The organism is Streptomyces sp. NPDC007917, assembly GCF_042959105.1.
In the GTDB taxonomy this organism is placed as follows: Bacteria; Actinomycetota; Actinomycetes; order Streptomycetales; family Streptomycetaceae; genus Streptomyces.
Genome location: NZ_JBIBKK010000011.1, coordinates 170,522 through 281,243, shown reverse-complemented (window position 1 = coordinate 281,243; position 110,722 = coordinate 170,522). Strand labels below are relative to the sequence as shown.

Here is a 110,722-nt window from a genome sequence, read left to right as displayed (position 1 = left end):
GCCGCGCACCCGCTCCGAGGCCGCGTCGGACGCCGCGGGGGCGTCCTCGGGCGGAGCGGGCGGCAGGGACATGGTGCGGGTCGCGTTGGCCGCCGCGGCCTTCGACCGCCCCTCGTCGGGGGCGTCCAGCGCCTGGTTCAGCAGCGCCCGCGCGCCCGCGTCGTCGAGCCGCTGCTCGGGGTCCTTGGTGAGCAGCCCGTAGATGACCTCTTCCAGCACGCCCGCGTTCTTGGGCTGCTCGACGGGCTCGGTCATCACCGCGGTGAGCGTCGCGATGGCGGTGGCCTTGTCGTACGGCGGCACGCCCTCCACCGCCGCGTACAGCAGGCCGCCCAGCGACCACAGGTCGGCCGGCGGCCCGGGCTTGTGGCCGCGGGCGCGCTCGGGCGAGATGTAGGAGGGCGCGCCGACGAGCATGCCGGTCGAGGTGACGGACGGGTCGCCCTCGACCTGGGCGATGCCGAAGTCGGTGAGCACGACGCGGCCGTCGTCGGAGATGAGGACGTTGGACGGCTTCACGTCGCGGTGCAGGATGCCCGCCTGGTGCGCGGCGCGCAGCACATCGAGGACGGCGAGCCCCACCTCGGCGGCGCGGCGCGGGGTGAGCGGGCCGTCGTCCCGTACGACGTCGGCGAGCGAGCGGCCCTCGATGAGCTCCATGACGATCCAGGGGCGGTCGTCCTCGTCCACCACGTCGTAGACCGTGACGGCGCCGTTGCTGCGGATGCGGGCGATCGCCTTCGCCTCACGCAGCGTACGGGTGATGAGCCGTCTCTTCTCGTCCTCGTCGACGCTCGACGGGAAGCGCAGTTCCTTGACCGCGACGGTGCGACCCAACGTTTCGTCACTCGCCCGCCAGACCGTGCCCATCCCGCCCTGGCCGAGAACTTCCCCGAGCCGGTACCGCCCGGCGAGGAGGCGCCCGGTCGAGCCCTGCGTCCGCTCCGCCTCCGACATGCGTCCCCTCTGCAAATCAACCCGCCCTGAACCCACCCTGGGAGAGCCCCCATTGTCTCTCATCCGCGGACCGGGGGAAGTCCCGGGGTACGGGGCCGGGCGTGGCGGCCGCGGCCACACCTGCGAACATCTGGGGGTTCGCGGCCGAACGAAAACCCGAAGAGGCCTGAGGAAGGCCGACGAGACCTGGGGAAACCCGAAGAAATCCGACGAACAGCCGACGAAAGGGCTCCCAGATGCCGATCCGCGCCCCGGGGCGGACGAGGCGGGGCCGCGGGTGGGCGGCGGCGCTCGCGATGGCGGCGCTCCTGGGCGCCGCGATCCCGGGCTGCGGCGCCCCGGCGGACCCCGGCGCGGCCCCCGCGCCCGGCGCGGCGACGGTCCGGCACTCCGGCGGACGGAACCCCGAGACGGCCCTGCGCGCGGCCGTAGGGCGGCTGGCGGCCGAGGGCCGGGCACCGGGCGCCGCCGCGCTCGCCCTGGACGACGGAGGGACGCGCTTCGCCTCGGCGGGGCTCTCGGATGTGCGCACCGGCCGGCGAATTCACCAAAGCGACCGCTTCCGCGCGGGCAGCATCACCAAGACCTTCGTCGCGGTGGTCATCCTGCAGTTGGCCGAAAAGAGACGGCTCGGCTTGGGCGACACGGTCGAGGAGCACCTTCCGGGGCTGGTGCGCGGCCATGGCAACGACGGCCGGAAGATCACCCTCCGGCAGCTTCTCACCCATACCAGCGGTCTGTTCGACTTCGCCGGCGACCAGCGCGTGGCCCGTCGGCTGTCCGGCCCGCCGGGCGCCTCCCCCCTGACGCCACGGCAGCTCGTACGCGTCGCCGTCGCCCACCGCCCGCGGTTCACGCCCGGCACCGGGTGGCACTACTCCAACACCAACTACGTCCTGCTGGGCCTGGTCGTCGAGAGCGTCACCGGCCGCCCCTACGCCGCCGAGACCGGGCGCCGCGTGCTCACCCCGCTCGCCCTGCGCGGCACGTCCTTCCCCGGCGCCCGCACCACGCTCCCCGCCCCGCACGGCCGCGCCTACGTTGCCCAAGACGGCGCCCGCCGCCATCGCACGCCCCGCGGCCGGACGCCCCGCGACGGCACGCCCCACGACCGCGCCTTCCGCGACGTCACCGACCTCGACCCGTCCTCGGCGGGCGCCGCGGGCGAGGCGATCTCCACCCTCGACGACCTGGCCCGCTTCTACGCCGCACTGCTGCGCGGCGATGTGCTGCGGCCGGCGGCGCTGCGGCGGATGCGCGACACCACCGCCTCCGACGGGTGGTACGGGATGGGCCTCTTCCCGGTGCGGCTGTCCTGCGGGGTGACGCTGTGGGGGCACAACGGCCGGATCAGCGGCTCCTACGTCCAGGCCGTCGCCACCCCGGGCGGCCGCCATGTGCTGGTCTACCGCCTCAACAGCGACGCGAGCCCGCCCTCCGCGGCCGGGCGGGACCTCCTCAAGGCCGAGTTCTGCCGCACCTGACGCGCCGCGCGCACCCCGCAAGCCGTCTCTCAGCACTCAGAGCTCAGAGCTCAGAGCTCAGAGCGGGATGATGTCCGGCGCCCCCAGCCGGGCCGCGTCCGCCGTCAGGTCGTCCGGCTGGAGCTGTGACTCGCGCTCCGCCTCGACCCGCTTCTCGTAGTGCTGGACCTCCTTGTCGGTCTGCTCCGCCCCCCAGCCCAGCACCGGCGCCATCAGCTCGGCGGCCTCCCGCGCGCAGCGGGTGCCCCGGTCGAAGGTCTCGATCGAGATGCGGGTGCGCCGGGTCAGGACGTCGTCCAGGTGCCGGGCGCCCTCGTGGGAGGCGGCGTAGACGATCTCGGCGCGCAGATAGTCGTCGGCGTAGGCGAGCGGTTCGCCCAGGGAGGGGTCCTCGGCGATCAGCTCCACGATCTCCTCGGCGAGCGAGCCGTATCGGTTCAGCAGGTGCTCGACGCGGGCCACGTGCAGCCCGGTGCGCCGGGACATGCGCGCCCGCGCGTTCCACAGCGCCTGGTAGCCCACGGCGCCGGCCAGCGGCACCTCCTCGGTGACGCAGGGGCCGACCCACTGGTCGAGCCCGTGCACCGCCTCGTCCACCGCGTCCTTGGCCATGACCCGGTACGTGGTGTACTTGCCGCCCGCGACCACCACCAGGCCCGGCGCGACATGCGCGACCGTGTGCTCGCGCGAGAGCTTGCTGGTGGCGTCCGACTCGCCGGCCAGCAGCGGGCGCAGCCCGGCGTACACGCCCTGGACGTCGGCGCGGCTGAGCGGGACCGCCAGCACCTCGTTGACATGCTCCAGCAGATAGTCGATATCGGCGCTCGACGCGGCCGGATGGGCCTTGTCCAGGGCCCAGTCGGTGTCGGTGGTGCCGATGATCCAGTGCCTGCCCCATGGGATCACGAACAGCACGCTCTTCTCGGTGCGCAGGATCAGCCCGGTCGTGGAGTGGATCCGGTCCTTGGGCACGACGAGGTGGATGCCCTTGGACGCCCGTACGTGGAACTGGCCCCGCTCCCCGACGAGCGCCTGTGTCTCGTCCGTCCACACCCCGGTGGCGTTCACCACCTGGCGGGCGCGGATCTCGACATCGGCGCCCTCCTCGCCCGACGGGGTCTCCATGTCGCGCACCCGGGCACCGACGATGCGCTCTCCCTCCCGCAGGAACCCCACCACCCGCGCCCGGTTGGCGACATGGGCGCCGTAGGAGGCGGCGGTGCGCACCAGCGTGGTGACGAAACGCGCGTCGTCCATCTGGGCGTCGTAGTACTGCAACGCCCCGACCAGGGCGTCCTTCCGCAGACAGGGCGCGACCCGCAGCGCACGCCGCCGGGTCAGATGGCGGTGCCCGGGCAGCCCGCGGCCGTGCCCGGAGGAGAGCGACATGCCGTCGTACAGCGCCACGCCGGTGCCCGCGTACAGGCGCTCCCAGGCGCGGTGCTTGAGCGGATACAGGAACGGCACCGGCTTGACCAGGTGCGGGGCGAGCCGCTGCAGCAGCAGCCCGCGCTCCTTCAGCGCTTCCCGGACGAGGGCGAAGTCCAGCATCTCCAGATAGCGCAGACCGCCGTGGATCAGCTTGCTGGACCGGCTGGAGGTGCCGGCCGCCCAGTCCCGCGCCTCGACCAGGCCGGTCTCCAGGCCCCGGGTGACGGCGTCCAGGGCGGTCCCGGCCCCGACCACCCCGCCGCCCACGACCAGCACGTCCAGCTCCTGGTCCGCCATCCGGGCCAGTGCCTCGCGGCGCTCGGCCGGCCCCAGTGTCGGTGTCCTCACCGCTGCCTCCCGTGGTGATCGAGACGGTGATCGAGATCACAACGTTCGTGAACGATTTTCCTGGCTTTCCCTCCGTCACGCCATGCCGGTGCGCAGTCGGCGCCGGGCCCTGTCCGTAACGGCGCGCCGCAACACCGCACCCCAACACCACCCATCAATACTGAATACGAGTCATATTTCCGCTTAGTCTGCATTCATGCCATTTCGCGCTATTCTGCGCCATCCGGAATCGCCTCGGAAAGGTCGGCACGAAGTCATGCCCGCAGATCTCGCCGTCATCGGACTCGGCCACCTCGGCATCCCCCTCGTCCAGGCCGCCACCGCCGCCGGCGTCCGCACCCTCGGCTATGACCCCGACCCCGGCGCGGCCGCCGACCTGCGCGCGGGCAGGCTGCCGTCCGGGGCCTGGGACGGCGCGCTGTCGGCCGCCGATCTGCGCCGGATGGCCGCCGGCGGCTTCCGGACCACCAGCGATCCCGCCGAGCTCGGCCGCGTCCACACCGCCGTGATCTGCGCCCCGACCCCGCTCGGCGCGGACCGGACGGCGGGCCTGTCGGCGGTGGGCGAGGCCGCCCGCGCGCTGGCCGCGCAACTGCGCCCGCACACCACCGTCGTGCTCGAGTCCGCCGTGTACCCCGGCACCACCGAAGAATTCCTGCGGCCGATCCTGGAGGACGGCTCCGGGCTGCGGGCCGGGCGCGACTTCCACCTCGCCTACTCCCCCGGCCGGCTCGACCCCGGCAACCGCGCGTACGGCTACGCCAACACCCCCAAGGTCATCGGCGGGCTGACCCCCGCCTGCACCGAGGCGGCCGCCACGTTCTACGGCCGGCTCTCCGAGAAGGTCGTACGCGCCCGGGGCCCGCGCGAGGCCGAGACCGTCAAGGTCCTGGAGACCAACTACCGGCACGTCAACATCGCCCTGGTCAACGAGATGGCGATGTTCTGCCAGGACCTCGGCGTCGACGTGTGGGACGTGATCCGCTGCGCCGAGACCAAGCCGTTCGGCTTCCAGGCCTTCCGGCCGGGGCCCGGCGTCGGCGGCCACGGCGTGCCGATCGCCTCGGACTGCCCGCCGTACGGCGGGCGCGGCCCCGGCCGTCCGCTGGCCATGGTGGAGCTGGCGCAGCAGGTCAACGGGCGGATGCCGGGCTATGTCACCCGGCGCTGCGCGGCCCTGCTCAACGAGCACGGGAAGTCGGCGCGGGGGGCCAGGGTGCTGCTGCTCGGGGTGAGCTACAAGCCCGATGTGGGCGATCAGGAGGGCGCACCGGCCCGCGAGATCGCCTCCCGGCTGATGGAGCTGGGCGCTCAGCTCAGCTTCCACGATCCGTTCGTGGCGCGGTGGCGGGTGCTCGGCCGGCCGGTGCCGCGCGCGGACGCGCTGTACGAGGCGGTGGCCGACGCGGACCTGACCGTGCTGCTGCAGCACCACCGCAGCTACGACCTGCAGGGCCTGGCCGTGAAGGCGCAGCTGCTGCTGGACACGCGCGGTGCGAGCCCGGCGGGCACGGCGTACCGGCTCTGAGCCGTACTCCGAGCCCCGCGCCGTACCGGCTACCGGCTCCGAGCCCCGCGGCGTACCGGCTCTGAGCCGCCGCGCCCGTAAACCCGCGTCACCCCCGTACGCCCGGCGGCTCAGGGCCGGTGGCCGGTACGGCGCGGCGGTTCACCCCCGCGCGCACGCGCCCGGCGCAGCCGGAACGCCGCGGCGAGCATCATCAGCCCCACCCCGCCCGCCACGAACGCCACCGCCCCCGAGGGCACCGAGCGGACATCGGCCGTGAAGGTGATCGGATGGCCCCAGGGCCTGCCGTCGGAGCTGGTGTAGAGCTGGGCGGTGAGCCGCACCGGCCCGTTGGCGTGCGCCCGCACCCGGACCCGTACCGTACGGCTGACCGCCCGCGACGCCCGCACCCCGACCGCCCGGTCGACCGCGCCAAGCCGCTCCGGCCGGCTGGAGGCCACCCGCAGCTCCACTCCGGTGAGGTCCTGCTGCAGCCCGTTGTCGACCGTGACCGGGATGGTCGCGGACTGTCCGGCGACCGTCACCGTCGATTTGGGCACCAGCCGGACCGAGCCGATCGAGGCGGACAGATAGCGGCTCACACCGCGCCGGTACGAGCGCCCGCCCGCCGGGTCCCCGCGCCAGCTCGTGGAGACCGCGCGCGCCATCGCGGCGTGCGCGGAGGCCGTGGTGCCCCGAGGATCGGACAGCACCTTCGAGAGGGTGCTCAGCCGCCGCTGGTCCCGGGCGACCACCGCCAGCGAGCGGGCGGGCAGCTCGGAGGCGCGCAGCGCGACCGGGTAGCCCCCGGCCTCACGCAGCTCCCCCGGCTCCGGGTCGCGCGCCGCCTCCTCCAGCCGGGACGGCTCCAGCCAGCCCGCCCCCAGCCCCTCGGACACCGCCTCGGACACCGCCCGCGCCGCCCCGGCCGACATCCGGCGCGGAGGGACGACGGTCAGGGCGCGCGGCGCGTACGGCAGCTCCCGTACGGCCGTCAGGCTCTCCGCGAGCAGCCGCTGCCGCAGCCTCAGCAGGAGCGGCGCGCCGGCCGCTCCCGCGCCCGGCCGGCTCTGGGCCAGCAGCGAGGCGACGGTCGAGTCGTACGTCAGGGCGGTCATCCGCTCGCCGAGCGCGACCGCGCGGTCGTCCGTGGCCCCGGCGGTGACCAGCGCGCCGGAGGAGCGGCGCACCCCGTCACCGGAGGCCAGCACCGTCGTCAGGCCGAGCCGCTCGGCGTAACCGGCGATCCCGGCGTCCACCGCGCCGCCCGTCGGCCAGGCCACATCGGCGCGGGCGGCGGTGTCCAGCTCCCGGTCCACCACGTCCCTGCCCGCCCGGGACGCCCGGCGCAGCAGCCCCGCCAGCGCGTCGCCGTCGCGCCCGCCGCGCGCGAGCGAGGCCAGGTCGGGGTCCGCGTACGGCAGCGCGACGACGTCCTGGCCGTGCACCGCCCGCCTGAGCGCGGCCAGCCAGGCCTCCGCCGCCCGCCCGCCCCTGCCCTCGGTGGTGTGCCGGGGATCGGTGGCGCCGGGGGTGCGGGCCACCCGGTAGCCGTCCGCCATCGCCCGCGCCTGCGCCACCAGGTCCGGGTCCACCACCCAGGTCACCGGCAGCCGCGCGCCCGTCTCGACCAGCCGCCGCAGCCTCCCGCCCTCGGCGAACGCGGCGGCCAGCGCGTCATCGCGGAACACCGGCCGCACGCTGCCCGGGGTGCGCACGGTCAGCGCCTCCATGCGCGGGGTGTCGGTGATCGGCCACAGCACGGTGGTGCGCAGCGGCTCGTACGCCATGCCCTCCGGATAGACCGGCAGAAAGGTACGGGTCAGCCCGAGGACGGACCCGTCCGCGCGGGCCACGTCCACCGTCAGCCCGTACGCCCCCGCGCCGCCCGTCCCCAGCTCCGCCGCCGGAACCCGCAGCCGGAAGTCGCGGCCGGCGCCGGGGGCGAGGGAGGGGAGCCGGTGGACGCGGCCGGAGATCTCCTCGCCGTCCGCCCGGGTGAGGTCGGTGCGCCCCGCCGCGACGGCCAGGCCGCTGCGCGTGCCGAGCGCCACCGGTCCGGTCCGCACGCCCACATGCGCGCCGGTGACGCGGTACCGCGAGTGGTTGACCACGGTACCGCTGAGCGTGAGCCAGCCGTCCTGGCGCCGCAGGACGGCTGGGCTCATGGACGCCAGCCGGACGGTCACGGCGTACGAGCCCCGGTGACCGCCGACGCGGCCGTGACCGTGAACGGGCCCACGACCGGGGCCATGGCCGGGGCGGGACGGGGTGGCGCGGGAGTTCTCGTACGAGGGCCCGGCCGCCGCCGCTACCGGCGACAGGGCCGGCCTGACCAGGGCCGCGCTCAGGACCGCGCTCAGGGCGGCGACCACCGCGACGATCGCTCGCGCACATCTCCCGTCGCGTGCCACTACCGCCACCTCGACGTCGGTCCGTACCGCCCCCGTGGGCGGACGCGGTGTCACCAGACCACCACGGGCGGGCCCCTGCCGCACGTCCAAGGGCCCCGCCCGAGCGGGCCTCCCCGGACCCGGCGTCAGCCCCGCGCGGTGGCCAGCCCCCGGGGCCGGGCGTCCAGCACCGTGCGCAGCGACGCGAAGTCCTCGACGCAGCGGCCGGTGCCGAGGGCCACACAGTCCAGCGGGGCGTCGGCCACCAGCACCGGGATGTCCAACTCGCGGCTGAGCCGGACGTCGAGGCCGCGCAGCAGCGCCCCGCCCCCGGTCAGCACGATGCCCCGGTCCATGATGTCGCCCGCCAGCTCCGGCGGGGTCTCGTCCAGGGTGGACCGCACCGCCGCGATGATGCTGTCCACGGGCTCGGCGAGCGCGTGCCGCACTTCCTCCGCCGTCAGCTCCAGAACCTTCGGCAATCCGGTGACCAGGTCGCGGCCGCGGATGGTGCAGCGGTCCGGCGGCTGCAGCGTCTGCGTCTGCTCCGGGTCGGCGGCCTTGTCGAGTCCGTCGCCCTTGTCGAGCTTGTCGGGCTTGCCGGGCGAAAGGCGCTCGCCGCCCCGGGCGGCGGACACCACCTCCACATTCCGCTCAGGCCGCCGGACGGAGGACCCGCCGCCGGGCGCGGACCAGGCGCTGACCGGGGTGGCGGAGCCGATGCTCACCTTGATCTCCTCGGCGGTCCGCTCCCCGATCGCCAGGGCGTACCGCTTCTTCACATGCGTGGCGATCGCGGCGTCCATCGCATCGCCCGCCATGCGCACCGAGCGGGCGGTGACGATGCCGCCCAGCGAGACCACGGCCACCTCGGTCGTGCCGCCGCCCACGTCGACGACCATGCAGCCGGTCGGATCGCTCACCGGCAGCCCCGCGCCGATCGCCGCCGCCATCGGCTCCTCGATCAGATGCACTTGGCGCGCCCCGGCCTGTGAGGCGGCCTCCGTGACCGCGCGCCGCTCGACGCCCGTGATGCCGGAGGGCACACACACCACGACGCGGGGGCGGGAGAGCCGGCGGCCGCCGGTGACCTTCCTGATGAAGTGCCGCAGCATCCGTTCGGCGATCTCGAAGTCGGCGATGACCCCGTCCCGCAACGGGCGGACGGCGACGATGTTGGAGGGGGTACGCCCTATGGTCTCCTTCGCCTCGGAGCCGACCGCCAGCACGCTCCCGTCCGTCGTGCTGACCGCGACGACTGACGGCTCATTGAGCACGATTCCCCTGCCCCGTACGTACACCAGGGTGTTCGCCGTGCCGAGGTCGATACCGACATCACGTCCCGTGAACGTCTTGTTCTGCGCCATAAGTTGACATTATTGCTTATGCCGGATTCTTGTCCGCCGCCGATGCCGATCGGGCACGCGCCCTCGCGCGGCGCGACCACTGCTACCGTGCGTTCATGATCATGTGACAGGAGGGAGACCCCGCAGCGGAACGCCATCGGACGCTGCGCCGTTTACAGGGGTGGAGAGTTACCTCGACGACAAACACGTCACGGATTAGTGGCTGTCAAATCACCATAAGGACGGACAGGTTGTCTCTGTCCGGTCGCAGGCGTGTCACGGACGACAGACACGACTTGTCTGATTGTCGTGCCCGGCTGTTAGTTTTATGGCTCGAACTCTTCGTCCGCGCTCCCATCAGCAGAAATCCCCGGAGTGCGGATCATCACCTTCATCCCCGGGGGATCTCCATGAGCCAGAACTGGCAGCAGCCTCAGCAGCCGCAGCCGCCCCAGCAGCCCGGTGGTTACGGCTACCCGGCCCAGCCGCCGCAGCCGCAGCCGCAGTTCGGCGGCCCGCAGCAGCAGCCGCAGTTCGCGGGCGGCTTCCCGCCGCCGGCGCCGCCGGCCGGCCGCCAGGGCAACCCCGCGGTCGCCGTCCTCGCCGCCGTCGTCGCCGCTCTGGTCGGCGCGTTCCTCTACGCCTTCCTGCTGAGCGCGCTGGCCGACACGGACGGCCAGGAGCCGAAGATCACCCAGTTCGCCTACGCCGGTGTCGCCGTCGGCGCGCTCGTGGGTTTCGTCATCGCCAAGCTGGGCGGCCGCAACCCCGCGCTGTGGGTGGTCGGCGCCATTCTGGCCCTGGTGGCGGTGTTCATCGGCGAGGTGTACGGCTACGCGATGGTCATGAGCGACTGGTTCGGCAACTTCGAGAAGGAGCTCAGCGCCGCCGGCATTGAGCCGCTGTCCGCGAACGAGATCTTCTTCAGCCACTTCAACTCGCCTGTGTTCGAGTCGGGCGGCCAGTCCTCCCCCAGCCTGTTCGACGCCTGGAAGGACGACGCCGACGCCGTGACCTGGATCTTCATGGCGCTGTCCCCGATCGCGGCGGTCTCCACCGCCTACCGCCTCAGCAACCGCTGACGCCGATGGCGCGCAAGCGCTGAGCGCGCCACCAAACGGGTTGGCCCCGACCGCATCGCGGTCGGGGCCAACCCGTTTCTGCTGAGCGCTCAGCGCTTGTCGTGCTGCGAGGGCGCCACCGTGACCTCGACCCGCTGGAACTCCTTGAGCTCCGAGTAGCCCGTCGTGGCCATCGCCCGGCGCAGGGCGCCGAAGAAGTTCATCGAGCCGTCGGGGGTGTGGGAGGGGCCCAGCAGGATCTCCTCCGTGGTGCCCACCGTGCCCAGGTTCATCCGCTTGCCGCGCGGCACCTCGTCGTGCACGGCCTCCATGCCCCAGTGGTGGCCCCGGCCCGGCGCGTCCGTGGCCCGCGCCAGCGGCGAGCCCACCATCACCGCGTCCGCACCGCAGGCGATGGCCTTGGGCAGATCGCCGCTCCAGCCGACGCCGCCATCGGCGATCACATGCACATACCGGCCGCCGGACTCGTCCATGTAGTCCCGGCGGGCGGCGGCGACATCGGCGACGGCGGTCGCCATCGGCACCTGGATGCCCAGCACATTGCGCGTGGTGTGCGCGGCGCCGCCGCCGAACCCGACCAGCACACCGGCCGCGCCCGTCCGCATCAGATGCAGGGCGGCGGTGTAGGTGGCACAGCCGCCCACGATGACCGGGACGTCCAGCTCATAGATGAACTGCTTCAGGTTCAGCGGCTCGGCGGCGCCGGAGACATGCTCGGCCGAGACCGTGGTGCCCCGGATCACGAAGATGTCGACCCCGGCGTCCACGACGGCCTTGGAGAACTGCGCGGTGCGCTGCGGGGAGAGCGCGGCGGCCGTCACCACGCCCGAGTCGCGCACCTCCTTCAGGCGCTGTCCGATCAGCTCTTCCTTGATCGGCGCGGCGTAGATCTCCTGCATGCGCCGCGTCGCGGTCTGCTCGTCCAGCTCGGCGATCTCCGCGAGCAGCGGCTCCGGGTCCTCGTACCGGGTCCACAGGCCCTCGAGGTTGAGGACCCCGAGACCGCCCAGCTCGCCGATGCGGATCGCGGTCTTCGGCGAGACCACCGAGTCCATCGGGGCGGCGAGGAACGGCAGCTCAAAGCGGTAGGCGTCGATCTGCCAGGCGATTGAGACCTCCTTGGGGTCCCGGGTACGACGACTCGGCACAACGGCGATGTCGTCGAACGCGTACGCCCTGCGGCCGCGCTTGCCGCGCCCGATCTCGATCTCAGTCACGTGGGTGCCTTTCGCTCTTCAGGTCTGCCGTCCCAGTATCCCTGCCCCTTCGTACGCGCTAACGAGAGGAGTAGTTGGGCGCCTCGGTCGTCATCTGGATGTCGTGCGGGTGGCTCTCCTTGAGCCCGGCCGCCGTGATCCGCACAAAACGGCCCTTCTCCTTGAGCTCCGCCACATTCGCCGAGCCGACATACCCCATCGACGCCCGCAGACCGCCCACGAGCTGGTGGGCCACCGAGGCGAGCGGGCCCCGGTAGGGCACCTGGCCCTCGATGCCCTCGGGCACCAGCTTGTCCTCGGAGAGCACATTGTCCTGGAAGTAGCGGTCCTTGGAGTACGAGCGGGCCTGGCCGCGCGACTGCATCGCGCCCAGCGAACCCATGCCCCGGTAGGACTTGAACTGCTTGCCGTTGATGAACACCATCTCGCCCGGGGACTCCTCGCACCCGGCCAGCAGGCTGCCCAGCATGACCGTGTCCGCGCCCGCCGCGATCGCCTTCGCGATATCGCCCGAGTACTGCAGGCCGCCGTCGCCGATCAGCGGCACCCCGGCCGCATGGCACGCCCGCGCGGCCTCGAAGATCGCCGTCACCTGCGGCACACCGATGCCCGCGACCACCCGGGTGGTGCAGATCGAGCCCGGCCCGACGCCGACCTTGACCCCGTCCACCCCGGCGTCGATCAGCGCCTGGGCGCCGTCCCGGGTGGCGACATTGCCGCCCACCACATCGACCCTGATGTTGGACTTCAGCTTGGCGATCATGTCGAGGATGCCCCGGCTGTGGCCATGGGCGCTGTCGACCACGAGGAAGTCCACCCCGGCCTCGACCAGCGCCTGCGCCCGGTCGTACGACTCGTCCCCGACGCCGACCGCCGCACCGACGATCAGCCGCCCGTCGGCGTCCTTGGCCGCGTGCGGGTACTTCTCGGCCTTCACGAAGTCCTTGACGGTGATCAGGCCCTTGAGCACGCCCGCGTCATCGACCAGCGGCAGCTTCTCGATCTTGTGGCGGCGCAGCAGCTGCATCGCGTCCTCGCCGGAGATCCCGACCTTGCCGGTGACCAGCGGCATCGGGGTCATGACCTCACGGACCTGACGGCCCCGGTCCGTCTCGAAGGCCATGTCACGGTTGGTGACGATGCCGAGCAGCTTGCCCGCCGCGTCCGTCACCGGGACGCCGCTGATCCGGAACTTTCCGCACAGCGCGTCCGCCTCGGCCAGCGTCGCGTCCGGCCGGACCGTGATCGGGTCGGTCACCATGCCGGACTCGGACCGCTTGACCAGGTCGACCTGGTTGGCCTGGTCCTCGATCGACAGATTGCGGTGCAGCACACCGGCGCCGCCCTGACGGGCCATGGCGATGGCCATCCGGGACTCGGTGACCTTGTCCATGGCGGCGGACAGCAACGGCACATTCACCCGGACGTTCCGAGAGACCCTGGACGAGGTGTCGACCGCGTTCGGCAGCACCTCGGAGGCGCCCGGCAGCAGCAGCACATCGTCGTACGTCAGCCCGAGCATCGCGAATTTCTCAGGCACTCCGTCGACGTTGACAGTCATGACACCCTTCCAATGGTCTTGCCCCAGCGCGGACTCCCATGCTAACGGGCGCGACTGGTGCCCCATTCCTCCCTGTGGAAAACGCCGTGGCCTGCCGAAACTACTGCTCGGCGAGCGCGCGCAGCCTGCTCAGGGCCCGATGCTGGGCCACTCGCACCGCCCCCGGCGACATCCCGAGCATCTGCCCGGTCTCCTCCGCCGTCAGCCCGACCGCGACCCGCAGCAGCACCAGCTCGCGCTGGTGCTCCGGGAGATTCGCCAGCAGCTTCTTGGCCCACTCGGCGTCGCTGCTGAGCAGCGCCTGCTCCTCGGGGCCGAGCGAATCGTCCGGCTGCTCCGGCATCTCGTCCGAGGGCACGGCCGTGCTGCCCGGGTGGCGCATGGCCGCGCGCTGCAGATCGGCGACCTTGTGCGCGGCGATGGCCACGACGAACGCCTCGAAGGGCCGGCCGGTGTCGCGGTAGCGCGGCAGCGCGCACAACACCGCGAGGCAGACCTCTTGCGCCAGGTCGTCCACGAAATGGCGGGCGTCGCCCGGCAGCCGCGACAGGCGCGTGCGGCAATAGCGCAGGGCGAGCGGATGCACATGGGCGAGCAGATCGTGGGTGGCCCGCTCGTCCCCCTCTGCGGCGCGCCGGACAAGGGCGCCGATGGCCCCTTGGGTCCCGGGGCCGCCGGCCTTCGGGGACCCCTGGGTCTCGTCGTCGCGCATCCGTCCATGGTGCCTTGGCGCCGTGGCTTCCGTGGCACCGCGTCCGTAGTTGTGCGCTGAAGCGTTATGAGCAGGTGCGCCGGCTGTCGTCACGTCCTGCGCTCTCCCCTCACGCCCGACCGACATGTCCCCGAGGAACTCCACACCTTCAAGGATGCGGCATCGCCCGGCGAACCAACATAAGCCGCCGCCCTTCGCCCCGCCCGCCACCCGCCGGGCGGGGACCGTCGGCCCCTTTTTCTGGGCTTTTACCTCCCCGGCCACCGCTGGGAGGTGCCCCCGTTCTGGCGCTACGGCTTCCCCTGGCCGGGGCCCGGGCCGGGACTAACGGACCAGACCCCAGCGGAAGCCGAGCGCCACCGCGTGGGCCCGGTCCGAGGCGCCGAGTTTCTTGAACAGCCGCCGGGCGTGGGTCTTGACGGTGTCCTCGGACAGGAACAGCTCACGGCCGATCTCCGCGTTGGACCGGCCGTGGCTCATGCCCTCCAGCACCTGGATCTCGCGGGCGGTGAGCGTGGGCGCCGCGCCCATCTCGGCGGAGCGCAGCCGGCGCGGCGCCAGCCGCCAGGTCGGGTCGGCCAGCGCCTGGGTCACGGTGGCGCGCAGCTCGGCGCGCGAGGCGTCCTTGTGCAGATAGCCACGGGCGCCGGCGGCCACGGCCAGCGCGACGCCGTCCAGGTCCTCGGCGACCGTGAGCATGATGATCCGGGCGCCGGGGTCGGCCGAGAGCAGCCGCCGCACGGTCTCGACGCCGCCGAGGCCGGGCATCCGCACGTCCATCAGAATCAGATCCGAACGGTCGGCCCCCCAGCGGCGGAGGACTTCCTCGCCGTTGGCCGCCGTCGTCACACGCTCGACGCCGGGCACGGTCGCCACCGCGCGGCGCAGCGCCTCTCGGGCAAGCGGGGAGTCGTCGCAGACGAGGACGGATGTCATGACCGCCCTCCGCAGCTGATGCGCGTCACCTTGAGCCTCCAGGCTGGTACATATCGTCACCTGTGCGATTGACAGCCTCGGACATCCGTCCGAGAGCTTTACCCATCAACCGCCTCCGCACTCTCAACGACGGTCACCCGAAAGAGTTACGGGGTCCAGCGGCCACCTTCGACACTCTACGTGAGGGAACGGACACAGAGCTGCTTCATCGCGGCCGCCGCGCCTCACCCCGACTTCCGCCCTCTTCGATGGCATTTGGCGACCTTGCTTCCAATTTGCCGGTCTCTGTGGCTAGATTCGCAATGAGTCATATTTACATCTACTTACACAGTAGGTGTACGACCCAGGACACAGCGTCCGCACCAGATCGCTTCGAGGAGATAAGGCAATGGCAGATTTCTCCCGTCTTCCCGGTCCGAACGCCGACCTGTGGGACTGGCAGCTCCTGGCCGCGTGTCGCGGGGTCGACAGCTCGCTCTTCTTCCACCCGGAGGGAGAGCGCGGCGCTGCCCGCAGCGCACGCGAGATGTCAGCCAAAGAAGTGTGCATGCGATGCCCCGTACGCGCGGAGTGCGCGGCGCACGCGCTGGCGGTTCGTGAGCCGTACGGCGTGTGGGGCGGACTGACCGAGGACGAACGCGAGGAGCTCATGGGGCGGGCACGCCACCGGGCTGTGGCCACCTCGGGCGCCGGAGCTCCCGGCGCCTGATCGCGCCCGCGATCACCACACACTGAAGAAACGTATCGGCACCGACCGTGGGCCCGGCCGCCGCCGCGAGCGGTCCCGTGGACGCCCCCGGACGCCCCTGGACGCCCGCGTTCAGCCGCCCGTCACGGCCGCGGTTCGCCTCGCGCCGCCGACTCCAGCCGCTCCAGCATCGCCGCCACCGCCGGGACCCGCGCGAGGTCCGGCAGAGTGAGCGCGACGACCTCCCGCCGCACGGCCGGCTCCACCTGCACCATCGCGGCCCCCTTGGCCCGTACGGACTCCAGCGCCAGCTCCGGCAGCACCGCCACCCCGAGCCCCGCCGCCACCAGCCCGATCACCGCCGGATAGTCGTCCGTCGCGAAGTCGATCCGGGGCGTGAAGCCCGCCGCCTCGCACACGTCCACCAGATGCCTGCGGCAGCGCGGGCACCCCGCGATCCACGGCTCCTCGGCCAGCTCCCCGATGCCCACCGCCCCGGCCCCCGCCAGCCGGTGCGCCTCGGGCACCACACCCACCAGCCGGTCGCTCAGCAGCGGCCGTACGACCAGGTCGTCCTTGCCCCACGGGCCCTCGGCCGGGCCGGCCGGCCCCTCCGCGTCCGCCGCCGGCTCCGCGCCGGCCACCGCCGGCTCGACCTCCGGGTAGCGGAAGGCCACGGCGATCTCGACGTCGCCCGCGCGCAGCAGCTCCACCGAGCGCGGCGGCTCGGCCTCCACCAGCGAGACCCGGGTCCCCGGGTAGTCCTTGCGCATCTCGGCGAGCGCGGTCGGCACCAGCGTCGAGCTGCCGCTGGGGAAGGACGCCAGCCGCACCCGGCCGGCCCGCAGCCCGGCGATCGCGGCGACCTCCTCCTCGGCGGCGGTCAGCCCGGCCAGGATCCCCGCCGCGTGCCGCACCAGCGCCTCGCCGGCCTGCGTCAGCCGCATCTCCCGGCCCGTACGGATCAGCAGCGGCGTGCCCGTGGACTGTTCGAGGGCCTTCATCTGCTGGCTGACGGCGGGCTGGGTGCAGCCCAGCTCCCGGGCGGCCGCGGAGAAGGAGCCCGTGGCGGCCACGGCGCGCAGCACCCTCAGATGGCGAGGCTCGATCATGCCTCGAGCATAAGCGACCCTTGGGTACAACCTGGAATATCGCGGCGAGGCTTTGACGGCCCACACCTGAGGCCGGAACCGGAGGCCGGAGCCGGGGGCCGGAACCAGGGGAGCCGGGGGTCGAAACCCTTCAACCGCGCCGCCGCGGTCCCTTAGCGTGCCGTCATGACCCGTATCCCCGAAGCCGGGCCCCCGGGCCCGCCGACCGTGCTCACCGTGAACCTCGGCCGCTTCAAGCCGGTCGAGTACACCGACGCCCCCTCCGGCGGCACCGGTATCGACAAGCGCCCCGCCGACGGACCGGTGCGGGTGGTGGCCCCGGGCCCCAAGGGCGAGGCCGGGAGCGGACTCGTCGGCGACACCGTCAGCGACACCCGCCACCACGGCGGGAACGACCAGGCGGTGTACGCCTACGCGCGCGAGGACCTGGACGCCTGGGAGCGCGAGTTGGGCCGCGAGCTGCCGAACGGCGTCTTCGGCGAGAACCTCACCACCCAGGGCCTCGAGGTGACCGGAGCCCGGATCGGCGAGCGCTGGCGGATCGGCCCCGATCTGCTGCTCGAAGTGGCCTCCGCGCGCATCCCGTGCCGGACCTTCGCGGCCTGGCTGGGCGAGGAGCGCTGGGTGAAGCGGTTCACCCGGGCCGCGGTGCCCGGGGCGTATCTGCGGGTCCTCGAGCCGGGCGAGATACGCGCCGGGGACCCGGTCGAGATCGTGCACCGCCCCGACCACGAGGTGACCGTCGGCTTTCTCTTCCGCGCCGCCACCACCGAACGCGCCCTGCTGCCACGGCTGCTCGCCGCGGGCGACGCACTCCACCCCGAATTCCGGGAATCAGCGCTCTCCTCCACCAGAACTCTTTCCATCACCCCGACGAACTGATCCGGACGAGTGCGCTCCGACCCCCGCCGTGGCCGCTAACGTGCGCGTATGACGACTGCGTTGATTACGGGAACCACGGCGGGCATCGGCGCCGCCTTCGCGAGCCGGCTCGCGGCGGACGGCCACAACCTGGTGCTGGTGGCGCGCGACGAGAAGCGACTGCGCGAGCAGGCCGCCGACCTCCACGACCGCCACGGGGTCGAGGCGGACGTGCTGCGGGCCGACCTGTCCGAGGACGACGGCATCGCGGCGGTCGAGGCGCGTCTCGGCGACCGCAAGCACCCGATCGATCTGCTCGTCAACAACGCCGGGTTCGGCAACAAGGGCCGCTATCTCGAGGTGTCCCTGGCCGACGAGCTGCGGATGATGAAGGTGCACTGCGAGGCCGTCCTGCGGCTCACCACGGCCGCGGCCGAGACCATGCGGGCCCGGGGCCGCGGCGGGGTGATCAACGTCGCCTCCATCGCGGCGTTCTTCCCGCGTGGCACGTACGGGGCCAGCAAGGCCTGGGTCGTGCAGTTCACCCAGGGCGCGGCGCGGGACCTGGCGAGCTCGGGGGTGCGGCTGATGGCGCTGTGCCCGGGGTTCGTACGGACCGAGTTCCACGCGCGGGCCGGGATCAAGCCGGACAGCGTGCCGAGCTGGATGTGGCTGGACGCGGACCGGCTGGTGACCGCCGCGCTCAAGGACTTCGCGCGGGGCAAGGCGCTGTCGATCCCCGATCCGCGGTACAAGGCCATGACGGGGCTGGCGAAGATCGCGCCGCGGGCGGCGGTCTCGGTCGTCTCGTCGAACGTCGGACGACCCCCCAAGGGACAGCCCAAGGGACAGCCCAAGGGACCGTCCAACGGACCCTCCAACGGACCCTCCAACGGACCGTCCAAGGGGCGCTGACCCCAGGTCCGGCACGGGCGGTGGGCCCGCCACAGCCCCGGAACGCATGAGGCGCGGCCACCCCCGCCAGGGGTGACCGCGCCGTGAGGGAGTGCGCGGTGGGCGCGTCAGTGCGCGTGACCGTGGCCGTGACCCGCGGCCTCGGGCTCCTCCTCGGCCGGCTTCTCGACCACCAGCGTCTCGGTGGTGAGCAGCAGGGAGGCGATGGACGCCGCGTTCTCCAGGGCGGAGCGGGTGACCTTGACCGGGTCGATGACGCCGGCCTTCACCAGGTCGCCGTACTCGTCAGTGGCCGCGTTGTAGCCGTGGCCCTTCTCGAGCTCGGCCACCTTGGAGGTGATGACGTAGCCCTCCAGGCCCGCGTTCTCGGCGATCCAGCGCAGCGGCTCGACCGCGGCGCGGCGGACGACGGCGACACCGGTGGCCTCGTCGCCCTCCTTGCCGAGGTTGTCCTCCAGCACCTTGACGGCGTGGACGAGCGCGGAGCCACCACCGGAGACGATGCCCTCCTCGACCGCGGCGCGGGTCGCGGAGATGGCGTCCTCCAGGCGGTGCTTCTTCTCCTTCAGCTCCACCTCGGTGGCGGCGCCGACGCGGATCACGCACACGCCGCCGGCCAGCTTGGCGAGCCGCTCCTGCAGCTTCTCGCGGTCCCAGTCGGAGTCCGTGGCCTCGATCTCGGACTTGATCTGGGCGATCCGGCCGGTGACGTCCTCGGACTTGCCGCCACCGTCGACGATGGTGGTGTCGTCCTTGGTGACGGTCACGCGGCGGGCGGTGCCCAGCACGTCCAGGCCGACCTGGTCGAGCTTGAGGCCGACCTCCTCGGCGACGACGGTGGCGCCGGTGAGGGCGGCCATGTCGCCGAGCATCGCCTTGCGGCGGTCGCCGAAGCCGGGGGCCTTCACCGCGACGGCGTTGAAGGTGCCACGGATCTTGTTGACGACGAGGGTGGACAGGGCCTCGCCCTCCACGTCCTCGGCGATGATCAGCAGCGGCTTGCTGCCGCCCTGGATGACCTTCTCCAGCAGGGGCAGCAGGTCCTGGATGGAGGAGATCTTGCCCTGGTGGATCAGGATGTACGGGTCCTCGAGGACGGCCTCCATGCGCTCCTGGTCGGTGACCATGTACGGAGACAGGTAGCCCTTGTCGAAGGCCATGCCCTCGGTGAAGTCGAGCTCCAGGCCGAAGGTGTTGGACTCCTCGACGGTGATCACACCGTCCTTGCCGACCTTGTCCATCGCCTCGGCGATGAGCTCGCCGACCTGCTTGTCCTGGGCGGACAGCGCGGCCACGGCGGCGATGTCGGACTTCTCGTCGATCGGGCGGGCGGTGGCCAGCAGCTCGTCGGAGACGGCCTTGACGGCCGCGTCGATGCCCTTCTTCAGGGCGGCCGGGGAGGCGCCGGCGGCCACGTTCCGCAGGCCCTCGCGGACCAGCGCCTGGGCCAGCACGGTGGCGGTGGTGGTGCCGTCACCCGCGATGTCGTTGGTCTTGGTCGCCACCTCCTTGACGAGCTGGGCGCCCAGGTTCTCGTACGGGTCCTCGACCTCGACCTCGCGGGCGATGGTGACACCGTCGTTGGTGATGGTCGGAGCGCCGAACTTCTTGTCGATGACGACGTTGCGGCCCTTGGGGCCGATCGTCACCTTGACGGTGTCGGCGAGCTTGTTGACGCCGCGCTCGAGGGCGCGACGGGCGTCCTCGTCAAACTTCAGGATCTTCGCCATGGGTTGCGTATGTCCTCTCGAACGAACCGCGCCCCGGCCCCGGTATGGACAGGGGCACCGGGGCGCGGCTCACAGGCAAAACTTCGGTGACTTACTTCTCGATGATCGCGAGGACGTCGCGAGCCGAGAGGACGAGGTACTCCTCGCCGTTGTACTTCACCTCGGTACCGCCGTACTTGCTGTAGAGCACGACGTCGCCGACGGAGACGTCGAGCGGGAGACGGTTGCCCTCCTCGAAGCGGCCCGGGCCCACGGCCAGGACGACGCCCTCCTGGGGCTTCTCCTTGGCAGTGTCCGGAATAACCAGGCCAGAAGCCGTGGTCTGCTCGGCGTCGAGCGGCTGGACCACGATGCGGTCCTCGAGCGGCTTGATGGCAACCTTGGTGCTGGCGGTCGTCACGATCCGACCTCCCCCTTCGGAGATCTCACGGGGTTAACTGTCTGAGGTGGCGACCAGGTGGATCCGTCGTCGCGGGTGCCGGACCTGCCCGTCGCTGTGTTTGGCACTCCTCGATGCCGAGTGCCAGCCACGACATTATGACGCGGTTAGCACTCAGTCAACCAGAGTGCCAAAGCGCCGGGGCGAAGCGGCGCCCCGGCGGCCCGGCGCGCCGCACCCCAGGCCGTCCCCTGCGGCGCCCCCGGCCGTCGTCCCCTGCGGCGCCCCTCAGGCCCCGGGCAGGCGCCTCTCAGGCCTCGGCAGGCACCCCTCAGGCCCCCCGGCAGGCGCCCCTCACAGGCCCCCGGCAGGCGCCCCTCAGAGGTAGTCCTCCAGCCGGGCCACGGCGAGGCCCTGCGCCTGGATGTCCCGCAGCAGCGAGGTCATCACATCGGTCATGGTCCGCCCCTCCTGCTGAGCGGGGCCGCGGAAGTGGGCCAGGATGATGTCGCCGGGGTGCAGCCGGCTCCCGGCCGCGTACTCCAGCCCGTCTGCCTTCATCTCGGCCGACCACATCACCAGCGCCCGCACCCCGCAGGCCGCCGCCGCGCGCACGGTGTCGTCGTCGACCGCCCCGTACGGCGGGCGGAAGAGATACGGCCGGGCGCCGAACTGGCGGGTGAGGATCTCCTGCTGCCCGCAGATCTCGTGGACCTGGTGGTCGTACTCCAGATCGGGCAGCCTCGCATGGGTGAGCGTGTGGTTCTGCATCCCGTTGCCGAGCCGGCGCAGCTGTTCGAAGTAGCCGTAGTCGCCGCCCACCACGTCGTCCGTCAGGAAGCCGGTGAACGGCAGCCCCAGATCATGGGCCTGCTGCAGAAAGGCCGGGTCCTTCTCGGCACCGTCGTCGATGGTCACGAAGACGACCGGGTCGTCGGTCGGCACATGGTCGATGATCGGCGGCCCGGCGGGCGCGCCGGCCGCAGGCGGTACGAGGGCCGGTTTGGCCGAGGGCGGCGGCGCCGTCTCCAGCGGCCCGTCGAGCCCCCAGCGGCGGTAGCCGTCCGGTGCCGCGGCGGAGGGCGAGGGCAGGCCGGAACCCGAGCCCGAGTCCGACGCGTGGGGCGAGCCATGACCGGCGCCCGGGGCATGGGTCCCCTGCCCGGAGGGCGATGTGAACAACGGCGAGGACGATGCGGCGGCGGTCTCCGAGCCCTTGTCCACCCGCGCCTTCCCGGCACCGGCTCCGTCGACGTCCGAGCAGCCCGCGAGCAGAGCCGCGGCCGCGACCAACACGAAACACCTTGAAAGGCGAGTAAGGCCATTCTTGATCATCATCACATAAGCGATCTTCAGCCGGGTGGCGCGAACGCGCTCGCTGGAGCGGGGAGAATGGGCGACGTGGACGTTGACGCCTTCGACTCACTGCTCCGCGACGAAGGGCAGACACTGCTCCGCGAGCTGAGGGACTACGACCCGGCGCGCGAGCTCGCCACGGCGACCCGGCTGCGCCGCGACCACCCCGCGGAGCTGGTCTCGGCGGCCCTCACCCAGGCGCGGCTGAGGCAGCGCGCGGCCGCGAAGTTCGGCGCCGATGACGCCCACCGCATGTACTTCACGCCGAACGGCGTGGAACAGGCCACCCGCGCCTCCGTCGCCGCCTACCGCGCCGACCGCTTCGTCGAGCTCGGCGTGCGCCGCGTGGCCGACCTGTGCTGCGGCATCGGCGGGGACGCGGTCGCGCTGGCCCGCGCGGGCATCCCCGTCCTGGCCGTCGACCGGGACCCGCTGACCTGCGCGGTGGTCCGGGCCAACGCCGAGGTCCTGGGCCTGGCCGAGCTGATCGAGGTGCGCCACGCGGACGTCACCGAGACCGACACCTCCGGATGCGACGCGGTCTTCGTGGACCCCGCCCGGCGCGGCGGCCGCGGCCGCGTCTTCGACCCCGAGGCGTACTCCCCGCCGCTGTCCTGGGCCGTCCAGGCCGCCCGCACCGCCCCGCACGCCGCCCTCAAGGTCGCCCCCGGCATCCCGCACGAGGCGGTCCCCGAGGACGCCGAGGCCGAGTGGATCTCGGACCACGGCGATGTGAAGGAGGCGCTGCTGTGGTTCGGCACCGCCCGCCCGGGCATGCGCCGCGCCACGCTGCTCCCTGACCGCCACTCCCTCCTCGGCACCCCGCTGCTGCCGGACCCCGAGCCGGGCCCGGTCGGCCGCTGGCTGTACGAGCCGGACGGCGCGGTGATCCGCGCGCACCTGGTCGCGGACGTCGCCGCCCGGATCGGCGGCCGCCTCATCGACCCGACGATCGCCTACGTCACGGCGGACGATCTGCGCCCGACGCCGTACGCCACCGCGTACGAGATCACGGATGTGCTGCCCTTCAACCTCAAGAGGCTCAAGGCGCTGCTGCGTGAGCGGAAGGTCGGCGTCCTGACGGTGAAGAAGCGGGGCTCGGCCGTCGAGCCGGAGGAGCTGCGGAAGAAGCTCCGCCTCGAAGGGGTGAATTCCTGCACGGTCTTCCTCACCCGGGTGAGCGGCGCCCCGACGATGCTCCTGGGACACCCGGCGCAGCCTTAGCGACGCCGCTCCCGGGACGCCCGGCGCGGGCTTGAGGACGCCGCCGCCGGGACGCCCGGCGCAGCCTCAGGACGCCCGCCGCCGGGGCCCCGCGCGGGCTCAGGGCGCCCCGCTCCCCTCCCTCGTCCTCAGCTCGAACCAGACGCCTTTGGCGTACATCCCCGCCGGGTCCCCGTCCGCCGTCCCCCACTCGTCGGCCAGCGCCGCGACCACGCCCAGTCCGCGCCCGTACATCCGGTCGCCCTCCGGGAGATACGCGCCGGTGGGGAGCTCGCTGCTCGCGTCGTACACGCTGACGCGCAGCCGTGGCTGCTCGATCATCACGCGCAGCATCAGGGAGTCGCCCTCGGCGTGCAGATAGGCGTTGGTGGCCAGCTCCGAGGTGCAGGCGGTCGCGGTCTCGACGAGGTCTTCATGGCCAACGGAGTTCAGCACACAGGCGACGAAATCCCGGCAGATCTTGGGGGAGGTGGCCCGGCGGGTGCTCTGCAGCGTGTACACATACGGCTCTTCGGGGCCCGGGGAGGGCGAACTGCCCGCAGGACTGTCGTCGGGCTCGTGGTCGGGTCCCAATGTCAACTCCCTGCGACGCGGCCGTTGGTGCGCGTACCGTTACGATGATCAACGCTTCGTAGTGGCGACACCACCTACCGTAGGACAGCGCTGCAAACAAGTGCTACGGATTCGTTGAATTTCCCCGACAAATAGCCCGCGAGGGTGACACGTATGGGAGGGACATGCCACCCAGGACCGCCCCCACCGCCCGTCAACAGCGGCTGGGCACCGAACTGCGCAGGATGCGGGAGGACGCGGGCCTCAGCATCCAGGAGGCCGCCGACCGGCTGGGCATCAACCGGACCCACATCACCAATCTGGAGCTGGCCCGGTTCGGCGTGAGCGAGGAGCGCGTACGCACCCTCGCCGCCATCTACGCCTGCCCGGACAGCGCGTACATCGACGCGCTCGCCGCCATGACCCATGAGCGCAAGGGCGGTTGGTGGGAGGAGTACCGGGGCCTGATCGCCACCGGCGGACTGGACCTGGCCGAAATGGAGTACTACGCCGCGCGCCTGCGCGTCGTCGGCCTCATCCACATCCCGGGGCTGCTGCAGACGGAGGAGTACGCGCAGGCGGTGATGGGCCAGGCCGTGCCCCCGTGGTCACCGCCGGAGCTGCGCCGCAGGCTCTCCCACCGGATGAAGCGCCGGGACATCCTGGACCGGGACACCCCCCCGCCGTGCACCTTCGTCATCCACGAGGCCGCCCTGCACACCCGGTTCGGCGGGACGCGGGTCCTGCGGGCGCAGCTGGAGCGGCTGCTGGAGGCGTCGGAGCGCGACAACATCACCGTGCGCGTCATCCCGCTCGTCACGGACGGATTCCCGGTCGCCGGCTCCACGGTCACCTATGCCTCGGGGCCCGTGCCGCAGCTGGACACCGTGCAGTTCGACTCGGCGCTCGGCTCGATGTTCCTGGACGCGGAGTCGCAGCTGCGGAAGTACCGAGGGGTCCTGGACCACACCGTGGAAGTGGCCCTGTCCGTCGAGGAGTCACGGGATCTCGTACGCGCCGTCGCGCGACGCCTCAGATGAAGGCACCAGGCAAGGCGACAGGCAAAGGGAATGTGCACCATCAACTGGCAGAAGTCCTCCTACTCCGGCCAGGGCGAAGGAGACGCCTGTGTCGAGGTCGCCTCCATAGGCGACGACATAGCGCTCCGCGAGAGCGATGACCCCGACAGCGTCGTGCTCACCACCCCCGCGGAGCTCGGATCGCTCCTCGCCGGCATCAAGGCCGGTGAGTTCGACTGCTTGTCCGCCCCGGCGACACCGGCGTGACCCCGCCGACAGCGGTCGCAAGCACTACGCCCATCGGACCAGGCCCGCTGCCTCCCCACGGCCGACGCGCGCCCCGCCTGGCCTCGTTTACGTTGATCACCATGACCGAGACGACCACGGTGACCACGGCGACCACCGCACCCGCGGCGCCCGACACCCCGCCCGCACCCCAACTGGACCTCGACGCCTACCTCACCCGCGTCGGCTGGTCGGGCGAGCGCCGCCCGAGCGCCGCCACGCTGCGCGCGCTGACCCTCGCACACGTGACCTCCATACCGTTCGAAAACCTCGACCCGCTGCTCGGCTCGGCGCCCTCGCTTGCCCTCCCCGACCTGGAGGCCAAGCTGGTCCACGGTCGGCGCGGCGGCTACTGCTACGAGCAGAACACGCTGCTCACCGCCGCCCTGAGGGCCTTCGGCTTCGCCGTCACGGGCCTGACCGCCCGGGTGCGCGTCGGCGCCCGGGGCGCCCTCCGCCCCCGTACGCACATGCTGCTGCTCGTCGACGTCCCGGGCGAGGAGCGGCCGTACGTGGCCGACGTCGGCTTCGGCAGCGTCGGCGGTCTCCTGGAGGCGGTGCCGCTGGTCGCGGACAGCGAGTTCCACGACGGGCCCCGCCGCCACCGCTTCGTCCGCGAGCCGCACCCCGGCCTCGAGGACCTGTGGGTGCTCCAGGCATTCCTCGGCGGGGCAGACGGGGTCTGGGAGGATCAGTACGCCTTCACTCGCGAGCCCTACGAGCACCCCGACTACGAGGTCATCAACTGGCATATCGCGACGAACCCGCGCTCGCCCTTCCGGCACACCCTCGTCGCCCAGCGCAGCTCCGCCGACCGGCACTTGGCGCTCTTCGGGCGCACGCTCACCGAGACGTACCACGACGGCACGCGAAAGCAGCGCGAACTGGCCGACGAGGCCGAGGTGCTGGCGGTGCTCAGGGCCGAATTCGGCATCGAGCCGCCCGAGGGCGCCCAATTGGAGAGGTAGCCCTTCGGGCAGGCCCCCGCCCATGGCACGATCATCCCGCTAATGGGCGGATGAGAGGGTGGCAGGGGGCATGGGCAAAGAAAAACTGTCCGTATCGGATCAGGATCTGACAAGCCTGATCAAAGACCTGGAGGAGATGCAGAGCTACGTCGAGACGAAGATCGAGCGTCTGAACCTCCTGGTCGAGTCCGTCGACAAGGACGGGAAGGGGCCCGCGGCCACCGCCTACAAGAAACTGCAGCGCGATGTGAGCATGGACGCGGTGCGGATCAGGCAGATGCTGAACGCCGTCGAGGAGGCGACCAAGGCGCAGGGGGTGGACGCCGACCCCCGCTATCTGGACCTGCTGCAGCGGTTCCAGGCGCTGCAGAAGCACGACGATCCGGAGCCCGCGGCCTGACCCTCCCCGAGAGGCGCCACCAAGGCCGGGCGCTCAGGACATGTCGTCCGGCCGATCGCCCTTGGGGTCCGCTCGGGGCTCGTCGGGCTCTGCGAAGTCCCCGTGTTCGTCCGACTCTTCGGGCGCGGGGGTGAGTTCGCGGCTGACCAGGCGGTAGTAGCCGACCGCCTTGCCCATCCCCAGCGCTCCCGCCCCCGCGGCGACGAGAGCGAACCCCAGGGCCCGGGCGGAGCCGTCCATGGCCGCCACGGCCGCCGAGGCCGAGCCGAAGCAGCACAGCACGAGGGACGGCAGCAGCCAGAACAGAGCGCGGCCCGGAGAGTGCCACCGGGCCAGCGAGTCCCGGTCCCGCGCCGAGCGGGCCCAGGCGCGCAGCCGTTCGCGCGCCTCCAGGTCCTCTCGTACGCCGGAGGCCACGACCAGCGCCGAGGGCACCACGAACCCCACCGCCAGCGCCAGGCAGAAGACGCCCAGCACGACGCTGACCACATCGCCCATCCCCACATAGCGGCCCCCCACCCAGATCGCCGCCCACCCCGACGCGATCAGCCCGGCCGCCAGCCACAGCAGCAGCGCCCGCCGCCGGGACAGATACGAGGGGACCAGCTCCCGCAGCGCCTCCGCCCGCTCGGCCAGGTGGGCGGCGCGCTCGGCGGGCCGGGACGGCAGGTCCGAGGCGGGATCGGGCGGGGGCGGAAGGCTGGGGCCCGGCACTCGGCTCACACCTCAGGCGCGGCGGGCTCGACGGACGCGGCGGGCTCGACGGACGCGGCGGGCGCGGCGGGCGCGGACACGGTGGGCTCGTCGGACGCGACCGACTCGAACCGCCAGCGGTGCACGGCCCGGCGCACCAAGTCCTCCCCCGGCTCGGGGAGTTCGGGCAGCTCGGCGTCGTACGGGGCGTCCCACCAGGTGATGACCAGCACGCGGTCCGCAGGGGCGCGGAGGGTCTCGCGGCGCAGCGGCGCTGGGTCGAGCTCCTGGCGGCGGGCCCAGGACAGCAGCCGCTCGCCACCGCCGTCGACGGCCCGCGCCTCCCACATCAGGGCGACGGTCATGCGTAGAGGTTCTTCCGGCTCAGCTCGTGCACATGATCGTGGTGGGGTACGTGTTCGTGGTCGTGCCCGGCGGGGGCCGGGACGTGCGGGTCGGTCACCGGCAGCGAGGAGTCCGCCGACAAGCCCCAGGACGACGCGGCCCGCCCGCGCGCCACCATCTCCGCGCCGAGCGCCGCGACCATCGCGCCGTTGTCCGTGCACAGCTTGGGCCTGGGCACGCGCAGCGTGATGCCCGCGTCCTCGCAGCGGCGCTCGGCCATCGCGCGCAGCCGGGAGTTGGCGGCCACGCCGCCGCCGATCATCAGGTGGTCGACGCCCTCGTCCCGGCAGGCGCGTACGGCCTTGCGGGTCAGCACGTCGACCACCGCCTCCTGGAAGGAGGCCGAGACGTCGGCGACCGGCACGTCCTCGCCCGCCGCCCGCTTCGCCTCGATCCAGCGGGCCACGGCGGTCTTGAGGCCGGAGAAGGAGAAGTCGTACGCGGCGTCGCGCGGGCCGGTCAGCCCGCGCGGGAAGGCGATCGCGTCCGGGTCGCCCTCGCGCGCGATGCGGTCGATGACCGGGCCGCCCGGGAAGCCGAGGTTCAGCACGCGGGCGATCTTGTCGAACGCCTCGCCCGCCGCGTCGTCGATCGTCGAGCCGAGCGGGCGGACGTCGGAGGTGATGTCGGGCGCGAGGAGCAGCGAGGAGTGGCCGCCGCTGACCAGCAGGGCCATCGTGGGCTCGGGCAGCGGGCCGTGTTCCAGCTGGTCCACGCAGATGTGCGAGGCGAGGTGGTTGACGCCGTAGAGCGGCTTGCCCAGGGCGTACGCGTACGCCTTGGCGGCCGAGACGCCGACCAGCAGCGCGCCCGCGAGCCCCGGCCCGGCGGTGACCGCGATGCCGTCCAGGTCGGAGGGGGCGACCCCGGCCTCCTTCAGGGCGCGCTGGATGGTGGGGACCATCGCCTCCAGATGCGCCCGGCTGGCGACCTCGGGGACCACGCCGCCGAAGCGGGCGTGCTCGTCGACGCTGGAGGCGACGGCGTCGGCCAGGAGGGTGTGGCCGCGGACGATGCCGACGCCGGTCTCGTCGCAGGAGGTCTCGATGCCGAGTACGAGCGGTTCGTCAGCCATGGGTCTTCGTTCCTTGTACGGGGCCTGGTACGGAGGACGGCGATGCGGAAGCCGGGGGCCCGGCGGGCGCCGGGGGCGCCGGGTCGGTCAGGCGCATCACGAGCGCGTCGACGTTCCCGGGCTGGTAGTAGCCCTTGCGGATTCCGATGGGCTCGAAGCCGAAGCGCTCGTAGAGGCGCTGGGCGCGCAGATTGTCGACGCGCACCTCCAGCAGCACCTCGCGGCATTCGAAGGCGGTGGCGGCCGTGATGAGGTTCGTCAGCAGCCGGGCGCCGAGCCCGGTGCCCCAGTGGTCGCGGGCGGCGGCGATGGTCTGCACGTCCCCGGTGCGGTCGACGGCGGCGAGCCCGGCGTAGCCGACCAGCCGGCCGCCCGTCTCCGCGACCACGTAGTGGCGGTTGGCGGCGGAGCCGCGCGCATGGGCGAGCTCGGACCAGAACATGCCGGGCGACCAGGCGTCGTCGGGGAAGAGGTCCATTTCGAGACGGAGCACGCGCTCGATGTCCCACCAGCGCATCTCGCGCACCAGGGGGGTCTGGGGTGTGGCGGGGGTCACCGGGGCGTGACCACCTTGTAGCCCGCGGGCACCTGGGCGTCGGGGCGGCGCAGGTACAGCGGCCGGTTGGGCAGCAGCTCCGCGCCGCGCGCGAGCTTCTCGGCGGCCAGCGCCGCCAGCGCCCCCGCCGACTGGTGCTCGGGCATTCCGGCCGGTACGTCCCCGAAGGCGTCCGGGTAGAGCAGGGCGCCCGCGCCGACGGCCGGCAGCCCGGCGACCCGCTCGCCGAGGTCCGCGGGGCGGTCGACGGCCGGCTCGGTCACACGGGTGCGGGCGTCCTCGTACCGCGCCCAGTAGACCTCCTTGCGCCGCGCGTCCGTGGCGACGACGAAGGGCCCGGTGAGGCCCGCCTGCCCGGCGGCGTACGCGATCCCGTCGAGGGTGCACAGCCCGTGCACGGGGATGTCGAGGGCCGCCCCGAAGGTGGCGGCGGTCACCAGCCCCACCCGCAGCCCGGTGTACGGCCCGGGCCCGACGCCCACGACCAGATCGGTCACCTCGCCGAGCGCGGCGCCCGCCTCGGCCAGCACCCGGTCGACGGCGGGCAGCAGCAGCTCGCCGTGGCGCCGCGCGTCGGTCTGACGCGACTCGGCGAGTACGGCGGTGCCGTCGTGCAGGGCGACGGTGACGGCGGGGGTAGCGGTGTCAAGCGCGAGCAACAGCACGAGGACAGCCTACGGCGCCCGCGCGGGGGGCCGTGCCGGACGCGGGGCGGGAGCGGAGGGGACCGTGCCGGGCACAGGTACGGGTGCGGGCGCCCGGCCGGGCGTGGAGGGGCAGCGAGCCGGAGCGCGCGGCCGAAGCCTGGGCGGAGCGCGGCCGAAGCGCGGCCGAAGCATGGCCGGAGCGCGGCCGGAGCGCGAGCCAGGGCGCGCACGACCGTACGCACCCGCGCGCCGGTGCTACGGTCGGCTTGCCCCCTGTCCTCACGGTCGCCGCGGCCCTCGCGGCCCGGCCCGCGGCGACAGGGAGATCCGGACCTGAGGAGAGGGTGGCAAGCCGTGCCAAGGAGCAGCACCGGGACCGTCGTGGCGGCGCTCACCGCCGCCGCACTCGGCGGCGTCGGCGTCCTCGCCTACCAGGCCGCGGCCACCGCTCCGGACCGCCCCGCCCACTCCGTGCACGACTCGAAGGCGGGCGACTCCAAGTCCAAGCCCAAGGGCAAGGACAAGGACGGCGGGAAGAAGTCCACCGCGCTGCCGGGCGACTCCGGCACCGGGCTGCGCGTGGTGTACGCGCTGGAGGACCGGCGGGTGTGGCTGGTGGGCGCCAATGAGCAGCCGACCCGCACCTTCGAGGTCTCCCCCAGCACGGCGAGCCCGAGCCCGGGGACGTACGAGGTCACCTCACGGGTGGCGAGCACGGTCGGCTCGGACGGGGTACAGATCGAACACGTCGTCGTCTTCGACACGGAGGACGGGGTCGTGTTCGGCTTCAGCGCGGCGGTCGACGGCTCGGCCCCCGACCCGAACGCGACGAAGAAGACCGGCGGCATCCGGGAGAGCCGCGCGGACGCCACGGCGATGTGGGAGTTCGCGCAGGTCGGCACGAGGGTCGTCGTCATCGCCTGATCCGTCGCTCCCGCCCCGACGGCTCCCGCCCCGACGGCCCACGGGCGCAGCTCCCTGGCTCCTCTTTGGACTGCCAGAGTTCCTGAGCCCGCTCCTCTTTGGACTGCCGGAGTTCCTGAGCCCGTCTACGCCGCGTCGCGGCGCTCGCCGCTCTCCTCGCCCGCGTGGTCGCCGCCCTCGGCCGGATCCTCGCCCGGCGCCGCGGACTGCGCTGTGGGCGGGGTGGACTCCGGTGGAGTGGACACCGCGTTCGCCGCCGCGCAGGCCGCCAGCAGCTCCCTCATCGTCGGGGGCCGGTCATCGCGCCGGCCCGCCTCGGCAGCGGGCTCTTGGGACGGCATGGATGCCTCCTGAGGGTCCTGGGGCGGTCGAACAGGCACAGCAGGCGGCCAACTTAGGCACACCTAACTTGCCCTCCCTTCCCATGTGACCACGGAGGATGCCCCTCGCGCAACATTTTGCCGACGGCCTGTCGGAACCTTCTTCCCCGCCCGGCCGGAACCTCAGCCCGTCAGCGACGCCAGGTCCTCATCCGCCCAGCGCGGCCCGAATCCGGTCACCACCACACCCCGTACGTCCTCGGGATCCGCCGCGGCGTCCTCCCCGACCGCCCGCTCGATGACGACGTGCAGCCGGTTCTCCGAAAGCCCCTCGACCTTCCCCTCGCCCCACTCCACCGCGATCACCGAATCCGGCAGCGACACGTCGAGGTCCAGGTCCTCCATCTCGTCCAGGCCCCCGCCCAGCCGGTAGGCGTCCACGTGGACCAGCGGGGGGCCGTCGCCCAGCGACGGGTGGACGCGCGCGATCACGAACGTCGGCGAGGTGACCGCCCCGCGCACCCCCAGCCCCTCGCCCAGGCCGCGCGTCAGCGTCGTCTTGCCCGCGCCCAGCTCGCCGGTGAGCAGCACCAGATCGCCGGGGCGCAGCAGTTTGGCGAGCCTGCGCCCCAGGTCCCGCATCTGCTCGGGGGAGGTGACGGTGATCCGCGGGGCAGTGGCGTACGGGTCGTTGGCGTACGGGTTGTCCATACCGGCCGATGTTACGGCTCGGGCCCCCGCCCCCGGGCCCTGACCGGGGGCGGCCGCACCGGCGCGGGGCGCCTGCCCGGGCGTCGGGGCGCCGGCTCGCGCGCCGGAGCGCCTGCCCGGAGGGCGGCTACCCGGGCGGCTAGCCGCGCGCCGAGCGGCGCCGGCCGCTCCCACCGGACGCGGCCCGCGGGGTGTCCGTGCCGGCCGCCTGCGCCAGCAGGTCGATCAGATGTCCGTTCACCACTTCGGGGTGCTCCAGCATCACCAGGTGACCCGCCTCCTCGACGATCACCAGACTCGCGCCGGGCAGCACCTCCGCGATGGCCTCGCTGTGCTCCATCGGGGTGATGAGGTCCTTGTCGCCCGCCAGCACCAGCACCGGCAGCCCGTCGAAGACCGGCAGCGCCTCGGCCTTGTCGTGCTCGACGAAGGCCGGGTAGAACTCCGCGACCACATCGATCGGCGTCGCCTCGATCAGCCGCTCCGCGAACCGCGCGACCCCCGGGTCCACGTCCTTCGACCCGAACGAATAGCGCTTGATCACGCCGGCGAACAGATCGGCCGTGGCCCGCCGCCCCCGCTCGACCAGCTCCGCCTGCCAGCCCAGCGCCTTCAGCAGGCCCGGCAGCAGCCGCCGCACCGCGTTCACCCCGACCACCGGCAGACCGAAGCTGACCTCGCTCAGCTTGCCCGCCGACGTACCGATGAACGCCGCGCCGATCACCCGCTCGTGCACCAGCTCCGGGTACTGGGCGGCCAGCGCCATCATCGTCATACCGCCCATCGAGTGCCCCACCAGCACCAGCGGCCCCTCGGGCGCGGCCGCGTCGATCACGGCCTTCAGATCGCGGCCGAGCTGGTCGATGGTGACCTGGGTGCCCTCCATCTGGGCGCAGCCGCGCGCGGACCTGCCGTGGCACCGCTGGTCCCAGTAGACGGCGCGGACCGCCCCGCGCAGCACCGCCCGCTGGAAGTGCCAGGAGTCCTGGGCCAGGCAGTAGCCATGGCTGAAAATCACCGTGACCGGGGCGGGTGTGCGCCGTCCGAACAGCCGCTTGCGGCGGGCCGGCGCCTGCGGCTGTATCTCCTCGACCTCGTAGTGCAGCTCGGTGCCGTCGTCGGCGATCGCCGTGCCAGGGGTGCCGCGCAGCGTGCCGAAGGGGCCCGCGGCGTCCAGCTCCAGCCGCGCCTTGCGCCGTACGCCGCGGCCCACCGTCAGCCGCTCAAGCCCGACGCCCACGGCCGCGCCGGCCGCGACGACGCCGATCGCGACGCCCGCGAACCCCGCGCCACGCCGCCATCCCACGGCCGTCGCCCCCGCCGCCACCCGTGCCGCCGTCTCTGCCGTGCGCTCGCCTTCCATGGTCAGTTCCCTGTGCCCTCAGGCCGACCGACATAAACGCGCGGCACGCGCGCCGAAATGCGCGTGACGATCTCGTACGCGATCGAGCCGACCGCCCGCGCCCAGTCCTCCGCCGTCGGCTCGCCCCGGTCACCGGGCCCGAACAGCACCGCCTCGTCCCCCGGCGCCGCCGTGTCCCCGCCGAGGTCCACCACGAACTGGTCCATCGCCACCGTGCCCGCGACCGTCCGCCACTTGCCCGCGACCAGCGCCGGCCCGGTCCCCGAGGCGTGCCGCGGGATCCCGTCCGCGTAGCCCACCGGCACCAGCGCCAGCGTGGTCGGGCCGGGGGTGACATAGCGGTGCCCGTACGACACGCCGTGTCCGCCCGGCACTCGCTTCACCGAGGCGAGCGAGGCGACCAGCGTCATCACCGGCCGCAGCCCGAAGTCGCCCGGATGGCCGACCTCGGGGCTCGGCGAGATCCCGTACAGCGCGATCCCGGTCCGTACGAGGTCGAAATGCGACTCGGGCAGGGTCAGCGCCGCCGCCGAGTTGGCGATGTGCCGCACCTCGGGGCGCAGCCCCGCGTCGGCCGCCTGCGCCAGCAGCGCCCGGAACGTCTCCAACTGGGCGGCGATCGAGGGGTGCCCCGGCTCGTCCGCGCACGCGAAGTGCGACCACAGGCCGGTCACCGTGACCGCCCCCTCCGCCTCGGCGGCGCGCGCCGCGGCGACGAGTTCCGGCCAGTCCTCGGGCGGGCAGCCGTTGCGGCCGAGCCCCGTGTCGGCCTTCAGCTGGACGCGCGCGGTGCGGCCGCACTCCCGGGCCGCGGCCACGGCCTCCCGCAGCGCCCACATCCCGCTCAGCGACACGTCGACGTCCGCCTCGATGGCCTCCCGCCACGGGCCGCCCGGCGTCCACAGCCAGCACAGCAGCCGGCCCGTGTCGCCCGCGGCGCGCAGCGCCAGCGCCTCCTCGGGCGTCGCCGTGCCCAGCCAGCTCGCGCCCGCCTCGCGCGCGGCGCGCGCGCACGGCACCGCGCCGTGGCCGTAGGCGTCCGACTTGACCACGGCCATCAGCTCGGCCCCGGGCGCCGCCGCGCGCAGCGCGCGCACATTGGCCCGCAGGGCGGCCAGGTCGACCACGGCACGGGCACGCATCGGTGTCTCGTTCATCAGCGCCAGTCTCTCAGGCCCGCAGCGCCCGGCGGGTGCCGCGGTGGTCCGGGAAACTGTTCACCATGAGGATTGCCTACAGCGTCGAGACCGTACGGGCCGCGGAGCGGGACTTGATGGCGCGGCTGCCCCGAGGAGCGCTCATGCAGCGCGCGGCCGCGGGCCTGGCAGCCGCCTGCGCGGGGCTGCTGGGCCGCGTCTACGGGGCCCGGGTGGCCCTCCTGATCGGCAGCGGCGACAACGGCGGCGACGCCCTGTACGCCGGGGCCCGCCTCGCCCGCCGCGGGGCCGGGGTGACCGCCGTGCTGCTGGCCCCCGACCGCGCCCACACGGGCGGGCTGCGCGCGCTGCGCGACGCGGGCGGCCGCGCGCTCCCCGCTGACAACTCTTCTGCCGAGGCGGCCCTGGCACAGGCCGACCTGGTCCTCGACGGCATCGTCGGCATCGGCGGCAAGGGCGGTCTGCGCCCCGACGCCGAGCGCCTGACCCGGGCCGTGCGCGGCACCGTGGTCGCCGTCGACCTGCCCAGCGGCGTGGACGCCGACACCGGCGAGGTGCGCGGCCCCGCCGTACGCGCCGACGCGACCGTCACCTTCGGCACCTACAAGCCCGGCCTGCTCATCGACCCCGCCCGCGAACACGCGGGCGCGCTGCGCCTGGTCGACATCGGCCTGGCCCCCCATCTGCCGCCCGTCCCCGACGCCGAGGCCCTGCAGCACGACGACATCGCGGCCCTCCTCCCCCGGCCCGACGCGGAGAGCGACAAGTACCGCCGCGGTGTCGTCGGCGTCGTGGCCGGCTCGGCCCGCTACCCGGGCGCCGCCGTCCTGGCCGTCGCGGGCGCGCTGCGCGGCGGGGCGGGCGCGGTCCGCTATGTGGGCCCGGCCGCCGAGGCGGTCATCGCCCGCTTCCCCGAAACCCTCGTCCACTCCGGCCCGCCCCACAAGGCGGGCCGCGTCCAGGCATGGGTGGTCGGCCCCGGCCTCGGCGACGACGCGGCCGCCCGCCAGTCCCTCGCCGACGTCCTCGCCTCCGACGTCCCGCTCCTCGTCGACGCCGACGGCCTCCGCCTCCTCCCACCCGGCGACCTGCGCTCCCGCGACGCCGCCACGATCCTCACCCCGCACGCCGGGGAGGCCGCGGCGCTGCTCGGCGTCCCGCGCGAGGAGGTCGAAGGAAGCCGCCTCGCCTCCGTCCGCGCCCTCGCCGAGCGCTACGGCGCCACGGTCCTCCTCAAGGGCTCCACGACGCTCATCTGCTCCGGCCCGGGCCCCGGCCCCGTACGTGTCAACCCCACCGGCACCGGCTGGCTCGCCACGGCGGGCAGCGGCGACGTCCTCTCCGGCCTGACCGGCTCCCTCCTCGCCACCGGCCTGTCCCCCCACGACGCCGCCTCCACCGGCGCCTACCTCCACGGCCTCGCCGCCCGCCACGCCACGGGCCCCACCGGCGCGCCCATCGCGGCGTACGACGTGGCGACGGCGCTGCCGGCGGTCTGGCGGGACGTGCTGGGCTGAGCGGGGTCCCTGCGGGTGCGTGGGGGTACGCCTGCTGTCCGTGATGGGCCGAGGGCGGGGCCTCCGAGGCGGTCACCCTGGACCGCGTGCCTCGACGTCCAACCGCGCGTTCAGCAGAACACGTTCTGCCGTGGTGTCGGACAGCACCGCCTCATGCAGTCGGCGGGACGCGCCCAGGCGGCGCCACGGGGCGCGTACGGCGAGCTCCATGCGCAGCGGCTGTGTGGGGCGCTGCGCGACGCGCTGCGTGTGGCCGAGAGCGGGGGCGGCGACTTCCCATCTCCAGCGAAGAAGGAGGTGATTGACTATCACGTGATCAGTTGGATCGCGGGGAGGAAAGTTCATGGGAGCCCAGCGGACTGTCCGATACGGAACGGCGGCGGCCGTGCTCGCCTTAGTCCTGTCGGCGTGCGGTTCCGGCGACGGGGCAGACGGCCAGACGGAACAAGAAGATACGGACAAGCCCGCTTCGGCGCCTGCGCACGGGCCCAAGGGCTTTGCCGCGCCGGTGAAGTTCTCAACGGCGCAGGCCGTGGCGCTTCCCGATTCCGCAGGCGCGGGCAAGTCGGGCCTCGCCGGTTATCAGCGCCCACTTCCGATCGCGCTGCACAAGGGAGTGGCGTTCATCTCCCGGCCCGATGGGCTGGAAGTCTCCAACGCTCTCCGGGCGAGCGATCCCGTACTCATCACGCCCGAGCATGAACCGGTCACCAAGATCGAGCAGGTAGGCGGAGGCAGCGCCAACAACCCCGCCGAGGCACCGCTCATCACCTCCGTGGGCGGCAGGACGTTGGCCTTCAACGCGCTGGTGACCGACGTTCCGGGCTCCGGGACGAGCAAGGGGCACGAAGCCGTAGAGCTCATGGCCACTGATACCGCCACCGCCACGAAGTCGTGGTTCGTGGAGATCGAGCTCGTCGAGGAGGAGGACGAGTTCGCTGACGATCGTGACGAGGCCTACGTGGTCGGGCGGAGCGGGGACACTGTGGTCGTCTTCGCACGTGGTGAAGTCTTCGGTGTCGACATCAAGAGCCACAAGCGGATATGGAAGGCCGACGAGTGGTACCGGAACGGCCCCGTCGCTGTCGGCGACACGATCGTGGCGGTCACAAACAACGCAGGAAGCGACTACCAGGTCATCGGGCTCGACGGGGCGAATGGCAAGCAGGTGTGGAAGTCGCCACGCGTGAACGCGTCCGAGTCCGGGTCGGGACTGGACGTGACGGGGCCTGACTCCGTCTTGGCCTACGAGTACGCCGACGGCACCGAAGAGGACGAAGAGGCGGAGGGGCAGGAATACCTCCTCGACGCCGCCACAGGCAGGGTACGGCGCACCTTCCCGGAGGACTCCCCTACTGGGCGCTGCTCGTACGACGGTCTCTCGGTCACCGTGTGCTGGAGCAGCGGATGGGATGACGAGGCCTCTGCGCACGTGGACAAGGCCGCTGCGTACGATCCCAAGAGCGGCAAAGAGCTGTGGAAGCTGCCCGACGCGTCCGGCGACCGCATGGCACCGAAGGTGACCCTCGTCCGCCAGGGGCTGATCTACGGCACCACCGAGAACGGTCCTGTCGTGGTGGACGCCAGAACCGGCCAGGACAAGGAAGACGCGCCGGGCATCGCTCCCTTGTTCACCGACGGCTACGTCGGCGTGACCGAGACCCTAAAGGGCGTCGGCTACACCGCCTACCGCGCGGTGGGATGACAACAGCCGCAGTTCGCCGCGCTGGACCAGCCCGGCAGCCCGGCCTGCGATTGTCCACCCTGGAGCGGTACACCGGACGATACATGACCGACGGGTGACTGGCGGGGAGCACAAATGAAGACAGCTCCGCTGTGGCACCTTCAGAGCAAGGGTCCCGCTCCGCCGGAAAGGAACCTCTTGACGTCACATATCCCTAAACTTCGCGCCACGCTGCTCGTGATCTACACCCCCAATCTGGAAAGGTGTCGCATCTTCTATCAGGCCCTTGGCCTGGCTTTCGAGCGGGAGCAGCACGGAAGTGGCCCAGAGCACTACGCTGCAGTGCTACCCGGTGGCACCGTCTTCGAGATCTACCCAGCCACCGAGCATCGCCACACCGGAGCCATACGGCTCGGCTTCGCTGTCGAAAGCCAAGCTCTCACCCCACCGCTGGAGCCCGGCCGACACCTACTGACCGACCCCGACGGGCGCACAGTGGAAATTGACGCCCAATAGGGCCAGAATAGATCCATGTCGAACACCGAAAACACCACAAAGACCATTCAAGACATTCTTGGCGATACGGTCACCAGCACCGTCACTGAATTTGACGCAGGCGGCACAGCCATCGAGGTGCGCTCAGGTTATCGCGTGGCCGTGATCGACGGCGACACCAGCGGCCAGTGGGGGCTCACCTACGACCCGGAAGAGGACAGTGGATTCACCGGCCATCAGCATATCTTCAACTCTTTGGCCGATGCTCTGACGGCCGTTCAGCAAGCTTGGCAGCAGTCTTCTTCCTGACTGGGCTCGTGAAGCGTTCTCTCGACCACACAGGATCCCAGGGGGGACCATGTCCGACAGTCGACAGCACACACCTGATTCCATGCCGCGTCGACTCAGCCCGCCCGAACGCCTCGCCATCGTCTATCAGCGTCTGGAAGAACTGGGGCCGACCCGCTCCGCACGGGCTGCCTTGCACCAGCTCAGCACCGTTCTAAATCAGGTTGAGGACGAGTACAGCGGTGTACCACGCGATCCCAACCCCGGGCTAAAGTTCGATGGCCGGATGTACCCTCCGCGTGAAGATTTTATTCACCACACCCCAGATGGCGGCCTGGAAGCCACCACCAAGGGAAACAAAATCTACCTCAGCGCGGATGGTCAGCTGCGTATCGACAGTCGTCGCACCGGCGAGACCGTTTATCTACGCGCGGCAGACCGCACTGATCCCACCGAGCACGAACGTCGGCGAGGCGAGACCGTTGATATGTATGCTCGCGCGGCCGAAGCCCATGGTGTGCCAGCCGAGCAGGCACGCTCTGCGGCCCACCGGCTATATGACCACCAGCCGATGTCCCTACTGAGCGATCCCGCGTTGATCGACCATCAATCTCGCTCTATCTCTGACGCATCCCGCGCCCGTACGGCCGCTGACCGGTATGCCCACAAAGCACGTGAACTTGACGAGGATCAGCGACAGCACGAGGGGGGGTCTACCGCCGCCAGGTTGCGTGAACGCGGCGCCAATGCAGAAATCGTCGAACGAGCCGCCAGTAGCGCCGCTGCGGACTTGACCCACGCTCGACAACAGATGAAAAATTCAAGTGTGCAGGCAGATGGGTTCAATCGCGCAGCTCTCGCCGCCAAGGCCGAGCTTCAGCGTCGTTCAGGGCTTACTCCTCAGCAACGTGACGCCGAGCACGCTGCCCGCCCACCGCGCCCCCAGGCGCGGCTCCTCACCAACGCGCCTGGCTCTCCTATGCAAAGCCGGAATCTGTCCAACAAGGCCCCGTCACGCGGTTATGGCGTCTGACAGGGCACCCAGCCGTCAAGGTACAAGATGAGCAGCTCATCTCGACAACTCAGGCCTGGCAGGGAGTATGACAGGTGGACGGACTAAAGCGGCGGTTCAGCAGGGTGTTCGGCTGGACCGGTGCCAAAGGTTGAGGTCAGCAAGAACTCCTCCAGGGCGTGGGCGCGTTCCTCGCGTTCGTGCTCCTCGCGTTCTGGCCCCGGCGCAGGAGGCGGCACATGTCTCGTGGCGCAGGCGGGGACTTTCAGGTACGGCTCCATGGCATGCAATGTCGACAGCCACTCGGCTTCGGCGAAATCCCGGCCGTTGTCCTCTTCGCGGCAATAGGTGCGTACCCATCCCGCATACAGAGCCGTGAGATGCTCAAGGACTTTAGGGTGACGGTACCAGCAGGCGGGGATGGTGTTGTTCAGCTCGTGGGCGGTGGTCAGCCAGTCCACCCAGGTAGCGAGTTCGCGGATCTTTGCCCGCCGCTCCGGCGGTTCCATTGCTGCCCAGACCCAGCTCTGCGCGGCTGGTGGCCGCCCCGGGTTTGGTCTGTCGGCCGGTGTGAGCCGTAGTGCGCCGGGGTCGTGCAGCGGATCTGGAGTCACTCCCAGGCCGGGGAACGGGCCAGTGTCAGACATCGGCGTCCTCTAGCGGGCTCGCGGGGGATCCCTTGTCGAGACTGACCACGGTGGCGGGCGCCGACACTGCTAGGTACTTCTTGAGGTCCTTGTCGCGCCAGGTCAGCCGCATGTTGACCTTGATCGGTGGCATGTTGGAGTACTGAGCCACGGCGGTGAAGTCCTCCAACTGCATCAGGGTGTGCACCGGAGCGAGGTCAGTTTCCGTGGGCGAGGTGTTGGAGGAGTATTCGCCTCGTGAGCGGCCCACCGAGGTGCGGGCGACCTCGGTGCGGCCGAGCAGGGTCTGGAAGAACTTCAGCGTCTCCGGGTCGGCGCAGCCGGGCAGCAACATGCGCAGGCCGCTGGCGGACATGACGGTGTTGGCCTTCTGGGTGCCGAGGGTTTCGCGGAGCTGGGAGAGGTCGTGCCAGACGGTGAGGAGATTGATGCCCATGCCCCGGCCGGTGGTGAGGATGTTCGGGAGGCGCGGGTAGCGGAGCATGTTGCCGGCCTCGTCGACCATCACTCCGAGCGCGGGGTCGAGGGGCTTGCCGGTGGTGTTGTAGCGCATTTCGGCGCCGTGGATGATCGAGGCGGTGATCGAGGTCAGGAGCGGGGCGAAGCGTTCCGCGTCGGACTCCGAGGCGACCAGGCACACGGTGCCGTTCTGGTCAAGGAAATCCTCGACGGTGAAGTCGGTGCCGGCCGCCGACTCGCGGACTTCTTCGTCGGCGTAGACGCGGGCGAGCACGTTCAGGGTGAATTGGATGGAGCCGATGCCGTCGTCGTGCAGGCGCAGCCAGGGTGAGGCGTAGTCGTCGGCGACTTCTTCGTATCCGTGAGCGAGGAGGACGCCGCGGACGTGGTCGACGGCGTCTTTGCCCAGCCCCAGCCAGGTGCGCATGTCGTTGACGCCGCCGCCGTTGAGCTGTGCGGCGAGCAGGACGCCTTTAAGGATGCTGCGGGCTTGGTCGACCCAGGCTGCTGAGCGCTTGTCGGCGCTGGAGGCGGAGGCCTCTGCCATCCAGGCGGCCATCCGGTCAGCGGCCTTGGCGTCGGTGCAGTAGTCGACCGGCGACCAGCGGTGGCTGGGTCGTCCGGGAATCCCGGCGGGGGCGATCACCCAGACCGGACCGAGGTTCCTGCGACGTGCGTAGATCACGTCCAGGTCGGCGGCCTTGGTGGTGGTCACCAGGACCGGGCCCTGCCACTCGGCCGCGTTGCCCAGGACCAGGCCGCTGGTCTTGGAGGAGCCGGGGACGCCGAAGACGGTGGCCGAGATGTTCGGCTTGGCGGCCACGATCTTCTTCGTCTGCTGGCCGCGGCCGGCAGTGATGCGGTTGGGTCGCTTGGCCGGGTCACCTGGCACCGCGAGCTTCCGCTCGATGCGGGCGCCGCCCCACTGGGCGCCGCCCAGGCGCGTACCGCCGCCGAAGATCCGCCGCAGGCGCCACCCGACCCATACCAGCAATCCCCAGACGATGACCGTGATCGTCCAGAACAACCACGCAGGCGGGGCTGGGTCCCAGGCCGCAGCTGGGCCGCGCCCGAGCGTGAGCAGCGCGGCGGTGGCCGGATCCCGGTCGGTGTCCGCCCAGCCGCGCCCGGCGAGCGCTGCGGCGGCCGGGGCGGTCACCACCGTGCAGGCCGCCGCGGCGATGGCAATCAGGAGCAGGGCGGGCGCCAGGAGCGAGTCGCCGCCGGGGCGCGGGGAGGATGAGCTGCCGCTCATACCGTCATCCGCTCGTCGGTGTGGTACAGCTGTTCTTCCAGTGGGGTCAGGTGTAGCTGGACGGGGTGGGAGCCGGTCTTGCCGACCTTCCACAAGGCCCGGCCGACGTGGGCTTTGCCCCAGGAACTGATCATGTCGCACTCGGCGTCAGTGAGGCCGACAGCGTCGCGGATCTGCTGCAGGGGGCGGGTGTCCTGGGCGAGCTGGATACGGGTCTCACAGCTGGAGATCATGTCTTTGGCGATGGCGACCGCCTCCGAGTCGGCAGCGCCGACGCTTTCGAAGTCGGCGAGCCGGTGGGTGGCCAGGACCTGGATGGTGCCGTCCGCGCGGGACAGGCGGAGGTCGGAGTCGATCTTCCGGACCTGGGAGGCACCGCCGGAGCGCATCTGCCGCCACAGCTCGTCCCGCACCACCAGGCGGGGCGGGCCGGGGGTGTCGATGGCCGCCTGGGCCCAGGAGGAGACGCAGGTGAGGATCATGCTCACGATGTCGTCCCCGTAGTCCTTCATCCGCGAGATGTCCACGCACTGGATCGGGGCGGTGAAATCGAGCTCGCTGGACGTGTCGGCGTCGAACAGGCCACCGAGGTGTCCGTTGACCATCTGGCCGAGGGCGGCCCGGATGGACCGGGTGAGCTCGCGCGTGGCCTGGATGTCCTTGTCCCGGACCCGCAGTTCGTACGCCATGTCCTCGGTGGGGTCCATTAGCGCGGCGTGCACCGTGGGCAGGGTCGGTGCGGTCAGAGTGTCGCGGCGGGCCAACTCGCCGGTGACCTCCCGGATCGCGGCGGAGACCGCTTCTTCTTCCTCGGCCAACAGAGGTCGGCGCAGCTGGAGTTCGAGCAGGGCCTTGATGAGGGACATGCGGCGGCGGTGAATCTCGGTGAGCCTGGTGGCCAGCACGTGCCGGTCGGTGATGTCCTCAAGGCCCTCGCCGAGCGGCCCGGCGTCCAGCGGGTTCAGGCGGCCGGGCATGCCGGGGCCGAGCAGCAGCGGCTCGTAGCCGAGGTGACGGCACAGGGGGGCGTACTCACCTTTAACGTCGCCTGCGATCAGCGTCCTGGTGCCGAAGGCCATCAGCCTGAGGCAGAGCGACTTGATGTGCGCTGACTTCCCGCTGCCGGGGATACCGGTGATCATCACGTTGGGGTTGGTGACCAGCCCTTCGGAGACCCAAACCGACGGGTGAGCGCTGAACGCCCGCATCGTCAGGACGTTGTAGCCGATGTAGGCGCCGACTGGCGGCAGGGTGTCCGGGTGCAGGAACGGGTACAGGCCCGCGACCTGGCTGGTATCCGCGCGGTGGACTTCAGGCTTGGGCTCGTTGGCGGCCCGACCGGCGAACGGGGCGTTGCGCCCGAGCCGGGGCGGTACCGGGCCGATGCCCGTGCGCTTCTGATCCGCGGCCGGAGCAGAAGCCGGTGCGCTGCGGGGCCTGCCCTCGGTCAGGACGTGCGCGAACCCCTGGGAGGGGACGGAGGTGTCCTCCCGGTTCCTGGCCCGGGTGAAGAACGCCATCTAGATCACCGCCCGGCGCTCGGGCAGCCCCAGGCCGAGCGGCAAGGCTGCGGCCGCGAACCCGGAGTCCTGCGCGTAGTACATCCGGCGCAGCTCCAGACCGGCCGCCGCCCCGTCCTGCTGCAGCTCAGCGCAGGCGGTCTCCAACTCGTCGGTGTCGGTCACGGTGACAGTGACCAGACCGGTGAACCGCACGATGCCGTGCCCGGAGGCGCGGGCCGCGTCCTGCTCCAGGGCTCGGACCATCTCCGCGCGCTCGTCCATCGACTCGATCCGCCCCGTCTTCGCCCGCAGCCTGCGCGCCACGTCCTTCTTCGTGCGCGCGCGGGACAGTTCGGTGCGAGCCCTGCGCGGCCCCATCGGCTCGTAGGTTAGCGACAGTGAGCGTCGGGCGTTCGGGCGCGGCCGCAGCAGGGGCTGCAGGCACGTGGCGTAGACGGCCGAGGCGGGCCAGTTCCGCACCTGGTAGGTGACGCTGACCGCACCGTCGTGCCGGTAGAGGCTGCGTTCGGTCTCGTGGCCGGCCGGGCCCGCGAGCCTCGGGTCGACACCCGGCTCGACGCCTTCCCAGCCGGGTTGTTCGGCGGCGGTGTTGCGGATCGCCATCTCGGCGACCGCGTCCGGGTCGAACGCGGTACGGATGACCTGCGCGAGTTGCCGCGGCTTGAGCTGGGCGACGACCTTCAGGTCGGCGGCGGCCAGAGCAGATTGCATGGCGGTGATCTCACGCACCAGGACCGCGCACGCACCCAGCCGACCGCCGCCCGCTCCCTTGACCGCCAGCCGGGCCCGAGAAGCCGACAAGGTCACGGTCAGGTAGGTGGCGCGGGCGTTGGCGACTGGGCCGCCTTGAGCGGCCAGCTCGGTCACCACGTCCACCGCGGCGGGCGGAGCGTCGGGGTCGACGTGGACGGCGGTCCAGGACTGCAGAGCCGTGCCGTCATCGGGCAGGGACCGCTCGTGGACGGCGATCCGCACGATCGGCCCGCCCTCCACGCACTGGGTGCGCAGGAAAGCCCCCCAGGCGGCGACCCGCCGGTTGATCTGGTCGGTGTCCTCAAGGGCCAGGCCGGGGTAGCGGATCTCCAGCACGGCGCTGTAGGTGTTCTCCAGCGGGTCGTAGACCACCGCGATCTCCTCCTGCCCGCCGATGGGGGCGGCCAGGATCTTCAGCCGGGCCAGGATCCCCGGCAAGTCCATTGGCTGCTGGTCGTCCGACCGGCGCCGGGGAGCGAACACACCGCTCAGGAACACGTCGCGGCCTCCAGCCACGTTGATCTGGTGACGGATCGCCAGCCGGGCCCACTCCTCGGCGGTCATGCCGTAGATGGGCACCTTGGCCAGCGCGTAGAGCACTGCGGCGACGGGGATCGCGATCATCTCTGCCGCCCAGTTCTGCGTATAGACCGGCAGCATCACGCACAGCGCGGCCGCGGCGAGCAACACACAGCCGGTCAGCGACAGGGATCCGACAAAGCCCTGCCGCTCCGACTGCCAGCCCGCATAGTTGGCCGGTTGGCTCTGGCTCATCGGCTACCCCTCACTGCCGTCGACGGCCCGCGGGGCAGGCGGCAGAGCCGGCCGCACAGGAGCAGCCGAAATCGGTGTCGGCTCACGGCCGCCGTCAACCGCCGGCGGGTTGTCTCCGGCGTCTACCGCGCGTCGCGCGGAACCGCGCTCCATTGCCACCCGTGGCGGAGGCGGGCCTCCAGCCCCCGGCTCCGGTGGCGGAGGCGTCGATGCCGGAGCACTGGCACCTCCGCCCTCTCCCCCGGCACCCGGCGGAACATTGACCTGTCCGCCCATGTCCTTGCCGGGGCCCAGGTCTGCATGGGCGGCCATCGCCTCCATGCCGCCCTCCAGCAACTCCTTGCCCGCCTTGGCCCCCTGGAGGGCCAGCCCCGTCGCTCCCAGCTTGCCCAGGCCGCCGAAGCGACCCCCGCGGCCGCCAGCGGCCGCCTGGGCAACGTTGCTGTCGTTCTCCGACTGCAGAGCCTGGGTGAACGCGCGACCGCCACCGACCGCCCCCGCCCCGGACGGCGTTCCACCGCCGTACCCGAACATCGACCCGGCAGTGCCACCGACCGCCCCCAGCAGGCCGGACGCAAGCCCGCCGCCGGACCCCACGGACGTGAAGGTCATGAATTTCGCCAGCGCGGGCCAGGCGAACGCGCCCAGCACGATGGTGAGCAGACCGACCATCACGTCTTTGGGCTCCGTGGATCTACCCGTGGTCGCGAAGCCGATCACGAAGATCAGCACGACGACGGGCTTGATGAGAATCAGCGAGATCAGTGCGTTACGGGCCTTCGGCCACCATTCCTTCGTGGAGTCCATGATGCCGCCCGCAGCCGAGATCGGGATGCAGCACACGAGCACGACGATAGCTGCCTGCCGCAGCAGCATCTCGCCCCACAAGACCACCGACGCCAATGCCGCAAGTATGCCGAAGATCATGATCAGCGCTGTGTTCTTCCAACCGCCGATCAGGAACAACGTCTCCATCTTTTCCTGGAATGCACCCTTGCCAATCTCTTCGTTATACTCCTTGATCATCCACCTGCTGACCTCGTCGGAAGCCCCCAGCGCAGCTTGTGTCACTGCCAGGGCTGCCACGCAGATCACGGCCCACTTGGCCAGTCCGATGATGGCCGTTGCGGCAGACGACCCGTCACCGCTGATGCCGACCTTCGTGAATTGCCAGATCAGCAGAAGCAGAGCCACAAGCGCTGACAAAGCCCACGTCAGCTGATATGGACCCTTTTCATCGGGCCTATCGGAACCATCTGGATCATCCGGATCATAAGGACCGTTGATTCCCGTTTTCTCCAGGCGGATCGTGGAGAAGTTCAAGAACATATCCGTCAGACCCGACAAGATTTCAGACGCCGCTATGGCAAAATTTCCCGCAACGGCATCAAACGCAGCCGTCGCGATGGTCTTCGCGGGATCCTTAATGAACTTCTGGCCGCCATCCGTTATATCAATGAGGCCTTCCTGCGTGTCGCAGAAAAACTTCCCAAGTCCACCTCCTTTACACTCCCTATCAGGCGCAATAACGTGGCGCCAGACGACAATCCCCACCTCCTTGCAGACCTTTTCATCATCCTTGGCTTTCTTGTCGACGCAATTCTTGGTCCAGAAGTCGTAGCAGGATTTCTTATTGAACGTCTTAGCCGGCTTGCCATCCGCCTTCACTTTGCACGTGACAGGGACTGTGAGCCTGTCACCTTCGGCTGCACTGACAGGAGGGGCCAAGACGGTCAGCAGGGCGGCGACAGCAAGGAGGAGCCCCAAAGGCCAGGCAGTCCTACTTCTCATAGACAAGGGTCCTCCAGCCAGCCCTGGCGGCCTCTGGAGTGTCCGGGGTCGCCTTGGCAGGCTCCTCGCCAGCAGTCTCCTTCACCTCGCTGAGCTTCCAATCACCGCCGGTCCAGATCATGACGTTGCCCGTCACTTGGGTGTAGGTCCGGGGAACGCCTCTGATCGAGAGCTCGACATCCGACAGAATCCACACCGTGACCCTGTTGGCGCTCACCCCCCTGGTCTGGTAGGCCCGGGAAGTGCTGGCGTAATAGGTGCCATCGTCCGACTCGCCGTCCGCAGACAGCTGGTAGCTCTTCCGGAGCCTCTCAGACGAATCCCGCAGCCCCCAGCCGACCAGATCCTGTTCCCGGGGCACGGCGATGACCCGCCCCTGTTTCTCGGCGGCGTCGGGAGTCAGCGGATCGAAGACGTCGTAGAAGTGCGACAGGGCCGAGACCGCGCCCTCGCGCGTGTGGGGGTAGCCGACAGGAACGCCGTCCTCGACGTCACGCGGTGTGGGCAGAACCGTCGGCGTCGTGGTCCCAGTTGTCGGGTCCGCCGACCTGCTGGACGTGGGACTGGGCTTGAGGTCGCCCTTACCGGCCTGCTTGCTGTCGGAACCGTTGCTGACGAAGGCGAACACCGCGGCGCCCATCGCCGCCGCTGCCACCAGCGCGGCGAGCATCAGCAGGCGGTTACGCGCCCGGCGGCGGCGCTGCATGTGGTGGTCGAAAGACAAGGCGCTACCCCCGGCCGAGGTTGTAGAAGGCCGCGACGAGCGCGAAAACCGCGCCGATGCCACCGGCCGCAACGCAGGACCACAGCATCGAGCGCTTCCCGCGCGCCGCCATGTCCGGGCGCTCGGTGTTGTTGCCGATACCGACCAGGGCCCCGCCCCAGATGAAACCGAGGAGGCAGGCCAGCAGGGCGACCGTCAGAGACCAGCCGATCAGCGTGTCGGTAGCGTTCCCCAACTTCCCTGGCAGGCTGACCGGCGACCGCGGCATGAGCGGGTCGTCAGAGTCGTCGCAATCCTCTTTCTTCTTGTCACACTTGTCCGCGAGGTATACCGCCGACTTGAGCAGGGCCAGGGACAGGGACACGTAACGGCTTTCCTTCCGAAAGGGGCGCTGGAACGGCAGCGGGAGGGAGCGGCTCGCCCCAGGTTGCATGAACCAATGACAGAGCGGCTTGCGCCAGGTCGCGGCCGACGGCGCGGGTGCGGGGCTTGAGTCGAGCGAGGTCACGTACGCCTTGAGCACGGATCCGCGGGTCGTACTCCAGCCGGAGGAGCGCGCCGACCTTGGGTTCCAGCATGGTCAGAGCCGCCTTGACCGACGCCGGCCACCGTCCTTCACCGGTCGCGGCCAGAACGATGATGGTGCGCTGCAAGGGCAGCCCGTCGGCCTCTGCGGCCATCACGGCGATCTGCAGTGCGGCCACGCCCTCACCGGTCGCGGCCGCGCACAACACGGGGACCGCGTAGGGCAGGGAGCACCAGCGGGCGCTGATTCCTGACCGGCCGGAGTGCCGGGAGCTCACCACGTCGTGAGCGAGGTCGTGGCCTGTGTCGACAATGACGGCCTGCCATCCACCGATGGCGGCGAGCTGGTGCCATGCCTCGGGGTCCTCGGGCAGCGACAGCGGAGGCGCGTCCCACCGGCGGTAGTCCGTCACGACATGCCAGGGGTGGGGCCCGGACGCAGGACCTGTGCCGACTGCCTCGTGTGCCTGACGCGCGTAGAGAGGCTGATCCGGCGGAAGCGAGGCAAGCCCGGCTCCGGAAGTGGCAGACCAACCCGCCCACGGCGACGCGAGGCGCGGGACAGTGTCAAGGACGACAGTGGTGCCACGGACAGCGAAGGCGTCGGCGGCTAACGCCGCAGTGACCGAACGCCCGCTGCCCCCAGCCGAGGCCATCACCGGCACGATCAACCGGGTGCGCGAAGCCAGCGGAACCGGCTGCGCCGCCGCCTTGGCCATCACTACACCCCCATCGACCTGGACCAATCAACGCTACGCTTATGCGAGTTGACCAAGCGCCATGTCTAACAACTGACTCGACGTGTTGTCCACGTCCTTTGACGCGTGGCGGGGATTGAGGCAGCCTCGTTACGCAATTGCACCTGCGCGCTGCATGCGGCGAGCGGTGCAGTTGCGAACACAGGTGGCGATTGGGGCGGATCGTCCACACACACAAGCACGGGGCTCGTCTGCGACCGAGACGCTATCCCGTTCCAGAGGACACACCGGGCGAATCAGGCTGACACGGAGGGGGCTCCAGGCAACATAAGCCGCCTGGAGGGGGGAAACGGGGGAGCATTGGCGAAGAAAGTTCTGATAGCCGCGGGGGCACTGATCGCGACTCCGTTCGTCCTCATTGCCGGAGTCGCCATCCAGACCACCACCACATCAGAGGTGGCCAGTGCAAACCCCAACACCGCCGCCATCGGCGGCGGCCTCAAGTCGAGATCCGTACCCCCTCAATACGCACCATGGATCGAGAAGGCCGCAGGCGCCTGTCCCGGTCTGCCAGCCCCTGTCCTCGCCGCCCAGCTGAAGCAGGAGAGCGGCTTCAACCCTAATGCGCGCTCCCACGCCGGGGCTCAGGGCATAGCTCAGTTCATGCCCGGCACCTGGAAGACCTGGGCGACGGACGCGGACGGGGACGGGGCCGCTTCCCCCCTCGATCCGCCGGACGCCATAACAGCTCAGGGCCGGTTCATGTGCTCCCTACTGAAGAAAGCCAAGAGGTCCGGCTACCCGGGAGAGCCGATCGAACTTGCCCTCGCGGGCTACAACGCCGGGTGGGGTGCCGTGCAGAAGTACCGGGGGGTGCCGCCCGAGTCCTTCGCGAAGGGCCAGACGTACCACTACGTGCGGAACATCATGGCGAGCGCCAAGCGATTCACCGCCTCGGCCGGCATATCCTCGGCGGTCGACCTCCCCGCCGGCTACACCGTGCCCACCGACACCCCGCCCCAGGTCCGCACCGCGATCGCATGGGCGTTGAGGCAGAAGGGCGGCTGGTACCGCCTGGGCGGCACGTGCACCGACGCCCACGGGAGCAACCCCGCGCACTGGTGTGACTGCTCCAGCCTGATGCAGCAGGCATACAAGGCGGCGGGAGTGACTATCAGTCGCACGACCTTCACGCAGGTCGACGAGGGCGAGGCCGTGAACATCGACGCCCCGCAGCCCGGCGACCTGGTCTTCACGCCGGGCTCCGACGGCACCGCCTCAAGCCCCGGCCACGTCGGCATGTACATCGGCGAGAACCGGATCATCGAGGCTCCCCGCACTGGTGTGAAGACGAGGATCGTCACCTACGACAGCTGGCGTCATTCCAAGAGTCCGATCACTCGCATCGTCGCCGTCCGCCGGATCGTGTCCCGATGACGACGCCACGCCCCACTCAGTCTCCGGAGCCGCCCATGCACGACAACGATCACGTCCTCTACGCCCCCTGGGGAGAAGTGACCCCCGAGTTCTGGACCGGAGCTGCGGCACCGCACGCCACCCCAGACCCGGCCCCGGCCCCAGGGGGCCCGCTGCCATTGCCCGCCGAGCACCGGGACCAGCTCGCCACCGCTACCGCGGCGATGGCCGACGGCCACCTGACCGAAGCGGAGGAAATCGCGCGCATCCTGGAGCAACGTATCGCCAAGGCCTATGGACAGCGGCATGAGTACACCACGAACGTGCGCGAGATGCAGGCTCACATCGCCCACCTCATCGGAGATCATGCCACCGCCACTCGCATATACCTCAGCGTCACCGACTCCCGTGCCGATGCCCGAGGAGTCGGCGATCCTCTGACCCGCGCCTCGGCCCGCCGGGCGATGGCCACTTGGCAGGCCATCACCGACCCGCCCGAAACGCGTGAGCTGGCGGATTCCGTCATCGCCATGCTCAGCAAGGTCACCGGCGAGAGCAGCGGCGCGACCCGAAATGCACGGGCCCATCTGGCCCGGCGACGCACTCCGTAGGCGCGGACAGGTCGCACCAACGACAACGACCCAACATCACCGCCCGTATGCGGCGCACACCACAACCTGGGCCGAGAGCAGGTCAGATGCAGCCGTCCACGTCCGAGTTGCGGCCGTACCGCAACTCGCGCCCGTCGAGTACGACGCCGGCCCCTGGCGGCAGCACGGGAGAGACCAGTTCCGGCAGGGCAAGGCCGTCCCAGTCGACGCTTACGTCGATGGCCTGGGGAGATTCCGACGCGATCTCGTACATCTCCTGAGGCAGCACTTCCCAGACGGCGTCCTCGTCCATGCCGTCGTACGGCCCGCCGGGCTCCGGTACGCCACCGCTGGCTCGCCCGTCCTCGGCGGACCGCATCGCCGTCAGCCCGGGGACCTTCACCGTCAGGAACGGGTCGAGCTCCCTTTCGAGCAGCAGCTCGCCATGGCGGTAAACCCTGACAACGAACGTGGCACCGGCCGCCCACGAACCCGTGCGCACGTAGTACGCGACCGAGGCGTCGAGCGCTTCGAGGTCGTTGGCCACCTCAAGGTGCTCCCAACCGCCGCCGCCCTGCCAGCAGGAGCCCTCGAACACGTAGAAGCTGTACACGCCAACACCCCCGTAACGGTCCGCTCGGCTGCCGACGATACCGCTCGTCCGGCGCTCTCAGAGCTGCCGCAGGTGGTCGCGCAGGGCCCGGGCGACCTGGGCCATGAGGGCGTCGACGCCGGGCTGGGCGCCGGCGGAGACGAGGGATTCGGTCAGGACGGCGATGGCGAAGGACTGGCCGTCGGAGTGCTCGACGACGCCGATCTCGTGGCGGAGGTTGAGGAGGGTGCCGGTCTTGGAGGACCAGGTGGTGGCGTCCGAGACGAAGTCGGGGGCGAGGCGGTGGCGTATCAGGTTCTGGGACATCAGCTCGCGCACGCGGCGGGCCACGTCCGGGTGGATGGCCGACGGTGTCCACAGGGCCTGGAGCAGTTCGACGCAGGCGCGGGGGCTGCCGGTGTTGGCGCGCGTGGTGTCGAGCTGCGGTACGCGATGTCCGCGGCCGCTGGTGCCCGCGTCGATGGCGAGGGCGTGGGCCAGGTGCGCCTGTGCGGTGTCGAAGCGTTCCATGGGGGTGTCGGTCAACTCCCGCATGGTGTGCCGGACGGTGATGCCGTGGAGGCCGAGTTCCTGGAGGATGCCGGCGACCCGGGCGGGCGGGGTGAGGTCGAAGAGCGCGTCGGCGGCCACTCCGTCGCTGACGCAGGTGCTCAGGTAGAGCAGGTCGTCGATCGCGATCCGGGCGGGGTGGCGGAAGCGGCTCAGCCCGGTGGGGCCGGGCGTGGTGATCCGGCCGGGTGCCACGTCGAGCGTCGTCGCCCCGTCGAGCTCGCCGCGCCGGATGCGCTCCGCCGTCGCCAGCGCGAGCGGGATCTTGACCAGGGACGCCACCGGCAGTCGGGCGTCCGGCTCGATGCCGAGCTCCTCGCCGGTGCGCAGGTCGCGGACGAGGAGATAGCCGCGCAGACCGCCGTCGCGCAGCCGCCCGCGCAGCTCGCGCAGCAGCGCCTCCGTCATGCGCCGGCCCCCTCGGCGCCGAGGCAGCGCGCGATCGCGTCGCCCAGGCGCGCCTGGATCTGCTGTGAATCACCGGTGGCGGTGAGGGCGTACCCCCTGGTGAGCGTGGCGTCGCCGAGGGGGCGCCAGGCCAGGGAGAGTTCCCGGGCCTGCGCGGGCGAGCACAGCAGCAGGTCGCGGGAGCACAGCACCTCCGCCGCGGCGGTGGTGAGGTCGGCCGCGACGGCGAGCTGTACGGGCCGCAGGCCGACGGCGTCGCGCAGGCGGGTCAGGGGGTCGCGGAGGTGCGGGGCGTCGTCCTCGGGCTGGATCCAGATACGGCGGGCCGGCCCGGGGTCGGCCCGTCCCATCCGCAGGGTGTCGAGGTAGACGCGTTTCACGCCGGGGTCCTGAGCGCCGGCCAGCCCGAGCGGCACGGACCATGTCGCCTCGTCCGGCACCACCGGGAGCAGGGCGGCGCGCACCTGCTGGGAGCGGATGAGCTCCAGCCGCCGCGGCGGCGGGCCGGCGCGGAGTTCGAGGGTGACGCCGTGCCCTCGTGCGTCGGCGACCAGGCGGGCGAGATCGGCGGTGGAGCAGATCCCGGGCACCGCGAGCCGCCACGGCTTGCGCTTGGCGGTCTTCGCCTCGTGTTCCAGTACGTCGGCGGCCAGGACGAGCTGACGGGCCGTCGGCAGCATGTCCCGGCCGAAGGGGGTGAGGACGGCCCGCCGCGAGGTGCGCTCGAACAGCTGCTCGCCGAAGCGCTGCTCCAGGGCGGCGATACGGCGGCTGGCCACCGGCTGGGACATCCGGGCGGCGGCCGCGCCGACGGTGAAACTGCCGCGCTCGCTGACGCTGACGAACGCGCGGCACGCCCCCACCAGATCCATGGCGCCCGCTCCTATGTCCCCTCGGCATGGAATCCCACTCAAGCGTATTGGACCGCATAGCCGCCGGCGGGCGAGGGTGCTCGCAGTCGTCCCACCACCGCCCCGGAGGCATGGAACATGCGGCACTGGAGCATGCGGCACCCCCACGTCCGGCGCGCCCTTCGCGGTGCGCTCGCCGTCCTCGCCCTCGTCCCGCTCGCGGCCTGCGGCGAGGATGATGCCCCGGCCTCGTCGTCTCCGCCGTCCAAAGCGACGGCCTCTCCCGCGTCGCGGCCGTACGCCCGCGAGTTGAAGGACCTCGAGCGCAGGTTCGACGCCCGCCTCGGCGTCTACGCCATCGACACGGGCACCGGCCGGGAGGTGGCGTACAACGACGGCGAGCGCTTCGCCTACAACTCCACCTTCAAGGCCCTGGCCTGTGGTGTCGTGCTGCGGAAGCACTCGCTCAGCGGGATGGACAAGAAGATCACCTACTCCGAGGACGTGCTGCTCCCCAACTCCCCCGTGACCGAGAAGCACATCGCCACCGGTATGACCCTGAGCGAGCTGTGCGACGCCACCATCCGCTACAGCGACAACGCCGCCGCCAACCTGATCCTCAAGGAACTCGGCGGGCCCAAGGCCCTCGACGCCGCGCTCGAGGAGATCGGCGACGACGTCACCCGAATGGACCGCCCCGAGCCGTATCTGAGCCGATGGGTCCCGGGCGAGACGCGGGACACCACCACGCCCCGGGCGTTCGCGAAGGACCTGCGCGCCTTCGTCCTCGGGGACGTCCTCGGCAAGTCCGAACGCGCACGGCTCACGGAGTGGCTGCGGACCAACAAGACCGGCGACAAGGTCATCCGGGCCGGTGTGCCCAAGGGCTGGGTGGTCGGCGACAAGACCGGGACCGGCAGCTACTACGGCGGCCGCAACGACATCGCCGTGGTGTGGCCCCCGGACTCGGCCCCCGTCGTGATCGCGATCCTGTCGAACCGTCACCAGAAGGACGCCGAACCCGACGACAAACTGATCGCGGAAGCGGCGTCCGTGGTCGCCGACACGCTGTCGTGACAGCGCACCGCGGCCCGTAAGGGCGCACCAGCCCGTACGAGCTCACCGGCTCCAAGCGCACACCGGCCGGGAGCTCACCCCTCCGCGATCACCACCGCCGACGCGACCCCCGCGTCATGGCTGAGCGACACGTGCCACGCCCGTACGCCCAGCTCCGCCGCGCGCGCCGCCACCGTCCCGCGCACCGCAAGACGCGGCCGGCCGCCGGCCTCCGTCAGCACCTCCGCGTCGGTCCAGCGCAGCCCGGGCGGTGCGCCGAGCGCCTTGGCCAGGGCCTCCTTGGCGGCGAACCGGGCGGCGAGCGACGCGATCCCGCGCCGCTCGCCGCTCGGCAGGGTCAGCTCGCCCTCGACGAACAGCCGGTCGGCCATCCCTGGTGTGCGCCGCAGCGCGTCGTCGAAGCGGTCGATCTCGGCCACGTCGATGCCGACCCCGATGATCACTGGCCGCTCACTCCACGGTCACGGACTTGGCCAGGTTGCGCGGCTGGTCGACCTCGTTGCCGCGCGCCGTGGCGAGCTCGCACGCGAAGACCTGCAGCGGCACCGTCGCGACCAGGGGCTGCAGCAGGGTCGGGGTGGCGGGGATCTCGATCAGGTGGTCCGCGTACGGGGCGACCGTCGTGTCGCCGCGCTCGGCGATGACGATCGTCCGGGCGCCGCGGGCCCGGATCTCCTGGATATTGGAGACGATCTTGTCGTGGAGGACGGACCGGCCGCGCGGCGAGGGTACGACCACCACGACCGGCAGGTCCTCCTCGATCAGCGCGATCGGCCCGTGCTTGAGCTCGCCGGCCGCGAAGCCCTCGGCGTGCATATAGGCGAGCTCCTTGAGCTTGAGCGCGCCCTCCAGGGCGACCGGGTAGCCGACGTGGCGGCCCAGGAACAGCACGGTGTTCTTGTCCTTCAGCGTCCGCGCCAGCTCCCGCACCGGTTCCATGGTCTCCAGCACCTGCTCGACCTGGGTGCCGATCTCGGACAGCTCGCGGATCACGGACTGGATCTCGTCGCCCCACTTGGTGCCGCGCACCTGCCCCAGGTACAGCGCCACCAGGTAGCAGGCCACCAGCTGGGTGAGGAACGCCTTGGTCGAGGCGACCGCGACCTCGGGCCCGGCGTGGGTGTACAGCACCGCGTCCGACTCGCGCGGGATCGTGGAGCCGTTGGTGTTGCAGATGGCGAGCACCTTGGCGCCCTGTTCGCGCGCGTGGCGCAGGGCCATCAGCGTGTCCATGGTCTCGCCGGACTGCGAGATGGCGATCACCAGCGTGCGCGGGTCCAGGATCGGGTCGCGGTAGCGGAACTCGCTGGCCAGCTCGGTCTCGCAGGGGATGCGGGTCCAGTGCTCGATGGCGTACTTCGCGATCATCCCCGCGTGGTAGGCGGTGCCGCAGGCCACGATGACGACCTTGTCGACCTCGCGCAGCACCGAGGCCGGGATCCGGACCTCGTCCAGCGTCAGGTTCCCCGCCACGTCGATCCGCCCCAGCAGCGTGTCGGCGACGGCCTTCGGCTGCTCGGCGATCTCCTTGAGCATGAAGTAGTCGTAGCCGCCCTTCTCCGCGGCGGAGGCGTCCCAGTCGACGTGGTACGTACGGATGTCCGCGGGCGCCCCGTCGAAGTCCGTGACCGTCACACCGTCCCGGCGCGCCTCGACGACCTGGTCCTGGCCGAGTTCGATGGCCTCGCGGGTGTGGGCGATGAAGGCGGCCACGTCGGAGGCGAGGAACGCCTCGTCCTCGCCGACGCCGACGACCAGCGGCGAGTTACGGCGCGCGCCGACCACCACGTCCGGCGCGTCCGCGTGCACCGCGACCAGCGTGAAGGCGCCCTCCAGGCGGCGGCAGACCTGCCGCATCGCCTCGGCGAGGTCGCCGCAGGACGAGAAGGACTCGGCGAGCAGATGCGCCACGACCTCGGTGTCGGTCTCGGAGGCGAGCTGGTGGCCGCGCTCGGCCAGCTCGGCGCGGAGCGCGGCGAAGTTCTCGATGATGCCGTTGTGGACGACGGAGACCCGGCCCGCGTTGTCCAGGTGCGGATGGGCGTTGGCGTCCGTCGGGCCGCCGTGGGTGGCCCAGCGGGTGTGGCCGATGCCGGTGGAGCCGCTGGGCAGCGGGCGGTCCGCGAGCTCCTTCTCCAGGTTGGCGAGTTTCCCGGCCTTCTTGGCGGCGGCCAGCCCGCCGTCGGCGAGCACGGCGACGCCCGCCGAGTCATAGCCGCGGTACTCGAGCCGCTTCAGCCCGGCCAGGACGACATCGAGGGCGGACTGCCCTCCCACATAACCAACGATTCCGCACATGCAGTGCAGCGTACGGCCCGTGGCCGCGCGCCCGGACCACCGCCCACGCGCAATCCGCCACCTGCGGGGCATCCGTCGCACATCCGGCATCCGCGCCGGGGCATAATGCGCCAGCGGCCGGGGGGCCGCCCAGCTCATCTTCCAGGGGGGAAGCCATGCGCCGTACCACCACTCCTGCCATCAGAGCCTGCGCCGCCGTGGCCGCGCTGCTCGCGCTCGCCACGGCCTGCTCGTCGGACTCATCCGACGAGACCGACAAGGCCACCAAGGCCGACAGGACCACCAAGACCAACAAGCGCGGCAAGGCGACGGCCGATGAGACCGGCGAGAAATCCCTCGCCGAAATCGTCCGCAAGGCCGCGACGAAGACCGGCAGGACCAGCGCCCGCGTCGACGAGACGATCGTGCTGCGGAGCGGCGGCCAGGAATACACGCTCTCCGTGTCCGGTCCTTTCGACCTGGCCCGCGACAAGGGCAAGCTGTCCGTCGACTTTCCGGGCGGTGCGATCGACCACATCGACGAGGTGTTCACCGGGGGCAAGGTCTACGTCAGGCCGCTCTCCAATCTGCCCGAGGACCAGTGGCTGGTGACCGACCGCGCCAAGGCCGAGGCGCACCACTTGCTGCGGGCTCCGGCCAACGACCCCGAGCACGTCCTGCGCCAGATCTCGGCCATGCGCGGGGTGACGGACGCCGGAAGCACCACCATCGACGGCCGCCCCATGGCCCTCTACACGGGAACGATCGACCACGACACGCTCGCCATGGGGCTCGCCCAGAAGGTCCGCGCCCCCCTGGACCAGGTCCGCGACGCGCAGGGGGACATCCCGGTCACCGCCCGCGCTTGGGTGGACGAGGACGGACGGCTCGCGCGGGTTGAGCTGTCCTGCCTGGTGGCCGCGACGACCGTCGACGTCACGATGAACCTCTCCGGCTTCGGGAAGGCCGTGCGGGTCTCGCCGCCGGATGCCTCCCAGACCGTCCCGGGGACCCTGAACGGCGGCGTCCTGCCCGGCTGACGGCGACGCACCCGGTGTGACAGGCCCCACGCGCGTGACGGACCCCACGCCCCGCCCCGCCCCACGCGCCCGCGCCGAGCCCCGACAATGAGAGGATGATCACGTCTCCCGCGCAGGACGCGCACCCCGCGCACCCGGAGCACGACTCACCCCCGGAGCACGACTCACAGCCCCAGCACCCTCCCCGCACCCCGCGGCGCCCCGAGCCGAGCCCGTACGTGGACCTGTCCCGCGCCGAGTGGAGCGCGCTGCGGAACAAGACCCCGCTGCCGCTCACCGCCGAGGAGGTCGAGCGGCTGCGCGGCCTCGGCGACGTCATCGACCTCGACGAGGTACGGGACGTCTACCTCCCGCTCTCCCGGCTGCTGAACCTGTACGTGGCCGCCACCGGCAGACTGCGCGGCGCGCTCAACACCTTCCTCGGCGACACCAAGAAGGGCAGCGGCACCCAGCCCGGCACGCCCTTCGTGATCGGCGTGGCGGGCAGCGTCGCGGTCGGCAAGTCCACCACCGCCCGTCTGCTGCAGGCGCTGCTGGCCCGCTGGCCCGAGCACCCGCGCGTCGAGCTGATCACCACCGACGGCTTTCTGCACCCCAACGCCGAGCTGCACCGGCGCGGCCTGATGTCCCGCAAGGGCTTCCCCGAGTCGTACGACCGCAGGGCCCTGACCCGGTTCGTGGCGGATGTGAAGGCGGGCAAGGAGGAGGTCTCGGCGCCCGTCTACTCCCACCTCATCTACGACATCGTGCCGGGCGAGCGGCTGACCGTGCGCCGCCCCGACATCCTGATCGTCGAGGGGCTGAACGTGCTGCAGCCCGCGCTGCCCGGGAAGGACGGCCTCACCCGCGTCGGCCTCGCGGACTTCTTCGACTTCAGCGTGTACGTGGACGCCCGCACCGAGGACATCGAGCGCTGGTACCTGGGCCGCTTCCGCAAGCTGCGCGAGACGGCCTTCCAGGACCCGTCCTCGTACTTCCGCAAGTACACCCAGGTCTCCGAGGAGGAGGCGCTGGACTACGCCCGGATGATGTGGCGCACGATCAACAGGCCCAATCTGCAGCAGAACGTGGCGCCCACCCGCGGCCGTGCCACGCTGGTGCTCCGCAAGGGCCCGGACCACAAGGTCCAGCGGCTGTCCCTGCGCAAACTCTGACACGACGACCCCCTGAGAACCCGAGGAGCACCACCGTGCTGCATCTGCGGCTGATCGTCCCGGCCGACCGCACCGACGAGGTGGTGCGCGCCGTGGAGCACACGGTGGGCACCGCCCACCTCGTGGTCATGCCGGGCGTCGCGCGCAACCCGGCGGGGGACGTGGTGCTGGTCGACGTGGCGCGCGAGGCGGGCGACGCCCTGCTGGGCGAGTTGCGCGCGCTGGGCCTGGACACCTACGGCTCGATCGCCGTCGAGAACATCGATCTGTCGCTGTCCAGGCGGGCCGACAAGGCGGAGGAGGAGGCGCCGGGCGAGGGCGCGGACGCCGTCCTGTGGGAGCACCTGACCGAGGCCACCCACGAGGAGTCCACGCTCTCCGTCACCTTCCTGGCCTTCCTCGCCCTCGCCACCATGATCGCGGCCTGCGGTGTGGTGCTGGACAACGCGATCCTGATCGTGGGCGCGATGGCGGTCGGCCCGGAGTTCGGCCCGCTGGCCGGGCTGTCCACCGCGCTGGTCCAGCGGGCCCCGCGGCTCGCGGCGCGCTCGCTGATCGCGCTGGTCGTGGGGTTCGCGGTGGCGATGGTGCTCACGACGGGCTTCGGCGTGCTCATGGACGCCTTCGGGCTGTTCACCAAGGATCAGCTGGAGCGGCCGCGGCCGAACACCGACTTCATCTGGAAGCCGGACATGTTCTCCTTCGTCGTGGCCCTGCTCGCCGGGATCGCCGGAACGCTCTCGCTGACCTCGGCGAAGTCCGGGGCGCTGGTCGGCGTGGCGATCTCGGTGACCACGGTGCCGGCCGCGGCCAATGCGGCGGTGGCGCTCGGCTACGGCGAGATCCGCCAGATGTGGGGCTCGACGGAACAGCTGCTGCTGAACCTGGCCGGGATCGTGGTCGCGGGCACGCTGACGCTGCTGGCCCAGAAGTTCCTGTGGGCCAGGCAGCGCGACCGCGCGCTGCGGCGGCTGTAGCCCGGCGTTCGGTTTGTAGTGAGTATGGGACAGCGACACGCCGTGGCGTCGGCGTGTCGCTGTCCCATACTCACCACGAGTTGCCGGGTCTAGCCCAGCGCGGACTTCACCGCGTCCGCGAGGCGCTCCGCGACCGACCGGGCCTGGTCGATGTCCGCGGCCTCGACCATCACGCGCACCACGGGCTCCGTCCCGGACGGCCGCAGCAGCACCCGCCCGGTCTCGCCGAGCTCGCGCTCCGCGTCCGTCACCGCCGCGGCCAGCTCGGCGCTGGAGGCGACCCGGGACTTGTCCACGTCCCGGACGTTGATCAGCACCTGGGGCAGCCGCTCCATGACGGCCGCGAGGTCGGCAAGCGTACGGCCGGTGTCGGCCATCCGGGCGGCCAGCAGCAGCCCGGTCAGGGTGCCGTCGCCGGTGGTGGCGTGGTCGAGGACGATGACATGGCCGGACTGCTCGCCGCCGAGGGCGTAGCCGTGCTCCTTCATCTCCTCCAGCACATAGCGGTCGCCGACCGCCGTCTGGACCAGCTCGACGCCCTCGCGCCGCATGGCGAGTTTGAAGCCGAGGTTGGACATCACGGTGCCGACGACCGTGTTCTTCCGCAGGCCGCCCGCCTCCCGCAGCGCGAGCGCGAGCACCGCGAGGATCTGGTCGCCGTCGACCTCCTCGCCCGCCGCGTCCACGGCCAGGCAGCGGTCGGCGTCCCCGTCGTGCGCGATGCCCAGATCGGCCCCGTGCTCGACGACGGCGGCCCGGAGCCGGTCCAGGTGGGTGGAGCCGTAGCCGTCGTTGATGTTGAGCCCGTCCGGCTCGGTGCCGATGGTGATCACCTCGGCGCCGGCCCGGGTGAACGCCTCGGGGGAGACCCGGGCGGCCGCGCCGTGCGCCCCGTCGACGACGACCTTCAGCCCCTCCAGCCGGTTGGGCAGAACGCCGACGAGGTGGGCGACGTACTTGTCCAGCCCCTCCCCGTACTCGCGCACCCGGCCGACCCCCGCGCCGGTCGGCCGGTCCCACGGCTCGCCTGAGGCGTGCGCGCGGTAGGTGGTCTCGATCCGGTCCTCCAGCTCGTCCGCGAGCTTGTGGCCGCCGCGCGCGAAGAACTTGATGCCGTTGTCGGGCATCGGGTTGTGGCTGGCGGACAGCATCACGCCCAGGTCCGCGTCCAGCGCGCCGGTCAGATACGCCACCGCGGGCGTCGGCAGCACGCCCACCCGAAGCACGTCCACACCCGCACTGGCCAGCCCCGCCACCACGGCGGCCTCCAGGAACTCCCCGGACGCGCGCGGATCCCGCCCGACCACCGCCACCGGCCGATGGCCTTCGAAGGTTCCCGCCTCGGCGAGCACATGCGCCGCGGCGACCGACAGGCCGAGCGCCATCTCAGCCGTCAGGTCGGCGTTGGCGACACCGCGCACACCGTCCGTACCGAAGAGTCGTCCCACTGGTGTCCTCCGAGATTACGAGCTGGGGGGCGGAAGCTTGCTTGTAGGTATACGCCCCCTGGAGCAAATAGCCGAACGCCCCGGCGGCACGGGTGGTGCCGCCGGGGCGTTCGAACGAGCGAGCGAAGCCGCCGTATGAGCAGCGCAGCCGCGCGATTAGCGCTTGCTGTACTGCGGCGCCTTGCGGGCCTTCTTCAGACCGGCCTTCTTGCGCTCGGTGGCGCGGTCGTCACGGGTCAGGAAGCCGGCCTTCTTCAGCGGACCGCGGTTGTTGTCCACGTCCGCCTCGTTCAGCGCGCGGGCGATGCCCAGGCGCAGCGCACCGGCCTGGCCGGAGACGCCGCCGCCGGTGATGCGGGCGACGACGTCGTAGCGGTCGTCCAGCTCGAGCACCTTGAAGGGCTCGTTGACTTCCTGCTGGTGCACCTTGTTGGGGAAGTAGTCCTCAAGGGTGCGACCGTTGATCTTCCACTGGCCGCTGCCCGGCACGATGCGGACGCGGGCGATGGCGTTCTTGCGGCGGCCGGTGCCGGCGGCCGGCTGGGGCTCGCCGAAGCGGGAAGCGAGCGACTCGGAGGTGTACTCCGTCTCGATCGTCTCCACGCTCTCGGTGGTGTACTCCTCGACATCGAGGGGGGTCTCGGCGGTGGTCTCGGCCACGATGCTCCTCAGATTCTCTTCGTCTTAGGTGGTGGCCGGGACTACTGCGCGACCTGGGTGATCTCGAACGGGACCGGCTGCTGAGCGCCGTGCGGGTGCTGGTCACCCGCGTAGACCTTCAGCTTCGAGAGCATCTGGCGGCCCAGGGTGTTCTTGGGGAGCATGCCCTTGATGGCCTTCTCGACGGCCTTCTCCGGGCTCTTCTCCAGCAGCTCGTCGTAGCGGATGGAGCGCAGACCACCCGGGTAGCCGGAGTGGCGGTAGGCCATCTTCTGGGTCCGCTTGTTACCGGAGAGGTGCACCTTGTCGGCGTTGATGATGATGACGAAGTCACCAGTGTCGACATGCGGCGCGTACACCGGCTTGTGCTTGCCCCGCAGAAGGGTGGCGGCCTGAGAGGCCAGGCGGCCCAGGACGACGTCGGTGGCGTCGATGACGTGCCACTGACGCTGGACGTCGCCGGGCTTGGGGCTGTACGTACGCACGGTCGTAGCCTTCGCTTCTTCAGTGAGTGTGGTCCTGACAAGGCCACCCGGACGATCACGACAGCCTTGGCCGCACCTCGGTGACGCAAACCGAGTGCCTGCCGCTGGTCATCGGCCCGGTGGACCGGCGTAACGGCCTCTCACGTGAGAACGAGCAAGCCAATACGCATAACGAACTGGCAGAATACCGGCCCGCCCCCGCACGGGTCAAAACGCCCTCCCGCCCCACGACGTCCCACCAGGCCACACCCCACCCCGCGACGCCCCGCGACGCAGCGCGACGCCCCGCCCTGTGACGCCCGCGGCCCGGCTCACCGCTTGCGCGCCACTCGCCCCTCGTCCCACACCGGCTCCGGCGCCTCCCGCACCACCCCGTCCGCCCCGAACACCAGGAAGCGGTCGAAGGACCGGGCGAACCACCGGTCGTGTGTGACGGCCAGCACCGTGCCCTCGTACCGCTCAAGACCCTCCTGCAGCGCCTCCGCACTCTCCAGATCCAGGTTGTCCGTCGGCTCGTCCAGCAACAGCGCGGTGGCCCCCGCGAGCTCCAGCAGCAGGATCTGACCCCTCCCTCTGGGGGACACCCCCAGACCCCCGTGCGCCTGCTGCCCGCCGGACAGCTTGCCGAAGCGCTGATCACCCGCTCCAGCCCATCGCGGCACAGCCCGGCTCACCGCTTGCGCGCTACCCGCCCCTCGTCCCACACCGGCTCCGACGCCTCCCGCACCACCCCGTCCGCCCCGAACACCAGGAAGCGGTCGAAGGACCGGGCGAACCACCGGTCGTGTGTGACGGCCAGCACCGTGCCCTCGTACCGCTCAAGACCCTCCTGCAGCGCCTCCGCACTCTCCAGATCCAGGTTGTCCGTCGGCTCGTCCAGCAACAGCGCGGTGGCCCCCGCGAGCTCCAGCAGCAGGATCTGGAAGCGCGCCTGTTGCCCGCCCGACAGCTTGTCGAAGCGCTGGTCGCCCTGGCGCTCCAGCTCATAGCGGCGCAGCGCGCTCATCGCGCCGCCCCGGTCCTTGGCGTGCTCGGTCCACAGGATGTCGACGAGGGGGCGCCCGTCCAGCTCGGGGTGTGCGTGGGTCTGCGCGAAGTGGCCGGGCACCACCCGCGCCCCCAGCTTCCACGCGCCCGTGTGCGCGACCTCGTCGCCCGCCAGCAGCCGCAGGAAGTGGGACTTCCCCGATCCGTTGCTGCCGAGCACGGCCACCCGCTCCCCGTAGAAGACCTCCAGGTCGAACGGTTTCATCAGCCCGGTGAGCTCCAGCCCCTGGCAGGTCACCGCGCGCACCCCGGTCCGGCCGCCCTTCAGCCGCATCCGGATGTCCTGCTCACGCGGCGGCTCCTGCGGCGGGCCCGCCTCCTCGAACTTCCGCAGCCGGGTCTTCGCGGCCTGGTAGCGGCTGGCCATGTCCGAGTTGTACGCCGCCTTCTGCTTGAAGGTGAGCATCAGCTGCCGCAGCTTGGCGTGCTCCTCGTCCCAGCGCCGCCGCAGCTCCTCGAAGCGGGCGAAGCGCTCCTTGCGCGCCTGGTGGTACGTGCCGAAGCCGCCGCCGTGCACCCATACGTCACTGCCCGCCGGGCCCGGCTCCACGCTGATGATCTTCTCGGCGGAGCGCGCCAGCAGCTCCCGGTCGTGGGAGACGAACAGCACCGTCTTCTTCGTCTCCCGCAGCCGCTCCTCCAGCCAGCGCTTGCCGGGGACGTCCAGATAGTTGTCCGGCTCGTCCAGCAGCAGCACCTCGTCCGCGCCGCGCAGCAGCGACTCCAGCACCAGCCGCTTCTGCTCGCCGCCCGACAGCGTCCGCACCTGGCGCCACTGCGCCCGCTCGTACGGGACGCCGAGCGCGGCCATGGCGCACATGTCCCAGACTGTCTCGGCCTCGTACCCGCCGGCCTCGGCCCAGTCGCTGAGCGCCTGCGCGTATTGCATCTGCGCGGGCTCGTCGTCCTTGGTCATGATCGCGTACTCGGCCGCGTCCACCGCCTCCGCGGCCTTCCTGATCCCCGGCCGCGCGACCGACACCAGCAGGTCCCGCACCGTCCGCTCGTCCCGTACGGACCCCACGAACTGCGGCATCACCCCGAGCCCGCCGCTGACCGTCACCGCTCCGCCATGCGGCTTGAGCTCCCCCGCGATCAGCCTCAACAGCGTGGTCTTCCCCGCACCGTTGGCCCCCACCAGCGCGACCGCGGCGCCCTCGCCGACCCGGAACGACACATCCCCGAGCAGCACCCGCCCGTCCGGGAGGTAGTACTCGAGATGGCCTGCCTCCACATGTCCCATGGACCGGATTGTGACCTCCGGCCGGGTACCGGACCAACCGGTTTATCACCTGTGCGGATTAAGATTTGCGCCATGAGCTTTGGGCAAGGGGGGCCGTACGGGCCCGGGGGAGGCCAGGGGCCCGGGGGATCACAGCCGCCGACGCCGGACTGGGCGGCGCTCGCCGACGACACCGCCAGGCGCGGCCGCCGCCGCAAGCTGCTGTTCGCCGGCGGCGGTGTGCTCGCCACGGCCGCCGTCGCGGCGATCGTCGCCACGGCCGTGATCAGCAGCGGCGACAAGGGCGAGTCCGCCGGCAAGTCGGACAAGTCCGCCAGCCGGCTGCCCTCGCCCCAGGACCTGCCCAGCGAGTCCCCCACCCCGGAGCCCACGTTCTCCAACGTCGCGCCGCCGGCCCCGCCGAAGCCGCTGGACATCATCTCCAGCGCGAAGCGGGACAAGGCGCCGATCAGCACCGGCACCCTCTTCCCCGGCAAGAAGGCCGTCGGGAACGGCCACGAGTACACCAAGGCCGCGACCGCCGCCACCAAGAGCTGCGCGACGGCGACCCAGGGCGGCCTCGGCTCCGTCCTCACCAACAACGGCTGCCGCCGGCTGTTCCGCGCGACCTACTCCAAGGACGGCGTTGCGGTCACCGTCGGCATCGCCGTCTTCGACACCAAGGCGGCGGCGGAGCGGGCCAAGCAGCAGGCGGGGCCCAATGTGGCGTCCCTGGCGGGCGGGGGCGTGCCCGTCTTCTGCCGCCAGGCGGACTGCCAGGTCTCGGCCAACGCCATCGGCCGCTACGCCTACTTCACCATCGCCGGCTACACCTCCGGCGCGGACGTGACCGCCGGCGACACCAAGGCGGTGGGGGCGGGACGGGACATCGCGGACTACGCCTTCCGCCGCATTCTGGAGCGCGGCAACCAGCAGGCGTCGGCGGCGGTGACGGCCACCAACTGAAGCCGCCGTCCGGCCTGTACCCGGCTGCGGTGGGGTACAGGCGGACGGCTGCGCTGTGTTACGCCTTCAGCGCCTTCTCCAACTTGGCGACCTGTGCCGAGACCACCGCGTCCGGGAGGAGGGCCTTGGTGGGGTTGGCGATGTCGACGCCGAAGAACACGGACAGGTGCGCACCGGAGCGCACGACCGTGAACTTCACGGTGGCGACGTCCTTCTTGCCCGCCTCGGTCATGGTGTACGCCAGCGCCTCGTCGCCGAGCTTCGGCGCGGTCAGCGACTCCACCTTCGAGACGTCCGCCTTCTCGCCGCTCCCGTCGGTCGCCTTGAACCCACCGGCGCATGCCGTAAGAGCGCCCCGCAGGTCCGATACGGTCTGCTCGGCGCCGGCCTCCGCGTAGGCGGACACCCGGATGAAGCCCGTGGCGGTCCCCGTGCCCTTGCCGGTGCCGGACAGCGCCCCGGCCGAGGAGAACGTCGCGTACGCCGATGCCTTCGGCACCGGGTCCGTCTTGGCCCCCATCAACTGGGCCAGCGGCTGGCACTTGGCATCCGCGGCCTTCGCGTCCCCGCCGTCCGAGTACTCCTTGTCCGTCATCTTCTCGATCTCGAAGCCCTTGACGTCGGCCTTCACGACGACGGCCTTCTCAAGTGCGGCCTTCGGCAGCGGCGCGGCCTGCTGCTCCGCCGCCGGCGTCTTCTCGGCCGGCTTCTCCGACGACTTGTCGGACTTCTTGTCACCATCGGAGTCGCCGCCACACGCGGTCACCAACCCCAGCGCCGCCACGGCCGTGACCGCCAGCACGACGCGCGACACAGACTTACTCACTTTTGATCCACCCTTTATTGACACTCCCGCGATCGCGGGTGGGGTCATCAAACAACGGGTTGCGCGCGATCGAACAGAGGTTTCCGTGACGATCCGATATCACCGAAAAGGTTGCCCTTCGTCTGATCACGAGATCACAACGGCGGCCGGCGCGAGCGGGAAGCTCCCGTGGTTCGAACTCCCCCCACGCCGAAACGGTTTCGACATCGCGGCTTGAGCGCTGCGCCGCCCCCTCCTCCTGCCACAAATCACCGCATGTGCGGCCACAGACAACCAACCCCCGCCAAAGGTTGCCCTCCGCAGTCCAGATGTGCGCCATCTCATATCACCATACGCATAAGCAACCTTTCCCGCGTTCAACGGTCTTACCGACCGATCGATGCTTACCGAACCCATACCGGCCCCATACCGGGACCATGTGGGCGTATTTCAGAGTGGCTTGTGAGTTGAGCGCATTACGGAGAGCCGAAGGGGAGGCAGCGGCGCGACGGTCCGCACAGGCCGCGCGTACACCACCATGAAGATCTCATTCCTGCTGCACAACGCGTACGGAATAGGCGGCACCATCCGTACGACCTTCAACATGGCAAGCGCGCTCGCCGCCCGCCACACGGTCGAGATCGTCACCGTCATGCGGACCCACAGCGCGCCCAGCCTCCCCCTCCACCCCGCCGTCCGGATCACACCGCTGATCGACCGGCGCCCGGACGCGAAGGGAAGCGACGCGGACAACCCCCTCCTGCAGCAGCCCACTTCGCACATCCCGGCCGCCGAGGCGAAGGGCACCACGAACTTCAACGCGCTCACCGACCAGCGCATCGCCGCCTACCTCGCGGACACCGACGCGGACGTGGTCATCGCGACCCGCCCCGGGCTGGTGATCTACCTCGCCGAGCTCGGGCAGCGCCGCTATGTGCGGATCGGGCAGGAGCACCGGATCTACGGCACCCATCAGGCCTCGCTCCGCGCCGCCTGCGACGCCGCGATCGCCCGCCTGGACGCGTACACCACCGTCTCGGCGGCCGACGCGACGACGCACCGCGCCCATCTGCCCGGCGTGGCCACCCGTATCGTCGGGCTGCCCAACGGGGTCCCCGCCACGGAGGTCGAACCCTCCGACGGCTCGGCCAAGCTGGTCGTGGCGGCCGGACGGCTCATCCCCGTCAAGCGGTACGACCTGCTGGTGGAGGCCTGGGCGACGGTCGCCGCCAAGCACCCCGACTGGCATCTGCGCCTCTACGGCCGAGGTCCCCAACAGCCCGTCCTCCGCCGCCGGATCGACGAACTCGGCCTGGCCGACCGCATCACGCTCATGGGCGCCCACTCCCCCATCGAGACCGAGTGGGCCAAGGGCTCGATCGCCGCCGTCACCTCGCGCGAGGAGTCGTTCGGGATGACGATCGTGGAGGCCATGCACTGCGGTGTCCCCGTCGTCGCCACCGACTGCCCCCATGGGCCCGGCGAGATCATCACCCACGGCCAGGACGGCCTCCTCGTCCCCGTCGGCGACAGCGACGCCATCGCCAAGGGGCTGCTGAGCCTGATCGAGGACGACGAACTGCGCCGCACGATGGGCGCGGCGGCCCGCACGGCCGCCCAGCGGTACGCGCCGGAGCGCGTGGCGGAGGCGTACGAGCAGCTGTTCACGGAGCTGTACGAGGCACGCGGCGCGTCCGCCCCGGCCACCCGGCGCGGACGCGGTCCGCTGCTGGGGTTCCACAGCCCCTTGGCAATGGCGTCGCCCCTGAAGACCACCCTCAAGGGCGCGGTGAAGCAGCTGATCCGCAAGCCGCTGCGCCCCAGCGCCCTCTGCCGCGTCGACGCGGACGGAAACCTGACCGTCCTGATCGACCGTACGGACATGCGCGGCGCCGACCTCGCGCTCGTCCTCACCCGCCGCGACGACCACGACGGCCAGGGGGTCGCCCCGCTCACCCTGCCCCTGCGTCCCCCCGCCACCGACGACGCCCCCTGGACCGCGCTGCTCGACCGCCGCACCCTCACCCTCGCCGAGGGCCGCTGGGACCTGCACGTCCTACGGCCCGGCGACGGCGTCAGCCGCCGGGTGCACTGCCGCTTCGCGGAGGGGCGCGGCCTGCTGGGCCTGGAGCCGCTGCCGGACGCCCCGTTCTCCTGGTGGATCCCGTACCGCACCGCCGGCGGCCATCTCGCCCTGCGCACCTGGCACCGCCGGGCCCACGCCGAAGCCCGTACGATCCGCGCCGACGCCGAGGCGATCAACGTGGCGGGCACCCTGCACGGCACCACCTTCCCGGCGGACGCGGCCCCCACGGTCCGGGCCATCCCGCGCGGAGCCGCGTCGAGCCCCTTCACCATCCCCGTCACGGCCCTCGGCCCGGACGGCTTCCGCTTCACCGTCCCGTACGAGCGCATCCGCGAGGCCAACACGGCCCCAGCGCCGAAGGCGCCGGTGTGGGACCTGACGCTCCGTCTCACCCCGGACACCGCAGCCCCGGCCGACGCGGCTCCGCTCCGCGTCGGCCGGATCCTGGGCGACATCGTCGACCGCAACAAGACGGACCTCTACCCGGCCACCGACGGCATCCGCCCCTACCTGACCAAGGCCAACAACCTGGCCGTCACATGCCCGATTGCCGGGACGTGAGCCCGGAAGTGGAGTCGCCGGGTTCGGGAAGGCTCGAACCGGACTCAAGGAGGGAGAGCATTGACGCGTTCACCTTGTTGAGCGCCCCCTGGAAGACACGCACCTCGTCGATGGCCCCGGAGAAATGGCCGCCGCCGTCCGAATCGGTCGCGGATCGGCCGACATCGATGCGCGTCGTGGAGAGGTCCCAGGAGTTGGCCCACAGGGTCTGCCCGCCGGCCAGTTGACCGTTGACGTAGAGCCTGACCTCACGGGTCGTCGCGTCGTACGCCAATGCCAGGTGATCGCCCTGCCCCTCCGTGCTGGGCAGCCCGGCCGTGTCCCGGACCGTGCTGACCGTGGCTCCGCTGTCGTCCCGTCTCGTCACCGCGAGTTCCCAGCGGCGCGCGGAGGCCGAATAGCGCACCACGGCGGCCTGGGCGGAGTGACCGGAAAGGCTCAGGACCGTCTGGTCCCTGCCCGTGTTCTGTGGCGACAGCCGGGCTCGGGCGGCGATCGAGAAGCTGTCCTCGGAGGCCACCAACCCGACCATCCGCTCGGCGAACGCGCTGGTGCCGTTCAGGGCCAGGTGTCCATTGCCTCTGAGGGCGTCGGCGTTCGGATCGACCGCGCAGTCCGGGTCCGTGCCGGGGTCGCATCCGGGGGCCTGCGGGGTGTAGATCGACGCGCCGCCGCGCAGTGAGAGGCCCGTCCCTGCCGACTCACCCGGCCTCTTCGGGTCCATGTCGGGGGCGACACCGTCGACGGCGGACTCGAGGGGCCAGTAAGCGACCTGATGCGGCTTCACCGTGCCCAACTCCTCGCCCTCGGGCGCCGGGACGACCCGGTCGTACGCCCGCACGTCCGCCACAGTGCCCCGCAGATGGCCGGTGTAGCCGGAGCCGGACCCCTCGCGCCCGATCTGCAGGCCGCCGGTTCCGGTGGCCACCGTACGGCCGGGCTGGATGTCCTCCTCTATCAGGCGGCCGTTCACATACAGCCGGAGGCTGCCTGCTTCGGCGTCGTACACCCCCAGGAGATGGATCCAGCTCTGCCGTGGCGCGGAGCCGCCTGATACCGCCCACGACAGGGGCCTGTCCCCGGCAGGAGATACCCGAAAGGTCCAGGCACCCGCCTCGTCGTCATATTCCAGGGCGAAGCCGGGCCCGTCGGTGCCGTCCTGGCTGACCACGGTCATCGAGCGAGACGGCCGGTCGGGCAGATACACCCAGGCCCCCACGGCGAACGCCTTGCGCGGGTCGAGCGCCGACCCACCCGCGTCCAGGTACGCATCGCTCGTGCCGTCCAGGGCCGCCGCCGTACCGGTGTTCCAGCCGTGGCCAGGACGCCCGAACGTCACGCCCGGCCCGGCCGCAGCCGACTCGGCGGACCCGCTGCCCTGGGCCCGTTCCGACCCCTTCGGGTCGTCGAGCCGCCAGGCGGCCTTGGGAGATCGTCCCGAGGCGACGCGGAACCAGGAAGTGCCCGTCCCCACGGTGGAGCCCGCGCTGTCGTACGCCCTCACGGACAGGTGGTAGACACCTGCGCTCTCCGGCATGAAACGAAAGGTCGCAGGACCGCCGGGAACAGCCGGGGTTACGGTCGCCCGGCCCTGGCCGGTCAATTCGTACTGGTACCTCACCGCGTCAGGGGACGCGGCGTCGAAGGTGAAGCTGCCGTATTCTCCCGCGCCGTCATACCACTGCTTGTCGTCCGGATACCGGTCCGATGTGATGGTCACCGACTCGATGTCCGCCGCGGCGGCCGCGGTCACGCCGGACGGCAGCTCGGCAGGAAGGCCCGTCACCCCCGCCGCGAGCAGCACGGTCAGCACTGCGGTCACCGACCCGGCCCGCACTCGGCGTCTGTGTCTGTGGCCGTCTCTTCCGTCCCGCTGTCGCATCCCCACCCCTTGTGATCAGCTCACCTGACCCAACAGAGGGTTCCCGAACAGATATGCGAATACAAGGCGGTAATGGGCCACCCTCGGGCGGGGTTCAGGGCGCCGCTGCGCCTCAGCAGCAGCCCGCCCCCGGCGCCGGATGCGCCAGCGGCAGCGACCGTTTGTTGCGGGCCTCGCGGTTGCGGGCGGCGAGTTGGTCGTTCGGGGGGTAGCCGACCTCTTCGAGGGTCAGGCCGTGGGGGCGTACGACGTGGACGGCGGAGTCGCGGACACCGGCGGCCAGGACCTTCGCGGGCCAGTCCGGTGGGCGGTGGCCGTCGCCGACGAAGAGGAGGGCGCCGACCAGGGAGCGGACCATGTTGTGGCAGAAGGCGTCGGCCCGGACGGTCGCCGTGATGACGCCGTCGGGGCCTCGCTCCCAGCTGAGGTGCTGGAGGGTGCGGATGGTGGTGGCGCCGTCGCGCTTCTTGCAGTACGCCGCGAAGTCGTGCTCCCCGAGCAGCTTCCGCGCGGCCTCGTTCATGGCGTCCACGTCCAGCGGCCAGTCGTGCCACAGCACATGGCCGCGCAGCAGCGGGTCGACGCCGCCTGGGTGGTCGACGACGCGGTAGGCGTAGCGGCGCCAGATGGCGGAGAAGCGGGCGTTGAAGCCGGGCGGGGCCTCGGCGACGGACCAGACGCGTATGTCGTGCGGGAGCCGGCCGGCGAGGCGGCGCAGCAGCTTCTCGTGGTGCTCGGCCCAGACGGGTTCCGGGAGGTCGACATGGGCGACCTGGCCGCGCGCGTGGACGCCGGCGTCGGTGCGGCCCGCGACCGTCAGCTCCACCGGGTCCTGCATGCGCATGACGACCTGCAGGGCGCTCTCCAGCTCGCCCTGTACGGTGCGGACCGTGTCCCGGCCGCGCTGCTTGGCCCAGCCCGAGAAGTCCGTGCCGTCGTACGACAGGTCAAGCCGGACGCGTACGTAGCCTTCGGGCGCCTCGTCCGTCACCCAGAAATCCTCTCCATATGGGACGGGCCCGCCCCCAAGTAGCTGGGAGCGGGCCCGTCACCTCAAGCCGTCAGAACGCGCTCAGGCGTTCGACTCACCCCCGCGCGAGCGGGGACAGGCTCAGGCGTCCTTGGACTCTTCCGCCGGGGCCTCGGCCTCGGCGGCCTCGGCCGGAGCCTCGGTGGCCTCGGCAGCCTCGTCCTTCTTCAGGCCCTCGAGCGCCTGGTCGCCCGCAGCGTCCTTCGCGGTGCGCTTGGTGGCGGCCTCGGCCTCGCCGACGGCCTGCTGCTGCACGGTCAGCGCCTCGACCAGCTCGATGATCGCCATCGGGGCGTTGTCGCCACGACGGTTGCCGATCTTGGTGATGCGGGTGTAGCCGCCCGGCCGGTTCTCGTAGCGCGGCCCGATCTCCGTGAAGAGGGTGTGGACGACGCTCTTGTCGCGGATGGTCTGGAGCACCAGACGGCGGTTGTGAAGGTCGCCCTTCTTCGCCTTGGTGATCAGCTTCTCCGCGACCGGGCGCAGGCGGCGGGCCTTCGCCTCGGTGGTCTTGATACGGCCGTGCTCGAACAGCGAGGTGGCGAGGTTCGCCAGCATCAGCCGCTCGTGCGCCGCGCTGCCGCCCATACGGGCGCCCTTGGTGGGCCTCGGCATTGTTTCTCCTTTGGTCTGCACCGGCCGTACGAGGTACCGGTGTCAGTTACCGACGGGCGAGTGCCCGCCGGAAGTCTTCAGGCACAGCTCAGGGCCCCGAACGCGAGAGCTCGGGGCCCCGGAGCTCAGTACTGCTCGGTCTCGACGAAACCGGCGTCCGTGTCGTCGTCCGCGCCGAACGCGTCCGCGGCCGCGGTCGGGTCGAACCCGGGCGGGCTGTCCTTGAGCGCCAGGCCCATGCCGGCCAGCTTGGCCTTGACCTCGTCGATCGACTTGGCGCCGAAGTTACGGATGTCGAGCAGGTCCGCCTCGGACCGCGCCACGAGCTCACCCACGGAGTGGATGCCCTCGCGCTTGAGGCAGTTGTACGAGCGGACGGTGAGCTCGAGCTCCTCGATCGGCAGCGCCAGATCGGCGGCCAGGGCGGCGTCCGTCGGGGACGGGCCCATGTCGATGCCCTCGGCGTCCACGTTCAGCTCGCGGGCCAGGCCGAACAGCTCGACCAGGGTCTTACCGGCCGAGGCCATGGCGTCGCGCGGGCGCATGGCCTGCTTGGTCTCGACGTCGACGATCAGCTTGTCGAAGTCGGTGCGCTGCTCGACACGGGTCGCCTCCACCTTGTAGGTGACCTTGAGCACCGGCGAGTAGATGGAGTCGACCGGGATCCGGCCGATCTCCTGGCCGACCTGCTTGTTCTGGACGGCGGAGACATAGCCGCGACCACGCTCGACGGTCAGCTCCATCTCCAGCTTGCCCTTGCTGTTCAGCGTGGCCAGGACCAGGTCGGGGTTGTGCACCTCGACACCGGCCGGCGGGGCGATGTCAGCGGCGGTGACCAGGCCGGGGCCCTGCTTGCGCAGGTACATCACGACCGGCTCGTCGTGCTCGGAGGAGACGACCAGCTGCTTGATGTTGAGGATGAGGTCGGTGACGTCCTCCTTGACGCCCGGCACGGTGGTGAACTCGTGCAGGACCCCGTCGATCCGGATGCTGGTGACAGCCGCACCGGGGATCGAGGAGAGGAGCGTACGACGCAGGGAGTTGCCGAGGGTGTAGCCGAAGCCCGGCTCCAGCGGCTCGATCACGAACCGGGAGCGGAATTCGTCGACGACCTCTTCGGTCAACGAAGGACGCTGAGCGATCAGCATGGTGTTTTGATCCTTCAGTCGTGGGCGCCCGCTATATGACGCCCTCTGTACTGACGATGGTACGGGCGGCACGGGCCAAACGGCTCGTACCGCCCGTAGCCGGAGCTACTACCGAAGGTAGTGGTTACTTCGAGTAGAGCTCGACGATCAGCTGCTCCTGCACCTGGGTGTCGATCACCTGGCGCTCGGGCAGCGAGTGGACGAGGATCCGCAGCTGCGACGGAATGGCCTCCAGCCACGCCGGCACGGTGCGCTCGCCGGCCTCGGCCTGAGCCACCTGGAAGGGGGTCAGGGTCCGGGACTTCGGGCGGACCTCGATGATGTCGTTCACGGCGACGCGGGCCGACGGGATGTCGGTCTTGCGGCCGTTCACATTGATGTGCCCGTGGCGGACCAGCTGCCGGGCGTGGTCGCGGGACTTGGCGAAGCCGGCCCGGTAGATCACGTTGTCCAGCCGCGACTCGAGGATGCGAAGAAGGTTCTCACCGGTCTTGCCGGTCTTCTTGTTCGCCTCCGCGTAGTAACCACGGAACTGCTTCTCAAGGACACCGTAGATGCGGGTGGCCTTCTGCTTCTCACGGAGCTGCAGCAGGTACTCGCTGTCCTTGGTGCGCCCGCGACCGTGCTCACCCGGGGGGTAAGGACGGATCTCGATCGGGCACTTCGCGCTCTCGCACTTGCTCCCCTTGAGGAAGAGCTTCTGCTTCTCCCGACGGCAACGCTTGCAGTCGGCCCCGGTGTAACGCGCCATTTTCTGGTATCTCTCCTACTTCAGCTGGTCAGACGCGCCGACGCTTGGGCGGGCGGCATCCGTTGTGCGGAGTCGGAGTGACGTCCTGGATCGAGCCCACCTCCAGGCCGGTGGCCTGGAGCGAGCGGATCGCGGTCTCACGGCCGGAGCCCGGACCCTTGACGAACACGTCGACCTTGCGCATGCCGTGCTCCTGCGCGCGGCGGGCGGCCGACTCGGCGGCCATCTGCGCGGCGAACGGAGTGGACTTGCGCGAACCCTTGAAGCCGACGTGGCCGGCCGAGGCCCAAGAGATCACGTTCCCGGTCGGGTCGGTGATCGAGACGATGGTGTTGTTGAACGTGCTCTTGATGTGAGCGTGCCCGTGGGCGACGTTCTTCTTCTCCTTGCGGCGCACCTTCTTGGCGCCGGCCGTACGGCTCTTCGGAGGCATTCGGTGTATCTCCCGTGGAGGTGGTCGGTCCTACAGCCGGACCGCTTGAACAGCGTCCGGTGCGGACTACTTCTTGCCCGGCTTCTTCTTACCGGCGATGGCGCGACGCGGGCCCTTGCGGGTGCGGGCGTTGGTGCTGGTGCGCTGGCCGTGGACCGGCAGGCCGCGGCGGTGACGCAGACCCTGGTAGCAGCCGATCTCGACCTTGCGGCGGATGTCGGCCTGGATCTCGCGACGGAGGTCACCCTCGGTCTTGATGTTGTTGTCCACGTACTCGCGGATCTTGACCAGGTCCTCCTCGGCCAGGTCGCGAACGCGGGTGTCCGGGTTCACGCCGGTGTTGGCGAGGGTCTGCTGGGCAAGGGTGCGGCCAATGCCGAAGACATAGGTGAGGGCGACCTCGACGCGCTTGTCGCGCGGGAGGTCAACGCCTGCGAGGCGTGCCATGAATCTGGCTCCAGATGGTTGTCGGAGGTCTTCCGCAGCACCACTCCCGGCCGCCGCGCGGCGGCCGCCGGGTCCCCGGCCTCCGACCGGGGGTGTCGTTCCCACGGGACGCGGGAACGGGTGACTGCGTATGTACGTATGTTGCTGCGTCGCGCGAAGATACTGCGAAGTGCAGGTCGTGCGGTCAGGCGTGGATCAGCCCTGGCGCTGCTTGTGGCGCAGGTTGTCGCAGATGACCATGACCCGACCGTGGCGGCGGATCACCTTGCACTTGTCGCAGATCTTCTTGACGCTCGGCTTGACCTTCATGGGTGTGAGGTTCTCCGGGTCGTGAGATCTACTTGTAGCGGTAGACGATCCGTCCGCGCGTCAGGTCGTACGGAGACAGCTCCACGACGACCCGGTCATCCGGCAGGATGCGGATGTAGTGCATACGCATCTTGCCGCTGATGTGCGCGAGGACCTTGTGACCGTTCTGGAGCTCCACCTTGAACATCGCGTTCGGCAGAGACTCGATCACGGTGCCCTCGATTTCGATGGCGCCTTGCTTCTTGGCCATGTCCTGCTTTCGGGATCGGCTACCTTGATCGGTTCGCGACATGCCGAAGGACATGCGTGAGCCGACGTGTCAGTCTACGTCAGCGCATCGGGAAACACGAATCCGGGGCAGCATGCCCGGAACCGGAGATCATCAATCCGATCGGGATCTTACGCCAGGGGGTCCGGGGCGGTCTGGATGCCGTACTCGGCGAGCTTGGCCGCCCCGCCGTCCACGGCGGTCAGCACCAGCGGACCCTCCTCGGTGAGCGCGACCGAGTGCTCCCAGTGGCTGGACCAGGTGCCGTCGTCCGTCTTGACCGTCCAGTCGTCGGACAGGACGTGGGTCTTCGCGGTGCCCAGGCTCACCATGGGCTCGATCGCGATGCAGAAGCCGGGGACCAGCCGCGGGCCCTTGCCGCGCTTCTTCGAGACGTAGTTCAGCAGATGCGGGTCCATGTGCATCTGGCTGCCGATGCCATGGCCGCCGTAGTCCTCGATGATCCCGTACTTGCCGGAGGCCGGGCGCGGCTGGCGCCGGATGTAGCCCTCGATGGCCTTGGAGATGTCGACCAGACGGTTGCCCTTGCGGACCGCGGCGATCCCGGCCCACATGGACTCCTCGGTCACCCGGCTCAGCTCGTACAGCTCGGGAGCGTGGCCGGTGCCCACGAAGGCGGTGAAGGCGGCGTCGCCGTGCCAGCCGTCCACGATCGCGCCCGCGTCGATGGAGATGATGTCGCCGTCCTTGAGGACGGTCTCCTGGTCCGGGATGCCGTGCACCACGACATCGTTCACCGAGGTGCAGATGGTCGCGGGGAAGCCCCCGTAGCCGAGGAAGTTCGACTTGGCGCCGTGGTCGGCGATCACCTTGCGGGCGACGTCGTCCAGGTCCTTGGTCGACGCGCCGGGGACGGCCGCCTCGCGCGTCGCCTGGTGGATGGCCGCGACGACCAGTCCCGCCTCACGCATCTTCGCGATCTGCTCGGGGGTCTTTATCTCCACCACTAGGACTGCCTTCCCGCTTCTCCGTCGTTGCCGCCGCTCACCACGCCGACGCCTGACTCACAACAGTACGGCCGCGACGCCCGATGGGCACCGCGGCCGTGGACCGGCTCGTAGGACCTGACCGACCTCAGGCCGCCTTGGCCGCCAGCGCGTCCATGGCCCGCTGGGTGACCTCGGCGACCTTGCCCAGCGCCGGGATCGTCACGACCTGGCCCTTGGTCTTGTAGTAGTCGATGATCGGCTCGGTCTCGCGGTGGTAGACCTCCAGCCGCTTGCGGACGGTCTCCTCGCTGTCGTCCTCGCGCTGGTACAGCTCGCCGCCGCACTCGTCGCACACACCTTCGGTCTTCGGCGGCGCGCCGGTGACGTGGAAGACATGGCTGCTGGCGTTGCGGCAGATGCGCCGCCCGGCGATGCGCCGGACGACCTCGTCCTCGGGGACCTCGAGGTCCAGCACCGCGTCCAGCGCGATCTGGTTCTCCCGGAGGAACTCGTCCAGCGCCTCGGCCTGGGGCAGATTCCGCGGGAAGCCGTCCAGCAGGAAGCCCTGCGCGGCGTCCGGCTGGCGCATCCGGTCTTCGGCCATGCCGATGGTGACCTCGTCCGGCACCAGCTGGCCGGCCCGCATGTACTCCTGCGCCTGCCGGCCGAGCGGCGTGCCCTGGCTGATGTTCGCGCGGAACAGGTCGCCCGTGGAGATGTGCGGGATCGACAGGTTCTTGGCGAGGTACGCGGCCTGCGTACCCTTGCCAGCCCCAGGAGGCCCGACGAGGACGATTCGCATCAGCGGAGGAACCCTTCGTAGTGTCGCTGCTGAAGCTGGCTCTCGATCTGCTTCACGGTCTCCAGGCCGACACCCACGATGATCAGGATGCTGGTCCCGCCGAACGGGAAGTTCTGATTGGCTTTGAGCGTCACCAGCGCCACCGTGGGCACCAGGGCGATCAGCCCCAGGTAGAGGGAGCCGGGCCACGTGATGCGGTTCAGCACGTAGCTCAGATACTCAGCCGTGGGACGACCTGCCCGGATGCCAGGAATGAACCCACCATACTTCTTCATGTTGTCGGCAACTTCTTCGGGGTTGAAGGAGATGGCCACGTAGAAGAAGGCGAAGAAGACGATGAGCAGGAAGTACGTGGTGATGTAGTAGGGGTGGTCGCCCCTGACGAAATTGGTCTCGATCCAGGTGGCCCAGCCCGCTTTGGACCCGCTGAACTGAACGATCAGTGCGGGAATGTAAAGCAGCGAGGACGCGAAGATGACGGGAATCACACCCGCCTGGTTGACCTTCATCGGAATGTAGGTCGAGGTACCGCCGTACGAGCGACGGCCGATCATGCGCTTCGCGTACTGGACCGGGATACGGCGCTGGGCCTGCTCGACGAAGACCACCAGGCCGACCATGACCAGACCGCAGGCGACGACCAGGCCGAACTCCAGCCAGCCACCCATGATCTTGCCCTGCTGCTTGATCGTCCACATGGCGCTCGGGAAGCCGGCCGCGATGGAGACGAACATCAGGATCGACATGCCGTTGCCGATGCCGCGGTCGGTGACCAGCTCACCGAGCCACATGATCAGCGCCGTGCCCGCGGTCATCGTGATGACCATGACGACCGTGGTGAAGATCGCGTCGTCCCGGACGATCTGGTTGCCGACCGTGCAGGCCTGGAACAGCTGGCCGCTGCGGGCCGTGGCCACCAGGCCGGTGCCCTGCAGAATGGCGAGCGCCACGGTCAGGTAGCGGGTGTACTGTGTGATCTTCGCCTGACCCGACTGGCCCTCCTTCTTGAGGGCTTCGAGGCGCGGGATCACCACGGTCAGCAGCTGCAGGATGATGCTCGCCGTGATGTACGGCATGATCCCGAGCGCGAAAACGGTGATCTGCAGCAGCGCACCGCCGCTGAACATGTTCACCAGGCCGAAGAGCCCCTGCTGGCCCTTGGCCTGATCGATACAGGTCTGGACGTTGCGGTAGTCGATGCCCGGGATCGGGATGTGTTGCCCGAGCCGGAAGAGCACGATGATGCCCAGCGTGAACAGCAGCTTCTTGCGCAGGTCGGGCGTCTTGAACGCCCGGGCGAACGCGGTGAGCACGGTGCCTCCTGCGCCCCCCGCGTCAGGCGCGAGAGGTGACGGTCTTGAGGATCGACGAATAGTTATCGGTCAAGGGCCCGCGCGAGACGGACCGCGCGGAAGGTAACAACGCACGCCACCTTACCGGCGACCTGGCCCCCCTTGGAACGACCAACCGGGGATGCCCCGAATCTGGGGCATCCCCGGCCAGGTGTGCCACCGCTCTCAGACGAGCTCGGTGACCGTGCCTCCAGCGGCGGTGATCTTCTCCTTGGCGGAGCCGGAGACGGCGTCGACCGTCACCTGGAGCGCCACGGAGACCTCGCCGGTGCCCAGCACCTTGACGAGCTGGTTCTTGCGCACCGCGCCCTTGGCGACCAGGTCGGCCACCGTGACCTCGCCACCCTGCGGGTAGAGCGCGGCCAGCTTGTCCAGGTTCACGACCTGGTACTCGGTGCGGAACGGGTTCTTGAAGCCCTTGAGCTTCGGGAGCCGCATGTGGAGGGGCATCTGCCCACCCTCGAAGCGGTCCGGAACCTGGTAGCGGGCCTTGGTGCCCTTGGTGCCACGACCAGCGGTCTTACCCTTGGACGCCTCACCACGACCGACACGGGTCTTGGCGGTCTTGGCGCCCGGGGCGGGCCGGAGGTTGTGGACCTTCAGCGGGTTGTTGCTGTCCGCCATGTCAGTCGACCTCCTCGACCGTCACGAGGTGCCGCACGGTGTGGGCCATGCCGCGGAACTCGGGGCGGTCCTCCTTGACAACCGTGTCGCCCAGCTTCTTCAGGCCGAGCGAACGCAGGGTGTCGCGGTGGTTCTGCTTGCTGCCGATGTACGACTTCGTCTGCGTGATCTTCAGGCGGGCCATGCTCACACACCCACCCCGGCACGCGCCCGCAGCAGAGCGGCGGGGGCGACGTCCTCGAGCGGCAGACCACGACGGGCGGCGATCTCCTCGGGGCGCTGCAGGCCCTGCAGAGCGGCCACCGTGGCGTGCACGATGTTGATCGGGTTCGACGAGCCGAGCGACTTGCTGAGCACGTCGTGGATGCCCGCGCACTCCAGCACGGCGCGCACCGGGCCACCGGCGATCACACCGGTACCGGGCGAAGCCGGCTTGAGCAGCACGACACCCGCGGCCTCCTCACCCTGGATCGGGTGCGGGATGGTGCCGGCGATCCGGGGGACCTTGAAGAAGTGCTTCTTGGCCTCCTCCACACCCTTGGCGATGGCGGCCGGCACCTCCTTGGCCTTGCCGTAACCGACACCCACGGTGCCGTCACCGTCGCCCACCACGACCAGCGCGGTGAAGCTGAAGCGACGACCACCCTTCACAACCTTGGCGACGCGGTTGATCGCGACAACGCGCTCGACGTAAGCGGTCTTCTCGGCAGCAGCGCCGCCGTCCCGCCGGTCCTTCCGGTCCCGCCGCTCGCCGCCACCGGCGCCGCCACCGCGGCGCTGGGGTCCAGCCATTGGATTTACCTCTCTCGTTTTTGTCCGCTGTGCGTAGGGACCTGGGCTAGAACTTCAGCCCGGCCTCGCGGGCGGCGTCCGCCAGAGCGGCGATACGCCCGGCGTACTGGTTGCCACCGCGGTCGAACACGACGGCCTCGACGCCCGCCGCCTTGGCCCGCTCGGCGACCAGGGCGCCGACCTGCTTGGCCTGTGCGCTCTTGTCACCCTCGCCGCCACGGATGGACGCGTCCAGGGTCGACGCCGAGGCCAGCGTGTGGCCCGCGATGTCGTCGATGACCTGCGCCACCATGTGACGGTTGGAACGCGTCACCACGAGGCGGGGACGCTCCGGGGTACCGGAGATCCGCTTGCGGACGCGGATGTGACGGCGCTTGACGGCGGCAGCCTTACGGGCGTCGCCCTTGGCGATCTTCACACCGTATGCCATGGCTTACTTACCAGCCTTTCCGACCTTGCGGCGGATGACCTCGCCCGCGTACTTCACGCCCTTGGCCTTGTAGGGGTCGGGCTTGCGCAGCTTGCGGATGTTCGCGGCGACCTCGCCGACCTTCTGCTTGTCGATGCCCTCGACGCTCAGCTTGGTCGGGGACTCCACCTTGAAGGTGATGCCCTCGGGGGCCTCGATCAGGATCGGGTGGCTGTAGCCCAGGGAGAACTCCAGGTTGGAGCCCTTGGCCTGGACGCGGTAACCCACACCGCTGATCTCGAGCGCCTTGCTGTAGCCCTGGGTCACGCCGGTGATCATGTTCGCCACCAGCGTGCGGGACAGGCCGTGCAGGGCCTTGTTCTGACGCTCGTCGTTCGGGCGGGTGACAACGAGCGTGTTGTCCTCACCCTTGGCGATCTCGATGGGCGCGGCAACGGTGTGCGAGAGAGAACCCTTGGGGCCCTTCACAGCGACCGTACGGCCATCGATGGTGACGTCCACACCGGCGGGAACCTGGATGGGCAGCCGTCCAATTCGCGACATGGCTCTTCCTCCGTTCCCTGGTTACCAGACGTAGGCGAGGACTTCCCCGCCCACACCCTTCTTGCTGGCCTGCTTGTCGGTGAGGAGCCCGTGGGAGGTGGAGATGATCGCCACGCCCAGGCCGCCGAGCACCTTCGGCAGGTTGGTGGACTTTGCGTAGACCCGCAGACCCGGCTTCGAAATCCGCTTGATGCCGGCGATCGAGCGCTCGCGGTTGGGGCCGAACTTCAGCTCGAGGACGAGGTTCTTGCCGACCTCGGCGTCCTCGACCTTCCAGCCGGTGATGTAGCCCTCCTGCTGGAGGATCTCCGCGATGTGCGACTTGATCTTGCTGTGCGGCATCACGACGGAGTCGTGGTACGCCGAGTTCGCGTTTCGCAGACGGGTCAGCATGTCTGCGATCGGATCGGTCATGGTCATGATGGCCTTCGGCCTCTCTCGCCGGGGTTTCCTGTCTGCGCCATCCCTCTCACCCAACTCTTGGTGGGCACGGGTGCGGCGCGGGGACCTACGGCGTAGTAAGCGTCATAGAGCGGGCTACGCCCGCGGACGGTTGGGCAGCGGGGGCCCAACCCCACAAGCTTAGGGGATTGTGGGGCGGGCTCCCGCCATCCATTTGCTTACCGAGAGTCCTGGTTCATCCCGCTTCGGGGATTACCAGGAGCTCTTGGTCACGCCCGGCAGCTCGCCACGGTGAGCCATCTCACGGAGGCACACGCGGCACAGGCCGAACTTGCGGTACACGGAGTGGGGCCGGCCGCAGCGCTGGCAGCGGGTGTACCCGCGCACACCGAACTTCGGCTTGCGGGCGGCCTTAGCGATCAGAGCCTTCTTCGCCACGGTCAGTTCTCCTTGAACGGGAAGCCGAGGAGACGAAGCAGGGCGCGGCCTTCCTCGTCGTTGGACGCCGTGGTCACCACGGTGATGTCCATGCCGCGCACCCGGTCGATCTTGTCCTGGTCGATCTCGTGGAACATGACCTGCTCCGTGAGACCGAAGGTGTAGTTGCCCCGGCCGTCGAACTGCTTGGGCGACAGACCACGGAAGTCGCGGATGCGCGGCAGCGCGAGCGACAGCAGGCGGTCCAGGAACTCCCACATGCGGTCACCGCGGAGGGTGACGTGGGCACCGATCGGCTGACCCTCGCGCAGCTTGAACTGCGCGATGGACTTACGGGCCTTGGTGACGGCCGGCTTCTGGCCGGTGATCGTGGCGAGGTCGCGGATGGCGCCCTCGATCAGCTTGGAGTCGCGGGCGGCGTCGCCCACACCCATGTTGACCACGATCTTGGTGAGACCGGGGATCTGCATGACGTTCTCGTAGGAGAACTGGTCCTTCAGCTTGCCCTGGATCTCTTCGCGGTAGCGCAGCTTGAGGCGCGGTGCAGTGGTGGTGGCAGTCATCAGATGTCCTCACCGGTCCGCTTGGCAACGCGGATCTTGTTGCCCTCGTCGTCGAAGCGGTATCCGACGCGGGTGACGACCTTCTTGCCGTCCTTCTCCACCACGAGCTGCACATTGCTCACGTGGATCGGGGCCTCGGTCGTCACGATGCCGCCGGTCTTCGAGCCACGAGCGGTCTGGCCGGCCTTGGTGTGCTTCTTGACCCGGTTGACACCCTCGACCAGGACGCGGTCCTCGCGGGGGTAGGCCTGGATGACCTTGCCCTGCTTGCCCTTGTCCTTGCCGGTGATGACCTGAACCAGGTCGCCCTTCTTGATCTTCATCGGTTACAGCACCTCCGGCGCGAGCGAGATGATCTTCATGAACTTCTTCTCGCGCAGCTCACGGCCCACCGGGCCGAAAATACGGGTGCCGCGGGGGTCGCCATCGTTCTTGAGGATGACGGCCGCGTTCTCGTCGAAGCGGATGTACGAGCCGTCCGGGCGGCGGCGCTCCTTGACGGTGCGCACGATGACCGCCTTGACGACGTCACCCTTCTTCACGTTGCCACCGGGGATCGCGTCCTTGACGGTGGCGACGATGACGTCACCGATGCCCGCGTAGCGGCGACCGGAACCACCGAGAACACGGATGCAAAGGATCTCCTTCGCCCCCGTGTTGTCGGCGACGCGCAGTCGCGACTCCTGCTGGATCACGTCTATCTCCTGATCGTCTGCCGGTTCCCGGCAGGGGCCGCGCGGTGCGGGCCCCTGCCGAGCCTGGCGGAACTGGCCTGAGGGCTGCTGCCCTCAGGGGATTACTTGGCCTTCTCGAGGATCTCGACGACGCGCCAGCGCTTGGTCGCGGACAGCGGCCGGGTCTCCATCAGGAGGACGCGGTCGCCGACACCCGCGGCGTTCTGCTCGTCGTGCGCCTTGAGCTTGTTGGTACGGCGGATGACCTTGCCGTACAGCGCGTGCTTGACGCGGTCCTCGACGGCGACGACGACGGTCTTGTCCATCTTGTCGCTGACGACCAGACCCTCACGGGTCTTGCGGAAGCCGCGCTGCTCGTTCGTTTCAGTCACATTCGTCTCGCTCATCAGGCGCTCTCCACCGTCTCGATGCCGAGCTCGCGCTCCCGCATCAGGGTGTAGATCCGGGCGATGTCCTTGCGGACGGCCTTCAGCCGGCCGTGGTTCTCGAGCTGTCCGGTCGCCGCCTGGAAGCGGAGGTTGAACAGCTCTTCCTTGGCCTCACGGAGCTTGGCAACGAGGTCCTCGTTGTTCAGCTCACGCAGCTCGGACGCCTTGGTACCGGCCGCCATCACGACTCACCTGCCTCGCGCCGCACGATCCGGCACTTCATCGGGAGCTTGTGAGCAGCGCGGGTGAGCGCCTCACGCGCAATCTTCTCGTTCGGGTAGGACAGCTCGAACATCACCCGACCGGGCTTGACGTTCGCGATCCACCACTCCGGCGAGCCCTTACCGGAACCCATGCGGGTCTCGGCCGGCTTCTTCGTCAGCGGGCGGTCCGGGTAGATGTTGATCCAGACCTTGCCGCCACGCTTGATGTGGCGGGTCATCGCGATACGCGCGGCCTCGATCTGACGGTTGGTGACGTACGCCGGGGTGACGGCCTGGATGCCGTACTCGCCGAACGCCAGCTCGGTGCCGCCCTTGGCCATACCCGACCGCTTCGGGTGGTGCTGCTTGCGGTGCTTGACCCTGCGAGGGATCAGCATGTCGGTCAGGCCTCCGTTCCGGTGCTCTCAGCAGCCGGAGCAGCGGCGGCGGCCTCGGCCTTGGGGGCCTCGGCTGCGGCGTTCTGCTGCTGCGGCTTACGGCCGCGGCCACCGCGCTCGCCACCACGGCGCTGCGGGCGGTCGCTGCCACCGCGCGACGGGCGGTTGCCGGCGCGGGCGGCGGCGTTCTCGGCGCGGACCTCGGCGATGTTCTTGACGTCGCCCTTGTAGATCCACACCTTCACGCCGATGCGGCCGAAGGTGGTCTTGGCCTCGAAGAAGCCGTACTCGACGTTCGCGCGGAGCGTGTGCAGCGGCACCCGGCCCTCGCGGTAGAACTCCGAGCGGGACATCTCGGCGCCGCCGAGACGGCCGCCGCACTGGATCTTGATGCCCTTGGCGCCGGCCTTCATCGCGGACTGCATCGACTTGCGCATCGCACGACGGAAGGAGACGCGGGAGGACAGCTGCTCGGCGACGGCCTGGGCCACCAGCTGAGCGTCCACCTCGGGGTTCTTGACCTCGAGGATGTTCAGCTGGACCTGCTTGCCGGTCAGCTTCTCCAGGTCGCCGCGGATGCGGTCGGCCTCGGCGCCGCGGCGGCCGATGACGATGCCCGGCCGGGCGGTGTGGATGTCGACGCGGACGCGGTCACGGGTGCGCTCGATCTCCACCTTGGAGATACCGGCGCGCTCCATGCCGGACGTCATCATCCGGCGGATGGCGACGTCTTCCTTGACGTAGTCCTTGTACAGCTTGTCGGCGTACCAACGGGACTTGAAGTCCGTGGTGATGCCGAGCCGGAACCCGTGCGGGTTAACCTTCTGGCCCATTACCGGGTTCCTTCCTTGCTGCTGACGACCACGGTGATGTGGCTGGTCCGCTTGCGGATCCGGTAGGCGCGGCCCTGGGCACGCGGACGGAACCGCTTCAGGGTCGGGCCCTCGTCGACGTAGGCCTCGGAGATGTAGAGGCTGTCGGCGTCGGTGTGGTCGTAGTTGTGCGCGGCGTTGGCGATGGCGCTGTCCAGCACCTTGCCGACCGGCACGCTCGCGGCCTGCGGAGCGAATCGCAGGACCGCCTGAGCCTCCGTGGCACTCATGCCACGGATGAGGTCCACCACGCGGCGGGCCTTCATGGGCGTGACGCGGATGTACCGCGCCTGGGCCCTGGCTTCCATGGTTGTCCCTTCGGTGTCTGTCTGAGTCATTCGCTTGTTCCGCTGATCAGCGACGACGCGACTTGCGGTCGTCCTTCTCATGGCCGCGGAAGGTGCGGGTCGGCGCGAACTCGCCGAGCTTGTGGCCGACCATCGACTCGGTGACGAACACCGGGACGTGCTTGCGGCCGTCGTGCACCGCGATCGTGTGGCCGAGCATGGCCGGGACGATCATCGAGCGGCGGGACCAGGTCTTGATGACGTTCTTGGTGCCGGCTTCGTTCTGGACATCCACCTTCTTGATCAGGTGGTCGTCGACGAAGGGCCCCTTCTTGAGACTGCGCGGCATCTAAACCCGCTCCTAGCGCTTCTTGTTCGTCTTGCGGCGGCGGACGATGTACTTGTTGCTGGCCTTCTTCGGCGAGCGAGTACGGCCCTCCTTCTGGCCCCACGGCGAAACCGGGTGGCGACCACCGGAGGTCTTGCCCTCACCACCACCGTGCGGGTGGTCGACCGGGTTCATCACGACACCACGCACGGTCGGGCGGACGCCCTTCCAGCGCATACGGCCGGCCTTGCCCCAGTTGATGTTCGACTGCTCGGCGTTGCCGACCTCGCCGACGGTGGCGCGGCAGCGGATGTCGACCAGGCGGACCTCACCGGAGGGCATGCGCAGGTGCGCGAAGGAGCCCTCCTTGGCCAGCAGCTGCACGGAGGCACCCGCGGAGCGGGCGAACTTCGCGCCGCCGCCGGGCCGCAGCTCGATGGCGTGGATGGTCGTACCGACCGGGATGTTGCGCAGCGCCAGGTTGTTGCCCGGCTTGATGTCGGCCCCGGGGCCGTTCTCGACCCGGTCGCCCTGCGACAGGCCGCGCGGCGCGATGATGTAGCGCTTCTCGCCGTCGGCGTAGTGCAGCAGCGCGATGCGCGCGGTGCGGTTGGGGTCGTACTCGATGTGTGCGACCTTCGCCGGGACGCCGTCCTTGTCGTGACGGCGGAAGTCGATCACGCGGTACGCACGCTTGTGACCGCCACCCTGGTGGCGGACCGTGATGCGGCCGGCGTTGTTACGACCACCCTTGCTGTGCAGCGGGCGGACCAGCGACTTCTCCGGCGTGGACCGCGTGATCTCGACGAAGTCGGCGACGCTGGAGCCACGACGGCCCGGGGTCGTCGGCTTGTACTTGCGGATACCCATTTCTCAGTCCTCGGAAGATTCCGGACTTCTGGACGCTCCGGCCTCCGTTAGGAGACCGGGCCGCCGAAGATGTCGATTCGGTCGCCCTCGGCGAGGGTCACGATGGCGCGCTTGGTGTCCTTGCGCTTGCCGAAACCGGTGCGGGTGCGCTTGCGCTTGCCCTGCCGGTTGATCGTGTTGACCCCGGTGACCTTGACCGAGAAGACCGCCTCGACGGCCTGCTTGATCTGGGTCTTGTTCGCGCGCGGGTCGACGATGAACGTGTACTTGTTCTCGTCCAGCAGCGCGTAGCTCTTCTCGGACACGACCGGCTTGACGAGAACGTCGCGGGGGTCCGTGAAGGTCTTGCTGGTGACAGCGGTCGCCTCACTCATCAGGCGGCGCTCCCTTCGGTCTTCTCAGCGGCCTTGGGACCAGCCACGAAGGACTCGAAGGCGGCCTTGGTGAAGACCACGTCGTCGGAGACGAGCACGTCGTACGTGTTCAGCTGGCCCGGCTCCAGGATGTGCACCTGGGGCAGGTTGCGGGCGGACAGCCACGCGGCCTCGTCGCTCCGCTCGACGACCAGGAGCAGGTTCTTGCGCTCGCTGATCTTGCCGAACAGGGTCTTGGCGGCCTTGGTGGAGATGTCGCCCTCGACCACGCCGGTCACGACGTGGATGCGGCTGTGGCGCGCCCGGTCCGAGAGGGCACCGCGCAGCGCGGCGGCCTTCATCTTCTTCGGGGTGCGCTGGCTGTAGTCGCGCGGCACGGGGCCGTGCACGACGCCACCGCCGGCGAACTGCGGCGCGCGGGTCGAGCCCTGACGGGCGCGGCCGGTGCCCTTCTGGCGGTACGGCTTCTTGCCACCGCCGCGGACCTCGCCACGGGTCTTCGTCTTGTGCGTGCCCTGGCGGGCAGCGGCCAGCTGGGCGACGACGACCTGGTGGATCAGCGGAACGCTGACCTGCGCGTCGAAGATCTCCGCGGGGAGCTCGACGGTCCCGGCCTTGTCGCCTGCCGGCGAAAGGATGTCAATGGTGCTCATCGGTTACCTCAGGCCCCCTTGGCCGCGGTACGGACCAGGACGAGGCCGCCGTTCGGACCAGGAACCGCTCCCTTGATCAGGAGCAGGCCCTTCTCCGCGTCAACGGCGTGGACGGTCAGGTTCTGGGTGGTGACCCGCTCGTTGCCCATGCGGCCGGCCATGCGCAGGCCCTTGAACACGCGGCCCGGGGTGGCGCAGCCACCGATCGAGCCCGGCGAGCGGTGCTTGCGCTGGGTGCCGTGGCCGGCGCCGAGGCCGGCGAAGCCGTGGCGCTTCATGACACCGGCGGTGCCCTTGCCCTTGCTGGTGCCGGTCACATCGACCTTCACACCGGACTCGAACACCTCAGCCGTGACCTCCTGGCCGAGCGTGTACTCGGAGGCGTCGGCGGTGCGCAGCTCCACCAGGTGGCGGCGCGGGGTCACGTCGGCCTTGGCGAAGTGGCCCTTGAGGGGCTTGTTCACCTTGCGCGGGTCGATCTCGCCGAAGGCGATCTGGACGGCGTCGTAGCCGTCCGAGTCAGCGGTACGGACCTGGGTGACGACACAGGGGCCGGCCTTGACGACGGTGACCGGGACGACGCGGTTGTTCTCGTCCCACACCTGCGTCATGCCGAGCTTCTCGCCCAGGACGCCCTTGATCTGCTTAGCCATCTCGCGCGTCACCTCAGAGCTTGATCTCGATGTCGACGCCGGCCGGCAGGTCGAGACGCATGAGCGAGTCGACGGTCTTCGGCGTGGGGTCGAGGATGTCGATGAGGCGCTTGTGCGTACGCATCTCGAAGTGCTCGCGCGAGTCCTTGTACTTGTGCGGCGACTTGATGACGCAGTACACGTTCTTCTCTGTGGGCAGCGGCACCGGGCCCGCGACCGACGCACCAGTGCGGGTCACCGTCTCGACGATCTTCTTCGCCGAGGAGTCGATGACCTCGTGGTCGTAGGCCTTGAGCCGGATGCGGATCTTCTGTCCCGCCATGGCTACTTCGTAGTCCTGTCTCTCGTAACGCTCCGGAACCCGGTCGGCTTACGCCCTTCCCCGCCTCACCTCCGACCCACGCGGTCGGGCGTGTCGCGCCCCCTCCGGCACATCTCCACAGGAGAGTTCCCTCGTGGAAGGGGGTTGTGGGGGAAAGGACACCCACCGGGTGCCTGGCTGGGGCCCCGCTGACACTTCCCGGAAGATTCCCGTACTTCCGCCCCTGATGAGGGGCGACGAGTACTGTGGGACTCGCTTCCGGTCCTCCCGGCGGGAGGCGCGCAGCATCGGCACTCAACCGAGCAACCCGGATAGTCTGCCATACGGGGCGTGCCGGATGCCAATTAGGAAGCGGGGAAGCGTACCCCCTGAGGGGGGTTCTTCAAACTCAGCGCACGCCCGAGGCCCCAGCGCCCTCTCACGTGCGAGCGTGAGATGCGGGAAGTCACCGAATGTGACCCCGGGCACAGCAGGCCACAAGGCCCAACCCGCGCCCCTCCCCGCACGTCTCTCTCCGGGGGAACACACGACGCACTCTCACTCCGGGGCACCTACATGCTCGACGCGGCCGACCCGCCCGCCCCGCTGACACCGGCTGGAAGTGCCCCCATGTCCTTCACCGCGCAGGCCCGCAAGCAGCCCGCCGCCCCGTCCGCCTCGCGCACCCGGGGCCGGCGGCGCACCGCCCGGAGCGTCCGCCCCCGGAACATGGCGGTGGCGCTGGCCGCCGGCGCGACCCTGATCGCCGGAGTGGGGTTCGCCTTGCGCGACGACGGCGGAGGCGGCGGCACGGCGAGCGCCGCGGACCCGGCGACCCCGCTGCCCGACGCCATCTCGGCCACCTCGAGACCCCCTCGCCCTGGCTCCCCCGCCACCGCGACCGGCGAATTCGTCACCGCGAAGTCCTCCGGCACGGTGATCGGCAAGGGAAGCGAGCTGCTGCGGTTCAAGGTCATGGTGGAGAAGGGCACCGGCGTCGACGCGAAGCGGGCCGCCGCCGAGATCTCAGCGGTCCTGGCCGACAGGCGCGGCTGGACCAACGACGGCGAGCACTCCTTCCGGCTGGTCGCCGACGGCCCCTCCGACTTCGAGGTGAAGATCGCCACCCCCGACACGGTCGACGAGATCTGCGGCGCCGTGGGCCTGGACACCCACGGCGAGGTCAACTGCGACGCCGGAACCCAGATCATGGTCAACCTCAAGCGCTGGAACACCGGCTCACCGGAGTTCTCCGGCCCCATCAGCGGCTACCGGGCGCTGATCGTCAACCACGAGGTCGGCCACCGCATCGGCCACGGCCACGAGACCTGCCCGGGGAAGGGCAGGCGGGCGCCGGTGATGATGCAGCAGATCTACGGGCTGAAGGGCTGCGTCGCGAACGAGTGGCCCTACGACGCGAAGGGCCGCTACATCGAGGGCCCGGCGGTGCCGTGACGCCACGAATCACCGGTTCACCCGCTGCGGATAAGCTCGCCATCCGTGGTTGATCACGATCCGGCCCCCTGGCCGTCTCGCCCGCTCCGCGTCGCCGCCGCCCAGGCCTGCCCCGCCCCGGGCAACGTCGTCACGAACGCCGCCACCGCGGCCCTGATGGTGCGGGAGGCCGCAGAGGCGGGCGTGCGCGTGGTGGTCTTCCCGGAGAAGTTCCTCACCGGGTACGAGCCGGAGCTCATCCGCGCGGACCCGGAGCGCTGTGCCGTCCAGGCGGGCGGTGACGAAAGGCTGGGCCCGCTGCTGGCGGCCTGCCGGGACACCCGCACCGTGGCCATCGCCGGCGCCGCCGTGCACGGGGCCGGCGAGCTGTACGTGTCCGCGTTGGTGATCGACGCGGACGGCGGCTGGGTGGCCCGCTACGACAAACAGATGCTGTTCCGCTCCGAGCGCGGCATCTACCGCCCGGGACGCGCAGGGTGCTCGATCGAGGTCGCCGACTGGCGGCTGGGCCTGGGAATCTGCTACGACTCCGGCTTCCCCGAGCACGCCCGCGCGGCCGCGCTCGACGGCTGCCACGCCTATCTGGTCGGCGCCCTGTTCAGCGTGGGCAACGGCTACCACGAATCCCGCATGTGGTTTCCCGCCCGCGCCTTCGACAACACCATGTACACGCTGCTGGCCAACCACGTCGGCACCACCGGCGGCTGGGACACATGCGGCGCCAGCGCCGTCTGGGACCCCACGGGCCGCCTCGTCGCCGAAGCGGGCCCCAGCGAACGGGAACTACTCGTCGCCGATCTCGACCCCGACCACCTGCGCCGCGCCCGCGAGGCCCACACCATGCTCGCCGACCTCCGTCGCCCCGAGCCGGCGCAGGGCACACCTAGCGGCATGTAGTTTCAGACGAAACCGTATCGAATGAACGGCCGGCTGTACCGTGGCCACATGACCGCCGACGTTCCTCACCGATCCGCCGCCTCGCGCGCGACCGACCGCCCCGGGGACGAATCGCCCTTCGCTCTCGGCCTGCTGCTCCGCCGGGCGCACTGGCGCGCGGCCTCGGTGATGACGGAGGCGCTCCGGCCGCTCGGCATCGAGTTGCGGCATTTCGCCGTGCTGATCGAGCTGGTCAACCGTGGCGCCACGGTGCAGCGCGACCTGGCGGCGGCAACAGGGTCGGACAAAGCGGGAATCATGCGGGTCGTGGACGACCTGGAGCGCAAGGAGCTGGTCGTACGCAAGTCCGTTCCGGGGGACCGGCGGGTGCGGGCGGTGGAGATCACGCCTCAGGGACTCGAACTCTTCGAAGCGGCTCATGTGGCGGCGGAGCCGCTGGCCGAGCGCCTGGTTGCCGAACTGGGTCCCGGTGAGCCCGAGCGGCTGACGGATCTGCTGACCCGGTTCGCCCATCCCGCAGGCGGCGAGGCGTAAGCGCGCCCGCGCACCGGGCGCCTGCCCGCCGCGTGGGCGCGCTGTCGTCTCACGCGGCTTTCGCGGCGAAGCGCTCCGCGAGTTCCCTGGCCTTGACGGCCGCGTCCTCGAAGGCGCGCTCTCGGGAGGCCTCGTAGAGGGGGACCAGTTCTGACATGGCCGGGTTGCGGGGGGCCATGGTGAGCTCCGGGACGATGAAGTCGAGGTCCAGGCCGAGGGCGCCCTTGAGTACGGCCTCCAGGTAGTTCAGCACGAACTCGAAGCCCTCGCGCGGGGTGCCCGGCGCGTAGGAGCCGCCGCGGCTGGCGACGACGGTGACCGGCGTGCCCTGGGCGGAGGGGGCCTCACCCGCGGTGCGGCCGAGCAGGAACACGTTGTCCAGCCACGCCTTGAGAGTCGACGGGATCGAGTAGTTGTGCATGGGGGCGCCGATCAGGACGGCGTCCGCCTGCTCCAGTTCCTCGATGAGCTTCTCGCGCGCGGCGAACGCGGCGGACTGCTCCGGAGTGCGCTCGGACGGGGCGGTGAAACCAGCAGACCAGGCGTCGGCGGTGATGTGCGGCACAGGGTCGGCGGCGAGGTCGCGGTAGATCACCGTGCCCTGCGGGTGCTGCTCCTCCCACGCCTTGCGGAAGACGTTCGCGATCGAACGGGACGAGGACACCTCACCGGGGAGCACGGACGAGTCGATGTGCAACAGCGTGACCATGGACTTTCTCCAAAGAGTGGCGCCCGAGGCGGGGAGCCCGGGGCTGAGGATTCGCGCTCGACGTTAGTTACGGTCGCGACGGTATCGAATGATACGATTGCGAGTGTAACGGAGACGGACACGTCGAGCAGCTGGGAGGCAGGCGACCATGGACGTCTATGAGGCAGTCACGAGCCGACGAGCGGTGCGTGGATTCGCCGACCGGCCCGTCCCCAGGGAGACGCTGGAGCGCGTGCTGTCCGCCGCGGCCTGGTCGCCGTCCGGATCGAACATTCAGCCGTGGCACACCTACGTACTGACCGGCACGCCGCTGGCCGAGGTCAAGAAGCGCGCCGGCGAGCGCCTGGCCGCGGGCGACCCCTGGGACGAGCCGGAGTACGAGCAGTACCCGCCCGCGCTGAAGTCCCCGTACCGCGAGCGCCGGTCCGCCTTCGGTGAGCAGCGCTACGGCGCACTCGGCATTCCGCGCGAGGACCTGGAGGCGCGCCAGAGAGCCGCTTCCGCGAACTGGGACTGCTTCGGCGCACCCGCCGCGCTGTTCTGCTACATCGACCGCGCCATGGGCTCACCCCAATGGGCGGACGTCGGCATGTATCTGCAGACCGTCATGCTGCTGCTCCGCGCCGAAGGGCTGCACAGTTGCCCTCAGATGGCATGGGCGAAGTTCCACAGGAGCGTCGCGGAGGTCCTGTCGCCCCCGGACGAGCTCATCCTCTTCTGCGGCATGTCGATCGGGTACGAGGACGTCACGGTGGAGGACGCCCGCACGAGCCGGGCGCCGCTCGACGAGACGGTCACATTCGTCGACGGCCACTGACAGCGCCCGCCCTCAGCTGATCAAGTCGCTGTTTCTCGCCGCGTCCGCATAGTTGTTCATGTGGCGCATTACATGCATATCACAAGGAAAGGCACATCATGAGGTTCGCAGTCATCGGTGGTACCGGTCTGATCGGGTCGCAGGTCGTCAAGAATCTGAACGCCGCCGGGCACGAGGCGATACCGCACTCGCAGTCCACCGGAGTCGACGTCATCAGCGGCCAGGGGCTGGACGAGGCGGTGGCGGGAGCCGACGTCGTCGTCAACCTGACGAACTCCCCGACCTTCGACGAAGCCTCCCCGGCCTTCTTCCAGACCTCGATGGACAACCTCCTGGCCGCGGCCCACAAGGGCGGCGTCGGCCACTTCGTCATCCTCTCGATCGTCGGCACGGACCAGGTGCCTGAGCTGGACTACTACCGGGCCAAGGAACTCCAGGAGCAGATCCTCGCGGCCGGGCCGATCCCCTACTCGATCGTCCGGGCGACGCAGTTCATGGAGTTCATGGACGCGGCGATGTCCTGGACCGCCGACGAGAACACCGTCCGGCTCCCCGCCACGCCGATCCAGCCGATCGCCGCCAAGGACGTGGCCAACGCGGTGGCGGAGGTCGCCGCGGGCGCCCCGCTGAACGGCATCCGCAACATCGCCGGCCCCGAGATCTTCACCCTGGACGAGCTGGGCCGGATCACCCTGTCCCACAAGGGCGACCACCGCACCGTCGTCACCGACCCCACCGCCGGCATGTTCGCCGCCGTCAAGGGCGACGTCCTCACCGACAGGGACGCCCACCTCGCCCCCACCCGCTACGCCGACTGGCTCTCCTGACTCATTCGACAACGAGCTCAGTTGAATCCCAGCATGCCGGGCGAGTCGATATCGACAGTGAGAACCCCGGGCGGATACCCGGCCTCGTCATCCGTCAGCAGAATCGACATGCCCGTGAACTCGGCGCGAGGAAGCGCACAGTAGAGGGCATGGCAGGTGTCAGGACCGCCATAACCATCGCGGATCATCGCGCCGACACTCACTGCCGCGATCGTGTCAAGGTCATCGACGACCACCCCGGAGAGGGCGAGCACGATGCGGGACACCCTCTCATCCCGTGTCTCGGCCTGCATCAGACACAGGGCGGGAACGCGCAGGCGGTCACCCGAGGTGTGGGCCATGTTGCCCGCGAGAAGGTTCAGGGCCTTGTGTCCGCCGGCAAGGGCGCACACCGCGCCGGTGTCGAGAATGATCACGCAGCGTCGCCCCGCGCGGCCCGGACCTTCTCCGCGGCGATGCGGTAGATGTTGCCCAGCACATCGGGAGCCTGGTCGAACTCGTCATCGCTGATGTCACAGCCGGTCAGCGCGCGCAGGGACTCACGGTCAGCGGCCAGCCGCTCGGTGCGTTGCGCCGCAGTGGGCTGCTGCTTGGCGAGCTGCTCGACATACTGCCCAAGGCTCAGCCCCTGTTCCTTAGCGAGCTGGGCCAGATGGTCGCGGGTGTCCCGGGAGACCTGGATCGTCGTCGTTGCCATAGCTTCACTATAGGGGCTCGATAGCGACGCCATTGGCCAGACGGAATCAGCGTGCGGACGTGTATGCCACGAAGCGGGTCCAGGCCTCCGGGGTGAACGCGAGCCGGGGGCCCTGGGGGGCGGTCTTGGACTTTGCGGTGAGTTTGAGACGGCGACACGCCGTCGCTTCGGCGTGTCGCCGTCTCAAACTCACGGCAAAGTCCATGCGGCACTCCGGGACCGTACCGGGGAGCGCTCGGGAGGCGACGCCCAGCAAAGCGTCACCGAAGCCCTACAACGTCCCCCGAGCCACCGGCGCCCAGCACGCACCCCGGCCCGCGCAGGAGCCAGTCGCCGAGCAGCCTGCCCCGCCTGCGCCCGAGCACGTCGTACGGCCCCCGGCGGCCACCCCGCCACCGCCACCGCCACCGCCACCGCCGGGCAGCGACGCCGCCCCTACGCCACCGTCCGCGCGCCCCAGCCGCCCCGCACCGCCACCCCTCCCCCAGCCCAACGCGCCCACCCCGCAGCGCCACCGCTCCGCCGCCGCGCTCCTCGCCGAGCTGCGCCGCGACGACGCCCGGTTACTGCTCGCCGAGCGCGACGTACGCCGACTCGCGCCGGGCGTGGCCGCCTGGCTGGAGCGCGGCGCCGCCCCCGACGCCGTACGCCGCACCCTGGCCACGGACCTCCCACCGGACCTGCGCCACCCGGCCGCCCTGCTCGCGCACCGCCTCACCGCGCTCCTCCCGCCGCCTCTCCCGGCGCCCCAGCCCAGGTCGCGCCCCGTTCCCCTCCAGAACTGCGACGGCTGCGACCGCGCCTTCCGCGCCCCACGCCCCGGCTTCTGCCGCGACTGCCGAGAGACCCAACAGTCCCCGACGCGTGTCGCTGCCTGAGCAGGTCCGCACCTGAATGAAGAAGGAGACGCACACCATCGACGGACATGAATCCGCGGAGCGGCGCTCGCGGACCGAGGCGCGAATGCGCCACTTCGCTCAGGCCCAGTCATGGGACGCACCGGACTGGGTCTCATCAGCCGGAGTCGGAGCCGCCCGGCTCGTTAGCATGGCCGTGAAGCCTTCGACTGCCCGGCGGAGCCGACAGACAGAGGAGCGAGCTGCCATGACAATCGCCCCGGACCACGCCGACCGAGACGCCTTCCGCTATCAGTCGATGCGCGACATCGTCGAGCAGATGCAGGAGAGCGTTCCCGGAAAACTGGAGATCACGACGGAAGGGATCGTTCACGACATGATGTCGCCGGGGGGCCCGCACGAGCTGACAGCGGCGCGCGTCAGTCGTCGGCTGGAGAAGGTCATGCCGGACGGCCTCATGGCCCACACGGGAACGCCCGACGTGGAGGACCCGAACACTGGCCTGCTACGTCACCCGGACGTGATCGTGATCGCCGAAGCGGACATGGAGGTCGAAGGGGCTCTCGATCCGCGTGCGCTCATCGCCGCCATCGAGGTGGTGTCCCGCTCCAACCCGGACAACGACTGGGTGGGCAAGATGCGGGACTACCCCCTGCTCGGCATTCCGGTGTACGTCATCTTCGACCCGCGCGCGGGCGAGGGCGCCGTCCTGTCCGATATCCATCGGACGCCGAGCGGCCCCCGCTACGCGACGAGGAAAGACTTCGTGTACGGCGAGGACGTGACGATCGGGGACTGGACGATCTCGACGGACAACCTCCCCCGCTACCCGGCGGAGTCCTGACAAGCGAAGCTACTACTCCGCCGCCACCAGCCGCCGGTCCAGGAAGTCGATGACCGTACGGGCCAGCGCGACGCGGTGGTCGGACAGGGCGTGGTCGCTCGGGAAGACGTGGTGTTCCAGCCGGGGGACCGGGTGCGCCTCGTACGCCTTCACCAGCGGTTCGTGGTGGATCTCGTGCGGTGTCGCGGTGTCGCGGCTGGTGCCGATGAGCAGTACGGGGCGGTCGGCCAGGCGCGGGGCGAGCCGGGCCAGGCTCCAGGCGTCCCCGGCCGTCTCCATCTCGGCGACCAGCGCTTCGCCGCTGGTGCCTCGCAGCGGCAACAACTCCTCCTCGAACGCCTCCACATACCCACTCCGCACCGCCGGATCGGTGAACGTGGGGGCGACCGCGCCGAAGTTGAAGCCGGACACGGACGCCACCGCCCCGATGGTGGGGTCCCCCGCCGCCGTCGTCAGCGCCGTGAAACCGCCGAGGCTGTGGCCGACGAGGGCGAGCCGCCGGGGGTCGAGGCGGTGGGCACCCGCGATCTCGTCCGTGCGGATCGCGGCGGTCACCTGGGCGGCGTCCTCCAGGACATGGCCCCAGGACCAGGTGCCGCCCATGCCCCATGAGCCCCGGTAGTGGAACACCAGAGCCGCGTAGCCCGCCCGGCGCAGCGCCTGCGCCAGGTCGAAGTTGCGCTCGTTGCCGGGGAAGCCGTGCAGGACGACGACGATCGGGTGCGGTCCGGGGCCGGCAGGTATGTGCAGAATCCCCTGCAAGGTCTCGCCGCCGCTGGTGAACCGCAGCGCCGGGGTGCTCGCCGCCGGCGTCAGCGCGCTCGACGGGTCGGATACGAGGAAGTCGGCCGTCATCATCTCTCCACTGTCGAGATCCCGCGCTCCGGGATCTCCATGTTCGAGACCCCACACGAGATCGAGAAGCCTCATTGTCCGCCCGGACTAAATCCTTGCTCCTGTGGCCGCGTCCAGGGCGTACACGGCTTCTTTGTTCTTGCTGACGACATACAGCACCTCGCCCGCGATCCGCAGGGAGCCGCCGCTGATGGGGGAGGTCCACTTCCTCGTGCCGGTGGCCGCGTGGAGCGCCTGGACGTGGGGGTTGTCGGCGGTCTCGCTGACGTAGACCACCCCGTCGGCACCCACCAACTCCTGACGGTCAGGGCTGGTGATCGACCACTTCGTCTCCCCCGAGGCCATGCTCAGGGCGTACGTCTGATCGCGTCCGCGTACGTACAACGCCCCATCGATCGCGGTCAGCGCGCCGAAGCCCAGGTCGTCTCCGTCTCCCGCGCGCACGGACCACTTCTGCTTCCCGGTGGCAGCGTCCAGCGCGTGTACCTTCTGGTCATACGTCTCGGCGGAGGACCCGACGACATATGCCACCCCGCCGACCACCTCCGTGCCCATGTGGGCGCTGGAGGAGCGGCCGTCAAAGGCGTTGGTGGGACTGACGAACTCCCATTTCCGCGCGCCCGTGGCCGCATCCAGCGCACACATACTGATGGGCTCGACGACCGTACGGGTGTACACCAGCCCGTCGGCCGCCCACAGCCGCTCGGCCCAGCGGCCGGTGAACTCCCACTTCTTCCTCCCGGTGGCCGCGTCGAGCGCCCCCATGTCGCCCTTGTCGTCGATGTAGACGTGCACCGCCCGGCCGTCCGCTGCCAGGTAGTCCGTGACGCCGCCGATTCCGCGTCGCGTAGCCCACTTCTCGGCCCCGGTGGCCGCGTTCAAGGAGTGGATGGCCTCATCGTCCGAGACGTACACCTGCACCGCCCCGCCGACCGTCGCCAGCCGGGAGACGCTGCCGCCGGGGGCGTAGTCCCATTTCTTCTTTCCGGTGGCCGCGTCCAGGACGCAGAGTTTGTCGGCCGTGCCCATGACGTACACCGCTCCGCCGATCACCTCCGGAGCCCGGACGTTCAGGGAGTCGCCTTCCTTGGCGCCGGCTTGGCCGTAGCCCCCGTCCTTGAGGGGGCGGGACCACTTCTTCTTCCCGGTGGCCCCGTCCAGCGCGTACACCGTGCCGTCCTGGACGTCCCGCCCCGTGATGTACACCGTCCCGCCGTCCACCACCGGGGGTGAGAGCTTTTGGCCACCGGCGGCGAACCATGCCCCGGTTGGCGGCGTCCCGCGGTCGGGAGACTTCCCGTCGTCGGAGGACTCCCCGTGGTCGAGAAGGGCGAAGCCGGTCGGGATGCCCGCACCGGCCGCGATGGCGGCGCCACCGAGCCACAAGGCCCTGCGCCGGGTGACCAGCCCTGCTCGGGCCGGTCTCGCGTCGGCCGTGCGCGTGACCATGTCGTGCAGGCTCGGGCCGGAGGACGCCGGGGCCGCCGCCGGGGCCGCCGGGGACGAGAGGGCGCGGAGGCGGTCGTGGACCCGGGCCGCGGAGACCGGCCGGTCCTCGGGCGCCTTGGCGAGCAGTTCCAGGACGAGGTCGTCCAGGGCCTCCGGCACCCCGGGCCGGATACGCCCCGGCGGCACGGGGGCCCGGTGCAGATGGGCGCTCATCATCGACGCCGGGCTGGTGGCGTTGAACGGGAGCTGTCCGGTGAGCAGTTCGTGGAGGACGCAGCCGAGGGAGTACAGGTCCGAGCGTGGATCGCCGGAGTGCCCGTCGAATCGCTCCGGCGGCATGTACGGGAACGTCCCCATCACCTTGCTCGACGGCAGCGCCTCCATGAACCGGGCGATGCCGAAATCAAGGATTTTCACCCGCCCGTCCACGGCCAGGTGCAGGTTCGCCGGCTTCAGATCCCGGTGGATGACGTCCGACTCATGTGCCCGGGCCAGCCCGGCCGCGGCCTGCGCGATCCAGTCGACCGCGGTGGCCACCGGCGGGGGGCCGTCCTCGCGGAGTACCGAGGCCAGGTCCCGCCCCACGAGCAATTCCATGACCAGGAACAGCGACCCGTCCGCCTCGTCCTCGCCGAAGTCGTGCACGGTGACCACAGCGGGATGGTTCAGCGCTCCGGCGGTGTTGGCCTCGCGGCGGAACAGGTCGGCAGCGGCGGTGTCGCGACTGTCGTGCGGAAGCAGCTTGACCGCCACCCGCCGCCCGATCACCCGGTCACGGCCCTCCCACACCTCGCCCATACCGCCGCGGCCGACGAACCGCACCAGTTCGTACCGCCCGGCCAGAACCCGCGCCGCCATTCGTGCCCCCCAACACCCCTGCAGAATGCAGCGAAGCGTAGCGGTCAGGCGCCGAGGGCGCAGCCGTCACTTGGGCCCCTCCCCGCTGCCGCGCCAGTCGCGTACAAACGGCCCCCACATCTGCCCGGACCGGGCACCCTCAAACCAACTCTTGCCCGATTCGTGACCGACACCATGCCCGGGACGGACAACCTTCCAAGATCACTGACCGTCCCATAGCACGGAGAAGCAGCCGGAGACAACGTGCTGCACAACGGGACGGGGTCACCAGGTTGAACATTCGGTCCTCCTCGCCTGCCGCCACGCGCAGGCAGGCACTCGCCGCGCTGGCCGCACTCACCGCCGCCACCACCGCGGCCTGCAGCGGTTCCTCGGGCCCCTCGCCCACCTCGGCCATTCCGGCCCGGCCGCTGTCGCCGCGCGCCGCCGAGTCGTTCGCGAACACCGAGAACGCGCTGCTGCTGCAGGTCCTCGCCCACCCCGACGACGACCTGTACTTCATGAACCCGGACGCCGAGCACATGCTCACCGCCGGGGTGCCCGTGGTCTGCGTGTACGTCACGGCGGGCGAGGCGGCAGGGATCAACCGCGAGGCCGGTACGCCCCGGCCGGCCGCCGACAAGGCCGCCTACTCCGCCGCCCGCCACCAGGGGCTGCGCCAGGCGTACGCACAGCTGCTGGGGCTCGACAAGTTCACCCGCTGGCGGCGCTCGGTGCTGGAACTGCCGGGCGGGGTCACGGCGGAGACGAACGTCCTGGGGAACGGCGGGCGCAGCGTGCGGCTGATCTTCCTCAACATCGCCATGCTGTCCGCGGGGAACGTGCGCATCCCCCACCTGTGGGATCTCCCGGGCGTCCTCATGCGTACGCTCATGGCCACCGGCTCCCCGGTCCGGACCCCCAGCACCTACCGCCACCAGACGCTCGTCGACGTGCTCGCCGGGATCATGGACCGCTACCGGCCCACCGTGATCCACACCCTGGACCCCGACCCCGACTTCCAGGTCCACGACGCCACCCACCCCCGCGACAACGACCAGCCGGGCTGCTCCGACCACCGGGACCACACCCCGGTCGCGCTGTTCACCTGGAAGGCCATCGCGCAGTGGGCACAGGAGGTGTCACGGCGCGAGAAGCGGGCGCCGCGCTTCACGGTCACCTCCTTCCGCGGCTACTACAACCAGCGCTGGCCGCACAATCTGCCGCCCACCGTGGTCGCCCAGAAGGCCCGCGCCGTGGCGGCGTACGGCGGCAGCCCGCAGTGGAGCTGCGGCAACGCGGCGGGCTGCGGCGACTACGGCCAGGGCGGCACCCGGTCGCTGACCAACCGCAAGGGCTGGATCCGCTCCACCCACTACCGCTACCCCAGCGCCCTGCCCACGCCGCTGACCGACTCCGACGGCCGCCTCGTGGCGTACGGCGTGCTGGGCGCGCAGGCCGTGCGGTGGCGCGAGACCGCCCCCGGCAGCCAGCGCTTCGGCGCCCCGCACGGGCTGGGCGGCGGGCCGCTGGCCCCGGCGCTGTGCGCGGTACGGGACTCCCGCGGCCGCCATGTGCTGATCGCGCTGCGCTTCTCCGCGCTGGACGGGCAGGGCGGCGCCAACACCCGGGAGCTGGTGGCGCTGGAGCAGCGCACCCCGGGCGGGCCGTTCCGGGCCTGGACCGGCCTAGGCACCCCCGACTCCGAACCCCAGTACGGGCGGCGCGTCGGCTGCCCGGCGGCCGTGGCCACCCCGGACGGCCGGGTCCACCTCTTCGTACGCACCGCCGACAAGGGCCTGGCGACCCGGATACGGGACGCGGCCGGGACGTGGGGGCCCTGGCAGCGGCTGGAGGGCGGCGAGATACAGGACGGGCTGACCGTGCTGCTGGACCGGCAGGCGCGGGTGCATGTCGTCGCGGCGGGCCGGGACACCGTGCACTACTGGGCCCAGGACCGGCCGGGCGACCCGGTGGCGTTCCGGCCGCTCGCGGGCCTGCCGCTGCCGGGCGGGCAGCCGGGCGCGGCGCCCTCCGCGGACGGGTCGATCGCGCTGGTCTACCGCCCGCCCGCCAGTGCGGTGCCGTATCTCCACGACGGCGGCAGCTCCGTGCCGCTGACCCACTTCGAGGGCTACGGGCCGGTCACCGCCCACGCCCTGGCCGCGTCCGGCGGCCGCCAGGGTCCGCTCCTGCTGCTGGGCCGGGCCCTGAACGGCGAGGTCCAGGTCCAGTACGGCGCGACACCCACCGCCAAACCGCTGCGCCCCACGAGCCGGCTGGTCCCGGTGGGCACGCCGACGCTGCTGGCGGGCAAGGGCGAGCAGGTGCGCGTGGTGGGCATGTCCCCCGGCGCCGTCCCCTGGATCTGGCGGCCCCGCGCCACATCCAACGCTTAGGAGACTCACCGCACGGCGTAGCGTCGGCGCGCGAGCAGCACGCAGGCCAGGCTGAGCAGGGCCAGCGCCGACAGGTACCAGGTCATGGCCAGCTTGCTGCCGGTCGCGTCGACCAGCCAGACGACCACCACCGGCGTGGTGCCGCCGAAGAGCATCACGCCCAGGTTGTAGCTGAGCGACATGCCCGTGGCGCGGCTGCTCACCGGGAAGAGGTCGGACAGCAGCGCGGGCAGCGCCCCGAAGTATCCCGCCTTCAACACGCCGACCAGGAACATCACCGCGAGGATCACCCCGAAGCCGGGGTGCGCGACCAGGAAGGCGAAGGTCGGGTAGAGCAGCAGCAGGATCAGCGCGGCGAAGGCCGCCATGATCCGGATCCGGCCGGCCCGGTCCGACCACAGGCCGATCAGCGGGGTGACGACCGTGAGGACCGCGCCGGTCACCATGGTCGCGGCGAAGCCGGTGGAGGCCGGGAGGTCCAGCTCCTTGACCGCGTAGACGGGCATGTACGTGATGAGGTACGTGATCGCGGTCGAGACGGCGAGCACGCCGATGGCGAGCAGCACCCGGGCCTTGTGGTGTCCCAGCACCTCCGCCACCGGTCCCCGCTCGGCCCCCGCCCCCTCCGACGCCGAGCGGGTGAACTCGGGGGCCTCGTCCACATGACGGCGGATGTAGTAGCCGACCGGGCCGATCAGCAGCCCGAAGACGAACGGGATCCGCCACCCCCACGACTCCATCTGCGCGCTGGAGAGCGAGCTGGTGAGGACGGTGCCGAACGCCGCCGCGAGCAGTGTGGAGACCCCTTGGCTGGCGAACTGCCAGCTGGACATGAAGCCCCGCATCCGCGGCGCGTGCTCCACCAGGAAGGCCGTCGAGCTGCCGAACTCGCCGCCCGCCGAGAAGCCCTGGATGAGCCTCGCCAGCAGGATCGCGACCGGGGCGGCGACGCCGATGACGCCATAGGTCGGCATGGCGGCGATCAGCAGCGTGCCGAGCATCATCAGCTTGATCGACAGCATCAGCGCCGCCTTGCGGCCCACCCGGTCCGCGTACCGGCCGAGCACCACCGCGCCGACCGGCCGTACGACGTACGAGACGCCGAAGGTGCCGAAGGTCAGCAGCAGGGAGACCGTGTCGTCGGAGGACGGGAAGAACAGCTTGGCGATGGTCGCCGCGAAGAAGCCGTAGATCGCGATGTCGAACCATTCGAGGGCGTTGCCGACGGACGCGGCGATGATCACCCGATGGGCCTTGGGCGGGATGCCCCGACCCGGCGGGCCGTCCGGGTCCTCGGCGGCGTCCTCGGCGGTTCTCGTGTCTGCGGGCGACGTGTCCATGGGTGTTCTCCCTTTCAGTCCCGGGGCTCTCCGAGGTCCCAGAAGAGACCGGCCATGATCTGGAGCGCCTCACGCGCGAGCGGTGCGAGCAGGTGCTCGTCCGGAGCGTGCTGGGCGCACGCGGGGTAGGAGTGCGGGATCCAGACCGTGCACAGGCCCAGTTCCTCGGCGAACGCGTCGTTGGGGATGGTGCCGCCGAGGTTGGGCATGATGGCCGGCCGGCCGCCCCAGGTGCGCGCCACCGAGTCCGCGGCCCACCGCACCCACGGCTCGTCCGGGTCGGTCCTGGTCGCGGCCATGACGCGGCCGACCTCCACCTCGACCATGGGGAAGCCATGCGCGTCGAGGTGGTCGCGCAGGGCCCGGCCGACGCCCGCCGCGTCCGTGCCGACCACGAAGCGCAGCTGGCAGTGGGCCGTCGCGGAGCCGGGGATCGCGCCCACGGGCGCCTCCGGATTCCCGGCGGACAGGGCCAGCACTTCGAGGGTGTTCCAGCCGATGAGCCGCTCGGCCGGGGTGAGCCCAGGCTCGCCCCAGCCCTCGTCGATGTCGGGGTCGTCCGCGCCGCCGCCCACGGGGAGGTCGGCGAGGGCGCGCCTGACGCTCGGCGGGATCTCGGGCGGCCGCAGCCCGGGGACGAGGATCCGGCCGCGGCCGTCGACCAGGGTCGCCAGGGCGGCGGCCAATACGGTCGCGGGGTTGCGCAGCAGCCCGCCCCAGTTGCCGGAGTGGTGGGCGCCCTCGCGCAGCGGTACGCGCAGGGTGAAGTTGACCCCGCCGCGGGAGCCGAGGAAGAGCGTCGGGCGGTCCGCCCGGATGCGGGGCCCGTCGGAGGCGATCAGCAGATCGGCGGCGAGCTCGTCGCGCAGCCGGGCGCAGAGCGCGCGCAGGCCGGGCGAGCCGGTCTCCTCACCGGTCTCGATCAGAACTTTGAGGTTGAAGCCCAGCCGGCCGCCCCGGGCGCGCAGCACCTGTTCGAGCGCCGCCAGGTTGATGGTGTGCTGCCCCTTGTTGTCGGCGGTGCCGCGCCCGTACCAGCGGTCGCCCTCCACGGTCAGCCGCCAGGGGTGGAGGCCGGGCCGCCAGCGCTCCGCGTCGCCGGGGACGACATCGGCGTGCCCGTACATCAGTACGGTCGGCAGCCCCTCGCCCTCGTGGCGCTCGGCGATCAGGAAGGGGCCGCCGCCGGGGGCGGGGTTGTCGACGATCCGGGCGGTGGCGCCGAGCCGCTCCACGGCCGGGAGCAGTTCGGTTGCCAGATAGGCGTGCAGCCGGGGCTCTCCCTCGGGGTCCTGGCTCTCGGTGGGCAGGGCGACCCGCCGCTCCAGGTCCGCGCGGAATGCGCCGGAGTCGAAGTATTCGCAGGCATGACGAATCGCCGTGGAGCGCGCCACCGTGCCCCTTTCTCAGGTTTCTGGGAACGCTTTCTCAGGTTTCTGGGAACGCGGGAAATACCGGCCGGAAATGAATATCCGGGTATGGGCCAGAAGGCTAGTGAGGCCCGATCGCCGGGACAATTACCGTTTTCCGAAGGCTGCGTTGCCCGCCGGGCAAGGCTCATGTGCGCGTCGCCCCCGCGCCACCGGCCGGGTAGGGTCACGGGGCCGCTGCCGACGGGGCCGCGGCCGACGGGCCCGAGGAATGTGAGCGATCGAGGTGAGTGCGGCATGGACCTGACCGGGATCCCGCTGCGCTACTTCCTGGAGGTCGCCCGCACCGGCTCGATCAGCCAGGCGTCGGAGCGGCTGCGGGTCGCGGCCTCCGCGATCAGCCGGCAGATAGCCAAGCTGGAGCACGACATCGGCGTCCCGCTGTTCGAGCGGCGGCCGCGCGGCATGGTGCTGAGCGACGCGGGCGAGATGCTGGCCGCTTATGCCCGCCGCAGCCAGCTGGAATCCGAGCAGATTCTCGCGGATCTGCGCGGCCTGGACGCGCTGGGCCACAGCACCATCAAACTGGCGAGTTCCGAGGGGTTCGCGAGGGACTTTCTCCCCGAGGCCGTTGTCGCGTTCCGCGCGTCATTTCCGGGCGTACGGTTCCGGCTGCGCGTCACCTCCCCCGCGGAGGCCACCCGGGAGGTCCGCGAGGGCACCGCGGACCTGGCCGTCACCTACTCCGTGGCCCCGGAGGAGGGGGTCAGGGTGGAGTACTCGCGGCGGCAGCCGATCCACGCGCTGGTTCCCGCGGGCCATCCGCTCGCGGAGCGCGAGGAGGTGTCGCTCGCGGATCTGCTGCCGTACCCGCTCGCCCTCATGGAGCCGGGTACGACGATCCGGCAGCTGTTCGACATCTGCGTCAGCCTGGAGGGGCTGGCCTTCGAGCCGGCCTTCGTCAGCAACTACTCCGGCGCGCTTCAGGGCTTCGTACAGAACCACGGGGGCGTGACCCTCGCCGGGTACCTCACCTTCCGGCGGCTGCTGCACACCGAGGGGCTGGCCTTCGTCCCGATCAGCAATCCGGAGCTGTCCCGCCGCAGCGTGCAGATCCAGTCCATGGCCCGCCGGGTGCTGCCGCCCGCGGTCGCGGCGTTCCGCGACCACCTGATCGAGCACATCGAAGCGCCGTAACGACCAAAGCGCCGCCAGAGATGCCAAAGGCCCCGCTCCACCGTCCTCGCGAACGGGGGTGCGGGGCCTTTGAACAGCCCGCTCCGAAGAGCTTCAGGTCACTTGACGATCTTGGTGACCTGGCCGGCGCCGACGGTCCGGCCACCCTCACGGATGGCGAACTTCAGGCCCTCCTCCATGGCGACCGGCTGGATCAGCTGGACCGACATCTCGGTGTTGTCGCCCGGCATGACCATCTCGGTGCCCTCGGGGAGGGTCACAACGCCCGTCACGTCCGTGGTACGGAAGTAGAACTGCGGACGGTAGTTGTTGAAGAACGGGGTGTGGCGACCACCCTCGTCCTTCGACAGGATGTAGGCCTGGGCCTCGAACTCGGTGTGCGGGGTGACCGAACCGGGCTTGATGATGACCTGGCCGCGCTCGACGTCCTCGCGCTTGATGCCGCGGAGCAGCAGACCGACGTTCTCACCGGCCTGGCCCTCGTCGAGCAGCTTGCGGAACATCTCGATACCGGTGACCGTGGTGGTGGTCTTCTCGGTCTTGATGCCGATGATGTCGACGGTCTCGTTGACCTTCAGCACACCGCGCTCGATACGGCCGGTGACGACCGTACCGCGACCGGTGATGGTGAAGACGTCCTCGATCGGCATCAGGAACGGCTTGTCGACGTCGCGCTCCGGCTGCGGGATGGCCTCGTCGACGGCGTTCATCAGGTTGAGGACGGACTCGCCCCACTCCTTGTCGCCTTCGAGCGCCTTGAGCGCCGAGACCTTCACGACCGGGACGTCGTCGCCCGGGAACTCGTACTCGGAGAGGAGCTCACGCACCTCGAGCTCGACGAGCTCCAGGATCTCCTCGTCGTCCACCATGTCGGCCTTGTTCAGGGCGACGACGATGTACGGAACGCCGACCTGGCGGGCCAGGAGCACGTGCTCCTTGGTCTGCGGCATCGGGCCGTCGGTGGCGGCGACCACCAGGATGGCGCCGTCCATCTGCGCCGCACCGGTGATCATGTTCTTGATGTAGTCCGCGTGACCGGGGCAGTCGACGTGCGCGTAGTGACGCGACTCGGTCTGGTACTCGACGTGCGCGATGGAGATGGTGATACCGCGCTGACGCTCCTCAGGAGCCTTGTCGATCTGATCGAAGGCCGAGGCCTCGTTCAGGTCCGGGTACTTGTCGTGCAGCACCTTGGTGATCGCCGCGGTAAGGGTCGTCTTACCGTGGTCGATGTGACCGATGGTGCCGATGTTGACGTGCGGCTTAGTCCGCTCGAACTTCGCCTTCGCCACTGGGGTCCTCCTGTGGAGTGGTTCTGTAACGCATCCACATTTTGCGGATGGGTTCAGGTGGTCTTACCGAACCGGCCAGGACCCCGAGGGGGATGCCCTTCGCCGTATTCGTGTGGGGGCCGGCGGCCGGGGCCCGCCACAGACGCCACGATGAGCGATCTGCGACGGATTGCCCCGATGCCTTTGCTCCAGCCTAAAGGGTGAGAAACGCGGATGAACCCGCCTTACTCGCCCTTGGCCTTCGCGATGATCTCCTCGGCGACGTTCTTGGGAACCTCGGCGTAGGAGTCGAACTGCATGGAGTAGCTGGCGCGACCGGAGGTCTTGCTCCGGAGGTCGCCCACGTAACCGAACATCTCCGACAGCGGGACCAGGCCGGTGACCAGCTTGGCGCCACTGCGGTCCTCCATGGACTGGATCTGTCCACGGCGGGAGTTGATGTCACCGATCACGTCACCCATGTAATCCTCGGGCGTGGTGACCTCGACCTTCATCATCGGCTCGAGCAGGGCCGGGGAGGCCTTGCGGGCGGCCTCCTTGAAGGCCATCGAGCCTGCGATCTTGAAGGCCATTTCGGAGGAGTCGACCTCGTGGTACGCACCGTCGAGGAGCGTGACCTTGACGCCGGTCAGCGGGTAGCCCGCGAGCACGCCGAACTCCATGGCCTCCTGGCAGCCCGCGTCCACGGACGGGATGTACTCCCGCGGGATACGGCCACCGGTGACCTTGTTCTCGAACTCGTAGCCGTCGCCCTCGAGCGGCGCGATGGCGATCTGGACCTTCGCGAACTGGCCCGAACCACCGGTCTGCTTCTTGTGCGTGTAGTCGACCCGGTCGACGCTCTTGCGGAGCGTCTCGCGGTAGGCCACCTGCGGCTTACCGACGTTGGCCTCGACCTTGAACTCACGCTTCATACGGTCGACCAGCACGTCGAGGTGCAGCTCGCCCATACCCGCGATGATGGTCTGGCCGGTCTCCTCGTTGGTCTTGACCCGGAAGGACGGGTCCTCCTCAGCGAGGCGCTGGATGGCCACACCCAGCTTCTCCTGGTCGCCCTTCGACTTGGGCTCGATGGCGACCTCGATGACCGGGGCCGGGAAGTCCATCGACTCAAGGATCACCGGGTTCGCCGGGTCGCAGAGGGTCTCACCGGTGGTGGTCTGCTTGAGACCCATGACGGCGACGATGTCGCCGGCACCCACCGAGTCGATCTCCTCACGCTTGTTGGCGTGCATCCGGTAGATCTTGCCGATGCGCTCCTTCTTGCCCTTCACGGAGTTCTGCACCTGGGTGCCGGTCTCCATACGGCCCGAGTAGACCCGGACGAAGGTGAGCTTGCCGAGGTGCGGGTCGCTCATGATCTTGAACGCCAGGCCGGCGAACGGCTCGTCGTCCGACGGCTTGCGCTTGATGACCTCGTCGGGGTCCTTCACCGAGTGGCCCTCGACGGCCTCGATGTCCAGCGGCGAGGGGAGGTAGCGCACGACCGCGTCGAGCAGCGGCTGAACACCCTTGTTCTTGAAGGCGGTGCCACAGAACACGGGGGTGATCGTCGGCGAGCCCTCGGTGCCGGTGGAGGCGATGGTGATACGGCGGATCGCCGCGTACAGCTGCTCCACGGTGGGCTCCTCGCCCTCCAGGTACAGCTCCATCATCTGCTCGTCGTTCTCGGCGACGGCCTCGAGGAGCTTGCCGCGCCACTCGTCGGCGGCCTCGAGGTGGGTGTCCGGGATGTCGACGGTGTCGTACATCTCGCCCTTGGTCGCCTCGGCGGACCAGACCAGCGCCTTCATGGTGACGAGGTCGACGACACCCTTGAAGTCGGCCTCGGTACCGATCGGCAGCTGCATGACCAGCGGCACCGCGCCCAGGCGGTCCACGATCATGTCCACACAGCGGTGGAACTCGGCACCGGTGCGGTCGAGCTTGTTGACGAAGCAGATACGCGGAACGCCGTAGCGGTCCGCCTGACGCCACACAGTCTCGGACTGCGGCTCCACACCGGCCACACCGTCGAACACCGTCACGGCGCCGTCGAGCACGCGCAGCGAGCGCTCCACCTCGACCGTGAAGTCGACGTGGCCCGGGGTGTCGATGATGTTGATGGTGTGATCGACGTTCTCGAGCGGCCAGTGACAGGTCGTCGCGGCCGACGTGATCGTGATGCCGCGCTCCTGCTCCTGCTCCATCCAGTCCATGGTGGCAGCGCCATCGTGGACCTCACCGATCTTGTAGCTCACACCGGTGTAGAACAGGATCCGCTCGGTGGTGGTCGTCTTGCCCGCGTCGATGTGGGCCATGATCCCAATGTTGCGGACCTTGGCCAGGTCAAGTGAAGTGGTGGCCATATGGCTCAGTCTTCTCTCGGTTCTCGATGGGGTAGCGACTACCAGCGGTAGTGCGCGAAGGCCTTGTTGGACTCGGCCATCTTGTGGGTGTCCTCGCGACGCTTGACGGAGGCGCCCAGACCGTTGCTGGCGTCCAGCAGCTCGTTCATCAGACGCTCGGTCATGGTCTTCTCGCGACGGGCGCGGGAGTAGCCCACGAGCCAGCGCAGCGCGAGGGTGGAGGAGCGGCCGGGGCGGACCTCGACCGGGACCTGGTAGGTGGCGCCACCGACACGGCGGGAGCGGACCTCGAGGGTCGGCTTCACGTTCTCAAGCGCGCGCTTGAGCGTGATGACCGGGTCGTTGCCGGTCTTCTCGCGCAGCCCCTCCATGGCGCCGTAGACGATGCGCTCGGCGGTGGAGCGCTTGCCGTTCAGCAGCACCTTGTTGATGAGGGAGGTCACCAGAGGAGAGTTGTAGACCGGGTCGATGATGACCGGGCGCTTCGGGGCGGGGCCCTTACGAGGCATTCTTACTTCTCCTTCTTGGCGCCGTAGCGGCTGCGAGCCTGCTTGCGGTTCTTGACGCCCTGCGTGTCGAGGGAGCCGCGGATGATCTTGTAACGAACACCCGGCAGGTCCTTCACACGACCGCCACGCACGAGCACGATGGAGTGCTCCTGCAGGTTGTGGCCCTCACCCGGAATGTAAGCGGTGACCTCGATGCCGCTGGTCAGACGCACACGCGCGACCTTACGCAGGGCCGAGTTCGGCTTCTTCGGGGTGGTCGTGAACACACGCGTGCAGACGCCACGGCGCTGGGGGGAACCCTCGAGCGCGGGCGTCTTGTTCTTCTCGACCTTGTCCTGCCGGCCCTTGCGGACCAGCTGCTGGATCGTAGGCACCGTTTCTCCGGTTTCTGTGTGCCAGTCTCGATAAAGCTAACCTGGGGTTTCTCCGACCCACGCGGTCGGGTGTGTCGCACACTGCAGACCCCCGCGCAGATTGCGGGAGAGTGCAGATTGTCGGTGTCGACACCTCGGACCCCCGGGGAGACCCCTCCCGGCCCTGAGGCCGGTGATGAGTGCGCATACGGGAGCCCAGGGACACCCCAGGCACAAGGTCAGAGCGTACCTACCGCATCGGCTCCGGTCAAAACAAATGCACACGCGGCAGGGCACACCGGCCCGCCAGCATAGCCGCAGGGCGGCCACCCCGCCATGGGGTGGCCGCCCTGCGCCCGTATGACCCGGGATTACTGGTTGTACGGGCCGTAGTCGTAGTCCTCCAGCGGGACCGCCTGGCCGGAGCCCGTGCCGAAGGGCGAGTAGTCGATGTCGTCGTAACCGACGGCCGAGTACATCGCGGCCTTCGCCTCCTCGGTCGGCTCGACCCGGATGTTGCGGTAGCGGGACAGGCCCGTACCGGCCGGGATGAGCTTACCGATGATCACGTTCTCCTTGAGGCCGATCAGGGAGTCCGACTTGG

117 protein-coding genes and 2 pseudogenes (2 of these 119 cut by a window edge) are annotated in these 110,722 nt (G+C 70.4%); 34 read left to right on the top strand and 85 right to left on the bottom strand.

Going from position 1 to position 110,722, the window contains the following annotated elements; all coding sequences use genetic code 11:
- Positions 1-957: the beginning of a protein kinase gene (locus ACFZDL_RS24040; RefSeq protein ID WP_353592380.1), read on the bottom strand. The gene continues 1,029 nt to the left of window position 1, outside the view; 957 of the gene's 1,986 nt are visible here — the first part of the coding sequence; it begins with the start codon at positions 955-957; the stop codon falls past the left edge of the window.
- A gap of 236 nt (positions 958-1,193) precedes the next feature.
- Between ACFZDL_RS24040 and ACFZDL_RS24035 the strand changes: the two genes are divergently transcribed.
- Positions 1,194-2,441, top strand: a complete 1,248-nt coding sequence (locus tag ACFZDL_RS24035; RefSeq protein WP_353592379.1) for a serine hydrolase domain-containing protein — start codon at positions 1,194-1,196, stop codon at positions 2,439-2,441.
- 57 nt (positions 2,442-2,498) lie between these two features.
- On the opposite strand, the gene ACFZDL_RS24030 is transcribed toward ACFZDL_RS24035, so the two are convergent.
- Complete coding sequence (locus tag ACFZDL_RS24030; RefSeq protein ID WP_353592378.1) at positions 2,499-4,220, bottom strand: glycerol-3-phosphate dehydrogenase/oxidase; 1,722 nt, start codon at positions 4,218-4,220, stop codon at positions 2,499-2,501.
- A 256-nt stretch (positions 4,221-4,476) separates the two neighbouring features.
- Between ACFZDL_RS24030 and ACFZDL_RS24025 the strand changes: the two genes are divergently transcribed.
- Positions 4,477-5,748 (top strand): nucleotide sugar dehydrogenase, encoded by a 1,272-nt coding sequence (locus tag ACFZDL_RS24025; protein ID WP_353592377.1) that lies wholly within the window; start codon positions 4,477-4,479, stop codon positions 5,746-5,748.
- A gap of 110 nt (positions 5,749-5,858) precedes the next feature.
- On the opposite strand, the gene ACFZDL_RS24020 is transcribed toward ACFZDL_RS24025, so the two are convergent.
- On the bottom strand, positions 5,859-8,141 hold the full coding sequence (locus ACFZDL_RS24020; protein WP_353592376.1) for a DUF6049 family protein: 2,283 nt from the start codon (positions 8,139-8,141) through the stop codon (positions 5,859-5,861).
- 125 nt (positions 8,142-8,266) lie between these two features.
- Positions 8,267-9,487: a rod shape-determining protein gene (locus ACFZDL_RS24015; RefSeq protein ID WP_353592375.1), complete on the bottom strand. Its 1,221-nt coding sequence runs from the start codon at positions 9,485-9,487 to the stop codon at positions 8,267-8,269.
- 389 nt (positions 9,488-9,876) lie between these two features.
- Between ACFZDL_RS24015 and ACFZDL_RS24010 the strand changes: the two genes are divergently transcribed.
- On the top strand, positions 9,877-10,548 hold the full coding sequence (locus tag ACFZDL_RS24010; protein ID WP_353592374.1) for a hypothetical protein: 672 nt from the start codon (positions 9,877-9,879) through the stop codon (positions 10,546-10,548).
- Positions 10,549-10,637: 89 nt separating this feature from the next.
- Here ACFZDL_RS24010 and ACFZDL_RS24005 read toward each other — a convergent pair whose 3' ends face one another.
- The 4 genes from ACFZDL_RS24005 to ACFZDL_RS23990 form a co-directional block, all read right to left on the bottom strand.
- Positions 10,638-11,765 carry a GuaB3 family IMP dehydrogenase-related protein gene (locus ACFZDL_RS24005; protein ID WP_014178842.1) on the bottom strand — a complete coding sequence of 376 codons (1,128 nt, stop codon included), beginning with the start codon at positions 11,763-11,765 and terminating at the stop codon, positions 10,638-10,640.
- 58 nt (positions 11,766-11,823) lie between these two features.
- Positions 11,824-13,326, bottom strand: coding sequence for an IMP dehydrogenase (gene guaB, locus ACFZDL_RS24000; protein WP_353592373.1), 1,503 nt, complete (start codon positions 13,324-13,326; stop codon positions 11,824-11,826).
- Positions 13,327-13,426: 100 nt separating this feature from the next.
- Positions 13,427-14,038: a sigma-70 family RNA polymerase sigma factor gene (locus ACFZDL_RS23995; RefSeq protein ID WP_346173333.1), complete on the bottom strand. Its 612-nt coding sequence runs from the start codon at positions 14,036-14,038 to the stop codon at positions 13,427-13,429.
- A gap of 324 nt (positions 14,039-14,362) precedes the next feature.
- A complete protein-coding gene (locus tag ACFZDL_RS23990) occupies positions 14,363-14,974 on the bottom strand; it encodes a response regulator transcription factor (protein ID WP_003948568.1) in 612 nt (203 codons plus the stop codon).
- 388 nt (positions 14,975-15,362) lie between these two features.
- Here ACFZDL_RS23990 and ACFZDL_RS23985 point away from each other — a divergent pair, with 388 nt between their 5' ends.
- Positions 15,363-15,683 carry a WhiB family transcriptional regulator gene (locus ACFZDL_RS23985; protein WP_014178839.1) on the top strand — a complete coding sequence of 107 codons (321 nt, stop codon included), beginning with the start codon at positions 15,363-15,365 and terminating at the stop codon, positions 15,681-15,683.
- A 122-nt stretch (positions 15,684-15,805) separates the two neighbouring features.
- On the opposite strand, the gene ACFZDL_RS23980 is transcribed toward ACFZDL_RS23985, so the two are convergent.
- Positions 15,806-16,774 (bottom strand): LysR family transcriptional regulator, encoded by a 969-nt coding sequence (locus ACFZDL_RS23980; protein ID WP_353592372.1) that lies wholly within the window; start codon positions 16,772-16,774, stop codon positions 15,806-15,808.
- A 165-nt stretch (positions 16,775-16,939) separates the two neighbouring features.
- Here ACFZDL_RS23980 and ACFZDL_RS23975 point away from each other — a divergent pair, with 165 nt between their 5' ends.
- Positions 16,940-17,656: an MOSC domain-containing protein gene (locus ACFZDL_RS23975; RefSeq protein WP_353592371.1), complete on the top strand. Its 717-nt coding sequence runs from the start codon at positions 16,940-16,942 to the stop codon at positions 17,654-17,656.
- Between the two features lie 48 nt (positions 17,657-17,704).
- Positions 17,705-18,550: an SDR family NAD(P)-dependent oxidoreductase gene (locus tag ACFZDL_RS23970; protein ID WP_353592370.1), complete on the top strand. Its 846-nt coding sequence runs from the start codon at positions 17,705-17,707 to the stop codon at positions 18,548-18,550.
- 107 nt (positions 18,551-18,657) lie between these two features.
- Here ACFZDL_RS23970 and groL read toward each other — a convergent pair whose 3' ends face one another.
- The 3 genes from groL to ACFZDL_RS23955 all read right to left on the bottom strand — a co-directional run bounded on the left by groL (position 18,658) and on the right by ACFZDL_RS23955 (position 21,955).
- Complete coding sequence (gene groL / locus ACFZDL_RS23965; protein WP_353592369.1) at positions 18,658-20,280, bottom strand: chaperonin GroEL; 1,623 nt, start codon at positions 20,278-20,280, stop codon at positions 18,658-18,660.
- Positions 20,281-20,371: 91 nt separating this feature from the next.
- Complete coding sequence (gene groES, locus ACFZDL_RS23960; RefSeq protein WP_353592368.1) at positions 20,372-20,680, bottom strand: co-chaperone GroES; 309 nt, start codon at positions 20,678-20,680, stop codon at positions 20,372-20,374.
- A 357-nt stretch (positions 20,681-21,037) separates the two neighbouring features.
- Entirely contained in the window at positions 21,038-21,955 is a 918-nt protein-coding gene (locus ACFZDL_RS23955) for a polysaccharide deacetylase family protein (protein ID WP_353592367.1), read from the bottom strand.
- Positions 21,956-22,051: 96 nt separating this feature from the next.
- Here ACFZDL_RS23955 and ACFZDL_RS23950 point away from each other — a divergent pair, with 96 nt between their 5' ends.
- Complete coding sequence (locus ACFZDL_RS23950) at positions 22,052-23,239, top strand: class I SAM-dependent methyltransferase (protein WP_353592366.1); 1,188 nt, start codon at positions 22,052-22,054, stop codon at positions 23,237-23,239.
- Between the two features lie 99 nt (positions 23,240-23,338).
- On the opposite strand, the gene ACFZDL_RS23945 is transcribed toward ACFZDL_RS23950, so the two are convergent.
- The gene (locus ACFZDL_RS23945) at positions 23,339-23,812 is read right to left on the bottom strand and encodes an ATP-binding protein (RefSeq protein ID WP_353592365.1); all 474 of its coding nucleotides are present in this window, start codon (positions 23,810-23,812) and stop codon (positions 23,339-23,341) included.
- 164 nt (positions 23,813-23,976) lie between these two features.
- Between ACFZDL_RS23945 and ACFZDL_RS23940 the strand changes: the two genes are divergently transcribed.
- From ACFZDL_RS23940 to ACFZDL_RS23925, 4 genes are all read left to right on the top strand, one after another.
- Entirely contained in the window at positions 23,977-24,831 is an 855-nt protein-coding gene (locus ACFZDL_RS23940) for a Scr1 family TA system antitoxin-like transcriptional regulator (RefSeq protein WP_353592364.1), read from the top strand.
- Between the two features lie 30 nt (positions 24,832-24,861).
- The gene (locus tag ACFZDL_RS23935; RefSeq protein ID WP_353592363.1) at positions 24,862-25,077 is read left to right on the top strand and encodes a DUF397 domain-containing protein; all 216 of its coding nucleotides are present in this window, start codon (positions 24,862-24,864) and stop codon (positions 25,075-25,077) included.
- A gap of 101 nt (positions 25,078-25,178) precedes the next feature.
- Complete coding sequence (locus tag ACFZDL_RS23930; protein ID WP_353592362.1) at positions 25,179-26,063, top strand: arylamine N-acetyltransferase; 885 nt, start codon at positions 25,179-25,181, stop codon at positions 26,061-26,063.
- Positions 26,064-26,133: 70 nt separating this feature from the next.
- Positions 26,134-26,463, top strand: coding sequence for a hypothetical protein (locus tag ACFZDL_RS23925; protein ID WP_353592361.1), 330 nt, complete (start codon positions 26,134-26,136; stop codon positions 26,461-26,463).
- A gap of 33 nt (positions 26,464-26,496) precedes the next feature.
- On the opposite strand, the gene ACFZDL_RS23920 is transcribed toward ACFZDL_RS23925, so the two are convergent.
- The 5 genes and pseudogenes from ACFZDL_RS23920 to tsaB all read right to left on the bottom strand — a co-directional run bounded on the left by ACFZDL_RS23920 (position 26,497) and on the right by tsaB (position 29,857).
- Complete coding sequence (locus ACFZDL_RS23920; RefSeq protein ID WP_353592360.1) at positions 26,497-27,177, bottom strand: hypothetical protein; 681 nt, start codon at positions 27,175-27,177, stop codon at positions 26,497-26,499.
- 95 nt (positions 27,178-27,272) lie between these two features.
- Positions 27,273-27,521, bottom strand: a pseudogene (locus tag ACFZDL_RS23915) (hypothetical protein); the annotation flags it as partial.
- Positions 27,518-28,636, bottom strand: a complete 1,119-nt coding sequence (gene tsaD, locus ACFZDL_RS23910; RefSeq protein ID WP_353592359.1) for a tRNA (adenosine(37)-N6)-threonylcarbamoyltransferase complex transferase subunit TsaD — start codon at positions 28,634-28,636, stop codon at positions 27,518-27,520. The pseudogene ACFZDL_RS23915 and the gene tsaD, both read right to left, overlap by 4 nt.
- Positions 28,629-29,153 (bottom strand): ribosomal protein S18-alanine N-acetyltransferase, encoded by a 525-nt coding sequence (gene rimI / locus ACFZDL_RS23905; RefSeq protein ID WP_353592431.1) that lies wholly within the window; start codon positions 29,151-29,153, stop codon positions 28,629-28,631. The genes tsaD and rimI overlap by 8 nt, the downstream gene beginning before the upstream one ends.
- A 35-nt stretch (positions 29,154-29,188) precedes the next feature.
- Entirely contained in the window at positions 29,189-29,857 is a 669-nt protein-coding gene (gene tsaB / locus ACFZDL_RS23900; RefSeq protein WP_353592358.1) for a tRNA (adenosine(37)-N6)-threonylcarbamoyltransferase complex dimerization subunit type 1 TsaB, read from the bottom strand.
- Between the two features lie 336 nt (positions 29,858-30,193).
- On the opposite strand from tsaB, the gene ACFZDL_RS23895 reads away from it, so the two are divergent.
- Positions 30,194-30,763, top strand: a complete 570-nt coding sequence (locus ACFZDL_RS23895) for a L,D-transpeptidase (protein WP_353592357.1) — start codon at positions 30,194-30,196, stop codon at positions 30,761-30,763.
- 125 nt (positions 30,764-30,888) lie between these two features.
- Here ACFZDL_RS23895 and ACFZDL_RS23890 read toward each other — a convergent pair whose 3' ends face one another.
- The 4 genes from ACFZDL_RS23890 to alr all read right to left on the bottom strand — a co-directional run bounded on the left by ACFZDL_RS23890 (position 30,889) and on the right by alr (position 34,314).
- Positions 30,889-31,104: a hypothetical protein gene (locus ACFZDL_RS23890; protein ID WP_353592356.1), complete on the bottom strand. Its 216-nt coding sequence runs from the start codon at positions 31,102-31,104 to the stop codon at positions 30,889-30,891.
- A gap of 162 nt (positions 31,105-31,266) precedes the next feature.
- On the bottom strand, positions 31,267-31,794 hold the full coding sequence (gene tsaE, locus ACFZDL_RS23885) for a tRNA (adenosine(37)-N6)-threonylcarbamoyltransferase complex ATPase subunit type 1 TsaE (RefSeq protein WP_353592355.1): 528 nt from the start codon (positions 31,792-31,794) through the stop codon (positions 31,267-31,269).
- Positions 31,795-31,933: 139 nt separating this feature from the next.
- Complete coding sequence (locus ACFZDL_RS23880; protein WP_353592354.1) at positions 31,934-33,157, bottom strand: alpha/beta hydrolase; 1,224 nt, start codon at positions 33,155-33,157, stop codon at positions 31,934-31,936.
- 2 nt (positions 33,158-33,159) lie between these two features.
- A complete protein-coding gene (alr, locus tag ACFZDL_RS23875; RefSeq protein WP_353592353.1) occupies positions 33,160-34,314 on the bottom strand; it encodes an alanine racemase in 1,155 nt (384 codons plus the stop codon).
- Positions 34,315-34,379: 65 nt separating this feature from the next.
- On the opposite strand from alr, the gene ACFZDL_RS23870 reads away from it, so the two are divergent.
- The 5 genes from ACFZDL_RS23870 to ACFZDL_RS23850 all read left to right on the top strand — a co-directional run bounded on the left by ACFZDL_RS23870 (position 34,380) and on the right by ACFZDL_RS23850 (position 39,331).
- Positions 34,380-35,831, top strand: coding sequence for an NAD(P)H-hydrate dehydratase (locus ACFZDL_RS23870; protein ID WP_353592352.1), 1,452 nt, complete (start codon positions 34,380-34,382; stop codon positions 35,829-35,831).
- 343 nt (positions 35,832-36,174) lie between these two features.
- Positions 36,175-37,536: a PQQ-binding-like beta-propeller repeat protein gene (locus ACFZDL_RS23865; RefSeq protein ID WP_353592351.1), complete on the top strand. Its 1,362-nt coding sequence runs from the start codon at positions 36,175-36,177 to the stop codon at positions 37,534-37,536.
- Positions 37,537-37,713: 177 nt separating this feature from the next.
- Positions 37,714-38,031 carry a glyoxalase/bleomycin resistance/dioxygenase family protein gene (locus tag ACFZDL_RS23860; RefSeq protein ID WP_391192182.1) on the top strand — a complete coding sequence of 106 codons (318 nt, stop codon included), beginning with the start codon at positions 37,714-37,716 and terminating at the stop codon, positions 38,029-38,031.
- A 15-nt stretch (positions 38,032-38,046) separates the two neighbouring features.
- A complete protein-coding gene (locus ACFZDL_RS23855) occupies positions 38,047-38,319 on the top strand; it encodes a hypothetical protein (protein WP_353592349.1) in 273 nt (90 codons plus the stop codon).
- A gap of 49 nt (positions 38,320-38,368) precedes the next feature.
- Entirely contained in the window at positions 38,369-39,331 is a 963-nt protein-coding gene (locus ACFZDL_RS23850; RefSeq protein ID WP_353592348.1) for a hypothetical protein, read from the top strand.
- A gap of 83 nt (positions 39,332-39,414) precedes the next feature.
- Here the strand turns inward: ACFZDL_RS23850 and ACFZDL_RS23845 are convergent, their stop codons facing one another.
- The 7 genes from ACFZDL_RS23845 to ACFZDL_RS23815 all read right to left on the bottom strand — a co-directional run bounded on the left by ACFZDL_RS23845 (position 39,415) and on the right by ACFZDL_RS23815 (position 47,759).
- Positions 39,415-39,771 (bottom strand): hypothetical protein, encoded by a 357-nt coding sequence (locus tag ACFZDL_RS23845; RefSeq protein ID WP_353592347.1) that lies wholly within the window; start codon positions 39,769-39,771, stop codon positions 39,415-39,417.
- 178 nt (positions 39,772-39,949) lie between these two features.
- Entirely contained in the window at positions 39,950-41,671 is a 1,722-nt protein-coding gene (locus ACFZDL_RS23840) for a type IV secretory system conjugative DNA transfer family protein (protein ID WP_353592346.1), read from the bottom strand.
- Positions 41,668-43,191 (bottom strand): type VI secretion protein, encoded by a 1,524-nt coding sequence (locus tag ACFZDL_RS23835; RefSeq protein ID WP_353592345.1) that lies wholly within the window; start codon positions 43,189-43,191, stop codon positions 41,668-41,670. Before ACFZDL_RS23835 ends, ACFZDL_RS23840 begins: the two co-directional genes overlap by 4 nt.
- Positions 43,192-44,721 (bottom strand): SCO6880 family protein, encoded by a 1,530-nt coding sequence (locus tag ACFZDL_RS23830; protein WP_353592344.1) that lies wholly within the window; start codon positions 44,719-44,721, stop codon positions 43,192-43,194.
- A gap of 3 nt (positions 44,722-44,724) precedes the next feature.
- Positions 44,725-46,389 (bottom strand): hypothetical protein, encoded by a 1,665-nt coding sequence (locus tag ACFZDL_RS23825; protein ID WP_353592343.1) that lies wholly within the window; start codon positions 46,387-46,389, stop codon positions 44,725-44,727.
- A gap of 112 nt (positions 46,390-46,501) precedes the next feature.
- Entirely contained in the window at positions 46,502-47,236 is a 735-nt protein-coding gene (locus ACFZDL_RS23820) for a hypothetical protein (RefSeq protein WP_353592342.1), read from the bottom strand.
- Positions 47,237-47,240: 4 nt separating this feature from the next.
- Positions 47,241-47,759, bottom strand: a complete 519-nt coding sequence (locus ACFZDL_RS23815) for a hypothetical protein (RefSeq protein WP_391192175.1) — start codon at positions 47,757-47,759, stop codon at positions 47,241-47,243.
- Between the two features lie 1,060 nt (positions 47,760-48,819).
- Here ACFZDL_RS23815 and ACFZDL_RS23810 point away from each other — a divergent pair.
- Complete coding sequence (locus tag ACFZDL_RS23810) at positions 48,820-49,896, top strand: bifunctional lytic transglycosylase/C40 family peptidase (protein WP_353592340.1); 1,077 nt, start codon at positions 48,820-48,822, stop codon at positions 49,894-49,896.
- A 158-nt stretch (positions 49,897-50,054) separates the two neighbouring features.
- The gene (locus tag ACFZDL_RS23805; protein WP_391192172.1) at positions 50,055-50,486 is read left to right on the top strand and encodes a hypothetical protein; all 432 of its coding nucleotides are present in this window, start codon (positions 50,055-50,057) and stop codon (positions 50,484-50,486) included.
- 82 nt (positions 50,487-50,568) lie between these two features.
- Here the strand turns inward: ACFZDL_RS23805 and ACFZDL_RS23800 are convergent, their stop codons facing one another.
- Genes ACFZDL_RS23800 through ACFZDL_RS23790 form a run of 3 tightly spaced genes read right to left on the bottom strand, consistent with a single transcriptional unit; the run spans position 50,569 to position 52,907 of the window.
- Positions 50,569-51,078 carry a hypothetical protein gene (locus ACFZDL_RS23800; RefSeq protein ID WP_353592338.1) on the bottom strand — a complete coding sequence of 170 codons (510 nt, stop codon included), beginning with the start codon at positions 51,076-51,078 and terminating at the stop codon, positions 50,569-50,571.
- A gap of 57 nt (positions 51,079-51,135) precedes the next feature.
- Positions 51,136-52,035, bottom strand: coding sequence for a serine hydrolase (locus tag ACFZDL_RS23795; RefSeq protein ID WP_353592337.1), 900 nt, complete (start codon positions 52,033-52,035; stop codon positions 51,136-51,138).
- Positions 52,032-52,907, bottom strand: coding sequence for a LysR family transcriptional regulator (locus ACFZDL_RS23790; RefSeq protein WP_353592336.1), 876 nt, complete (start codon positions 52,905-52,907; stop codon positions 52,032-52,034). Before ACFZDL_RS23790 ends, ACFZDL_RS23795 begins: the two co-directional genes overlap by 4 nt.
- Positions 52,908-53,039: 132 nt before the next feature.
- Between ACFZDL_RS23790 and bla the strand changes: the two genes are divergently transcribed.
- Positions 53,040-53,963, top strand: coding sequence for a class A beta-lactamase (gene bla, locus ACFZDL_RS23785; RefSeq protein ID WP_353592430.1), 924 nt, complete (start codon positions 53,040-53,042; stop codon positions 53,961-53,963).
- Between the two features lie 74 nt (positions 53,964-54,037).
- On the opposite strand, the gene ACFZDL_RS23780 is transcribed toward bla, so the two are convergent.
- Both ACFZDL_RS23780 and glmS read right to left on the bottom strand, forming a co-directional pair.
- Positions 54,038-54,406: a holo-ACP synthase gene (locus ACFZDL_RS23780; protein ID WP_353592335.1), complete on the bottom strand. Its 369-nt coding sequence runs from the start codon at positions 54,404-54,406 to the stop codon at positions 54,038-54,040.
- A gap of 7 nt (positions 54,407-54,413) precedes the next feature.
- Positions 54,414-56,261 carry a glutamine--fructose-6-phosphate transaminase (isomerizing) gene (gene glmS, locus ACFZDL_RS23775; RefSeq protein ID WP_353592334.1) on the bottom strand — a complete coding sequence of 616 codons (1,848 nt, stop codon included), beginning with the start codon at positions 56,259-56,261 and terminating at the stop codon, positions 54,414-54,416.
- Positions 56,262-56,416: 155 nt separating this feature from the next.
- Between glmS and ACFZDL_RS23770 the strand changes: the two genes are divergently transcribed.
- From ACFZDL_RS23770 to ACFZDL_RS23760, 3 genes are all read left to right on the top strand, one after another.
- Positions 56,417-57,280 carry an LppX_LprAFG lipoprotein gene (locus ACFZDL_RS23770; RefSeq protein WP_353592333.1) on the top strand — a complete coding sequence of 288 codons (864 nt, stop codon included), beginning with the start codon at positions 56,417-56,419 and terminating at the stop codon, positions 57,278-57,280.
- 95 nt (positions 57,281-57,375) lie between these two features.
- Positions 57,376-58,434 (top strand): type I pantothenate kinase, encoded by a 1,059-nt coding sequence (gene coaA / locus ACFZDL_RS23765; RefSeq protein ID WP_353592332.1) that lies wholly within the window; start codon positions 57,376-57,378, stop codon positions 58,432-58,434.
- A gap of 35 nt (positions 58,435-58,469) precedes the next feature.
- On the top strand, positions 58,470-59,411 hold the full coding sequence (locus tag ACFZDL_RS23760) for a DUF389 domain-containing protein (RefSeq protein WP_353592331.1): 942 nt from the start codon (positions 58,470-58,472) through the stop codon (positions 59,409-59,411).
- Between the two features lie 89 nt (positions 59,412-59,500).
- On the opposite strand, the gene glmM is transcribed toward ACFZDL_RS23760, so the two are convergent.
- The 5 genes and pseudogenes from glmM to ACFZDL_RS23735 all read right to left on the bottom strand — a co-directional run bounded on the left by glmM (position 59,501) and on the right by ACFZDL_RS23735 (position 64,294).
- Positions 59,501-60,859, bottom strand: a complete 1,359-nt coding sequence (gene glmM, locus ACFZDL_RS23755; protein ID WP_353592330.1) for a phosphoglucosamine mutase — start codon at positions 60,857-60,859, stop codon at positions 59,501-59,503.
- Between the two features lie 156 nt (positions 60,860-61,015).
- Positions 61,016-61,519: a 30S ribosomal protein S9 gene (rpsI, locus tag ACFZDL_RS23750; RefSeq protein ID WP_353592329.1), complete on the bottom strand. Its 504-nt coding sequence runs from the start codon at positions 61,517-61,519 to the stop codon at positions 61,016-61,018.
- Positions 61,520-61,560: 41 nt separating this feature from the next.
- Positions 61,561-62,004 (bottom strand): 50S ribosomal protein L13, encoded by a 444-nt coding sequence (gene rplM / locus ACFZDL_RS23745; protein ID WP_346173366.1) that lies wholly within the window; start codon positions 62,002-62,004, stop codon positions 61,561-61,563.
- A gap of 311 nt (positions 62,005-62,315) precedes the next feature.
- Positions 62,316-62,648, bottom strand: a pseudogene (locus ACFZDL_RS23740) (ABC transporter ATP-binding protein); the annotation flags it as partial.
- Between the two features lie 26 nt (positions 62,649-62,674).
- The gene (locus ACFZDL_RS23735) at positions 62,675-64,294 is read right to left on the bottom strand and encodes an ATP-binding cassette domain-containing protein (RefSeq protein ID WP_353592328.1); all 1,620 of its coding nucleotides are present in this window, start codon (positions 64,292-64,294) and stop codon (positions 62,675-62,677) included.
- 72 nt (positions 64,295-64,366) lie between these two features.
- Between ACFZDL_RS23735 and ACFZDL_RS23730 the strand changes: the two genes are divergently transcribed.
- Entirely contained in the window at positions 64,367-65,239 is an 873-nt protein-coding gene (locus ACFZDL_RS23730; protein ID WP_353592327.1) for a hypothetical protein, read from the top strand.
- Between the two features lie 58 nt (positions 65,240-65,297).
- Here ACFZDL_RS23730 and ACFZDL_RS23725 read toward each other — a convergent pair whose 3' ends face one another.
- On the bottom strand, positions 65,298-66,065 hold the full coding sequence (locus tag ACFZDL_RS23725) for a hypothetical protein (RefSeq protein ID WP_353592326.1): 768 nt from the start codon (positions 66,063-66,065) through the stop codon (positions 65,298-65,300).
- A 517-nt stretch (positions 66,066-66,582) separates the two neighbouring features.
- Here ACFZDL_RS23725 and ACFZDL_RS23720 point away from each other — a divergent pair.
- A complete protein-coding gene (locus ACFZDL_RS23720) occupies positions 66,583-68,691 on the top strand; it encodes a glycosyltransferase family 4 protein (protein WP_353592325.1) in 2,109 nt (702 codons plus the stop codon).
- Here ACFZDL_RS23720 and ACFZDL_RS23715 read toward each other — a convergent pair.
- From ACFZDL_RS23715 to rpsJ, 33 genes are all read right to left on the bottom strand, one after another.
- On the bottom strand, positions 68,666-70,513 hold the full coding sequence (locus ACFZDL_RS23715) for a LamG domain-containing protein (protein WP_353592324.1): 1,848 nt from the start codon (positions 70,511-70,513) through the stop codon (positions 68,666-68,668). The genes ACFZDL_RS23720 and ACFZDL_RS23715 overlap by 26 nt on opposite strands.
- A 172-nt stretch (positions 70,514-70,685) precedes the next feature.
- On the bottom strand, positions 70,686-71,564 hold the full coding sequence (truA, locus tag ACFZDL_RS23710; RefSeq protein ID WP_353592323.1) for a tRNA pseudouridine(38-40) synthase TruA: 879 nt from the start codon (positions 71,562-71,564) through the stop codon (positions 70,686-70,688).
- 120 nt (positions 71,565-71,684) lie between these two features.
- Positions 71,685-72,218, bottom strand: a complete 534-nt coding sequence (rplQ, locus tag ACFZDL_RS23705) for a 50S ribosomal protein L17 (RefSeq protein ID WP_353592322.1) — start codon at positions 72,216-72,218, stop codon at positions 71,685-71,687.
- Between the two features lie 125 nt (positions 72,219-72,343).
- On the bottom strand, positions 72,344-73,366 hold the full coding sequence (locus ACFZDL_RS23700) for a DNA-directed RNA polymerase subunit alpha (RefSeq protein ID WP_353592321.1): 1,023 nt from the start codon (positions 73,364-73,366) through the stop codon (positions 72,344-72,346).
- Between the two features lie 124 nt (positions 73,367-73,490).
- Positions 73,491-74,117 carry a 30S ribosomal protein S4 gene (gene rpsD / locus ACFZDL_RS23695; protein WP_353592320.1) on the bottom strand — a complete coding sequence of 209 codons (627 nt, stop codon included), beginning with the start codon at positions 74,115-74,117 and terminating at the stop codon, positions 73,491-73,493.
- A 28-nt stretch (positions 74,118-74,145) separates the two neighbouring features.
- Positions 74,146-74,550 (bottom strand): 30S ribosomal protein S11, encoded by a 405-nt coding sequence (gene rpsK, locus ACFZDL_RS23690; protein ID WP_009715860.1) that lies wholly within the window; start codon positions 74,548-74,550, stop codon positions 74,146-74,148.
- 66 nt (positions 74,551-74,616) lie between these two features.
- Entirely contained in the window at positions 74,617-74,997 is a 381-nt protein-coding gene (gene rpsM / locus ACFZDL_RS23685) for a 30S ribosomal protein S13 (RefSeq protein WP_060945198.1), read from the bottom strand.
- 195 nt (positions 74,998-75,192) lie between these two features.
- Positions 75,193-75,306 carry a 50S ribosomal protein L36 gene (gene rpmJ, locus ACFZDL_RS23680; protein WP_003956441.1) on the bottom strand — a complete coding sequence of 38 codons (114 nt, stop codon included), beginning with the start codon at positions 75,304-75,306 and terminating at the stop codon, positions 75,193-75,195.
- A 28-nt stretch (positions 75,307-75,334) separates the two neighbouring features.
- Positions 75,335-75,556, bottom strand: a complete 222-nt coding sequence (gene infA / locus ACFZDL_RS23675) for a translation initiation factor IF-1 (RefSeq protein WP_003956442.1) — start codon at positions 75,554-75,556, stop codon at positions 75,335-75,337.
- A 149-nt stretch (positions 75,557-75,705) separates the two neighbouring features.
- Positions 75,706-76,542, bottom strand: coding sequence for a type I methionyl aminopeptidase (gene map / locus ACFZDL_RS23670; protein WP_353592319.1), 837 nt, complete (start codon positions 76,540-76,542; stop codon positions 75,706-75,708).
- Between the two features lie 127 nt (positions 76,543-76,669).
- A complete protein-coding gene (locus tag ACFZDL_RS23665; RefSeq protein WP_353592318.1) occupies positions 76,670-77,326 on the bottom strand; it encodes an adenylate kinase in 657 nt (218 codons plus the stop codon).
- The gene (secY, locus tag ACFZDL_RS23660; RefSeq protein ID WP_353592317.1) at positions 77,326-78,639 is read right to left on the bottom strand and encodes a preprotein translocase subunit SecY; all 1,314 of its coding nucleotides are present in this window, start codon (positions 78,637-78,639) and stop codon (positions 77,326-77,328) included. Before secY ends, ACFZDL_RS23665 begins: the two co-directional genes overlap by 1 nt.
- Positions 78,640-78,843: 204 nt before the next feature.
- The gene (gene rplO, locus ACFZDL_RS23655; protein ID WP_353592316.1) at positions 78,844-79,302 is read right to left on the bottom strand and encodes a 50S ribosomal protein L15; all 459 of its coding nucleotides are present in this window, start codon (positions 79,300-79,302) and stop codon (positions 78,844-78,846) included.
- A 1-nt stretch (position 79,303) separates the two neighbouring features.
- Entirely contained in the window at positions 79,304-79,486 is a 183-nt protein-coding gene (gene rpmD, locus ACFZDL_RS23650) for a 50S ribosomal protein L30 (protein ID WP_065963017.1), read from the bottom strand.
- Between the two features lie 2 nt (positions 79,487-79,488).
- A complete protein-coding gene (rpsE, locus tag ACFZDL_RS23645) occupies positions 79,489-80,094 on the bottom strand; it encodes a 30S ribosomal protein S5 (RefSeq protein WP_030835127.1) in 606 nt (201 codons plus the stop codon).
- A gap of 46 nt (positions 80,095-80,140) precedes the next feature.
- Entirely contained in the window at positions 80,141-80,524 is a 384-nt protein-coding gene (rplR, locus tag ACFZDL_RS23640) for a 50S ribosomal protein L18 (protein ID WP_353592315.1), read from the bottom strand.
- Between the two features lie 3 nt (positions 80,525-80,527).
- On the bottom strand, positions 80,528-81,067 hold the full coding sequence (gene rplF / locus ACFZDL_RS23635; RefSeq protein ID WP_353592314.1) for a 50S ribosomal protein L6: 540 nt from the start codon (positions 81,065-81,067) through the stop codon (positions 80,528-80,530).
- A gap of 21 nt (positions 81,068-81,088) precedes the next feature.
- Positions 81,089-81,487 carry a 30S ribosomal protein S8 gene (gene rpsH / locus ACFZDL_RS23630; RefSeq protein ID WP_065963010.1) on the bottom strand — a complete coding sequence of 133 codons (399 nt, stop codon included), beginning with the start codon at positions 81,485-81,487 and terminating at the stop codon, positions 81,089-81,091.
- Positions 81,488-81,721: 234 nt separating this feature from the next.
- Positions 81,722-81,907 (bottom strand): type Z 30S ribosomal protein S14, encoded by a 186-nt coding sequence (locus tag ACFZDL_RS23625; protein WP_003948630.1) that lies wholly within the window; start codon positions 81,905-81,907, stop codon positions 81,722-81,724.
- A gap of 2 nt (positions 81,908-81,909) precedes the next feature.
- Positions 81,910-82,470, bottom strand: a complete 561-nt coding sequence (rplE, locus tag ACFZDL_RS23620; protein ID WP_311726661.1) for a 50S ribosomal protein L5 — start codon at positions 82,468-82,470, stop codon at positions 81,910-81,912.
- Positions 82,470-82,793, bottom strand: coding sequence for a 50S ribosomal protein L24 (gene rplX, locus ACFZDL_RS23615; RefSeq protein WP_319688008.1), 324 nt, complete (start codon positions 82,791-82,793; stop codon positions 82,470-82,472). The genes rplE and rplX overlap by 1 nt, the downstream gene beginning before the upstream one ends.
- A 3-nt stretch (positions 82,794-82,796) precedes the next feature.
- Positions 82,797-83,165, bottom strand: a complete 369-nt coding sequence (rplN, locus tag ACFZDL_RS23610) for a 50S ribosomal protein L14 (RefSeq protein WP_003998823.1) — start codon at positions 83,163-83,165, stop codon at positions 82,797-82,799.
- 101 nt (positions 83,166-83,266) lie between these two features.
- Entirely contained in the window at positions 83,267-83,551 is a 285-nt protein-coding gene (rpsQ, locus tag ACFZDL_RS23605) for a 30S ribosomal protein S17 (protein WP_065963004.1), read from the bottom strand.
- On the bottom strand, positions 83,551-83,775 hold the full coding sequence (rpmC, locus tag ACFZDL_RS23600) for a 50S ribosomal protein L29 (protein ID WP_065963002.1): 225 nt from the start codon (positions 83,773-83,775) through the stop codon (positions 83,551-83,553). Before rpmC ends, rpsQ begins: the two co-directional genes overlap by 1 nt.
- Positions 83,775-84,194 (bottom strand): 50S ribosomal protein L16, encoded by a 420-nt coding sequence (rplP, locus tag ACFZDL_RS23595; RefSeq protein ID WP_065963000.1) that lies wholly within the window; start codon positions 84,192-84,194, stop codon positions 83,775-83,777. The genes rpmC and rplP overlap by 1 nt, the downstream gene beginning before the upstream one ends.
- 5 nt (positions 84,195-84,199) lie before the next feature.
- Entirely contained in the window at positions 84,200-85,027 is an 828-nt protein-coding gene (gene rpsC, locus ACFZDL_RS23590; RefSeq protein ID WP_353592313.1) for a 30S ribosomal protein S3, read from the bottom strand.
- Positions 85,027-85,374: a 50S ribosomal protein L22 gene (gene rplV, locus ACFZDL_RS23585; protein WP_030835105.1), complete on the bottom strand. Its 348-nt coding sequence runs from the start codon at positions 85,372-85,374 to the stop codon at positions 85,027-85,029. Before rplV ends, rpsC begins: the two co-directional genes overlap by 1 nt.
- A gap of 46 nt (positions 85,375-85,420) precedes the next feature.
- A complete protein-coding gene (rpsS, locus tag ACFZDL_RS23580) occupies positions 85,421-85,702 on the bottom strand; it encodes a 30S ribosomal protein S19 (protein WP_014178772.1) in 282 nt (93 codons plus the stop codon).
- A gap of 12 nt (positions 85,703-85,714) precedes the next feature.
- Positions 85,715-86,551 carry a 50S ribosomal protein L2 gene (gene rplB, locus ACFZDL_RS23575; RefSeq protein WP_065962996.1) on the bottom strand — a complete coding sequence of 279 codons (837 nt, stop codon included), beginning with the start codon at positions 86,549-86,551 and terminating at the stop codon, positions 85,715-85,717.
- 47 nt (positions 86,552-86,598) lie between these two features.
- Entirely contained in the window at positions 86,599-86,925 is a 327-nt protein-coding gene (gene rplW, locus ACFZDL_RS23570) for a 50S ribosomal protein L23 (protein WP_030835099.1), read from the bottom strand.
- Positions 86,925-87,578: a 50S ribosomal protein L4 gene (gene rplD, locus ACFZDL_RS23565; RefSeq protein WP_353592312.1), complete on the bottom strand. Its 654-nt coding sequence runs from the start codon at positions 87,576-87,578 to the stop codon at positions 86,925-86,927. The genes rplW and rplD overlap by 1 nt, the downstream gene beginning before the upstream one ends.
- 8 nt (positions 87,579-87,586) lie before the next feature.
- Positions 87,587-88,231, bottom strand: a complete 645-nt coding sequence (gene rplC / locus ACFZDL_RS23560; protein WP_353592311.1) for a 50S ribosomal protein L3 — start codon at positions 88,229-88,231, stop codon at positions 87,587-87,589.
- A 13-nt stretch (positions 88,232-88,244) separates the two neighbouring features.
- Entirely contained in the window at positions 88,245-88,553 is a 309-nt protein-coding gene (rpsJ, locus tag ACFZDL_RS23555) for a 30S ribosomal protein S10 (protein WP_003948644.1), read from the bottom strand.
- A 609-nt stretch (positions 88,554-89,162) separates the two neighbouring features.
- On the opposite strand from rpsJ, the gene ACFZDL_RS23550 reads away from it, so the two are divergent.
- From ACFZDL_RS23550 to ACFZDL_RS23540, 3 genes are read left to right on the top strand one after another with little or no spacing between them, the layout of a single operon-like run.
- Entirely contained in the window at positions 89,163-89,987 is an 825-nt protein-coding gene (locus ACFZDL_RS23550) for a DUF3152 domain-containing protein (protein ID WP_353592310.1), read from the top strand.
- A 45-nt stretch (positions 89,988-90,032) separates the two neighbouring features.
- Complete coding sequence (locus ACFZDL_RS23545; protein WP_353592309.1) at positions 90,033-90,884, top strand: carbon-nitrogen hydrolase family protein; 852 nt, start codon at positions 90,033-90,035, stop codon at positions 90,882-90,884.
- A 48-nt stretch (positions 90,885-90,932) separates the two neighbouring features.
- Entirely contained in the window at positions 90,933-91,418 is a 486-nt protein-coding gene (locus ACFZDL_RS23540; RefSeq protein ID WP_353592308.1) for a MarR family transcriptional regulator, read from the top strand.
- A 49-nt stretch (positions 91,419-91,467) separates the two neighbouring features.
- Here the strand turns inward: ACFZDL_RS23540 and ACFZDL_RS23535 are convergent, their stop codons facing one another.
- A complete protein-coding gene (locus tag ACFZDL_RS23535) occupies positions 91,468-92,127 on the bottom strand; it encodes an NAD(P)H-dependent oxidoreductase (RefSeq protein WP_353592307.1) in 660 nt (219 codons plus the stop codon).
- 148 nt (positions 92,128-92,275) lie between these two features.
- On the opposite strand from ACFZDL_RS23535, the gene ACFZDL_RS23530 reads away from it, so the two are divergent.
- Together ACFZDL_RS23530 and ACFZDL_RS23525 are read left to right on the top strand one after the other, a co-directional pair.
- Complete coding sequence (locus ACFZDL_RS23530) at positions 92,276-92,944, top strand: nitroreductase (RefSeq protein WP_353592306.1); 669 nt, start codon at positions 92,276-92,278, stop codon at positions 92,942-92,944.
- 98 nt (positions 92,945-93,042) lie between these two features.
- Entirely contained in the window at positions 93,043-93,771 is a 729-nt protein-coding gene (locus tag ACFZDL_RS23525; protein WP_353592305.1) for an NAD(P)H-binding protein, read from the top strand.
- Between the two features lie 17 nt (positions 93,772-93,788).
- Here the strand turns inward: ACFZDL_RS23525 and ACFZDL_RS23520 are convergent, their stop codons facing one another.
- Both ACFZDL_RS23520 and ACFZDL_RS23515 read right to left on the bottom strand, forming a co-directional pair.
- The gene (locus ACFZDL_RS23520; RefSeq protein WP_353592304.1) at positions 93,789-94,187 is read right to left on the bottom strand and encodes a hypothetical protein; all 399 of its coding nucleotides are present in this window, start codon (positions 94,185-94,187) and stop codon (positions 93,789-93,791) included.
- Positions 94,184-94,468, bottom strand: coding sequence for a hypothetical protein (locus tag ACFZDL_RS23515; protein WP_353592303.1), 285 nt, complete (start codon positions 94,466-94,468; stop codon positions 94,184-94,186). The genes ACFZDL_RS23520 and ACFZDL_RS23515 overlap by 4 nt, the downstream gene beginning before the upstream one ends.
- A gap of 203 nt (positions 94,469-94,671) precedes the next feature.
- Between ACFZDL_RS23515 and ACFZDL_RS23510 the strand changes: the two genes are divergently transcribed.
- Together ACFZDL_RS23510 and ACFZDL_RS23505 are read left to right on the top strand one after the other, a co-directional pair.
- Complete coding sequence (locus tag ACFZDL_RS23510) at positions 94,672-95,346, top strand: hypothetical protein (protein ID WP_353592302.1); 675 nt, start codon at positions 94,672-94,674, stop codon at positions 95,344-95,346.
- 226 nt (positions 95,347-95,572) lie between these two features.
- Positions 95,573-96,169 (top strand): Uma2 family endonuclease, encoded by a 597-nt coding sequence (locus ACFZDL_RS23505; protein WP_353592301.1) that lies wholly within the window; start codon positions 95,573-95,575, stop codon positions 96,167-96,169.
- Between the two features lie 12 nt (positions 96,170-96,181).
- On the opposite strand, the gene ACFZDL_RS23500 is transcribed toward ACFZDL_RS23505, so the two are convergent.
- Both ACFZDL_RS23500 and ACFZDL_RS23495 read right to left on the bottom strand, forming a co-directional pair.
- Positions 96,182-97,027, bottom strand: coding sequence for an alpha/beta fold hydrolase (locus ACFZDL_RS23500; RefSeq protein WP_353592300.1), 846 nt, complete (start codon positions 97,025-97,027; stop codon positions 96,182-96,184).
- An 84-nt stretch (positions 97,028-97,111) separates the two neighbouring features.
- Positions 97,112-99,331, bottom strand: coding sequence for a serine/threonine-protein kinase (locus ACFZDL_RS23495; protein WP_353592299.1), 2,220 nt, complete (start codon positions 99,329-99,331; stop codon positions 97,112-97,114).
- Positions 99,332-99,603: 272 nt separating this feature from the next.
- Here ACFZDL_RS23495 and ACFZDL_RS23490 point away from each other — a divergent pair, with 272 nt between their 5' ends.
- Positions 99,604-101,709, top strand: a complete 2,106-nt coding sequence (locus ACFZDL_RS23490) for a PIG-L family deacetylase (protein WP_353592298.1) — start codon at positions 99,604-99,606, stop codon at positions 101,707-101,709.
- 5 nt (positions 101,710-101,714) lie between these two features.
- On the opposite strand, the gene ACFZDL_RS23485 is transcribed toward ACFZDL_RS23490, so the two are convergent.
- Positions 101,715-103,049 (bottom strand): MFS transporter, encoded by a 1,335-nt coding sequence (locus ACFZDL_RS23485; protein WP_353592297.1) that lies wholly within the window; start codon positions 103,047-103,049, stop codon positions 101,715-101,717.
- A gap of 14 nt (positions 103,050-103,063) precedes the next feature.
- Positions 103,064-104,443: a M20 family metallopeptidase gene (locus ACFZDL_RS23480; protein ID WP_353592296.1), complete on the bottom strand. Its 1,380-nt coding sequence runs from the start codon at positions 104,441-104,443 to the stop codon at positions 103,064-103,066.
- A 273-nt stretch (positions 104,444-104,716) separates the two neighbouring features.
- Between ACFZDL_RS23480 and ACFZDL_RS23475 the strand changes: the two genes are divergently transcribed.
- A complete protein-coding gene (locus tag ACFZDL_RS23475; RefSeq protein WP_353592295.1) occupies positions 104,717-105,616 on the top strand; it encodes a LysR family transcriptional regulator in 900 nt (299 codons plus the stop codon).
- Between the two features lie 98 nt (positions 105,617-105,714).
- On the opposite strand, the gene tuf is transcribed toward ACFZDL_RS23475, so the two are convergent.
- The 5 genes from tuf to ACFZDL_RS23450 form a co-directional block, all read right to left on the bottom strand.
- On the bottom strand, positions 105,715-106,908 hold the full coding sequence (tuf, locus tag ACFZDL_RS23470) for an elongation factor Tu (protein ID WP_353592294.1): 1,194 nt from the start codon (positions 106,906-106,908) through the stop codon (positions 105,715-105,717).
- 224 nt (positions 106,909-107,132) lie between these two features.
- Positions 107,133-109,256, bottom strand: coding sequence for an elongation factor G (gene fusA / locus ACFZDL_RS23465; RefSeq protein WP_353592293.1), 2,124 nt, complete (start codon positions 109,254-109,256; stop codon positions 107,133-107,135).
- Between the two features lie 38 nt (positions 109,257-109,294).
- The gene (gene rpsG, locus ACFZDL_RS23460; RefSeq protein ID WP_030835073.1) at positions 109,295-109,765 is read right to left on the bottom strand and encodes a 30S ribosomal protein S7; all 471 of its coding nucleotides are present in this window, start codon (positions 109,763-109,765) and stop codon (positions 109,295-109,297) included.
- 2 nt (positions 109,766-109,767) lie between these two features.
- Positions 109,768-110,139: a 30S ribosomal protein S12 gene (rpsL, locus tag ACFZDL_RS23455; protein ID WP_003948652.1), complete on the bottom strand. Its 372-nt coding sequence runs from the start codon at positions 110,137-110,139 to the stop codon at positions 109,768-109,770.
- 350 nt (positions 110,140-110,489) lie between these two features.
- Positions 110,490-110,722: the final stretch of a DNA-directed RNA polymerase subunit beta' gene (locus tag ACFZDL_RS23450; protein ID WP_353592292.1), read on the bottom strand. The gene runs 3,667 nt beyond the window's last position; 233 of the gene's 3,900 nt are visible here — the last part of the coding sequence; its start codon lies off the right edge, out of view — the gene reads right to left on this strand; its stop codon occupies positions 110,490-110,492.

What these genes read in the sequence shown, in the direction of transcription:
- ACFZDL_RS23980 (WP_353592372.1), bottom strand. Translation starts at nt 16,774, where the DNA reads ATGATCGAGCCTCGCCATCTGAGGGTGCTGCGCGCCGTGGCCGCCACG.
- rpsJ (WP_003948644.1), bottom strand. Translation starts at nt 88,553, where the DNA reads ATGGCGGGACAGAAGATCCGCATCCGGCTCAAGGCCTACGACCACGAG.
- ACFZDL_RS23985 (WP_014178839.1), top strand. Translation starts at nt 15,363, where the DNA reads ATGGCAGATTTCTCCCGTCTTCCCGGTCCGAACGCCGACCTGTGGGAC.
- ACFZDL_RS23935 (WP_353592363.1), top strand. Translation starts at nt 24,862, where the DNA reads ATGTGCACCATCAACTGGCAGAAGTCCTCCTACTCCGGCCAGGGCGAA.
- rplW (WP_030835099.1), bottom strand. Translation starts at nt 86,925, where the DNA reads ATGAGTGAGGCGACCGCTGTCACCAGCAAGACCTTCACGGACCCCCGC.
- ACFZDL_RS23835 (WP_353592345.1), bottom strand. Translation starts at nt 43,191, where the DNA reads ATGGCGTTCTTCACCCGGGCCAGGAACCGGGAGGACACCTCCGTCCCC.
- ACFZDL_RS23940 (WP_353592364.1), top strand. Translation starts at nt 23,977, where the DNA reads ATGCCACCCAGGACCGCCCCCACCGCCCGTCAACAGCGGCTGGGCACC.
- ACFZDL_RS24025 (WP_353592377.1), top strand. Translation starts at nt 4,477, where the DNA reads ATGCCCGCAGATCTCGCCGTCATCGGACTCGGCCACCTCGGCATCCCC.
- alr (WP_353592353.1), bottom strand. Translation starts at nt 34,314, where the DNA reads ATGAACGAGACACCGATGCGTGCCCGTGCCGTGGTCGACCTGGCCGCC.
- ACFZDL_RS23890 (WP_353592356.1), bottom strand. Translation starts at nt 31,104, where the DNA reads ATGCCGTCCCAAGAGCCCGCTGCCGAGGCGGGCCGGCGCGATGACCGG.
- ACFZDL_RS23850 (WP_353592348.1), top strand. Translation starts at nt 38,369, where the DNA reads ATGTCCGACAGTCGACAGCACACACCTGATTCCATGCCGCGTCGACTC.
- rplQ (WP_353592322.1), bottom strand. Translation starts at nt 72,218, where the DNA reads ATGCCGAGGCCCACCAAGGGCGCCCGTATGGGCGGCAGCGCGGCGCAC.
- ACFZDL_RS23770 (WP_353592333.1), top strand. Translation starts at nt 56,417, where the DNA reads ATGCGCCGTACCACCACTCCTGCCATCAGAGCCTGCGCCGCCGTGGCC.
- ACFZDL_RS24015 (WP_353592375.1), bottom strand. Translation starts at nt 9,487, where the DNA reads ATGGCGCAGAACAAGACGTTCACGGGACGTGATGTCGGTATCGACCTC.
- ACFZDL_RS23475 (WP_353592295.1), top strand. Translation starts at nt 104,717, where the DNA reads ATGGACCTGACCGGGATCCCGCTGCGCTACTTCCTGGAGGTCGCCCGC.
- rplE (WP_311726661.1), bottom strand. Translation starts at nt 82,470, where the DNA reads ATGACTGCCACCACCACTGCACCGCGCCTCAAGCTGCGCTACCGCGAA.
- ACFZDL_RS23505 (WP_353592301.1), top strand. Translation starts at nt 95,573, where the DNA reads ATGACAATCGCCCCGGACCACGCCGACCGAGACGCCTTCCGCTATCAG.
- rplX (WP_319688008.1), bottom strand. Translation starts at nt 82,793, where the DNA reads ATGAAGATCAAGAAGGGCGACCTGGTTCAGGTCATCACCGGCAAGGAC.
- rplV (WP_030835105.1), bottom strand. Translation starts at nt 85,374, where the DNA reads ATGGAAGCCAGGGCCCAGGCGCGGTACATCCGCGTCACGCCCATGAAG.
- ACFZDL_RS23975 (WP_353592371.1), top strand. Translation starts at nt 16,940, where the DNA reads ATGACCCGTATCCCCGAAGCCGGGCCCCCGGGCCCGCCGACCGTGCTC.
- rplD (WP_353592312.1), bottom strand. Translation starts at nt 87,578, where the DNA reads ATGAGCACCATTGACATCCTTTCGCCGGCAGGCGACAAGGCCGGGACC.
- ACFZDL_RS23925 (WP_353592361.1), top strand. Translation starts at nt 26,134, where the DNA reads ATGGGCAAAGAAAAACTGTCCGTATCGGATCAGGATCTGACAAGCCTG.
- rplR (WP_353592315.1), bottom strand. Translation starts at nt 80,524, where the DNA reads ATGGCATACGGTGTGAAGATCGCCAAGGGCGACGCCCGTAAGGCTGCC.
- ACFZDL_RS23500 (WP_353592300.1), bottom strand. Translation starts at nt 97,027, where the DNA reads ATGATGACGGCCGACTTCCTCGTATCCGACCCGTCGAGCGCGCTGACG.
- rpmD (WP_065963017.1), bottom strand. Translation starts at nt 79,486, where the DNA reads ATGGCCCGCCTGAAGATCACGCAGACGAAGTCGTACATCGGCAGCAAG.
- ACFZDL_RS23840 (WP_353592346.1), bottom strand. Translation starts at nt 41,671, where the DNA reads ATGAGCGGCAGCTCATCCTCCCCGCGCCCCGGCGGCGACTCGCTCCTG.
- ACFZDL_RS23990 (WP_003948568.1), bottom strand. Translation starts at nt 14,974, where the DNA reads ATGACATCCGTCCTCGTCTGCGACGACTCCCCGCTTGCCCGAGAGGCG.
- rpsG (WP_030835073.1), bottom strand. Translation starts at nt 109,765, where the DNA reads ATGCCTCGTAAGGGCCCCGCCCCGAAGCGCCCGGTCATCATCGACCCG.
- ACFZDL_RS23790 (WP_353592336.1), bottom strand. Translation starts at nt 52,907, where the DNA reads ATGGATCTGGTGGGGGCGTGCCGCGCGTTCGTCAGCGTCAGCGAGCGC.
- fusA (WP_353592293.1), bottom strand. Translation starts at nt 109,256, where the DNA reads ATGGCCACCACTTCACTTGACCTGGCCAAGGTCCGCAACATTGGGATC.
- rplF (WP_353592314.1), bottom strand. Translation starts at nt 81,067, where the DNA reads ATGTCGCGAATTGGACGGCTGCCCATCCAGGTTCCCGCCGGTGTGGAC.
- rplC (WP_353592311.1), bottom strand. Translation starts at nt 88,231, where the DNA reads ATGGCTAAGCAGATCAAGGGCGTCCTGGGCGAGAAGCTCGGCATGACG.
- ACFZDL_RS23730 (WP_353592327.1), top strand. Translation starts at nt 64,367, where the DNA reads ATGAGCTTTGGGCAAGGGGGGCCGTACGGGCCCGGGGGAGGCCAGGGG.
- infA (WP_003956442.1), bottom strand. Translation starts at nt 75,556, where the DNA reads ATGGCCAAGAAGCAAGGCGCCATCGAAATCGAGGGCACCGTGATCGAG.
- ACFZDL_RS23495 (WP_353592299.1), bottom strand. Translation starts at nt 99,331, where the DNA reads ATGGCGGCGCGGGTTCTGGCCGGGCGGTACGAACTGGTGCGGTTCGTC.
- ACFZDL_RS23735 (WP_353592328.1), bottom strand. Translation starts at nt 64,294, where the DNA reads ATGGGACATGTGGAGGCAGGCCATCTCGAGTACTACCTCCCGGACGGG.
- rplO (WP_353592316.1), bottom strand. Translation starts at nt 79,302, where the DNA reads ATGGCGGACAGCAACAACCCGCTGAAGGTCCACAACCTCCGGCCCGCC.
- rplB (WP_065962996.1), bottom strand. Translation starts at nt 86,551, where the DNA reads ATGGGTATCCGCAAGTACAAGCCGACGACCCCGGGCCGTCGTGGCTCC.
- ACFZDL_RS23665 (WP_353592318.1), bottom strand. Translation starts at nt 77,326, where the DNA reads ATGCGAATCGTCCTCGTCGGGCCTCCTGGGGCTGGCAAGGGTACGCAG.
- ACFZDL_RS23870 (WP_353592352.1), top strand. Translation starts at nt 34,380, where the DNA reads ATGAGGATTGCCTACAGCGTCGAGACCGTACGGGCCGCGGAGCGGGAC.
- ACFZDL_RS23720 (WP_353592325.1), top strand. Translation starts at nt 66,583, where the DNA reads ATGAAGATCTCATTCCTGCTGCACAACGCGTACGGAATAGGCGGCACC.
- glmS (WP_353592334.1), bottom strand. Translation starts at nt 56,261, where the DNA reads ATGTGCGGAATCGTTGGTTATGTGGGAGGGCAGTCCGCCCTCGATGTC.
- ACFZDL_RS23795 (WP_353592337.1), bottom strand. Translation starts at nt 52,035, where the DNA reads ATGACGGAGGCGCTGCTGCGCGAGCTGCGCGGGCGGCTGCGCGACGGC.
- rimI (WP_353592431.1), bottom strand. Translation starts at nt 29,153, where the DNA reads ATGCGCTGGTGGGACATCGAGCGCGTGCTCCGTCTCGAAATGGACCTC.
- ACFZDL_RS23510 (WP_353592302.1), top strand. Translation starts at nt 94,672, where the DNA reads ATGCGGCACTCCGGGACCGTACCGGGGAGCGCTCGGGAGGCGACGCCC.
- rpsD (WP_353592320.1), bottom strand. Translation starts at nt 74,117, where the DNA reads ATGGCGCGTTACACCGGGGCCGACTGCAAGCGTTGCCGTCGGGAGAAG.
- rpsK (WP_009715860.1), bottom strand. Translation starts at nt 74,550, where the DNA reads ATGCCTCCGAAGAGCCGTACGGCCGGCGCCAAGAAGGTGCGCCGCAAG.
- rpsS (WP_014178772.1), bottom strand. Translation starts at nt 85,702, where the DNA reads ATGCCGCGCAGTCTCAAGAAGGGGCCCTTCGTCGACGACCACCTGATC.
- rplP (WP_065963000.1), bottom strand. Translation starts at nt 84,194, where the DNA reads ATGCTGATCCCTCGCAGGGTCAAGCACCGCAAGCAGCACCACCCGAAG.
- rpmJ (WP_003956441.1), bottom strand. Translation starts at nt 75,306, where the DNA reads ATGAAGGTCAAGCCGAGCGTCAAGAAGATCTGCGACAAGTGCAAGGTG.
- rpsE (WP_030835127.1), bottom strand. Translation starts at nt 80,094, where the DNA reads ATGGCTGGACCCCAGCGCCGCGGTGGCGGCGCCGGTGGCGGCGAGCGG.
- guaB (WP_353592373.1), bottom strand. Translation starts at nt 13,326, where the DNA reads ATGACTGTCAACGTCGACGGAGTGCCTGAGAAATTCGCGATGCTCGGG.
- ACFZDL_RS23855 (WP_353592349.1), top strand. Translation starts at nt 38,047, where the DNA reads ATGTCGAACACCGAAAACACCACAAAGACCATTCAAGACATTCTTGGC.
- ACFZDL_RS23525 (WP_353592305.1), top strand. Translation starts at nt 93,043, where the DNA reads ATGAGGTTCGCAGTCATCGGTGGTACCGGTCTGATCGGGTCGCAGGTC.
- ACFZDL_RS24035 (WP_353592379.1), top strand. Translation starts at nt 1,194, where the DNA reads ATGCCGATCCGCGCCCCGGGGCGGACGAGGCGGGGCCGCGGGTGGGCG.
- coaA (WP_353592332.1), top strand. Translation starts at nt 57,376, where the DNA reads ATGATCACGTCTCCCGCGCAGGACGCGCACCCCGCGCACCCGGAGCAC.
- tsaD (WP_353592359.1), bottom strand. Translation starts at nt 28,636, where the DNA reads ATGGCTGACGAACCGCTCGTACTCGGCATCGAGACCTCCTGCGACGAG.
- rpsH (WP_065963010.1), bottom strand. Translation starts at nt 81,487, where the DNA reads ATGACCATGACCGATCCGATCGCAGACATGCTGACCCGTCTGCGAAAC.
- rpmC (WP_065963002.1), bottom strand. Translation starts at nt 83,775, where the DNA reads ATGGCGGCCGGTACCAAGGCGTCCGAGCTGCGTGAGCTGAACAACGAG.
- ACFZDL_RS23700 (WP_353592321.1), bottom strand. Translation starts at nt 73,366, where the DNA reads ATGCTGATCGCTCAGCGTCCTTCGTTGACCGAAGAGGTCGTCGACGAA.
- ACFZDL_RS23830 (WP_353592344.1), bottom strand. Translation starts at nt 44,721, where the DNA reads ATGAGCCAGAGCCAACCGGCCAACTATGCGGGCTGGCAGTCGGAGCGG.
- bla (WP_353592430.1), top strand. Translation starts at nt 53,040, where the DNA reads ATGCGGCACCCCCACGTCCGGCGCGCCCTTCGCGGTGCGCTCGCCGTC.
- ACFZDL_RS23930 (WP_353592362.1), top strand. Translation starts at nt 25,179, where the DNA reads ATGACCGAGACGACCACGGTGACCACGGCGACCACCGCACCCGCGGCG.
- rpsQ (WP_065963004.1), bottom strand. Translation starts at nt 83,551, where the DNA reads ATGAGCGAGACGAATGTGACTGAAACGAACGAGCAGCGCGGCTTCCGC.
- ACFZDL_RS23995 (WP_346173333.1), bottom strand. Translation starts at nt 14,038, where the DNA reads ATGCGCGACGACGAGACCCAGGGGTCCCCGAAGGCCGGCGGCCCCGGG.
- ACFZDL_RS23550 (WP_353592310.1), top strand. Translation starts at nt 89,163, where the DNA reads ATGTCCTTCACCGCGCAGGCCCGCAAGCAGCCCGCCGCCCCGTCCGCC.
- ACFZDL_RS23540 (WP_353592308.1), top strand. Translation starts at nt 90,933, where the DNA reads ATGACCGCCGACGTTCCTCACCGATCCGCCGCCTCGCGCGCGACCGAC.
- ACFZDL_RS23535 (WP_353592307.1), bottom strand. Translation starts at nt 92,127, where the DNA reads ATGGTCACGCTGTTGCACATCGACTCGTCCGTGCTCCCCGGTGAGGTG.
- ACFZDL_RS24010 (WP_353592374.1), top strand. Translation starts at nt 9,877, where the DNA reads ATGAGCCAGAACTGGCAGCAGCCTCAGCAGCCGCAGCCGCCCCAGCAG.
- groL (WP_353592369.1), bottom strand. Translation starts at nt 20,280, where the DNA reads ATGGCGAAGATCCTGAAGTTTGACGAGGACGCCCGTCGCGCCCTCGAG.
- ACFZDL_RS23865 (WP_353592351.1), top strand. Translation starts at nt 36,175, where the DNA reads ATGGGAGCCCAGCGGACTGTCCGATACGGAACGGCGGCGGCCGTGCTC.
- ACFZDL_RS23515 (WP_353592303.1), bottom strand. Translation starts at nt 94,468, where the DNA reads ATGGCAACGACGACGATCCAGGTCTCCCGGGACACCCGCGACCATCTG.
- rpsC (WP_353592313.1), bottom strand. Translation starts at nt 85,027, where the DNA reads ATGGGCCAGAAGGTTAACCCGCACGGGTTCCGGCTCGGCATCACCACG.
- ACFZDL_RS23485 (WP_353592297.1), bottom strand. Translation starts at nt 103,049, where the DNA reads ATGGACACGTCGCCCGCAGACACGAGAACCGCCGAGGACGCCGCCGAG.
- rpsM (WP_060945198.1), bottom strand. Translation starts at nt 74,997, where the DNA reads ATGGCACGCCTCGCAGGCGTTGACCTCCCGCGCGACAAGCGCGTCGAG.
- ACFZDL_RS23970 (WP_353592370.1), top strand. Translation starts at nt 17,705, where the DNA reads ATGACGACTGCGTTGATTACGGGAACCACGGCGGGCATCGGCGCCGCC.
- ACFZDL_RS23530 (WP_353592306.1), top strand. Translation starts at nt 92,276, where the DNA reads ATGGACGTCTATGAGGCAGTCACGAGCCGACGAGCGGTGCGTGGATTC.
- tsaE (WP_353592355.1), bottom strand. Translation starts at nt 31,794, where the DNA reads ATGGACAACCCGTACGCCAACGACCCGTACGCCACTGCCCCGCGGATC.
- ACFZDL_RS23880 (WP_353592354.1), bottom strand. Translation starts at nt 33,157, where the DNA reads ATGGAAGGCGAGCGCACGGCAGAGACGGCGGCACGGGTGGCGGCGGGG.
- ACFZDL_RS23950 (WP_353592366.1), top strand. Translation starts at nt 22,052, where the DNA reads ATGGGCGACGTGGACGTTGACGCCTTCGACTCACTGCTCCGCGACGAA.